This is a genomic window from Kitasatospora sp. NPDC048194 (assembly GCF_043202455.1).
In the GTDB taxonomy this organism is placed as follows: domain Bacteria; phylum Actinomycetota; class Actinomycetes; order Streptomycetales; family Streptomycetaceae; genus Kitasatospora.
Genome location: NZ_JBIDAK010000032.1, coordinates 1 through 81,528, shown reverse-complemented (window position 1 = coordinate 81,528; position 81,528 = coordinate 1). Strand labels below are relative to the sequence as shown.

The window sequence follows — 81,528 nt, the reverse complement described above, 5'->3', positions numbered from 1 at the left end:
CGCCGACGTTGACGGTGGCGCCGGTGACGGCGTCGCCGACGCCGACCTCGACCGGCACCGACTCGCCGGTGAGCATCGAGGCGTCCACCGCGGAGGCCCCTTCGACGACCGTGCCGTCGGTGGCGATCTTCTCGCCCGGACGCACCACGAAGCGCATCCCCACGGCGAGTTCGGCGATCGGTATCCGCACCTCGGCTCCGCCGCGCAGCACCGCCACGTCCTTCGCGCCCAGCTCCAGCAGTGCCTTGAGCGCGGCACCGGCGGTGCGCTTGGAGCGGGCCTCGAAGTAGCGGCCGGCCAGGATGAAGGCGGTGACACCGGCCGCCGCCTCCAGGTAGATGTCGGAGGCGCCGTCGCTGCGGGCGATGGTGAGCTCGAAGCCGTGCCGCATGCCCGGCATCCCGGCGTCGCCGAAGAACAGCGCCCACAGGGACCACAGGAACGCGGCGCCCGTCCCGAGCGAGACCAGGGTGTCCATCGTCGCGGCGCCGTGCCGGGCGTTGGTGAACGCGGCCTTGTGGAACGGCCAGGCGGCGTAGGTGACGACCGGCGCGGCGAGGGTCAGCGACAGCCACTGCCAGTTGTCGAACTGCAGCGCCGGGACCATCGCCATCGCGATCACCGGGACGGCCAGGGCCAGCGCGGTGAGGAGGCGCTGGCGCAGGGGGGCCAGTTCGTCGGCCGACCCCGCAGGGAGGCCCGGGCCGGTGGGCGCTCCTTCGGGAGCCGGGGGCTCGGGCAGTGCGGCGGTGTAGCCGGTGGCCTCGACGGTCGCGATCAGGTCGGCCACCTCGACGCCGCCGTCGAAGGCGACCTTGGCCTTCTCGGTGGCGTAGTTCACGCTGGCCGAGACGCCGTCCATCCGGTTCAGCTTCTTCTCGATGCGGGCCGCGCACGAGGCGCACGTCATTCCGCCGATCGAGAGTTCCACCTCCGTGGAGGCGGGGGCCTGAGTCGTCATCGTTGCTCCTCGGGGCAGTCGTCACCGTGCCGTCGCCGTACCGGCCGTCGACCTCAGTTATACCCCCAGGGGGTATCCGGAGCAAGCGATTGCCGATACCCCCGGCCCGTATCAGCCCGGCACGGGCACGGCGGGCTCGGCCGGCCGCCGCACCCCGGCGAGGTGCCCCCATGACGAAAGGGCCGGCGATCCTCGCGGGATCGCCGGCCCTTCCCCGGTGCGGGTGCCGGTGTCGTCCTTCCGGTCACGCCCCGTCCAGTGCCTCCACCAGCGCCGCCAGGAACTCCTTCGGGCGCTCCACCTGCACGCTGTGCCCCGCTCCCTCCACCACCACCTCGCGCACCCGCCCGCCCGCGGCCGCGTAACGGTCCAGTACGGCGCGGGTCTGCGCCACCATCGGCTGCGCCGGGCACGCGTCCGCGCCGGGCCAGCCCGGGACCACACCGAGCGCCCCCAGGTGGGCCACGTCGAAGAGCGAGGTGTCGGAGACGATCACGTCGGCGGAGCCGCGGATCCACAGGACCGGCGGCTTCGGCTCGACCACCTCGAGGTCGTCGATCCGGAAGTGGTTCGGAGCCAGCGAGTTGAGCACCCCCCGCCCGCCGGGCGCGAACCCCGGCCAGGCACCGCTCGGGCGGCTGTCGCCCGGGTAGTGGTCGTCCCCGACCCGGGTGGTCAGCATCGCGGCCAGGTAGCGGTCCGGTTCGGCCAGCGGTTCGCTGACGTACGCGGTGTCCAGCACCGACCGCGGCGCGAACGGCGACTCGGCGCCCACCTCCCCCTCGCGCAGCAGCCGGACGAACTCGGGGGCCGCGCCGCCCGCGCCGGAGCCGGCGGCGTCGGGCGAGTTGAGCCGCCCGTCCACCCCGTGGGTGCCGCCGAAGCCGTACGGGGAGACGGGGTTGACCAGGGTCAGCGAGCGGACCAGCTCCGGGTGGTCCCGCAGCAGCTGCAGCACCACGCCGCCGCCCATGCTCCAGCCCACCAGGTGCACCGGGCCCAGCGCCAGCGCCGCGAGCCAGGAGAGCAGGTCCTCGCTGTGGTCGCGCAGGCCCCGGGTGGCGTCCACCGGCAGCGGCTCGGTGCCGCCGAAGCCCCGCAGGTCGGGAGCCAGCGGCCGGTAGCGGGGCGGCAGTCCGGCCATGGTGGAGTGCCAGAAGACGCCGGAGGAGACGTTGCCGTGCACCAGGACCACGGGCTGCCCCGTGCGGCCCTCGACCTCGGCGCAGTTCACGGTCAGCCGGTCGGTGGCGATCAGCCGGTCGATGATCATCGCGGGCGCCCTCAGTTCAGCCAGCCGGCGACCTGCGCGCTCGCCGCGCCGTCCCAGCCGAGTTCCAGGTGGTTGGCGGAGGCGATCAGCGCGGTGCCGCCGACCGTCGCGAAACCGGTGGTGTCCAGTGCGCTGGCCACGAAGACCACCCCGTCGCTCGGGCCCCGGTCCTCGTTGAAGATGCCGACGATGTTCGGGGTGCCGCCGGCCAGGAGGTACGCCGTGACCGAGGCGGGCACTCCGGCCCGGTGCAGCGGGGCGACCAGCGAGCCGGCGTCGATCGCGGGCTGGATGCCGCCGCCGTCGGTGTAGAAGCCCTGGCCGCCGTAGTAGGTGGTGTACCAGTCCTGCTGGGTCTGGTCGACGCCGAACACCGAGTCCCACCGGGCCAGCATCTGCCGCTGCCCGGGGTAGTCGTCGTAGCCGCCCGTGGCGGTGAAGGAGAACTCCGGGTGCGCGGTGTAGCTGCCGTAGCAGGTCATGTGCAGGTGGGGGGACGGGGCGTTGATCCTGCCTCCGCACTCCGGCCAGATCGAGAAGTCGTGCGCCCAGCCGTGGGCGAACGGGTAGTCGTAGCCGCCGTTCGGGCCGCCCAGGGTGATCAGCTTGCGGACGTCGCCCGCGTACGGGCGGCCCCAGGCGGGCTTGACGGAGGAGACGTAGGCCCGGGTGGACATCTCGCCCTTGCTCCAGCCCACCAGGTCGACCTGGGGGACGCCGAGCTTGGCCCGGATCAGCGCGACGGCGTCACCGACCTCCTGGGCCTGCATCAGGTTGTCGCCCTGCTTGTGCGCGAAGCCGATCGCGAAGACCCGGTAGCCCCGGCCGGCCAGGTACTGCATCAGCCCCGTGCTCGGGCAGGAGGCGGCGCCGCAGCCGTAACCGCCGGACTCGCCGGGATCGGCCCAGGCCCGGTCCGGGTTGTCGTTGGCGCCGTGCACCAGCAGCACCGGGACCTGGTGCGCACCGGTGTTCCAGCCCGGCGCCGAGTAGAGCAGGAAGCGGCCGGAGAACGGCTGCTTGACGCCGCCGAAGAAGGTCAGCCGCTGGCCGTCCTGGTCGCCCCGGCCGTCCGGCGGGTACTGCTCCTGGCGGAAGCCGGGGGTGGTGTCGAGGTACCGCTCGACGCGGTCCCAGCCGTTGGCGACGCTGGTGTACGTCGCTTCCAGGGTGAGGTTGGGAGGCACCGCCGCCGCGGCCGCGGCCGCCGGTCCTGCCGGGACGACCAAACCGATCATCAGCAGGACGCCCGTGAGCACCCCGCCCCAACCTCTCCGTCTGCCGAGCCTGCTCTGCCGCATGGCGCGCCCACTCCTCCACGTCGAGGGTCCAGTGGGCGACACGGTACGGACGGCGGGGTGCCGGTTATATGGCGGTGGCATACACCCCGGGAGGCCCGGTGTGGCGGTCGGTCACCTGGTTTCGGTCAGCGTCCTCAGCCGGACGGGCGCCGGGCGGCCTGCCGGAGGACGGAGTGGAGCAGGGCCTCCGCGTTGCCCGGGGTGGCGGACCAGCGCCGCATCTCGGTGTGGGCGGCCCGCCGGCGCGGGCTGACGGCGCGGACCGGCCGGGAGAACTGGGCGCTCAGGCACCACCACATCTCGATGCGAGCCCAGGTGAGGCGGCCGATCACTCGGGGCCCGCCACGCGCAGGTGGATGGGGTGGGCGGACTCGACGCCGATGAAGGCCATCGCCCGCACCGCGCCGAACTCGGTCAGCTGGTGGGCGATCCGGGCGGCGGAGGCCGGGGAGAAGAGGTCGGCGAGGTAGCGCGCCTGGTCGTCGTCCAAGGGGAGTCGGGCCAGGGTGGTACGGATGGCGTCGAGGGCGTCGGAGAGCTTCGAGAAGGTGGCGAGCTTGGTGACGCCCTTGATCTCGACGGTGACGGGGAAGGGAAGCTCGGTGCTCATCGCGCGCCCCCGTCGAGCCGGGCCCACACGACCTTGCCGATCCCGCCCGGGCGCGGCGAGCAGCCCCAGTCGGAGGCGAGTTGGGAGACGAGCCAGAGCCCGCGCCCGGTCTGGTCGTCCGGGTGAGCGGGACGGGGGGCGGGAGGCGGGGCGGAGTCGGCGTCGTGCACCTCGATGCGGAGCGAGGCGGGGTGGAGGTCGAAGCGGATGAAGATCAGCCGCCCCGGCGGGGTCCTGGCGTGGAGGACGGCGTTGGCGACCAGCTCGCCGAGCACCAACTCGCCGGTGTCGCGGAAGGGTTCGCCGCCGGGCTGCTTGGCGAGGAAGGTGCGGAGCAGCCGCCGCGCGAACCCGGCGGACTTGGGGTGCCGGGGCAGCCACCACGAGTACTCGCTCGCAGGGGCAGGGGGCTTCTCGAGGGTGTCGGACATGGCGGGGCCTCCTCCGGGGTGGTGGTGAAAGGAAGCGATCCGGAGGCGGCCGAGGGCAAAGGGATGCCCGAGCATGAGCCACCGGGATCACGCTGCGTGGTGCGTATCGCTACGCCGAGTAGCATGAGCCCTGCGAGCGCTGCTTCGCAACCCTGAAGGTCAACTCACATATGCTCTTTTCGCGCTGACGTGACGGCCCCCCATCTGTCGCGCCACACTGTGGGGCAGCAACAGCGTGCGATGAGGGGAGGCCCGAGCGTGACCGCGATGCCAACGGTGCGCCGGCGAATGCTTGGTGCGGAGCTCCGAAAGATCCGAGAAAAGCTGCGCCTCACGGTTGACGAGGTATCGGCCCGCCTGAGCTGGCACCAATCCAAGGTCAGCCGGTTGGAGAACGGCCGCTATGGCGTGCGAGCCAATGAGGTCGGGATGCTGCTCGACGTCTACCAGGTCACCGATCCAGAGACCCGAGAGGCCCTCGCGACACTGGCGCGCGAAGGCAAACGCAGGGTGTGGTGGCAGCCCTACTCTGACGTGATCACGCAGCACTACGCCTCATTCATCAGCTTCGAGGCGGAAGCGGTCTCCATCCGGAACTTCGAGTCATCGCTCGTGCCGGGACTGCTCCAGACTGCCGACTATGCCCGTGCGCTGATCCGACAGCTTGAGTCCGAGGCCACCCCGGAAGAGGTCAACGCACTCGTAGATGTCCGCTTGGCTCGGCAAAATGCGACTCTTCGGCGAGAGGATCCCCTGAAGCTGTGGGCGATCGTGGATGAGGCAGCGCTTCGCCGCCTGATCGGAAGCCAGACCATCATGGCCAAGCAGTTGCAACAGCTCATCGCGGCTTCCCGCGAGCCGCACGTGACCTTGCAGGTGGTGCCGTTCTCGGCTGGCGCTCACGCAGGCGTGCATGGGTCGTTCGCGACCCTGGAGTTTCCTGTTCGAGGAGATCTCGACGTGGTGTACACCGAGGCACTGACGAGTAGCCTCTACCTCGAACGAGATAACGATGTCGCGGCCTATGACCGGGCGTTTGATCGGCTGCGGGCAGCAGCGCTTGATGTTGCGCCGTCACGACGGCTCATCGCGCAGATCGCAAAGGAACTTGAGTAATGACTACCAACCAAAGCAGTCCCGACCTCAGTCGCGCCGCATGGCGCAAGAGCAGCTTCAGTGCCAACCAGGGCAACTGCATCGAGGTGGCCGACGGCTACGCCGGCATCGTCCCGGTCCGAGACTCCAAGGACCCCAGCGGCCCGGCACTCGCCTTCCCCACCGACGCCTGGACAGCCTTCATCGCCGCCATCAAGGCCGACGAACTCCCCACCACCTGAACACCCTGCGTGGGAAGTCGGCCGGGCCGACTTCCCACGCCATCAGCACTCGGCCAGTGCCATCCCCCTCGGCCTACCGCCGGTTCTTGAACTCCTCGATGGCGTTCCACGCCACCTGCACCATGCTCTCGCTGCCGATGTGCCCGGAGTCCTCCGAGATGTGCAGCCTCGCGCCCGGCCACGCCTTCGCCAGTTCCCACGCCGTCTGCGGCGGACATCCCATGTCGTGCCGCCCGTGGATCAGCACCCCCGGGATCCCGGCCAACCTGTGGGCGTCGCGCAGCAGCTGGCCCTCCTCCAACCACGCCCCGTTGCTGAAGTAGTGCGCGCAGATCCGCACGAACGCGACCTGGGCGTCGACCTCCTGGTCGCTGTACATGCCCGCCGGGGTGTGGGGCTCGCTGGAGGTGACCGCGTCCTCCCACGCCAGCCAGTCGACTGCGGCCTTCTCCCGGACCTTCCGGTCGGGGTTCTCCATCAGCCGCGCGTAGGCCGCCACCAGGTCGCCGTCCCGTTCGCCCTCGGGGACCCCTTCGCGGAACCTGTCCCATGCCTCGGGGTGGAACCGCCCGGCGCCCCGGTAGAGCCAGTCGATCTCGGAGCGACGGGTCGTCGTCACCGCCTGGAGGATGATCTCGGTGACCCGCTCGGGGTGCTGCTGCGCATAGGCCAGGGCAAGCGTCGAACCCCACGAGGCGCCGTTCAGCAGCCACTTCTCGATGCCGAGGTGCTCGCGCAGCCGCTCCATGTCGTCGATCAGGTGCTGCGTGGTGTTCAGGCTCATGTCCGCCGCCGGGTCGCTGGCGTGCGGGGTGCTGCGACCGCAGTTGCGCTGGTCGAACCGGATGACGCGGTACCGCTCGGGATCCCACGACCGTAACGGCCGCTTGGGCGCCCCCGCCCCCGGGCCGCCGTGGACGCCCAGAGCAGGCTTCCCCTCGGGGCTGCCGAGTTGTTCGTAGTAGATGCGGTTGCCGTCCCCGGTGTCGAGGAATCCGGCGTCGTAGGGACTGGTCTCAGGATAGAGAGGCATGACCGTCGATCCTACGGGAGCGATAGCAGCTGTCAGCCTCAACTGGCGGTTCAGAAAACTTATTTGCCCTCAGTGCCGGCCGTGCCCGGCGTGCTCGCCGACCTCCGGGCCGCCGCCCATCATGCGGAGCATCTCGGCTCCGCCCGTACGGAAGAAGCGGACCACCAAGGCCGCGCCCACCAGCAGGAAGACGATGTTCAGCCAGGTCGTGTAGTTCCACTCCACGCCGGCCATCGGGATCTCCGCGTCCCGCTGCTCGGGGACCAGGCCGAGGCCGCCGAACACGACCTCCACCACGTACCCGGCCACCACCATCGCCGCGTAGAACGTGCCCAGCAGGAAGGACGCCATCCGGGCGCCGTAGTACTTCCGGTAGATGTTCAGGATGGGCAGGATCAGCAGGTCCGCGAAGATGAACGCGACCACACCGCCGAAGCTGATGCCGCCCTTCCACAGCACCACCGCCAGCGGCACGTTGCCGATCGAGCAGACGAACGACGCGATCGCCACCAGAGGCCCGATCAGCGGCCCCCACAGCTTCGCCGCCAGCGGGTGGTCGGCGAAGAAGAACGCCTGCCAGAACGAGTCGGGCACCCAGGCCGCGATGGCACCGGCGATGAGCAGGCCGATCACCAGGTCCTTCAGGATGGCCGCCCACTCCATGACGAACACGTGCGAGACCGAGGTGAGGCCCCGCCGGGACAGCAGCCGCCGGGCGAAGGAGCCCTCCCCCACCACCGACATGTCCATCGCCGCGTGGCCCTCCATCGAGCCGGCCCGCCCGAACTCGGCCTGCTGCCGCGCCTCCCGGAGCAGCCGGTCGCCCAGCAGCCGCCGGAACAGCAGCGCGAGCAGCAGGATCATCACCGGTCCGCCGACGAACTCGGCCGCGGTGAACTGCCAGCCCAGCAACAGGGCGAGGATGATGCCGAGTTCGATCACCAGATTGGTGGAAGCGATCTCGAAGGCCATCGCCGCGGTGAAGTCCGCGCCCTTGCGGAACAGCGACCGGGCCAACGCGACGGCCGCGTAGGAGCACGAGGAGGACGCCGCACCGAGGCCGGCGGCGACGGCGAGGGTGCGCGGGCGGTCGTCGCCGAGCAACCGCGACACGGTGGCCTTGCGGATGACCGCCTGCACCACGGCGGACAGCAGGAAGCCGAGGATCAGGGCCCAGGTGATCTCCCAGGTCATCGATCCGGCGATGGACAGCGCGTGCAGGATCGCGTGCATGGTGGTCCGCCTTCCTCAGTCCCCGGCGTCGGCCAACATATACCGGTAGGGGGTATAGGGAAACCGCGACGCGCCAGTCGGCCGGGGCCTGAGGCGCCACCACCGCAAGGCGGCGGCGGCCGAAGCGCACCCGGACCTCGACTGCGGGAACCGTCACAGGGGCACCCTGGTCAGCGTCCGCCGAGGCTCCCCGTGAGCGGACGGTCGGCCCCGCGCTCCGCCGAGGGGCGGTCCAGGCCGAGGTTGCGGTGGATCTCGAGGGCGGCGGTGGAGCGGTTCAGGGTGATGAAGTGCAGGCCGGGCGCTCCCTCGCGGAGCAGGCGGTCGGCCAGCCGGGTCGCGTGGTCGACGCCGATCCGGTGGGCCTCGACCCGGTCGCCACGGGCCGCCGCCAACCGCTCCGCGAGACGGGGCGGGAAGGTCGCTCCGCTGAGCTTGGCGAAGCGGGCGATCTGGCGGACGTCGGTGGCCGGCATGATCTCCGGGATGACCGGGGTGTCGCAGCCCGCCGCGGCGAGCCGGTCGCACAGCCGCAGGTAGTGCTCGGCCTCGAAGAACATCTGGGTGACGGCGTAGTCGGCGCCGGCCCGGCACTTGGCCGTGAAGTGCCGGATGTCCTCGTCCCAGTCGGTCGAGCGCGGGTGGCGTTCCGGGAACGCCGCGACGCCGACCGAGAAGGCACCGAACTCCTTGACCAGGCGGACGAGTTCGGCCGCGTAGCGCAAGCCCTGCGGGTGCGCCTCCCAGGCACCGTTCGGGTTTCCCGGCGGGTCGCCGCGCAGGGCCAGCACGTCGCGGATGCCGACGTCCGCGTAGCGGCGCAGGATGGCCTGGAGTTCGGCGGTGGAGTGGCCGACGGCGGTCAGGTGGGCGACCGGGCGCAGCGTGGTCTGGGTGGCGATGCGTTCGGTGGTCCCGATGGTGCGGTCGCGCGAGGAGCCGCCGGCGCCGTAGGTGACCGAGACGAAGGTCGGCGCGACCGCCTCCACCCGGCGGATCGCAGCCCACAGGGCGTGTTCGCCGGCCTCGTGCTTGGCCGGGAAGAACTCGAAGGAGTACGTCCGTTCGCCCGCCGCGAGGATCTCGCGCAGGCTGCGCGGGCCGCGCAGCCCGCTCCGGGTGGTCTGGTCCATGGGGCTCCCTCGCGTGGTGGGCCGGCCGACGGTCCTGCGGCGGCGTCGACGGGTGCGGCGACTGCGGCAGCCATCGTGCACCCCGACCCCAACAGTGCGGCTGGCAAAGGGCTCGAGATCCGCTGGAGCGGGCGCGGGAGCGGTACGGACAAGGGAACGGACAAAGGAGCGGTGCGGGTGCGGGAAGGAGGCGCAGGCCCCGGGCAGCACCGACCCGGTGGCGGGACCGCTGGGTATAGTGCAGGCGTTTCGGGGGCCGGCGGCGGGGAGTCCGTCGACGTCACGCGCCATCCCGCGTCCGCGGACGTCCGGGAGGCTGCGGGAACCCCGACGACCACGTCGCTCAGGAGGCCGTCCCATGGAACCCGTCACGCTGATCACCGGTGGCTCGACCGGAATCGGCGCCGCCACCGCCCGCGCCCTGCTCAAGCAGGGCCACCACGTGGCCGTCACCGGGCGCGACGCGGAGAAGCTGGCCGCCTTCGCCGCTTCGGCCGCAGCGGGCGAGCGGCTGCTGACGATCACTGGCGACGCCGGTGACGAGCACGACGTCGCCTCCGCGGTGCGCCGCGTGGTGGACGAGTGGGGCCGGCTGGACAACGTCATCGCCAACGCCGGCTTCTCACTGCCCGGCAACCTCGAGAGCCACGCCCCCGAGGACATGCGCGCCATGGTGCTCACCAACGTCCTGGGCCCGGCCCTGCTGGTGCGGGAGACCCTGCCGCTCCTCAGGGAGTCCAAGGGCCGGATCGTGATCATCGGTTCGGTCGCCGGGGTGCGCCACACGCCCGGCAACCTGTACTCGGTCACCAAGTGGGCCGCCCACGCGCTCGCCGAGAACACCCGGCTGCTGGTCGGCAAGGACGGGATCGGCGTGACCGTCGTCGCCCCCGGGGTGGTGGACACCCCGTTCTGGAACGAGCGCGGCGGCACCCCCGACGCCTCGCCGACGATGACGCCCGAGCAGATCGCGGACACGATCGTCTTCGCCATCAACCAGCCCGCGGGCGTGGACATCAACCACATCACCGTGCGGCCGACCGGACAGCTCGGCTGACGCTACCGACTGCGCCGCTACGGAAGCCCTTTCGGCCTGCTCCGCGTACCGCGCGGCGCAGGCTGCGTCCGCTACGTGACCAGGTGGAAGTCCGGATGCCGGAGCCAGGCGGCCAGGAACTCCACGTCACCGACGTGCCGGAACCAGCGGCCGGTGCCGCCCGTGTCGTAGGAGACCTCTGCGACCTTCCCCGGCAGGGAGGCCACCAGCGCCCTCGCCCTGGCGAGATCCGCCGCGTCACGCGTCTCATTGCGCGGGACGGGGTGGCCGAGAACGCCGTCGAAGTCGACCAGCGCGCCGAGACGGCGGGCCATGGCGAGGGCGAGGTGACCGAGCAGGCGGTGGTTCTCCGGCCCCGAGCAGCCGGCGCAGAGGACCAGCCCCTGCACGGGCGGCGCCGGAAAGGCCGAGTACTCTTCGTCGTCCGCCGGCAGGTACTCGTCCTCCGACAGGAAGAAGCCGCCGACGCTGACCGGATCGAGGTCTCGCAGCCCCAGCGGCGAAGGGTCTCGGACCCAGAAGGCCAGATCGCCTCCGGTCCCGGTCTCGACCGGCTCGCAGAAGGTCTCCAACCACGGGACGACTTCGGCCAGGACGTCCCCGAAGCCGTACCGTTCGAAGAGCCACAGCCCGACTGCTGGTCCTGACACGATGCCTCCGGAAACGCGTGGTGCGGTGCCGCCCGAGACCCAGGTTCTACCAGGTCCGGAGGCACGCGCACGACGATGGGCGGGACACGGCCTCAGCCCCAGGTGCGGGAGCAGAGCACCAGGCGGTAGCCGTCCGGGTCGGCGATCGTCACGCCGTGCTCGTCCCAGTACGGGTTGTGCGCGGGGACACGGGTGCCTCCGGCCGCGATCAGGCGGTCGACGGTGGCCTCGTCCACGGGGGTGCCGAGGTAGACCACGAAGAGGTCGTCCACCGTCGGGGTCGGCTCCAGTGGGCGCTCGGGGTCGTGGGTCAGCTCGAAGTGCCAGGCGCCGCCCGGCGGGCCGACCATCAGGAGGTCGTGCTCGCCGGGGACGCGCTCGGTGGTGCGCCAGAGTACGTCCAGGCCGAGGCCGTTCACGTAGAAGTCCTCGGCGGCGGCGAGGTTCCGCGAGGGTCGGGCGACCCGGATGCGAGTGCTGGAGTCGATCATGCCGCCACCTCCAGGGCAGCGCGCACGGGCGGCGCGGCCACGCCGCTGGGGTCGGCGCAGGTCTCGGCGTCGGCACGGCGGGTCGGCAGCGGCCGGAACGGGGCGGAAGTCGGCAACGCGACGGGTGGGTCCTGGGTCATGCCCCGACCATACGATCTTGAACGCCGCCCTGCCCAGGTCACCTCGGCACCGGAAACCTGGGCCAACCGCACCCGTGCCGGAGCATCCGGACGCCGGGCTTGGCGCGGCGCGACGTCCCGGCCGCCGCGCCCGGCACCTTCCGGCCGGCTCGACGGCTGAGGGCTCCCACACGGGGCGCCTCCGGGAGCACGGAACCGCCGGAGGAGGCGCCGGCCCGGCACCCCGCCTCCGATCGCCCGCCGGGCAGGGTGTCCGGAGGATCCGTCACCGCCCGGACGGCGCCCCGGGGAGCCGTGCCGTGATCACACCGAGTACCGCCGGGAGTTGCTCCGTCAGGTAGAAGTGGCCGCCGGGGAACTCCCGAAGGTCGAACGGGCCACTGGTGTGGCGGGCCCAGGCGCAAACCTCCTCGACCGTCACGCGCAGGTCGGCATCACCGGTCAGCGCGGTGATCGGGCAGCCGAGCACGGCGTCGTCGCCACCGCGGTAGGTCTCGATCGCGGTGTAGTCGCTGCGCAGCGGCGGCAGGATCATCTCCCGCAACTCGGGGTCGGCCAGCAGCTCTTCGCTGGTGCCGCCGAGCTTCAGCAGCTCGGCGAGCAGGTCCTCGTCGGACAGCAGGTGGACCCGCTCGTCCCGGTGCAGCGAGGGCGCCCGGCGGCCGGAGACGAAGAGGTGGCTCGGGGCGTCCAGACCGTCCCGGGCGAAGCGGCGCGCGACCTCGTAGGCGAGCACCGCGCCCATGCTGTGTCCGAAGAACGCCAACGGCCGGTCGGCGCACGGCCGCAGCACCTCGTGGAGGCGGTCGGCGAGCTCCGCGACCGAGGTGAGTCCCGGTTCGGCGCGGCGGTCCTGCCGGCCCGGGTACTGGACGCACAGCACATCGGCGTACGGGGAGAGGGCGGCGGACACCGGGTGGAAGTAGCCGGCCGAGCCGCCGGCGTGCGGGAAGCAGACCAACCGGGCCGCGGCGCCCTCCGTGGGGTGGTACCGGCGGAGCCAGCGGCTGTCGATCAGGGTGCTGCTGCCTGACATGGGAGTTGACCCTTCGTTCAGCTGTACAGATGGGCGTTCTGTCGGACCGTCATATCACTCCACCGGCTCCGGCCGGTGCCGCGAACCCGACGCAGCCGGCGCTCAGACCCGGTCCAGCGGCCGGTGCGGCCCCTCCGGCAGTTCGACGGTCACGGTGTCGCCGGGCCGGACCGGCCCGCCCGTACGGACGACGCCCATGATCCCGGCGCGCCGCACGATCGACCCGTCCGCCGCGCGCCCGACGACCTGCTTGAGCAGCCCCGCGCGGTAGGCGTCGATCTGCGCGCAGGGGTTGCGCAGGCCGGTGACCTCCACCTCGGCCTCGGAGCCGATCCGCAGCACCGCGCCGACCGGCAGGGCGAGCAGGTCCACCCCCTCGGTGGTGATGTTCTCGCCGAGCGCGCCGGGTGCCACCTCGTAGCCGGACTCACCGAGTTCGGTGAGCAGCTCCCGGTGGATCAGGTGCACCTGGCGCAGGTTGGGCTGGCTCGGGTCCTGGGCGACGCGTGAGCGGTGCTTGACCGTCACCCCGGCGTGCACGTCGCCCTCCACGCCGAGCCCGGCGAGCAGCCGGATGCCCTCCCGGTTCGGCTTGCTGAACGAGTACTCGGCGTTGCTGCTGACTGCCACCACGGTGCCGCTCATGTGCTTCGACCCCTCTCGCGGACGTGAGTTCGACCGGCTTCGGAGTCTAGGCCCCCGGCCACGCCTCCCGCCGGGATCGGGAGGAAAACGGGCGCGATATTCGGAATTGCACCACCTCGAGGACCGCCGGGCCGGGCGATCCGGCGCCCGGAAACCCGGAACGAAAGCGCTGCGGCCGGTCATTTCGGAAATTCCGCACGCCGGTCGGGTTCGACGGGGAAAGCCGTCCGAAATAATGGCGACGGATGGCCGGGAAACACCCCTACAATCACCACGACCTGCCGGGACAGCCGGAAGTCGAGGTCGTTTTTCTCTATAACGGGGGGCATCGTGGGCATCGTCATCGCTGGAATCCTTGCCGTGCTGGTGGCAGGGGCGGTGTGGACGGTGGTCCGCACGTACAACCGGCTGATCCGGCTGCGCAATCAGACCCAGGCGTCCTGGGCGCAGATCGACGTCCAACTCAAGCGCCGGCACGACCTGATACCGAACCTGGTCGAGAGTGCGCGCGGGTACGCCGCGCACGAGCGAACGACCCTCGAGGCCGTCGTCACCGCCCGCGGAGCCGCGGCGGACTCCGGTCTCGGAGTCACGGACAAGGCTGCCGCCGAGGACGACCTGACCGCCGCCCTCGGCAGGCTGCTCGCCCTCGGCGAGAACTACCCGCAGCTGAAGGCCGACCGCCACTTCGCCACGCTGCAGTCGGAGTTGACCACCGCCGAGGACAAGATCGCCTACGCCCGGCAGTTCTACAACAGCGCCGTCCAGAGCTACCACACCGCGCTGGAGGGCTTCCCGGGCAACCTGGTCTCGCGGCTGGGCGGCGGGCACGGCCGACGCGAGTACTTCGAGGCCGGCGCCCCCGCGCAGGAGGCGACGCGGGTGAGCTTCGCATGAGCCTCGAAGCCCAGTTCTACTGGGGCGGCGCCGGCCTGTTCGGGCTCTGGCTCGCCGCCTTCGGCCTCGCCCTCGCGGCCACCCGGAACGGCGCCGTGCACCCCCGCCCGGCCTCCCAGGAGTTCGGGCCGGAGCCGGAGGCTCCCGCCGTCGTCGCCCTCCTGGCCAACGGGTGGCGCTCCGTCGACCACGCCGCCGCGGCGACCCTGCTGGACCTCGCCGCGCGCGGCCTGGTCGAGGTGCGACAGCCCGCCGACGACCCCGCACTCAGCACGGTGCACCTCACCGGCCGGGCGGCCACCGACCTGACGCCGTACGAACGGCGCGTCCTCGACCGGATCACCGAGCAGGCGGGCGAGTCCGGCGCCCCCGTCGGCGCGATCGCCTTCCGCGCGCAGGACCGGGCGACGTCGTGGAACGGCGCACTCCGCCGGGAGATCGTCGCCGAGGCCCGGTCGCGCGGCCTCTCCCGGCCCCGGTTCGGGGTGCTGGCGGCCGGCGCCCTGGCCGTCGGCGCGTTCTGCCCCGGGGTGCTGCTGGCCCTGGGCGGCCTCACCGGCGGGCACAACCTCCGCGCCGCGGTCGCGGTCGGCGTCCTCCCCGCGATCCCCCTGATGTACCTGCTGAGCAGGGCGCTCGGCGAGCGGGCGACCCGCCAGGGCCTCGAACGCGCCGGGCACTGGGCCGGTGTCCAGGCGTGGCTGCGGGCGCACGAGGACTTCGCCCGGCTGCCTCCCGCCGCCGTCGCTGTGTGGGACCGCTACCTCGCCTACGGCACCGCGCTCGGGGTGACCGCCCGCACCACCCGGCTGCTCGGCTTCGACGCGGGGGACAAGCGCCGGGTCTGGTCGTCCTACGGCGGTGCCTGGCGCCCCGTGCGCATCCGCTATCCCCGGCTGCGCCCGGGCTTCGGCGCCGGCACCCCCCGGCTGCTGCGCCTGGCGGGCGCGGCGGCCGTCGTGGTGGTCGGGCTGGTGCTGTTCGCCGCCCTGCGCCGGCCCGAATGGGCGGTCACCTCCGGCCCCGACGCGAGCCACTCGCTGCGCCGCCCGGGGCTGCTGCTGACGCTGGGCTGGGTGGGCATCGGACTGCTCGCCGTCGCGGTGGCCGGCCGGTTCGGCCGCGGGACGCTGTTCGTGGCGTTCCTCGCCACCATGCCCGGCAACTTCGCCAGCGGCCACGGCTGGCTCTCCCACGGCATGGACCACCCGGGGCTCCTGCCGGGGGAGACCGTCGCGGTCGTCTGCTTCGCCGCGGTCGCCGCCTACTACCTCGCCCTCGCCGTGCTGGAACGGCGCGCGCCGCGCACCGTCACCGGCGAGGTGCTGCGGATGGAGCCGCGCCGACACCCGAAGGCGCCGCGGTTCCTGGCCGTCGACACGGGCGACGCGGACCGCACCGTCGCCTGGGCGCTGCCGGCGGGGGCGCCGGCGCCCGCACCGGGAACGGTCGTCCGCCTGTCGGTGTCGGTCGCCACCCGGGCCGTCCGGTCGGCGGAGGCCGTCCCCGCCTGATCGGCGGCACGGCCCGCGCCCGACGGCCGCAAGCATCGGCAACGGCCCGGGCCCGACGGCCCCGAGGATCAGCGGCACGGCCCGCGCCCGACGACCGCGAGCATCGGCGACGGCCCGGGCATCGGCCCGCATCGGGCGGCCTCCCGCACCAGCGGGGGGCCGCCCGGCTTTTCCGGACCACCGGGGGCGGTCCGGCGCTACGGACGAACGGGCGCGCCGAGCAGCGGCAGCACCACGTCGTCGAGGATCTCGGCGATCACCCGGTCGGAGGCCACGGCCCCCTCGATCATCAGGGTGTCGCGGAGCAGGTCCAGTGGCAGGGAGACCACCCGCGGGGTGAGCCGGGCCCGGGCGATCTCCCCCCGGTCGGCGGCCCGGTGCATGATCGTGGCCAAGCCGTCCATCGGCCCGTCGGCCGTGAGGCCGGCGCGGAAGCGGGTGCGCAGTTCGGGGTCACGCATGATGTCGACCAGCAGCCCGTGCACGGCGTCCGCCGGCAGGTCGTCGAAGCGGTGCGCCAGACCGCCCAGGAAGGTGAGCAGGTCGGTGCGCAACTCGCCGGTGTCGGGCGGCTCCTGGTAGTCGGGGGCGTTGCGGCCGAGAGCGGCCATCACGAGTTCCACCCGGTTCTGCCAGCGGCGGTAGAGCACCGGCTTGCTGGTACGGGCCCGGGCGGCGACGCCGTCCATGGTGAGCCGGTCGTAGCCGTGGTCGACGAGTTCGGCCCAGACGGCGTCGAGGATCGCCCGTTCCAGTTCCCCGCCGCGCCGCCGGGTCGGCCCCGCGCCCGTCGTTCTCGCTCCGTCGTCCGCCACCGGTTTCCGCACCCGACCTTCGTAGATACGTTGCGTTTCCTATTGGGGGCAGTCTACTGTCCATCACAAGACACGCGCCGTATCTTACGGCTGAGCGACAGGGGGACCACCATGCCCGACACGTCCGACGCGCCTCGCAGCTGCGACGGATCCGGCACGTCCGGCACATCGGCCGCGCCCGACCTGCCCGACGCTCCCGGAAGGTTCGACACCGACGTCCTGGTGGTCGGCGCCGGCCCGGTGGGGCTCGTACTCGCGCTCGGGCTGGCCCGCGCCGGGGTCGACTGCCGGGTCATCGAGCGCGAGGAGGAGTTCCGCACGGCCGGGGTGCGCGGAAAGGGCGTCAACCCGCGGACCCTGGAGTTCTTCGACGACCTCGGGGTGGTCGGGGAGATCCTCGACCGCGGGGCGCTGAACCTGAAGGTCCGCACCTACCGGGGAGCCGAGCTCGTCCAGGAGGTCGACCCGGCCGAGTCCCTGCCCGCGACGCCCGACCGCCCGTACGGCGGGATGCTGCTGATCGCCCAGCACCACACCGAGGCCGTGCTGCGCGAGCGGCTCGCGGGGTACGGGGTCGCGGTCGAGCGGGGCAGCGAGCTCGTCGGCCACGCCCAGGACGGCGACGGCGTGCTCGCCACCGTCCGCCGGGGCGGCCGGAGCCTGCGGTTGCGGGCGCGGTACCTGGTCGGCTGCGACGGCGGCCGCAGCGCCGTCCGCAAGCTGGCCGGGATCCCCTTCCTCGGTGAGACCTGGGAGGAGGAACGTTTCATCATGGCGTCGATGGACCTCGACGGCCTCGATCCCGACCGCATGCACATCTGGAACCACCCCCGGTTCGGCGGCGGCGCGATGGCGCTGGTCCCGATGCGGCAGGACGGCACCTGGGCCGTGCACGCCGCCGTCGAGCCGGACGCCGACGGCGCACTGCCGGCCCCCACGCTCGACACCTTCCGCCGGCTGTTCGCCGAACGGGCCGGCCTGCCCGGGGTCCGGATGCACGAGCCGACCTGGTCCACCGTCTGGCGCCCCACCGTCCGCGTGGTCGAGCGCTACCGCGAGGGCCGGATCCTGCTCGCCGGGGACGCCGCGCACTGCCAGACCGCGGCCGGCGGCCAGGGGCTGAACACCGGCGTCCAGGACGCCCACAACCTGGGCTGGAAGCTCGCCGCCGTCCTGCGCGGAGCACCCGAGGCGCTGCTCGACAGCTACCAGGACGAGCGGCTGCCGATCGCCCGCGCCTCCCTGGCCGCCACCTCTGCCCACCACAAGGCGGTGTTCCGCGGCGACGGCGCCGACCTGCTGAGCGACCAGTTCCGCACCATGGCCGTCGACGGCGCCGACCTCACCGGCCTGACGCTCGGCTACCGTGGCGGCCCGCTCGGCCGCGACCTCGACGGCGCCACCGGCGTCCGGGCCGGCGACCGCGCCCCGGACGCGCCCTGCGCGACGGCCGACGGCGCGCCGACCCGGCTGTTCGACCTGTTCCGCGGGCCACACCTCACCCTGCTGACCTTCGGCGACCACCCCGGACTGGCCGACCTGCCCGCCGTGCCCGGACTGCGCCGGGCCGCCGTGCTCGACCCGGACGGCCACGCCACCCGCGCGTACGGGCTGCGCGGGAGGGCCGTGGTGCTGGTCCGCCCGGACGGGCACGTCTCGCTCACCGGGGCGACGGCGGACACCCGGACCGTCCTGGAGCACCTGCGGGCCTTCGCCCTCCGACCGGCCGAAGGCTCGGACCGGCTCACCGCTCGCGAGGGCTGAGCCCGGGGAGAGCCGACCCCGGGCTCAGCCGGCCCCGGGCTCAGCCGCCCCTGGGAGGGCCGGCCCTGGGGAGGCCCGCCCAGGCGTACACCGACCCATGGAAAGGCTGCCCCCCGCGGGAAGGCCGCCCCCCGGCGCCCGCCGACCGCTCAGGCCCGCTGGGCGACACCCGTCGGGGCCCCCGCCCGGGCCGCCCGCTCGTCGGCGTCGGCGAGCAGGAAGTACACCGGCGAGAGCACGAGTTCGATCACCATCAGCACCACCTGGAAGCCGTGCGGCCACCCGTCCGCGGCGATCGACAGCACCCGGCTGAGGCCGCCCAGCAGGAACACCGCCGCCAGCCACCGGACCGCCCGGGCGGGCACCGGAGCCTGCCGGGCGGCCCAGATCCAGGCCGCACCGTAGCCGGCGAAGATCGCGCCCATGAAGCGGCCGAAGCTGTCGATCGTCGGGCCGGGGTCGGCGATCCCGGGGATCGCGGCGTTTCCGGCCAGCAGGTGGAAGAAGCCGATCGCCACACAGGCGACGCCCATGATCCACGCGAGCACCCGCAGAGTCTTCGCCATGATCCCCATCACCCCGCTACCCGGCCCGACCGAACGCCAGGCTTATTTGACACGTGTCCACTAAGCTAGCGCCGACTAGTGGACATGTGTCAAGTAACCTGTCCGCCATGCCAGTCCAGGAACGCCGCAAACGCCTCTCCCCCGCCGAGCGCCGCGCCCAGCTGCTCGTCGTCGGCGCCCGGGCCTTCGCCACCCGGCCGTACGAGGAGGTGCTGATGGAGGAGGTCGCCGAGCAGGCCGGGGTGTCCCGCGCCCTGCTCTACAAGCACTTCGCGAGCAAGCACGAACTCTTCGCCGAGGTGTACCGGCAGGCGGCCGGGGAACTGCTGGTCCAGACCCGCTTCGACCCGGCGGACACCCTGGTCGAGCAGCTGGTCGAGGGCATGGACGCCCACCTCGACTACTTCGTCGCCAACCGGCACGCCGTGCTGACGGCCAACCGCGTCCTCGCCGGGGACCCGGTCATCCAGACCATCATCACCGAGGAGCTGGACACCCTGCGCACCCGGTTGCTCGGCGTCCTCCCGCTCGCGGACGAGGGCGCGCGCCAGGCGGTGTCCCAAGTCCTGCGCAGCTGGCTGGTGTTCGTACGGGTCCTGGTCCTGGACTGGCTGACCGAGCCGAGCTGCACCCGTACCGAGCTGCGCGACGCCTGCATCGGCGCGGTCCTCGGCGCGCTGCGGCCACTACTGCCGGCCGATCCGGCGCCCGAGTGGGGGCGGTGACGGCCGGGACGCGGTGACAGCCGGGGCGTGGTGACGGCCGGGACGCGGTGACAGCCGGGGCGTGGTGACGGCCGGGACGCGGTGACGGTCCACCCGGCGTGGCAACCCGAACCGCGCGACGGTCCCGAAGCGGTGAGGGTCCCGACGCGGCGACCGCCCCGACGCGGTGACGGCCCCGGCGGGGTCCGTGGGCATACCATCGACCGTGGCGGAAGAGCCCGCCAGGGCTCAAATTCCGCAGACAATACGACAGTTGGATGGCCGCACCCCCCGGCCCGTCGCCCCCGAAGGGATCCATGTCCACCGCCGCGCACGAGACCGCGACCCCGCTCCCCCCGCTCCACAGGCTCCCGGTCACCCCCGCCCAGCCGCCGCGCCCGACCACCCTCCCGGACGGCACCCGCGCCTGGCTCGTCACCCGCTACCGCGACGTCCGGCAGGTCCTCGGCGACCCCCGCCTCACCCGGGCCGACCTGCACGAGGTCGGCACCGCCGGCGGCACCGCCGACGTGGCCGCCAACCCGGCCTCGCTCTTCAACCAGGACGGCCCCGCCCACCGCCGGCTGCGCGCCACCATCCAGAAGGCCTTCACCCCGCGCGCCATCGCCGGCTGGCAGCCGTGGGTCGCGGCCGCCGTCCAGCAGGCCGTGGACGCACTGGTCGTCGCCGGACCGCCCGCCGACCTGGTCACGGCCTTCACCCGGCCGGTGCCCTTCGCCGTCACGACGCGGCTGATGGGCCTCGACGGCGACGGCCCCGCCCACCTGGACGAGGAGCGGCTGAGGCGCTGGACCCTCGCCCTGCTCGCCCAAGGCGGCGACCCGGCCGAGGACCACGGCCCGGCGCTCGCCGAATTCCGCTCCTTCACCGAGGGGTTGATCGCCCACCGGCGCCGTGCGCCCGGCGCCGACCTGGTCAGCCGGCTCGTCCGGGCCGCGGACCAGGACGGCGGCGTCCCCGAGGACACCCTCGCCTTCCTCGTCCTCGGGCTCACAGCCAGCGGCAACGAGAGCGTCACCGGCGCCCTCGGCAACGCCCTGACCTACCTCCTCGGCGAACGCGCCGACCACTGGCCCCTGCTGGCCGACACCGGCATCGCCGAGCGCAGCGTCGAACGCCTGCTGCACTTCATCCCGCTCGGCGACGAGGAGACCACCCTCCGCCGCGCCACCGCCGCGATCGAGGTCGGCGACGTCACCATCCCGGCGGGCGCCGTCGTCGCCGCCGCCCTCGGCAGCGCCAACCGCGACCCCGCCGTCTATCCCGCGGGCCTCGACGCCGACCTCGCCCTCCCCCTCGACGCCCCCACCCTCGCCTTCAGCGCCGGCCCCCACTACTGCATCGGCGCCTGGCGGGTCCGGCTCGAGATGCGCGAGTCGCTCCGCCGCCTGGCCACCGCCCTGCCCGGCCTGCGTCTCACCACCCCCGTCGACGACCTCCCCTGGCAGCTGGGCACCACCACCCGCAGCCCGGCCGCGCTGCCGGTCACCTGGTGACCGGGCGCCCCCGCGACCGGGCCGTTCCCCGGCCCGGCCGTCCCCGGGCCCGGCCCTCGCCGCGGCCCCGGAACGGCCGGCGGTCCGGCCGCTACGCCCACAGCCCCTCGCCCAGCACCCCGCCCTCCGGCACCCCCGGCAGCACGTACGCCACCGCCGAAGCCGTGTGCACCAGGAAGGGGTTGAGCGCGTCCTTCACCGCCAGCCGCTCCTGCACCCGGTTGAACTGGGCCGGATCCCGCACGAAGGCGCAGAACAGCAGCCCGCGGTCGTCCGGGCCGTCGTCGTAGCTGTAGCCGCGCCGCAGCATCCGGGCCCCGGAGTCCAGGCGGGGGCTGGCCAGGCGGACGTGGGCGGTGCCGGGGATGACGTACGAGCCGTCGGGGTTCTTGGCGTAGATGTCCGGGTCGTCGTGCTCGGCCGTGCCGGTGAGCGGGGTGCCGTCGGCGAGACGGCGGCCCATGGCCAGGTCCCGCCGGTCCTCCGGGAGGGCGGCGAAGGCGGCGGTGTCCATCCGGATCCGGCGGTAGACCAGCACCGTGCCGTGCTCGTACGGCCCGGGCGGGCCCCACACCCACTGCCGGGCGGCCGCCTCGTCGGGGTTGGCCGTGCCGTCCTTGTAGCCGAAGAGGTTGCGCGGCGTGGTGCCCGGTGCGGTCCGCGCCAGGAAGCCGGACTGGCTCCAGCGGACCCCGGCCCCCGCCGACTTCGCCGCGGCACCGACCAGTTCGGCGACGACCGTCAGCGGCCAGCGGTCGGCGGCGCACAGCTGCACCACCACGTCTCCGCCGCCGCGCGCCGGCTCGAGCCGGTCACCGGGGAAGGCCGGGACATCGGCCAGCACGGACGGCACGTTCAACCCCAGCCGCGCGGCCAGGCCCGGTCCGACCCCCACCAGGCTGCTGAGCTGCGCCGGCTCCCCGCCCCGCAGCCGCGGGTCCGTCGAGGTGCCGTCCGCCGCCCCGCCGAGCACCGCCGTCAACTCGCCCAGCAGGGAACGCAGCGCGCCGCGCCCGTCCGCGGTGGTGGCGGGCGCCAGGTCGAGTGCCAGCAGCACGGTGGCCGGCTGCTGCGGGGCCGTCACCCCGGCCTGCCGCTGCCCGTGGAACGGAACGGCCGCCGGCGGGGCGGGCGGCGGCGGCGCGGAGGCCGACCGCCCGTGCCCCAGCGCGACGACCCCGGCACCGAGTCCGGCACCGACCCCGGCGGCCAGTACCGCGCCGCCGCCCGCGATCAACGCCCTCCGGTGCACACCGCCTCCGGCGGCTCCCGGTTCTTTCCGGACCTTTCCGGTTTCCGCATGCATGACCGACATTGGAGACGATAGAACACCCCTTATGCAACTTTTGACTGCGCGTCAATTCCGAATCCGCTCCGCATTCCTGTCCGGCAGGCGGCCACCCGGCGGCCCGCTCGCGCTGCTGCTCGCCGGCTCCCTCGCCCTGTCCGGCTGCTCCTCCTCCGGCACCTCCTCCGACGCCCGCCACCCCGAGGGCACGGTGGTGCGGGTCCCCCAGGACTTCCCGAACATCCAGAAGGCCGTGGACGCCGCCCGCGAGGGCGACACCGTGCTGGTCTCCCCGGGCACGTACCAGGAGAGCGTGCGGATCACCAAGCCCCGCGTCGTGCTGCGCGGCGCCGACCGCAACACCGTCGTCCTGGACGGCGGCGTACGGCTGGTCAACGGCGTCACCGTCACCGGCCCCGGCTCGGTGGTCGAGAACCTCACCGTGCACGGCTTCCTCGCCAACGGCGTGCTGTTCACCGGCGTCACCGACGAGAAGCTCCAGCAACGCGGCGCCGGGGGCTCCGCCTACGACCCGCTGGACACCGCCCGGTTCCCCGCCGTCCAGGGCTTCCGCGCCACCCGGGTCACCGCCTACGACAACGGCCTCTACGGCATCTACGCCTTCGACGCCCGAGCGGGCGTCATCGAGGACTCCTACGCCTCCGGCGGGGCCGACTCCGGCATCTACGTCGGCCAGTGCAAGCCCTGCGACACCCTGGTGCGCGGCAACACCGTCGAGCGCAACGCCGTCGGCATCGAACTCACCAACTCCTCCGACGGGCTGTACGTCCTCGGCAACCGCGTGGTCGGCAACAGGGTCGGCGTCACCGTCAACTCCAACGACCTGGAGGCGCTCGCACCCCAGCACGGGGCCGTGATCGCCGGGAACGCCGTCACCGACAACAACGCCGTCGACACCCCCGAACAGGCCGACGGCGGCTTCGGCATCGGGATCGGGATCGGCGGCGGCACGGCGAACCGGATCGAGCGCAACCTCGTCCGGGGCAACCGGGCGGCCGGCGTGGTCATCACCGACCCGCCCGGCCACCCCGCCGCCGGCAACCAGGTCCAGGGCAACCGCACCGAGGCCAACGGCGTCGACCTCGTCCTCGCCTCCGCCGACCCCGGCAACTGCTTCGCCGGCAACCAGCCCGCCGTCCAGAGCCCCGACGACCTGGAGGGCCTGGCCGCCTGCGGCACGCCGAGCCGCGGCCCGCTGCCCGCCGGCCGTACGGCCCCGGTCCAGGCCCCGCCCGGCATCCCCTTCCACCAGGTCAAGGCGCCGCCCGCCCAGCCGTCCCTGCCCGACCCCGGCGCTCCCGGCCGGCCGGCCGTCGGACTGCCGGGAGCCGTCGACCCGGAGGCCTACCCGCTCCCCGCGACGGCCGACGCGCTGCCGAAACCGTGACCCCGGGGGGCGCGCCTGCGGGACGTCGGGCGGGCGGTCCGGCGGACGGGGCGGGCGGCCCGGGCGGGGCGGGCACCGCCGCGCTCGCGGGCGGCGCGCCGGCGGGCCGGGCGCCGGCCGCCCGGGTGTCCGAGCGGCGGGCCCGCGCCGTGGTGCTGGGACTGGCCCTGACCGGCGGGTTGACCACCCTTGTCAAGGGCGTTTCCGGACTCTGACCACCCAGCTGGGAATGCTCTGTGAAGGGCGGCCAAATCTGTAGCGGTCATGCCATACTGCCTCGGTGACCTCAGCCAGCGTAGCCACACCCCCGCAGCGCAGCAGGCCCCAACTGGGCCGTAAATTCGCCATGCTGTGGTCGGCCTCATCGATCTCGGCCGTGGGCGACGGCATGCGCGACTCCTCGCTGCCGCTGCTCGCGCTGACGGTCTCGGACTCGCCGAAGGCCGTCTCGCTGGTCGCGGTGTCCGGTTCGCTCCCCTGGCTGCTGATGGCCCTGTTCGGCGGTGTCGTCGCCGACCGCTTCGACCGCCGGCGGCTGATGTGGACGATCGACATCGGACGGGCCGTCATCGTGCTCGGCTTCGCCGGCTGGGTCTTCCTCGCCACCCCGCCGCTGGCCGCGCTCGCCGTCCTGGCCTTCGTCCTCGGCTGCGGGGAGACGGTCTTCGTCAACGCCGCCACCTCGGCCATCCCGGACGTGGTCCGGCCCGACCAGCTCGACGCCGCCAACGGCCGGCTGCAGGGCGGCCTGCTGGTCGGACGGATGGCCGGCCCGCTGGTCGGCACCACCCTGTTCGCCCTCGCCGCCGGCTCCCCGTTCACCGTGGACGGCATCTCCTTCGCGCTCGCCGCCGCCCTGGTCTTCGCCACCGGCCGCTCCACCGCGCCCCGGCCGCACACCGGCCGCCCGGTGTTCACCGAGATCCGCGAGGGTGTCCGCTGGCTCTACCAGCACAAGCAGCTGAGGCTGGTCGCCACCCTCTCCGCCCTGGCCGGAGGCGCCTCCGCGCTCGGCATCACCATGCTGGCGCTGCTGGTCACCCGCACCCTGGACGCCCCGACCTGGGCCTACGGCGCCGTCCTCGCCTCCGGCGTGGTCGGCGGCACGGCCGCCAGCACGCTGGCCGGCCGGCTCGGTCAGCGGATGGGCCGGCGGGCCCGGATCGCGCTCTCCTTCGTGCTGATGGGCTCCGCGCTGCTGCTGATGGGGCTGAGCCCCTCGGTGGTCCTGGTGGCGGTGCTGTTCGCGGTCGGCAACTTCGGCGTGGTGACGTGGAACGTCCAGGCGATCTCGCTGCGCCAGCAGATCGTCCCGAAGGAACTGCTCGGCCGGGTCAACAGCTGCTACCTGATGCTCACCCGGATCGGCATGCTGGTCGGCGCGGCCCTGAGCGGCTGGATCGGCTCCGCCGTCAACGTCCGCACCCCGCTGGTCATCAGCGGCGTCCTGCTGCTCGCCGCGCTCCTCGCCCTGCCCAGGATGGGCAACCTGGAGCCCGCCCCGGCCCCCGCCGACGACCGCGCGGCGGCGGAGCCCGTGGAGCAGCCGGCGGACTGACCGGCCGGCTCCGCCCCGCCCGGGCGGCAGCCCGCTCCCCCGGCGGGGGGAGGCGGCTCCACCCACCGGCCGAGGCGCCGCCACGGCTCCGGTTGCGAGGGTGGGGGCGCAGCACCCGCCGGACCGGAGAGCAGCCCATGACCGCCGAAGCGCCGACCACCGCCCCGCACACGCCGCCGCCCGGCGCCCGCCGACGGCTACGCGCCGCCTGGACCGCCCTCCACACGCCCGTCCCGGGTGTCCCCCGCTGGGCCCGGATCGCCGCCCGGGCCGTGCCGCTCATCGTCCTGCCGTCCAGTGCCTGGCGGATCGCCACCTGCACCCTCCACGTCCCGCTGGACGGCGGTAGCCGCCCGGACTCCGGAAACCTGCCCTGGTGGCTGCCGCTGGAGCTGTACGTCGTCCTGCTGTCCGCCGTCTCCGAGCTGCTGGCCCTCTCCGCGCTGGGCCTGGTCGCCCGCTGGGGCGAGGTCTTCCCGCGCTGGCTCCCGGTGCTGCGCGGCCGCCGCGTCCCGGTGGCGGCGGCCGTCGTCCCGGCCGCGCTCGGCGCCGTCGCACTGGTCTGCCTCACGGCCCTGTTCACCGTGATGCTCTCGCTGGGCCGCACCGTCCAAGGGCGCCCCCTGGGTGACGGCATCCCGGTGTTCGCCGGGGACTGGCACACCGTCGTACTCCTCGCCTGCTACGCCCCGCTGCTGCTCTGGGGCCCGCTGCTGGCCGCCGTCACCGTCGCCTACTGGCGGCGGAGGTCGTCGGGTGCGCACGCGTGCACGGGCTGAAGGCCTACGATGGCCGCATGGGCACCGGCACCGATCTGGCAGATGCGCACGGCTCGCAGCAGCGGAGCGAGGTGCGGCTGGACGTCGCCGCGTCCGTGCTGGCGCTGCTCGCCGACCGGACCAGGCTCGCGCTGCTGGAGCGGCTCGGGCGGGGCGAGGCGGACGTGACCACGCTGACCGAGGCGACCGGGGCCGCCCGCCCCTCGGTGAGCCAGCACCTGGCGAAGCTCCGGCTGGCGGGTCTGGTCGCCACCCGCAAGGACGGGCGGCGGGTCGTCTACTCGCTGCGGCACGGGCACCTGCGGCGGCTCGTGGACGAGGCGCTGAACGTCGCCGACCACCAGATCGGACACCTGCCGCCGCACGACTGAGGCCCCCGCCCCTGCCCCTGGCGGCGGAGTCCACCGGGCGGCGGATCCGTTCGCCCAACAGGTGCACAGGTACGCACGCATTGACTATGGTGGAGGCGTCATCCGCCACCGCCGCCCCCGGGACGGGTCCCATGCCGAGCGTGCTGCGCGATCGCACCTACCGCCACCTGTTCACCGCCCAGGTCGTCGCCCTGGTCGGCACCGGACTGGCCACCGTGGCCCTGTCGCTGCTGGCGTACTCGATCGCCGGCCGCGACGCCTCGGCGGTGCTCGGCACCGCGCTGGCGATCAAGATGGTCGCCTACGTGACGATCGCGCCGATCGCCGGAGCGCTCGCCGGGCGGATCCCGCGCCGGGCGCTGATGGTCGCGATGGACCTCACCCGCGCGGGAGTCGCGCTCACCCTGCCCTTCGTGGACCGGGTGTGGCAGGTCTACCTCCTGGTCTTCCTGCTCCAGGCCGCCTCCGCCGCCTTCACCCCGACCTTCCAGGCCACCATCCCGGACGTGCTGCCCGCCGAACGCGACTACACCCAGGCGCTCTCGCTCTCCCGGCTCGCCTACGACCTCGAATCGCTGTTCAGCCCGGCGCTCGCCGCCCTGCTGCTCTCCGTCGTCCCGTACGACTGGCTGTTCGCCGGCACCACGGTGGGCTTCGTCGCCTCCGCGGCGCTGGTCGTCTCCGCCGTCCTGCCCACGCCCCGCCCGGTCGAGCGCACCGGCGGGATCCACCGCAGGGCGGCCTTCGGCTCCCGGCTGTTCTGGGCCACGCCCCGGCTACGGGCCCTGCTCGCGCTGGACCTCGCGGTCGCGGCGGCGGGCGCGATCGTCTTCGTCGACACCGTCAACGTGGTCCGCGACCACTTCCACCGCCCGGCCGGGGCCGTCTCCCTCGCCCTCGGTGCCTACGGCGCCGGCTCGATGCTCGCCGCACTGCTGCTGCCCCGGCTGCTCGCGCGGGTCAGCGACCGCTCCGTGATGCTCCCCGCGGCCTTCGCCCTGCCCTGCGTCCTCGCCGCCGTCACCGCGATCACCGCCACCCCGGCCGGGACCGGCAGCTGGCTCGCCCTGCTCGCCGCCTGGGCCCTGGTCGGCGCCGGAAGCTCCGCCGTCCTCACCCCGGGCGGCCGGGTCGTCCGCCGCTCCGCCGCCGACCCCGACCTGCCCGCCGCCTTCGCCGCCCAGTTCTCCCTCTCCCACGGCTGCTGGCTGCTCACCTACCCCCTGGCCGGTCGGCTCGCGGCGGCCGCCGGCCTGCCCGCCACCGCCGCGGTCCTGGGCGCGGTGGCCCTGGCCGCCGCCACCGCCGCCGCCTCCCTCTGGCCCACCCGCGACCCGGACGCCCTCAGCCACCTCCACACCGACCTCCCGCCGGACCACCCCCACCTCGCCGACGCCCGCCCCACTCCCACCGGCGCCTGGCAGCACGGGCACCGCTTCGTGATCGACCAGCACCACCCGAGCTGGCCCCGCCCCCGGCCGGCGGCCCTCGGCTGACGGCGCGCCCGCTCGGACGGGGCGGCGGCACCTCAGGATGGTTGCCGCCGGTGCTCTGCGCCCCGATGCCGGCCGGAGTCGCAGCCGCCGGCGCGGGCTCAGGTGTCGCAGCAGCCGTGCCAGGGGGCGCCGAAGCCCAGGCCGTCGGGACGGAACTCGGCCCGCACGCCGCCGTCTTCCTCCTCCTCCTCGTCCACGTCCTCCTCGTCCACGTGCTCCTCCAGGACCAGGCCAAACAGGGATCCTCCGAACCGGACGGCGAAGGGTGCGATCGCGATGTCCTGGTACTGCCGCTCCGGAAGAACGTCCAGCCACTCGTCGAGCAGCAGCCGGGCCGCGCCGATCGGCTTCTGCTCGCCGTCCGCCGTGGTACCGGTGAACCGGATGCGCGAGTCCAGGTGCCGGCCGGCCGCGTCGAACCGGTGCAGCACCGCGCACCAGCGCTTCCGGGACGGCCAGTCGCCGCCGGCTCCAGCCCTCGGGGAAGGCCGCGGTGACCGACGCGAAGAACTGGGCGCCCTGCCACCGCCCGATGGTGCTCGTGCGGTAGTCGGGCTCGTGTCCGATCGGGATGACCTCCGGAATGCCCATGCCGAGGCCGTAGGCGCCACCTCGGACAACGGGCGGCGACGGCCTTGCGGCCGGTCCGCGCTGAACGGGCCTCGAACGCGGTGCCGGGTGCCCGCCTGTCCGGCCCGGCGGCCCCGCCCCGAGAGGCGCCCAAAGTGGGAAGTCGGCCGGACCGACGTCCCACGCCGGGCGGCCGCCCGCCCCCGCCCCGCGCGGTGCCGCGCCGGGCTCAGCGGATAATGGCCGGTGGCCCGCGCCGCCCGGCGCCTGCGGCGGCGATCGAGCGAGAGGTGGAGGGCGGATGGCCCTGGAGGAAGGACGGCGCGTCAGGTTGGCGGAGGACCTCGCGATCGGCGAGGCGCTCGCCGGGCAGGCCGGTGCCGTCGTCGGGTTCCTCTCGCTGGGGGCCGGGCTCGAGGGGACCGTCGAGCGGGTGGACGGTGAACTCCCGGAGAGCGCGGGGGTCCGCGAGTACCAGCGGCTCAAGGCGCTGTTCGACGACTACGGGCACACCATGCCGGTGGCGAGCCGGGAGCGGTTGGAGGCCGAGATCGCCGCGCTGGAGCCGGAGTGGGTCGGGCACCGGGAGCGCGGGCGCCGGGTGACGGTCCGGGTCCGCTGGGACAACGGCCTCGTCCTCGACGGGGCGCACCAGGACGTCCTCACCGCGCTCTGACCGGACGGGCCGGCCCCGGCCGCCGGCCCTACGCCCGCGCGCCCCGCGCCTGTCCCCGGGCCCGCACCCACGCCGCCTCGCGCAGCAGCCGCAGGCCGTTGAGGCCCACGATGACGGTCGAGCCCTCGTGGCCCAGCACACCGAGCGGCAGCGGCAGGGTGGCGACGAGGTCCCAGGCGACCAGCACCGAGATGAACACCGAGGCGATCACCAGGTTCTGCACCACGAAGGACCTCGCCCGTCGGGAGAGCGCCACCATGGCCGGGACGGTGGCGAGTTCGTCGCGCACGGTGACCGCGTCGGCGGTCTCCAGGGCGAGGTCGGAGCCGGCCCGGCCCATCGCGACGCCGGTGTGGGCGGCGGCCAGGGCCGGTGCGTCGTTGACGCCGTCGCCGATCACCAGCAGCCTGCGGCCGGCCGCCTCCTGCTCCCGGACGGCGGCGACCTTGTCCTGCGGCAGCAGCCGGGCCCGGACCTCTGCGATGCCGACCTCGGCGGCCACCGCGGCGGCGGCGCGCGGGTTGTCGCCGGTGAGCAGCATCGGGGCGCGGCCGGTGAGGCCGGTCAGCGCGGACACCGTCGCGGCGGCGTCGGGGCGCAGCCGGTCGGCGATGCCGAGCACGCCGACGGGCAGGCCGTCGACCTCCACCAGGACGGCGGTGCGGCCGCGGGCCTCCACCTCGGCGACGATCGCCGCGACGGTCCCTCCGCCGGGCCCGGCGGCGGCGGTGACGGCGGCGGAACCGGCGGCGGTGACGGCCCCAGCGCCCCCGCGGCCTTCCCGGCCCCCGCGGCCTTCCCCGCCCTCCGGCCGGGGGAGGCCCGCGTGCAGCCGCTCCGGCGTGCCGACCGCGACGATCCGGCCCTCCACCCGGGCGGTCACCCCGATCCCCGGGACGGAGGCGAAGTCCTCGGCGGCCGGCACCGCGAGCCCGCGGGACCGGGCGGCGTCGACGACGGCGCGGGCGAGCGGGTGCTCGCTGGGGTGCTCGGCGGCCGCGGCCAGGGCCAGCAGCCGGCTCTCGGTGAGCCCGGACTCGGGCAGGGGCCGGAGGTCGGTGACGCGCGGGGTGCCTTCGGTGAGGGTGCCGGTCTTGTCGAGGGCGACGGCGTCGACCTGCCCGAGGCGTTCCATCACCACGGCGGACTTGACCAGCACGCCGTGGCGGCCGGCGTTGGCGATGGCGGACAGCAGCGGCGGCATGGTGGCGAGGACGACGGCGCAGGGCGAGGCGACGATCATGAAGGTCATCGCGCGCAGCAGCGAACCGGTGAGGGCGGCGCCGAAGGCGAGCGGGACGGCGAAGACGGCGAGGGTCGCGATCACCATGCCGATGGAGTAGCGCTGTTCGACCTTCTCGATGAACAGCTGGGTCGGCGCCTTGGTCTCGGAGGCCTCCTCGACCATGGCGACGATCCGGGCGATCACCGAGTCCGAGGCGTCCCGGTCGACCCGGACCCGCAGCGCCCCGGTGCCGTTGAGGGTGCCGGCGAACACCTCGTCGCCGGGCTGCTTGGCGACGGGCAGCGGTTCGCCGGTGATGGTGGCCTGGTCGACCTCGCCGGCGCCGTCCAGCACCCGCCCGTCGGCGCCGATCCGCTCCCCCGGCCGCACCAGGACGGTGTCGCCGACGGCCAGGTCCCCGGTCGGCACGGTCTCCTCGGTGCCGTCCTCGAGGAGCCGGGTCGCGGTGGCGGGCGCCAGGTCGAGCAGTCCGCGCACCGAGTCGGCGGTCCGGGCGGTGGCCAGGGCCTCCAGCGCGCCGGAGGTGGCGAAGATGACGATCAGCAGTGCGCCGTCCATCACCTGGCCGACGGCGGCGGCGCCGAGCGCGGCCACGACCATCAGCAGGTCGACGTCGAGGGTCTTCTCGCGCAGCGCCCGGAGTCCGGCCAGGGCGGGCTCCCAGCCTCCGCTCGCGTAGGCGGCGGCGTACAGCGGGCCCCAGGTCCACGCCGGGGCACCGGCGAGCTGCATCGGCAGCGCGATCAGGAAGAGCAGGGTCGCGGCGGCGGCCCAGCGGGCCTCGGGCAGCGCGAACACCCGGGTGCGGCGGCGCGGGGCGGTGTCCGGGCGTGGTGCGGCGGTGGGCGCGAGGCGCTCGGCCAGGGTGGTGGGCATGCGGAGGCGACCCTTCGGGCAGGGTGGGGCCGATGACCCGTCCAGCATACATGAACATATGAACGCTCCTTCATGCGTCGGTTGTACTATGGGCCGCATGGGTCATGGAGCCGCCCCCGCAACCGCCGTCCCGCACACGCGCCTGGACGCGACCAGCGCCGCCCGGGTGGCGACCACGCTGCAGGCCCTGGCCACGCCGTCCCGGCTGCTGATCCTCTCCCGGCTGCGCGAGGGGCCGTGCGCGGCGACCGAACTCGCGGCCGAGGTCGGCATGGAGCAGTCCGCCTGCTCCCACCAGCTGCGGCTGCTGCGCAACCTCGGCCTGGTGGTCGGGCAGCGGCAGGGCCGCTCGGTGGTCTACGCGCTCTACGACAACCACGTCGCGGCGCTGCTCGACCAGGCGGTCTACCACATCGAACACCTGCGGCTCGGGCTCACCGACGAGCTGGACGCCCCGGAGTAGCGCCGTGGGCCGGCCGGTCCGGCGGTCCCGCCGGGCCGGCCCGGCACCCCCGCGACCGTACGCACGCGCACCGCCCGCGGCCCCGGAACGGCGCGCGTGTCGGGCACCGCCGGAGCCCGGTTCCCCTACCATCGGAGTCCGTCCGGGCGGCGTGCCCGGCCGCTCTGGGGGGAGTACCGGGTGATACGGATTCTGCTGGCCGAGGACATGCACATGGTCCGAGGCGCGCTGGTGGCGCTGCTGGACCTGGAGGACGACCTCGAGGTGGTCGCGGAGACCGAGCGCGGCGACCTGGTGGTGCCGAAGGCCCTGGAGACGGGGCCCGACGTGGCGATCATCGACATCGACCTGCCCGGCATGGACGGCCTGACCGCCGCCGGCCGGCTCAAGTCCGAGCTGCCGCAGTGCCGGTCGCTGATCCTCACCAGCCTCGGGCGGCCCGGCACCCTGCGCCGGGCGCTGGAGGCGCAGGTCTCGGGCTTCCTGCTGAAGGACGCGCCGCCCGCGCAACTCGCCGAGGCGGTCCGCGGGGTGGCGGCGGGTCGGCGGGTGATCGACCCCCAGCTGCTGCTGGACGCCTTCGACAGCGGCCGCAACCCGCTGACCCTGCGGGAGACGGAGGTGCTGCGGGCCGCCGCCGGCGGCGCCGAGGCGGCGGAGATCGCGGCGGCCCTGCACCTGTCGGTCGGGACGGTCCGGAACTACCTGACGACGATCGTGACCAAGCTCAACGCCCGCAACCGCATCGACGCGATCCGGCTGGCCGAGGAATCCGGCTGGCTGGTCTGACCGCAGGGGTCAGGCCGGCACCTCGGCGACCAGGTGGAACCACCCGCGCCCGTCCGGCCCGGCGCTGAGCCGCCCGCCGACCTCGGCGAGCCGCACCTCCAGGTTGTCCAGGCCGCCGCCGTGCCGGTCGGCGTCCCCGAGCGCTGCCCGCTCGGGGACGCCGTCGTTGGAGAGGGTGAGCCGCAGCCGCCCGTCCTCCGCCCGGCCCTTGACGACGCAGCACTCGGCCTTGCTGTGCCGCAGCAGGTTGGTGACGCCCTCGCGCAGCACGGTGGCGAGCACGGTGTCGGCCTCGCCGGCGGGCTGGATGCCGCCCAGGTCGAAGCGGGCCTCGATGTCGGCGGCGGAGAGCACGGAGCGCGCGGAGAGCGCCTCGCTCTCCAGCGACATGTCGCGGTAGCCGCGGGCCACCGCGCGCACGTCGGCCAGGGCCTGCCGGGAGATCTCCAGCACCCCGCCGAGCTCGTCGAGCGCCCGCTCCGGGTTGGCCGTCACCAGCCGGCAGGTCAGCTCGCTCTTCAGGGTGATCGCGGAGAGGCTGTAGCCGAGCAGGTCGTGGAGGTCCCGGGCGAACCTCAGCCGCTCCCTGGTGACGGCCAGCCGGGCCAGTTCCTGCTGGGCCTGCTGCACCTCGATGACCAGCTGGGCCAGCCTGGTCAGGCCGAAGACGATCAGCCCGGTGAGCGCCGTCGCCACGGTGAGGTAGACCGCCTCGGCCACGCCGATGCCCAGCAGCGCGCCGCTGACCCCGGAGAGCAGCACCACCGCTCCGAAGGCCGCCCCGGCCCGCCGGCCGGGCAGCAGGAGCAGCACCGAGGAGCCCAGGAAGCCCGCCATCCCGCCCCAGGCGAAGCCGAAGAACACCAGCGGCAGGTAGGTGAGCACCGCCTGGGCGAGCAGCGTCCAGCGTCCGCAGCGCTCGCGGACGCGGTGCATCCGGGGCGCGCAGTGGACGAATTGCAGGGCCGAAGCGGCCGTGAATGTCAGGCTCGCGACAGCGAATTGGCTTTCCGTCGGATGGCTCGTCGACATGTTCAGAAAGCCGACCACGACGAAGCCGAGCTGCACGATCACCACAATGGCCAACGCCAGCTTCGGCGGGGGGGCGTTGAAACCGGCCGGTCTGTTTTCCCCGGCGGGCCGACCCCCCGCACCGCCGGACCCGTCCGACCCCCTCCGCACACGTACGGTCCCACTCAAGCTGTACTCCCCCCAAGCGACTTGGGGGGAGTATAGGGCGCGATTATCGCCGCGAGGACACCTCGTTCGCACACTCGTCCCAGCCGGGGAAATCGGCCGGATCCACCGGCTGCTCGCCGACCGGGCGGCTGCCCTCCGGCAGCGTGCCCAGGACGAAGCCGCCGACCCTGCTCTCGGCCCGCCAGTCGACCCGCAGCGCCCGGTCGGCCAGTTCGATGTCGCCGCTGCGCAACGCGCAGGTCGCCAGGCCCATGGCCGTCCCGACCAGGTACATGCTCTGGGTCACCACACCGACGTGCTTGAGCGTCAGCGCGTACGCGAGGCCGCTGAACCTCCAGGAGAGCCGGCGGTGCCGGGAGGTGATGGCGACCACCACGCCCGGCGGGGTGGCCAGCCGGGCCCCCACCGCGGCCTCGGCGAACAGCTCGTCGAGCTCCTCCCGGCTCTCGTTCACCGCGATCAGGCAGTGCTCGCCCGGCGCGTAGTAGTAGATCCCGTCCGGCAGGCCCTCGCAGTCCCGCACCGCCGGGTAGAACTCCAGCTCGTACGCGCCGTCCCCGCTGGGGTACGGGCGGTCGCTGACCGGCTCGCCGGACGGGTCGTCGGCCGCGGCCGGCCGCAGCCCGCGCACCCGGACGGTGCGGTGCAGGAACTCGCCGAGCTGCTCCGCGGTGAACGGCGCGGCGCCGAACTCGCGGATCGAACGGCGGCCCTCGATCACCGTGGTCAGCACCGGGTCCCCTGCCAGCACCTGCTTGAGGTCGGGCCGGGCCAGCGGGTGGCGCCGGCCGGCCGGGAGCGGGCGCAGCGCGGGCTCGGGATCGGTGTGCCCGCGCAGCGGGTACGTCGCGCCGAACGGGCCGTCGTGGCGCCCGGTGGTGCTGCGGGTGTGGAAGAACAGGTCCACCCCGGACCACGCGGCCAGCACCGGATCGGCGTCCTCGCCGAAGGTCGGGGCGGACAGCCGGATCAGCTCCACCGAGGACCGGGGCGCCGGCCCGCCGTCCTCGGCGACCGACAGCAGGCCGGCGCCCGCGAGGTGGGCCAGCACCGCCAGGACCGCCGGTTCGGACAGGCCGGACTCCGGCACGATCTCGGCGGGCCGCACCGGGCGGCCGAGCATGCCCACCACCCGGGCGCTCTCCGGCCGGTGCAGCTCGACCCGGTGCAGGGCGGTGGGCGCCTCCAGCACGAAGCCGGCGCCCTCGGTGCGCAGGAAGGCGAAGCGGGACAGCCGCACCGGCCGGCCCGGTTCGACCGGCCCGGGGTGGAACCGGGCCTCCTTGGCCAGCGGCACCACCGACAGCAGCGGCTGGGCGGCGTCCTCCAGGCCGAGCGAGCGCACCACCAGGTGCTGGAGCCGGTGCAGCACCCGCAGCACCTCGGTCTGCCCGGCGCGGTCGGGCACCGGCTCCCCGCCGCCGCCGGCCGGGAGCGCCCCGGCGAAGACGTTCTCCAGCATGATCGGCCCGAGACCCATCCGCCGCAGGGTCTCCCCCACCAGCGGGTGCGGACGGTCCAACCGGAAGTCCCCCCAGCCGGCTCTCAGCAGCAGCGAGCCGTCCGGCTCGACCGGCTCGACCAGGACGTCCTCGCGCAGGGACCACAGGGCGCGGGGGCGGGCTCCGCCGGCGGCACGGGCCGCGGCGAGGATTCCGTCACTGGTCGGCATGGGGTGACTCCTCAGTGCTGGTGGCCCGGCGGGCGGGGGCTCCGCCGGGCGGTCCGACCGGAGCGGTCAGACGAACAGGGGGATCGGATTGAGGTCCTCGTAGCGGGTGGGCCGGGCCACCCGCCCGAGGGCGACGGGGACGTCGAACAGGCGGCCCGGGGCGAACCGGGCCCACATCTGGCGCAGGCCGGGGACGACGACCTTGACCACCGGCAGGCCGATGTCGGGTCTGGTCTGGTCCAGCACCAGCAGGTCGAGGCCGTGGGCGCGGACGGTCGCCACGCAGGCGGCGACCTCCTCGCCGAGGTCGCGGCGCGCACCGGCCGGGTAGTCGGCCGGTCCGCGCGCCGGCCGGGCCGGGTCGGGCAGCAGGTAGGGCTGGTTGCGCACCGTCGCCGCGCGCCACCAGGAGAGCAGCTCGGGGTCGTCCAGGTCGTAGCCGGTGCCGTCGGGGGCCGCGCCGAGGACGGCCGGCAGCAGCTGGCCCATCTCGGTCAAGGCCCGGCGCAGGGCGATCCGGGCGTCGAAGTGGGCGCCGAAGCCGAAGACGATGTCCTCGGCGGGCTTGTCGGTGCGGCGGGAGAGCACCGCGAAGACCGGGATGCCGAGGTCCGAGGTGAGGTCCAGGGCCCACACCTCGCGGCCCAGGCCCGCGTAGAGCTCCATCGTGTCCCGGCCCCAGACGTCGCCGAACTCCGCCGTCCGGACGGCCGGTTGCCGGGTGCGGTTGTACCACCAGAGCGCGACGGCGTCCCGTTCGACGAGTTCCAGGAAGCCGTGCACGATGGCGTCCTCCAGGCTGCTGCCGGCCGCGTTGCCGTTGGAGTCGGCGCGCAGCGCCCGGCTGCCGGCGGGCGGCAGGACCGGGCCGACCGCGCAGCTGTAGTAGAGCATCCCGGTGGGCAGCAGGCGCCGGCGGCCGTCGGCCAGGGACCACACCGGCGTCCAGTCCACCGGCTCGCTCTCGTCGAAGGGCGCCGGCACGTGCTGGAACACGGAGTGCCGCTCGTTCCAGCGCTCCCGGTCCACGTACTGGCGCGGGTCGAACAGCTGGCAGGAGTCAGGGTGGACGGCCTCCGCGGCCAGCTCCCGGTAGCTGCCGCGGATCCGGGTCTCGTCCCCGTGCAGCGCCCCGGAGTGCCGCTCCAGCGCCTCGCACAGCGCGCTGACCTTCGCCTCCAGCGGGGTCGCGCCCTTGCCGCCGCTCATCTGCCGCAGGCCGGCGCGCAGTTGGGCGAGGTCGCCGGCGCCGGCGACCGGATTGCGGCCGGACAGGTAGCAGTTGATCCGGACCGGGGCGCGCGGGTCCCGGCGGATCTCGGCGATCACGCCGGTCACCGGGCTGACCAGGTGGCCGTAGCGCTCGTAGACCTGTTCCGGCGTCCGGGCGCGGTGGCAGTCCGCGCCGTCCGCCTTGGGACGGGCCACCGGGACGACCGGCCGGGCCAGTTGGGCGGCCATCAGGCCCGGGTCGCCGCACTCCGCGCACTGCGGGCGGCGGACCACCCGGTGGCCCCGTACGGCCAGGCCGAGGCTGTCCAGCACCCGGATCTCCCGCTGCCCGTCGTGCCGGTGGCCGGCCAGCCACTTGACGGCCTCCAGGGCGGCGAGCTGCGCGCCGAGCGCCCGGACGGCCGGCACCGAGGTGTCCGGCCGGGCCACCGGGCCGGTCAGGCCCAGCGCCCGCTGCACCGGCACCTCGGAGCGCCGGTGGGCGCGCAGCCGGTGCGCCAGGCAGGTCCAGCAGGGGCCGTCGGCCGCGCCGAACACCGGCCCGACCCAGGGGCTGGAACCGCCGGGCTTGACCGCCAGCCAGGGCCGCCCGGCGGCCCGGTGGGCGGCGTCGACCTCGCGCAGGGCCGGATCGAGGTAGTCGGCGCAGACCACCACCGACAGCGCCCCGGCGCCGTCCGCACCGGTCACCGGCAGGCCGTTGTCCCGGCAGGCGCGCTCCACCTCCCCGGCGTCGGCGCCGCCGACCGCGAGCACCGCGGCGCCCGCACCGATCCCCGCCAGGGCGGCGTCACCGTCCAGGCCCGCCAACTCCCAGTAGGCACGGGCCGAGCGGTGCTCGGGCCCGGCGGCGGGCTCGTCGCGGTAGCCGATCAGCCCGGCTCGCGCGAGCCGGGCGATCAGCTGCCGGGCCCGGCCGTCCGGGAGTCCGGGGGCGGCGTCCCGCAACACGCCCGCGAGGTCGCGGGTGCCGTCGAGCAGCGGCACCAGCCGTTCGATGCCCTCGCCCTGCAGGGCGGTCACGCCCTGGTCGGAGACCAGGTAGGCGGCGTCACCGGGCACCACCTCGGTCCGCAGGTGGCTGCGGAAGCCGATCGGGCGGCGGTCGGCGGCGGCGGCCGGCGCCACGGGGACGGGCGCGGCGGTCGAGTCGGCTCCGCGGATCACCGGAGGACCCCCTACAGGCCGTCGGTCGAGAAGCAGACGCACAGCTGGGCGCGCCCGGCGGCGGGGTGGTCGAGGTCCACGATGGTCAGGTCCGGGTCCTGGTCCCCGGCCGGGGCGAGCAGGTCGGTCAGGTCCAGCGATTCGAGAAGAGCAGTTCCGAACACGTTCTCCCCCAGGTGTCGTGATGGTCCGTCGGTTCTCGTGGGCTCCGTCCCGGGCCTCCCCGGAGCGGCACCAGGATTCTGGGCTCGCGGCCGGATCCGGGGACAGTGCCGGACTCACCGATCGACCGTGAAATCCTCACGCCCCGGCCCCTTCCCGAGTCATCCCCGATCGGTGAGGCCGGCACTGGGGTGCGGGCCCCACCGGATGCCATGGTGAAGACGCTGCGAGGCGCATCCCCGCCTGTGGGGTCAGCGAGGCCCGAAGGCCTTCGTGAGCTGCGACTTCGCGACGCGACGCCTTCGCGACGCCGGCGCCTTCGCCACGCGGCACGGAGCACTGAGCACGAAGGGAGACTCCGGTGGAGATCGGCATCCTTGGCCCACTGACCGCCAGGCTCGGACGGACGTCGGTGGTGCCGAGCGCGGGGAAGCCCAGGCAGGTCCTCGCCCTGCTCGCCCTCCGGTCCGGCACCAAGGTGCCGGTGGAGACGCTCTTCCACGAGCTGTGGTCGTACGACCCGCCGCGCAGCGCGGCCACCACCCTGCAGACGTACATCCTGCAGCTGCGCCGCATGCTCGCCAAGGGCCTGGCCCCGGAGGGCACCTGTCCCAAGACGCTGCTGCGCACCCAGTACAACGGGTACCTGCTCGACGTCCCCGTGGAGCAGACCGACGCGGCCAGGTTCGACCGGCTGCGGGAGGCCGGCCAGGCGGCGCTGCGGGCCGGGGACTGCGCGACCGCGGCGATCCAGCTGCGCGCCGCGCTGGACCTGTGGCGCGGGCCGGCCATGGCCGACCTGCAGCTCGGCGAGATCCTCTCGATCGAGGCCGTCCAGCTGGAGGAGAACCGGCTGTGCGCGGTCGACGACCGGATCAGCGCCGATCTCGGCCTGGGCCGGCACGCCAGTCTGATCGGCGAGTTGGCCTCGCTGACGGCCCGCCACCCGATGCACCAGAACCTGCACGCGCACTACATGCTGGCCCTCTACCGCTGCGGGCGGGCCTCCAACGCACTGGACGTCTACCGGCGGCTGCACGGCACGCTGGTCGAGTCGATCGGCCTGGAGCCCTCCCCCAAGCTGCAGCGGCTGCACCACGCGATGCTCAACGCCGATCCCCAACTGGACGTCGTGCAGCGCGAGCCGGACCTCGCCCGGCTGTGACGCGCGACGGCCGCTGCCGGAGAGGGGGGCTCCGGCAGCGGCCGTCGGTTCGGGGGCCCGGACGTCAGACGGGCTGGTTGCCGTGCTTGCGGCGCGGCAGCTCCGCGTGCTTGGAGCGGAGCACCGACAGCGAGCGGATCAGCACCCGGCGGGTCTCGGCCGGGTCGATGACGTCGTCCACCAGGCCGCGTTCGGCCGCGTAGTAGGGGTGCATCAGCTCCTCGCGGTACTCCTGGATCAGCAGGTCCCGCGTCGTCACCGGGTCGGTGGAGCCGGCGATCTCCCGGCGGAAGATCACGCTCACCGCGCCCTCCGCGCCCATCACCGCGATCTCGTTGGTCGGCCACGCGAAGGACAGGTCGGCGCCGACCGAGCGGGAGTCCATCACGATGTAGGCGCCGCCGTACGCCTTGCGCAGGATCAGCTGGATCCGCGGCACCGTGGCGTTGCAGTACGCGTACAGCAGCTTGGCGCCGTGCCGGATGATGCCGCCGTGCTCCTGGTCCACGCCCGGCAGGAAGCCGGGGACGTCCAGCATGGTGACCAGCGGGATGTTGAAGGCGTCGCACATCTGGACGAAGCGCGCGGCCTTCTCGGAGGAGTGGATGTCCAGCACCCCGGCCAGCGACTGCGGCTGGTTGGCGACGATGCCGACGACCGAGCCGTTCAACCTGGTCAGCGCGCAGATCACGCTGTTCGCCCAGCGCTCCTGGAGCTCCAGGTACTCGCCGTCGTCGGCGATCGCCGCGACCACCCGGCGCATGTCGTACGGCTGGTTGCCGTTGACCGGCACCAGGTCGAGCAGTTCCTCGCAGCGCCGGTCGGCCGGGTCCGCGGTGGGCTCGACCGGCGGCAGCTCCATGTTGTTCTGCGGCAGCAGCGAGAGCAGGTAGCGGACCTCCTCCAGGCAGGTGCGCTCGTCGTCGTACGCGAAGTGCGCCACCCCGGACACCTCGGCGTGCACGTCCGCGCCCCCCAGGCCGTTCTGGCTCACCTTCTCACCGGTCACCGCCTGGACGACGTCCGGACCGGTGATGAACATCTGCGAGGTCTCCCGGACCATGAACACGAAGTCCGTCAGCGCCGGCGAGTAGGCCGCGCCGCCGGCGCACGGGCCGAGCATCACCGAGATCTGCGGGATCACGCCGGAGGCCCTGGTGTTGCGCTGGAAGATGCCGCCGTAGCCGGCCAGGGCGGTGACGCCCTCCTGGATCCGGGCGCCGGCGCCGTCGTTCAGCGACACCAGCGGGGCACCGGCCGCCAGGGCCATGTCCATGATCTTGTGGATCTTCTGCGCGTGGGCCTCGCCCAGCGCACCGCCGAAGATCCGGAAGTCGTGGGCGTACACGAAGACCGTCCGGCCGTGCACCTCTCCCCAGCCGACCACCACGCCGTCGGTGTACGGCTTGCGGTCCTCCAGGCCGAGGCCCGAGGCGCGGTGCCGGCGCAGCGGCTCCAGCTCGACGAAGGTGCCCTCGTCGAAGAGCACGTCCAGCCGCTCCCGGACGGTCAACTTGCCGCGTGCGTGCTGGCGTTCGGTGGCGTCCGCGCCCGGTCCGTCCTGGGCCTCCCGGTGCTTGGCGGCCAACTGCTCGACGGCGGTGCGCATCTGCGGCCCGAGCGCCGCGGTCCGGGGGTGCACGGGGGCCCGGACCGGGGCGGGCGGCGGGGCGGGGCTGCCGACGACGGTGCCGAGGCGATCGGCGAGTCCGCTCTGGATGGTGGTCAACGTACTTCCCCTCTCGGAACTTCGGCCTCGTACTTCGGCTCGGCGTCGGTGCGGGCCCGGTGCGGGCCCGGCGCCCCGGCCCGGGGTGCTGTCCACGGGTCCCGCGCTCGGGCCCCGGGCTCGGGCCCCGGGCTCAGAGCCCGGCGGCCGCGCGCAGCTCCGCCGCGCGGTCGGTGCGCTCCCAGGTGAGGCCGTCCGCTTCGCGGCCGAAGTGGCCGTAGGCGGCGGTCCGGGCGTAGATCGGGCGCAGCAGGTCCAGGTCGCGGATGATCGCGGCCGGACGCAGGTCGAAGACCTTGGTGACGGCCTCCTGGATGCCCAGCACCGGGACGGTCTCGGTGCCGAAGGTCTCCACGAACAGGCCGACCGGCTCGGCCTTGCCGATCGCGTACGCGACCTGCACCTCCGCCCGGCGGGCCAGCCCCGCGGCGACGATGTTCTTGGCGACCCAGCGCATCGCGTACGCGGCCGAGCGGTCCACCTTGGACGGGTCCTTGCCGGAGAACGCGCCGCCGCCGTGGCGGGCCATGCCGCCGTAGGTGTCGACGATGATCTTGCGACCGGTGAGGCCGGCGTCGCCCATCGGGCCGCCGACCTCGAAACGCCCGGTCGGGTTGACCAGCAGCCGGTAGCCGCTGGTGTCGATGCCGAGCGAGGCCAGCTCGGGCTCGACGACGTACTCCCGGATGTCGGGGACGAGCAGCCCCTCCAGGCTGATGTCGGCGGCGTGCTGCGAGGAGACCACCACGGTGTCCAGGCGCACCGCGCGGTCGCCGTCGTACTCGATGGTGACCTGGGTCTTGCCGTCCGGCCGCAGGTAGGGGATGGTCCCGTTCTTGCGGACCTCGGACAGGCGCTTGGACAGCCGGTGCGCCAGGGCGATCGGCAGCGGCATCAGCTCGGGGGTGTCGTCGCAGGCGTAGCCGAACATCAGGCCCTGGTCACCGGCGCCCTGCCGGTCGAGCTCGTCCTCGGCGCCCTCGACCCGGGACTCGTAGGCGGTGTCGACGCCCTGGGCGATGTCCGGGGACTGCGAGCCGATGGAGACGGAGACCCCGCAGGAGGCGCCGTCGAAGCCCTTCTGCGAGCTGTCGTAGCCGATCTCCAGGACGGTGCGCCGGACGATCGCGGCGATGTCGGCGTAGCCGGAGGTCGCGACCTCCCCGGCGATGTGCACCTGACCGGTGGTGATCAGCGTCTCGACCGCGACCCTGCTGGCCGGGTCCTGGGCGAGCAGCGCGTCCAGGATGGCGTCGCTGATCTGGTCGGCGATCTTGTCGGGGTGGCCTTCGGTCACGGACTCGGAGGTGAACAGGCGGCGGGCCATGGGTGCTCCGTAAGGGTCGGCGGCTGGAACGGGGCGGAAGGACGGGCGGACGGAACGGCGCGGGGTGGCGCGGACGGGCGCGGGTGGGGGGAACGGCGCGGGGTGAACGGCGGCCGGTCCCGGCCGGCGGGGCGGCGGGGACCGGCCGGGCGGTCAGTTCGCTTCGAGCAGCCGCTTGAGCTGGACGAGTTCCTCGGCCATCTCGTTGCGCTGCCCGACCACCACGTCCTCGTCGACGTGGGGCGGCAGGTTGACGGTGAAGCGGACGGCGACGTGCTCGCCGTGCTCCTGGAGGTCGAGTTCGGCCTCCTCCTCCTGGCCGCGGATCAGGGAGTGGATGACGTAGCGGCGGGAGCCGGTGCTCCGGGTGCCGGTGATCCAGGTCTCGATGGGGCCCATCACGGACTGCACCTGGAACCTGCCGTCCCGCTCGCCGTCGACCGCCTGGAAGAAGGTGGTCCACTCGGTCAGGTTGGGCACGTGCCCCAGGTAGGCGCCGACCGTGGCGAGGTCGCCCCTGATGTCGATGCCTCCGGTCACGGGGATCATTGCGGTTGTCCTCGCTCTCTCGTGGTGCGGGCTGCTGCGGAAGGGGTGTCCTGTCGTGGGCCGGGCCGGAGCCGGGCCGGCCGGTCAGAGCCGGGCCGCGCCGGCCGGTCGGCCGGTCGGCCGGTCGGCCGGTCGGCCGGCCGGTCAGAGCATCCCGAACTGCTCCCGGACACCGCCGATCAGCTCCCGCGGCGAGCCCGGCGGCTCCTCCGCGCTGCCCCGCAGGGTGCTCTGGAGCAGGGCGGCGAGCGGCAGCACGGTGGGCAGGTGCGGGTCGGCGAGGCCGATCAGCAGCTGCTGGTGGGCACCGTCGGCGAAGGCGGCCTCCCCGGCCGCGTCCGCGCCCTTGATCAGCGCGCCGGCCTTCTCCTGGTACCCGGCGACCACCGCGGAGCGCTCCTCGGCGCCCGGGGCGGCCAGGGTGTCGACGGCCGCCTGGCCGGCGAACAGCCCGGCCTGGACGGCGATGTCGATGCCGCTGCAGAAGAACGGGTCCAGGAAGGCCGCGGCGTCACCCGCGATCGCGTACGACTCCCCGGCCAGCTCGGTGGCGCGGAAGCGCCGGTTGAGCGCCGGCAGCACCGGCAGCAGCTGGTCGGCGCCGGCCAGCAGGGTCTGCAGCGGGGCGGCCTCGTCGACCTCGGCCCAGAACAGCGACTCGATGTCGCCGCCGTAGCGCCGGGCGTGCTCGTCGCCGACCACCACGCCGACGCCGACCCGGCCGCCGCCCATCGGGATCACGAAGACGTAGCCGTGGGTGATGCCGATGATGGTCATCGTGCCCTCGACCGCCAGCTCGTGCTCGCGCTCGGGCTTGAAGTGGCTGAACACCGCCTCGCGCGGGTCGAGTTGCTGCTCCGGTTCCTCCCGGGTGCCGAGCGCCCGGGAGACCAGGGCGGACTTGCCGCTGGCGTCGATGACGTAGCGGGCGGACAGTTCGGCGATCCCGGCCGGGGTGGCCGCGGTGAGCCGGACGCCGCTGCCGTCCGCCGCGAACTGGACCTCGGTGACGGTGTGCAGCGGGCGGTAGCTCGCGCCCTGCCGGATCGCGTTGTCCACCAGGATCTTGTCGAACTTGGAGCGGTCCAGCCGGACCACCGCCGGCAGGTCGCAGCCGGCCGCCCGGGCGAGGGTCAGTTCCAGGCCGAATCGGCCGGTGGCGTTGAGGAAGCGCACGCCGGTGGCGGCCCCGAAGGCCTCCTTGACGTCCTCCACGCCGAGTCCGCGCAGCAGCGGCAGGGTCTCGCCGGACCACGACTCCGGCAGGTGCGGGGCCGGCTGCATCGCGCGGTCCAGCAGCAGGACGCTCAGGCCCGCCCTGGCCGCGGCCGCCGCCGCGGTGGAGCCGGCCGGGCCGGCTCCGATCACGATCACGTCGGTGGTCACGCGGCGGCTCCCAGGGCGGCGGGCGCAGGTTGCGCGCCCGCCTCGAAGTGGCTGACGAAACTGTCCAGGATCCGGCCGAGGCGGTCCTCGAAGCGGCGCCGGTAGGCGTCCCGGTAGTCCTGGTGGGCGGGGTCGGACGGGCTGCCGCCCGGCTGGGCCGGGAGCAGCTCGTAGGCCCGCTCGGCGGTGACGAGGCAGCCGCCGTCCTGCTCGGTGAAGCGCCAGGCGCCGAGGTGGTCGGCCATGCCGGGCGGCGGGTTCGGGCTGAAGAACTCGATGTCGCCGCCGGGGGCGAGGAAGCGGACGGTGCGGACGAACTCGGTCCGGCCGTCGCGCTCCACCTCCAGGTCGAACTCCTGGTGGGCGCCGTCGTCGTAGTGCACCCGGACGGCGGTGATCCGGTCCCAGACGGCGTGCCAGGAGGCGATGTCCCAGAACAGCGCCCGGACTTCGGCCACCGGGGCGGCGACCGGCCGGATGACGCTCAACAGGTCGCTGCGGTCGGCCACGTCGGCGGAGGCGCCGGACTCGGCGGGCGCGGCGGCCGCGACGCGGTCAGCGGGCGACATCGGCCTCGACCGCCTCGCGGAACAGCTGCAGGTTCTGCTGCAGGTGGCCGGAGAGCCGGCGGCCGAACTCGGCCTCATCGGGCACCGGCGCGGCGGCCGGGTCGCCGGCGGGCGGGGCCTTCAGTTCGAACTCGCGGGTGGCGGTGACGGTGGTGCGGCCGTCCTGCTCGGCGAAGGTCCAGCGGCCGGCCATCCGCTTCAGCAGCGGCGGCGGCGTGGTCTGCACCAGCTCCAGCTCGTAGGGGGCCCGGCAGTAGCGGACGCCGCGGACGGTCTCCTGACCGCCGGGGCGCTCCACCGTCATGGTGAACTCCTGGTTGTAGCCGTCGCAGTAGAGCACCTGGACGTCCAGGGTGTCCGGCAGGATCGCGGGCCAGCGGTCCAGGTCGGCGAAGGCCCCGTAGGCGGCCTCGATCGGCGCGTCGATGACCACGCTCTCGGTGATGGCGGCCACGGCGCTCACTCCCCGCCCCGGCCGGTGAGCACCCGGCGCCAGGAGTCCAGGGCCAGCTTGGAGTGGCCGGCCAGCATGGTGGTGACCTGCTCCTCGGTGCTCGCCGTGTCGGTGGCCGGGTAGACCAGCGGGGCGACCTCCTCGTGGAGGTTCCACACGTGGGTGACCTCGACGTGGGTGTGCGCCGGGTTGTCGGCGGCCGGGGTGAAGCGCCAGATCCCGCCGTGGTGCCTGAGGAACTCGGGCGGCTCGGGCTGGAAGAACTCGATCTCGCCGGGCCGGCAGTTGCGGATCGAGCGGACCCGCAGCTGGGAGCCGTCGGTCTCGGAGGCGACCGTCATGAAGAACTCCTGGTAGCGCCCGTCGTCGTAGCGGACGTCGATCTCCTGCACGTGCGGCAGGTACCGGGGCCACGCGCGGACCTCGAACAGCGCCCCGTAGACGGCGTCCAGCGGCGCCTCGATCACCAGGGTCTGCACGGTGCGGTGGGCGAACCCGGGGTGGGTGTCGATGGTGAGCCCGGCCCTGGGGCTGACGGTGGTCATCTCTGCTTCGCTCCTTGGCTGTTGCGGTGGTTCGTCGGGTCTCAGGCGCCGAGCCAGTCCTCGCGGCGGCCGGCGAACAGGTCGACCATCGGGGTGTTCATGGCCCAGTGCGGGTGCTCCAGCGCGGTGGTCTCGCCCCAGAAGTCGGGGTTGGTGAACTCGAGCATCACGTTCATGTGCCACTCGTGGCCGAGCGGCGTGAGCGTGAGCTTGTCGTCGGCGAGCTCGGCCAGGCCGCGGCTGACGATCCGCTCGACCTCGGGCTTGAAGTCCTCGAGGAAGCTGGAGCCGAACTGGAACTCGTACTCCTTCAGGTCGACCGCGAAGGCCTGGAGGATGTTCATCACGTAGCGCTCCTTGCGGACCCGCGGGGTCAGCTGGGAGGAGACGGCCGAGATGAAGTGCTCGCCGCGGTTGACGGCGGCGATGTAGCCCTCGACGTCCTTGCGGCCGCCGACCCGGTAGTCGTTGATGAAGCTGTAGGCGCTGGGGCCGACGCCGAGGATCTCGACGTTGTTCCGCAGGAACGTCCACTCGTTGTAGACGTTCTCCCAGCCCGGCCGGCAGAAGTGGTCGAACATGTAGTTGTGGAAGCCCATGTTCTCGGTGGCCTCGACCAGGTCGCGGTACATGTTGCGGACGTACTGCGACTCCTTGTCCACCAGCGGGGCGACCTTGCCCATCTTGATGAACTTGTCCTGCGGGGTGCCGGGGTGGATCCGGTACAGGTAGGTGGTCAGGTGCTTGACGTCGAGGTCGCGCAGCACCTCGAGGTCGCGCTGCCAGGTCTCCCGCCGGTGGCCCGGCAGGTTGTACATCATGTCCATCTGGATGTTGTTGAAGCCGCGCGAGGACAGCTCGTTGATGGCCTTGACGGACTCCTGGGCGGCGTGCGGGGAGCCGATGATCCGCAGGATGCTCTCGTCGAAGGACTGCACGCCCAGGCTGACCCGGTTGATGTACGAGTCGGCGACGTAGTCCAGCTTGTCCGGGGTGTAGTCGCGGGCGTTGCCCTCGAGGGTGAGCTCGTAGTCCTTCGCCACCGGGTAGTTGGCGAAGATGGTGTCCAGGATCCGCTTCAGGTAGGCGGTCTTGAGCAGCGAGCCGGTGCCGCCGCCGATGTAGATGGCGCGCAGGCTGCCGGTCTGGAAGCGCTTGTAGGACGCCCAGCGTTCGAGGTCGGCGACGATCGCGTCGACGAAGCGCGCCTCCTTGTTGCGCGGGTCGTGCGGGGAGAGCTGGTCGACGAAGTACGGGCAGGAGTAGCAGCGCACCCGGCAGAACGGGACGGACAGGTACATCACGTAGTCCTGGCCGGTCTGGTCGAGCGCCAGCTGCGGCAGGAACTCCTGGCCGGAGCGGTTCTCCCAGAGCGCCGGCGGATACAGGATGAACGGGGTGGTGTACTTCTGCGGGTACGGCTGCGTGGTGACGGGCGCGGTCATGCGGGGGTCTCCAATCGGTCTTCACGGGCTGGGGAGCCGGCGGCACTCCTCGGGCGGCTGACGTTCCGTCAGGACCCGTCGCGCGGCTCGGCGTACATCGGCAGGCCGCCCTCGGGGCGGAGGGTCATCACCGGGCCGGCGACCACCCGGTGGCCCGGCACGGACCGCAGCCGGAACTGCTGCACCACGGTGGTGAGCAGCAGCTGCGCCTCCATCAGCGCGAAGTGCACACCGAGGCACTGGCGTTGGCCGCCGCTGAACGGGACGTAGGCGTAGTGGTGCTGCTTGGCGGCGTTCTCCGGGGTGAACCGCTCCGGGTCGAAGCGCTCGGCGTCCGGCCAGTACTCGGGGTGGCGGTGCACGACCCAGGGGCAGATGGTGATGCTGGCGTCCTTCGGCAGCGGCAGGCCGCCCACCTCGTCGGGGCCGTTGCCCCAGCGGGCCAGCAGGTAGATCGGCGGGTAGAGCCGCATCGCCTCCTGGACGACCTGCTTGGTGTACGGCAGGTCCGGCAGGTCGGCCACCGTCGCGGTCCGGCCGGCCAGGCGGGTGTCGACCTCGTGCTCGAGGCGCTCCAGCACCTCGGGGTGCTCGGCGAGCAGGTGGAAGGTCCAGGTCAGCGCGTCGGCGGTGGTCTCGTGGCCGGACAGCAGCAAGGTCATGACCTCGTCGCGCAGCTGCTGGTCGCTCATCCCGCGGCCGCCGTCCTCGTCGGTGACGGCCATCAGCAGGGAGAGCAGGTCCCCGGTGTCGACGGGGTGTTCGCGGCGGCTGGCGATGATGTCGTGGATGACCTCGTCCAGCTCGGCGACGTTGGCGTTGAACCGCTTGACGAGCGGCAGGAAGGGCAGGTTGACCATCAGCGGGCCGAAGGGGTTGCCGAGCAGTTTGGCGAACTGCTCGCTGACCTCGCTGAACGCGGAGCCGACCTTGCCGGCCTCGTTGATGATGTCCATGTTGAACAGCGTCTGGCCGACGATGTCCAGGGTGAGCTGCATCATCTCGGCGTCGACGTTGACCGGGCCGTCCTCGCCACGGGCGCCGCGCTCGCGCCAGCGGTCCAGCATCCGCAGCGTCGCGCCGGTCATCATGTCGCCGTAGGTGGCGACCCGCTGCTTGGTGAACCCCGGTTGGATCAGCCGCCGTTGGCGGTGCCACAGGTCGCCGTCGCTGGTCACCAGGCCCTTGCCCATGACGCGGCCGAGCAGCAGGAAGGCCGGGTGCGGGGCCTTGCTGTAGTTGGCCGAGTTGGTGGCCAGCACGTGGCGGATGTGGTCCGGGTCGGAGAGGAAGTAGAAGTACTGGTTGGCCAGGAAGCGCACCTTGACGGCGTCGCCGTGCTGCCGGAAGACGTCGGTGAGCAGGGTGATCGGGTTCTTCGAGAAGCCGCGCGCGACCCCGAGCGGGGAGCCGCCGGTGGCGACCGCCCAGGTCTTCGCGGGGCGGGCCGCGGCCCCCCGCTCCGGGGCGATGGTCATCGGGCCGCCGCCTTTCCGCCCTCGATGCCGACGGGCCGGCCGATCAGGTAGGTGACCGGCGGGCCGCCGCGGCCCTCGGGCTTCAGCACGCCGGTCTCCCAGGAGTAGTCCGGCGCGTCGAGGTCGTGCACCATCTCTCGGAGCTCCTCTGTGGTGTAGGTGCGCAGGTTGGAGGCGATGCCGTCCCACGTGAACGCGAGCGGCACCAGCGGCACGAGGTAGCTGAAGAACAGCCGGCTGTAGCTCACCGGCCGCAGCCGCGACGCCCACCCCCAGACCAGCAGCGGGCCGAGCGGGACGGTCAGCAGGATCGGCGCCCAGCGGCGCTCGGTGAACTCGAACACGGCGATGGCCTCGCGCCGGCGGTAGGCGTCCGCCAGCACCCGGCGGGCGGTGTGCGGCCGCAGGTGGTGGAAGCCGGTGAACAGGGTGCGCAGTCCGGACAGCCGCTCGGGCACCGCTGTCGCGTCGACCGACTGCGCCTCGTAGCGGGTGCGGCCGTCACCGACGGTGCGGACCGCGGCCGCCAGCGCCTCCCGGTTGGGGTACTTGTCGGTGAGGACCAGCTCGACGTCGGCGTCCTCCTCGGCCAGCCGGCCCTTGAGGACCGTCCAGGGGCCGGAGCCGCCCGAGCAGAGGTCGACGATCCGGGAGACGTCGTGCTCGCGGACCAGTTTGGCCAGCAGCGGCACCACCGGCGCGTAGACGTCGCCGCGCAGCACGATGGCCTCGCGCAGCAGGTCGGTGATCGGGTTCCGCAGCACCGCGGGGAACCAGGAGAGATCCTCGAACTCGAACAGGTGACGCCGTTTCATCGCAACTGACCTCGCTCCACTGGATGGCGCCGTTCGGATTCCTCGGCGGTCGACGCCGGACAACCCCATACTCCGCACTGGAATTCGAGCGGGCCATCCTCAAAACCATGCAGCGCTCCGGTCAAGCCCCGGCGGGCCGCTGCATACCGAGGGCGAGTCGGCGCGCTTACCGCCTCCGAGCAGTCGGTATGCCCGCATAGCGCAGTCGCCGGAAAAGGCGCTCAAGCGGCGTTCGAGCGGGACTCGAGGGGGTGCCGCAAAAGCCGGTGAAGAATTGCCGGGCACCGAATTCCGTTCGCTGCGAATCGAATTGCCACCGACGAAAGGACTTCCCCATGTGGGAGTACGAGCACAGCGTGGTCGCCGACGTCACCCCCGAGGCGGTCTGGGCCCTCTACAGCGACACCACCAAGTGGGAGAGCTGGGACCAGGGCCTGGACGCGATCGAGCTGCACGGCCCCTTCGAGGTGGGCACCAAGGGCCACCTGAAGCCCAAGGGCCAGGACGGCTTCCCGTTCACCCTGATCGAGGCCGAGCCGAACAAGCGCTTCACCGACGAGACGGTGGTGAACGGCCTGGTCCTGCACTTCATCCACATCCTGGAGGCGCAGGCGGACGGCCGCACCAAGATCACCCACCGGGTCGAGATCACCGGCCCGGCCGCCGCCGAGGCCGCCCCGCACGTCGGCCCGGCCGTCACCGCCGACATCCCGGCGACCGTCGCCCGCCTCGCGGAGCTCGCCGCGGCCTGATCGGCCCCTTCCACCCAGACGACACGCCCCAGGAGGCGCACGTGTCCATCATCGAGTCCAGGACTTCCACGGATGCGGCGCCTCCCGGGGCGCCCGCGCGGGCCGCGGCCGGCCCGGGCCACCGGGCCGCCGCCGGGATCGTCCTGCTCCTGCTCTGCCTCAGCGAGTTCATGATCTCGCTGGACTTCTCCATCGTGAACGTCTCGCTGCCCGTGATCCAGGGCGACCTCGGCTTCCGCGCCGGGGACCTGGTCTGGGTGGTCACCGCGTACGTCCTCGCCTTCGGCGGCTTCCTGATCGTCGGCGGACGGCTCGCGGACCTCCACGGGCGCCGGCGCGTGCTGGTGCTCGGCCTGGCCGGCTTCACCGCCGCCTCGCTGCTGGCCGGACTCGCGGGCTCCCCGGGGCAGTTGGTCGCCCTGCGGGCCGTCCAGGGCCTGTGCGCGGCGGCCGTGACCCCGGCCGCACTGGCCACCCTGACCACCACGTTCACCGGCGAGAAGGAGCGCCGGCAGGCGATGGGCGCCTGGGGTGCGGTGCTCGGCGCCGGCTTCGTCTCCGGCGTGGTCGGCGGCGGTGTCATCACCCAGTACCTGGACTGGTCCTGGGTGTTCTGGATCAACGTGCCGATCGGCACCGTCCTCACCGTGCTCGCCGCCCGGCTGCTCGGCCCCGGCCGCGACGGCCGCCGGCCGCGCCGGATGGACCTGCCCGGTGCCGTGCTGATCACCGGCTCGGTGGTGGCCCTGGTCTTCGCGCTCTCCGAGAGCAGCGTGACCGGCTGGACCTCCACCCGGGTGCTCGGCGCCCTCGCGCTGGCCGCGGTCGGCGGCCTGGCCTTCGCCGCGGTCGAGGTGCGCAGCGCCGAACCGGTGCTGCCGCTCGGCCTGCTGAAGCTGCGCCGGCTGGTGGTGGCCAACCTGGCCAACGTGCTGATGATGGGCTCGTTCTTCGGCCTGGTCTACACCGTCACCCTGTTCCTCCAGGACGTGATGGCCTTCTCGCCGCTGCGCACCGGCCTGACCTTCGCGGGCGCCGGGGTGGCGGGGCTGGCGGCCGGCGCGGCCTCCGAGCCGCTGGCCCAGAAGTTCGGCGCCACCCGGGTGCTGATCACCGGCGCGCTGTTCCAGGCCGCCGCCACCGGGGTGCTGGCCGCCCTGCCGACCAACGGCACCCAGCCGTTCGTGTCGGCCTGCACGGTGGTGGTGAACTTCAGCGGCGTGGTGGCGATCGTGATGATCAACCTGGCCGCGACGGCGGACGTCGCCGACCAGGACCAGGGCGCCGCCGGCGGTCTGCTGAGCACCTGCGAGCAGATCGGCGGGGCGATCGGCCTGGCGGTGATCTCGACGGTGGCCGCGTCCCGGGCGCACCACCTGGCCGGCTCGGCGCACCCCGACGCCCGGGCGCTGCTGGCCGGTGACCGCTGGGGCATGGCCATCGCGGCCGCCCTGGCGGTGGCGGGCGCGCTGACCGCCCTGGTCGGGCTGCGCAAGCCGAACCGCTCCTGATCCGGCGCCACACGCCGAGCGCCCCACCGCGATCGACCGCGGTGGGGCGCTCGGCTGCGTGCCGGGGCCGGGGCTCAGCCGCCGACGCGCAGGTAGTGGCCCCAGTAGCCCTGCCACGGGCCGTAGTGCTCGGCCAGCCGCTGGAACTGCGCCTCGTCGACCGGGTGGCCGTAGACCCGCTGGACCGCCCGGGCTATCTCCTTGTCGAGGACGATCCGCTCCATCCGGCCGAGCCCGCGGATCAGCAGGAAGGACGCCGACCACTCGCCGATCCCGTGCAGCTTCAGCAGCTGCTCGCGGACCTCCTGGTACGGCCCGGTGCGCAGGAACCCCTCGTCCAGCTCGGCCCAGAGCCGCACCGAGCGGTGCAGGTAGCCGGCCTTGCGCTGGTTGCCGATCAGCGCGGCGAGCTCCGCCTCCTCGAAGCGGGCCAGCTGCTCGACGTCCGGGAAGGCCCAGAGCCGCTCGCCGCCCACGTCGATCCGGTTGCCGACGGCCTCGACCAGGGCCCGCTTCATCTGCCGGGCCACCGGCATCGGCACCCGCTGGCACAGGATCGCCCAGCAGAGCAGCTCGAACGGGGAGGGGAACTTGACCTGGTGGTAGCCGTGCAGCCGCTCCACCACGCGCGCGAAGGGCTCGTCCTGCCGGGCCAGCCGGTAGAACGCGGTCAGGTCGTCGGAGAGTCCGAGGTAGAAGTCGATCCGGTCGGTGACCGCCGCGACCGTCTCCGGGCCGATCGGCTGCTCGGCCGCGAGCCGGGCGTCCAGGCCGGGCGCCCCGGGCGCCGCCGTGAGGCGCACGCCCAGGGTCGTCCCGGCCTCCCGGACGGCCAGCGTGAGCGCCGCCTGCGCGGTGCCCTGCTGGCCGGCCATCGCCGGGAAGGAGCCGATGAAGCCGAGTGAGGCCCGGAAGTCGAACGGCTCCCGGGCGGGCAGCCGGACGTCGGTCAGGTGCAGGGCCGTCGCCTCCGTGGCCATGGTTCAGTCCTCCTTGGGGTTGCCGGGCAGTCCGGACGTGAGCGGCTGGCCCCACTCGTCGGAGAGCGCGTACAGCACGGCGAGCGCCGCGTTGCGGGGGACGGGGGCGAAGAACTCGGCGTCGGCCTTCTCCACCGCGTACATCGCCCGCTCCAGCAGGGCGGCGCCCGCCTCGGTGACCTGCACCCGCTTGGCGCGGGTGTCCACCGGGTCGGGGATGCGCTCGACCAGGCCCTTGCTCTCCAGGGTGCGCAGCACCTGGCTGGTCATCATCGGGTCGGTGCCGGAGTGGTCGGCCAGGTGCCGCTGGGTGGGCGGGCCCTCCTGGGCGCCGAGCCAGCCGGCGCCGGCCAGCAGCACGAACTGCACGTGCGTCAGGTCGTGCGGCTTGAGGGCGGCGGCGATCGACCGCTGCCAGGAGAGGGTGACGCGCCAGAGCAGGAAGCCCGGGCTCTCGGCCGGCTTGGCGGGCCGCTCGAAGTCGGCCTCCGGCTGGTCGTGCACTGCGGAGTCGTTCATGGCCGTGCTCACTTTCCCTCCCTGACCTGGTTGTGCTGGTGCTTCCACATAGGTGGGCCCCTCTCTCCACTTACTATGCGCGTTTACTATATCGGATACGAGTATCCCTGGCGACCGGGCGGCCGGGGCGCCCCGCGATCGGGCGACCCGGCCGACCCGGCGATCCGGGCGAGGTCGCGAACCGATCAGATCAGTGCCAGTTCCATCGCCCTGGCCACCGCCATCCCGCGGCTGTTCACCCCCAACTTGACGTTGATGTTGGCGAGATGACGGGCCGCGGTGTGCTCCGAGATCCCCAGGGTCCGGGCGATCGCCCGGTTGGAGAGCCCGTCCCTGGCCCGCCCGATCACCGCCAGCTCGCGGTCGGTCAGCAGGCCGCGACCCGGGTTGGCGAACGCCGTGAGCTCGGCCAGCACCGCGTCCGGACCGGTGAAATAGGGCAGCGAGGCCCCACCCGGCAGGGTGCGGCCCACCGCCTCCGGAAGCGCCTCCACCATGCGGCGCGCGACCGCCGCCGGGCACAGGTAGCTGTCCTCCCGGCGCAGCAGCAGCGTGGGAACGGCCACCGCCCCCAGCTCCTCCCAGGCGTTCAGCGCGCAGGAGTCCAGGAACAGGGCGGCCGCGGCCTCCGGCTGGGCGCACATCCGCTGGTAGTCGGCGTACCAACGGACCTCCTCCGGCCTCGTCCCCGGCAGCAGCAGCTCGGCCACCAGCCGGGAGCCGAGGTGCCAGTCCGCCCGGACCAGCCGCTCCACCGCCCCGGGCAGGTCGTCGGCCAGCCCGTCCGGATGGTCGCGGTCCACGGTGAACGACGGCGCGGTGCCGAACAGCACCAGCCGGCTCACCCGGTCCCCGTACCGGGCGGCGAACAGCAGCGCCAGCGGACCGGCCAGCCCGCTCGCCAGCAGGATCACCCGCTCCTCCGCGCACGCGTCCACCACCGCTGCCAGATCGGCGAGTTGACGCTCCCGCGAGAAGTCCGGCTCCTCCTCGGCGGACATCCCCACCCCCGGCGGGTCGTAGCGGATCACCCGGAAGGCGCCCGCCAGCGCCCGGTGGAAGTCGCCCACCGGCCCCATCGACCAGTCCACCGACAGGTGCGAGACCCAGCCGGGCAGGACCAGCAGCGCCGGGCCCTCGCCGGCGGCCGTCCATGAGATGTGCCGGCCGCCCTCGACCAGGCGGCGGCGGACCAGCGGTGCTTCCCCGCCTCTTGCTCCCGTCGGCCTGCTCATCCCTCGTTCTTCCCCCTTGCTCCAGCAGCCACGTGCCGTTGCTGTGCTGTTCGCAGCGTAAGGAAGCCCGGAGCCCGGGGCCTCGAGCCGGACTAGACGGCGGCAGGACCACCACCGGCCCCGGCGGAAGTACGCAGGTCGGGACGGAACTGCCGCACCGCGCTGCACAGTTCTGGGGATGGAGCACCCGACGGCGGCCCCGCACACTGAGGTCCGGAAGGCAGGAGGAAGGAAGGCCGAGGATGACGACGACCGTCGAGGAGACCATCTGGACGTCCGTGGTGCACGGCGCCGTGCACGGCGCGACCGTGACCGACCTCGGCGGTCGCCACCCCATGTCCGTCTCCGCCTGCGGCTTCACCGCCGAGGACGCCCGGCGCGGCGCGCTCACCCGCTACCACGCGGCGCGCGCCCTCCAGGAGGCCGCCAACGGCCCCACGGCCGTCGGGCCCGGCCCCGTCCGTACACTGCGCCCCGCGGACTTCGTCCCCGGGGGCGCCGAACCCGGCGCCGCCCCGCCCCTGCCCGCGCTCTCCGGCGTCGGCGCGGTCAGCGGGCTGCGCTACCTGGTGCCGGCCCGGATCTTCTTCTCCGCGCCCGTCCCCGCCGCGGTGCGCGAGCCCGTCCTGGACGGCGCCGCCACCCCCGGCCCGGCACTCGCCGAGGTGCTCGCGCTGGACGTCGCCGCCCGCTGGTGGCGCCATCCGCACACCCGGCTGGCCGATGCCACCGTGCTGCTGGCCGACCGGCTGCCGGAGGAGGTCCGCCGGGCGCTGCCCGCGCACCGGCTGGCGGCGGAGGCGTTCCTGTGGACCTCGGCCGGATTCGCGCTCGGCATGGTCGTGATGCACCGCGGCGACGGCGAGGCGGCGAGCTTCGGGGTGAGCGGGCGGGAGACGCCCGGCGCCGCCCTCGAGGACGCCTTCCTCAAGGCGATGGCCGCCCGGCTGGGCCGCCCGCCGGGGCCCGGATCGGCCCGCCGAACGGTACGGCCCGCAGTGCCCCGCGCCCGGCGCACCCGCTTCGCGCCGCCGACCGGCCCGAGCGGCACCCGGGCGCTGGCGGCCTGGCACCAGGGCTCCGAGCAGCTGGCGCTGCTGCGCCGCCACGCCGTCGGCCGGCTGCCCTCCGGCGCCTGGCCGGCCGTGGACTGGGTGGAGCTGGCGCACCGGCGGTTCGGCCACGAGCCGGTGCTGGTCGAGCTGCCCACCGCGGACGGCGGTCGGACCGTCCAGGCCGCGTGTCCGGGGGCCGAGGTGTACCGCGCCTCGGCCGTCTCGGTGCCGAGCTTCCCGTTCTGAGCCTCCGCCGCCGGCGGCCGCGGTTCTTCGCTTCCTCCGTGAGCCTCGGGCGCTCGCCGGCCTCCGCTGCTGACGGGTTCGCCGTTCACGGGCCGCCGCAGCTCGCGGGCCTCCGCTGCCTGCGGGCCCTCGGCGCCGGCGGGCCTACGCCGCCGTTCCCGGGCCTCCGGCGCCCCGGTGTCCGCACGCCGGGCCCCTCTCACGCCACCAGCAGGTCCAGCAGCCGCTCCAGCGCCCCGCGGTCCGCGGCGGCCAGGCCGGCCAGCAGCTCCTCGTCCACCCGCCGTTCCAGCGCGGCGAGTTCGGCCGCGAGCCGGGCACCGGCGTCGGTCAGCTCGATCCGGTAGGCGCGCCGGTCGGCCGGGTTGCGCCGGCGGACCACCCAGCCCTGTTCCTCCAGCTGGTCGATCAGCCCGACCATGCTGGTCCGGTCGATCCCGAGCTGTTCGCCGAGGGCCTGCTGGGCACCGGGGCCCTGGGCGGCCAGGGTGGCCAGCACGGCGTGGTCCTTGGGCCGGACGCCGCGGTCCGCGAGCGCCCCGGCCAGCCGGTCGGAGAACCGGTCGGCCGCCTGGCGCAGCAGCCGGCCGGGGCCGGGCTCGGGACGCCGGGCCGCGGTGGTGTCCGCGGTCTCAGGCATGGACCGTCACCTCCTTGAGCAGATTGTCATGCGCGATGATAGTCAGCTCTAGAGATGGTTTTCCAGCCCCCGGCCCCGAATCGCCCGGCCCGTTCCGCTTCCCCGAGAACGGCGAGGACGGCCCCGGGCGGTACGGCGCCGCCGCGGGCAGTGCCACCAACGCGGCCGCCAGCCCGGCGCCGTGCGCCAGCGCCACGGGGACGAGCCGCCCCTCCGCCGTGCGCAGCAGCGGCGCGCCCGCCTCCGTACGGCCCCAGCGGACGGGCCCCGCGGGACGGCCGGAGCCCGAGCACAGGTCCTCCCAGGCCCGCCGTCCGGCCAGCCGGGCGGCCGCCGAGTGGGCCCGCCCGCGTTCCCCGCGCGGCAGGCCCGCCGGGACGGCCACCACGGCGGCCCGCAGGCGCGGCGACGGGCCGCGGCCGAGGCCCGGGGCCGCGACCACCGCCGCCAGCACCGAACCCGCGAGCTCCCGCACCGCGCCGTGCAGCACCCGCGGGAAGTCCGGGGGTGGGCGGCCGCCCGCGAGGCGGACCGTCCGGGCGCCGCCGGCGGTCGGCGCCACCTCGATGCCGCGCCAGCCGATCCCGTCGAAGCCCGTCCCGAACGCCTTGAGCACGGCCTCCTTGACGGCCCACACCTCGGCGAGCGCACGCGGGTCGGCCGCGGTGGCGGCGAGCTCTCGCTCGGTGAAGGCCACCGCGGCCACCTGCGGGGTGCGCCGCAGCCGTGCCGCCCAGTCCGCGACGTCCGCGACGTCGACCCCCAAGCGGACCACCACGGCTCAGTCCGCCTCTCGACCGTCCGGCTCGGCGGCGCGCCGGGCGGGGCCGGGGCGAGCGGGGCGCGGCTGGGCGGGGGCCTGCCCGGTCGGGCCGACCATCGCGACCACCCTGGTCCAGCCGGCGCCCGCGCCCGCCACGGCGACCGGGAAGCAGGTCACCATGAAGCCGGTGGGCCCGGGCAGTTCCTCCAGCCGGTTGAGCTTCTCCAGCTGCAGGTACTCGTTGACCCGCCCGTAGATGTGAGCGGGCCACAGCACCTCGCGGTCCCCGGTGCGGTGGTACTCCTCGACCATCGCGGCCATCGGGCGGTCCAGCCCCCAGGCGTCGATGCCGATCACCTTGACGCCGCGCTCCACCAGGAAGGCGGTGCCCTTCCCGGAGAGCCCGGCGTACTCGGTGAGGTACTCGGCGGTGCCCCAGTGCTTCGAGGCGCCGGTCCAGAGCAACACGATGTCGCCCGGGGCCAGTTGGTGCCCGGCCTCGTCCAGCGCCGCGATCAGGTGGTCCACCGTGATGGCGCTGCCGACCGGGACGTGCCGGACGTCCAGTCGCACGCCCGGTCCGTAGCACCACTCCAGCGGGACCTGGTCGATGCTCTTCGCGGGCGCGCCGCCGGACTCCGGCCCGTAGTGCAGGGGCGCGTCCATGTGCGTCCCGGTGTGGGTGGTCAGCGTGACGGTCTCGTTCGAGACCGCCATGCCGTCCGGGAACGCGTCCGGACCGAGTCCGAGCACGACGGCTCCGGTCTCGTGGTCGAGCACCTCGACCTCGACCGGGGTCGCCTCGCTCGGGGTGTCCTGGACGATGACGCTCAGGTCGATCAGCCGGAGCCCGGGCACCGCGGGCGGTGGGCCCTCGTGCTCTGTCATCACGCCTCCTCTCCTCGCCTGTCGTCGGTCCCGCCCACCGGGCCGGCGGGCGGGCCGCAGTTCAGATCCGGCCGTCCAGGAACTCGACCAGCTGGGCCACCGTGCGGACGTTCTTCAGCGCCTTGCCGTCGGGGGCCTGGCCGCCCACCAACGAGGCGACGGTCTCGACCAGTTCGGCGGAGTCGATGTCCAGGTCGGCGCGCAGCTGCGCCTCCGGGACGATCTCCTCGGCCTCGATGCCGAGTTCCACCAGCACGGCCTTGAGGCGGTCGAAGGTGGACAGGGTCTGGGTGCTCATCTCGGTTTCTCCTCTGACTGGTTGAACGTGACTGCTGCGACCGGCCGTCAGTGCGCCCGCCCGGCGGGCCCGCGCAGCACGAGGGCCGCCACGGTGCCGTCCGCGCCGCGCGCGTTGACCAGCGCGCTGCGCACCGGCCGCACCCGGGGGGCGTCGACGACCAGGTCCAGTTCGGTCGCCTCCCGCTCGCCCGCGGTGATCCCGGCCACCGGTGGCACCGCCCCGTGGCGGATCGCCAGCAGCGCGGCGAGCAGGTCCACGGCCGGGGCCGCGCCGAGCAGGTGGCCGGTGACCGGCTTGACGGTGGTGCACGGCACCCGGTCGACCGCGCCCGCGCCGAGCAGGTCCTGCACCGCCCGGACCTCGCCGGCGTCGGCGTAGACGGTGCCCTGGGCGTCCAGGGCGATCAGGTCGAGGTCCTGCGGGGCGACCTCGGCCTCCTTCAGCGCGGTCTGCGCCACATGGGTCAGCACGTCGGTGCCGGTGCGGCCGAAGACCTGGTCCGAGCTCGCGTGCCCGGCGGCGAACCCGGCCACCTCGGCGAGGATCTCGGCCCCGCGCGCCCGGGCGCTCTCCTCCGCCTCCAGGGTGAGGACCACCGCGCCCTCCCCCACCAGGAAGCCGTCCGCCCCGGCACCGAACGGCCGGTAGTCGCCCGGGGTGAGCCGCCCGCTGGTCTCGCAGAAGGTGTACGTGTACGGGGTGACCGGCGCCTCGGCGCCGCCCGCCAGCATCGCGTCCGCGCGGCCCTCCGCGATCGCCCGCGCCGCGTAGCCGACGGCCACGGCCGCGCTGGCGGTGTCCGCCGCGACGGTCTTGGAGAAGCCCTTGATCCCCCACTTGATGCTGATCTGGCCCTGCGGCGCGGTGGGGAACCAGGCGGAGGCGATGTAGGGGCTGACACCGGTGTAGCCGACCCGGCAGAGCCGGCGCATGCTCTCCTCGGTGATCTCCCAGCCGCCGTACATGTTGCCCAGGTAGACGCCGACCCCCTCGGTGGCGTCGGCCGGGTCCAGCCCGGCGGCGGCCAGCGCGTCCTGCGCGGCGACCAGGGCGAGTTGGCAGAAGCGGTCCATCCGCTTGCGCAGCCGCAGCGGGATCGAGGCGACGGCCTCGTCCCCGGCGGTGCCGGCGCGGCGGGCGGTGTACTGCCCGGTCGGGAAGCGGTCGATCTCGGTGACCACCGGGCGGCCCGCGCCGACCAGTTCCCAGAACTGCTCGGTGGTCCGCGCGCCCGGGAGCGCCAGCCCCACCCCGGTGATGACGACCTTGCGCATCTCGTGTCCTCTCTTTCTGTCGGGTGGCTCAGGCGCGGCCGAGGACGACCGTCGAGTGGATGCCGCCGAAGCCGCTGGAGAGGCTGGCGACGGCGTCCACGGTCGCCTCGCGGGCGGTGTTGGGGATGTAGTCGAGGTCGCAGTGCTCCCCCGGCTCGACGTGGTTGACCGTCGGCGGCAGCCGGTGCTCGTTGAGGGCGAGCACGCAGGCCACGAACTCCAGGGCGTTGGCGGCGGCCAGCGCGTGGCCGACCATCGACTTGATCGAGCTGACCGGCGTGCGGTACGCCTGCTCGCCGAGCACCAGCTTGACGGCGTTGGTCTCGCACACGTCGTTCTGCGGCGTCGAGGAGCCGTGGGCGTTCACGTAGCCGATCCGCTCGGCGGGCAACCTCGCGTCGTCCAGGGCGAGTCGGAAGGAGCGCGCCAGGTCGGTGCCGTGCTCGGCCAGGTCGGTCATGTGGAAGGCGTTGGCGCTGCTGCCGAAGCCGAGCACCTCACCGAGGATGACGGCGCCGCGGCTGCGGGCGTGCTCCCACTCCTCCAGCACCGCGATGCCGGCGCCCTCGGCCAGCACGAAGCCGTCCCGGAAGCGGTCGAACGGGCGGGAGGCGTGCTCCGGGTCGTCGTTGCGCACCGACAGGGCGCCGATCACGTCGAAGCAGGCGACCACGAAGGGGGTGATCGGCGCCTCGGCGGCCCCGGCCACCATCACGTCGGCCTCGCCGCGCCGGATGGCGTCGAAGGCGAAGCCGACGGCGTCGTTGCCGCCGGTGCAGCCGGTGGTCAGGGTGACCGCCGGGCCGTACAGGCCGAAGGCGTCGGCGACGGCCGCGGTCGGGGTGTTGAAGGTCGCGGACAGGTGCAGCCGCCGGTGCGCGGCGGCCACGTCGATCGGGCCGGTGCCGCCCGCCGTGAGGCCCGGGAAGTGCTCGGTCATGAACTTGGTGCCGCCGATCGCGTTGGCGATCACCACGCCGGTGCGGAACGGGTCGAGGCCGTCCGCCCCGTCCAGTCCGGCGTCGGCCATCGCCTCGTACGCGGCGGCCAGGGCGATCCGGACCACCCGGTCGTCGCCGTCCGGCTCCTCGGCCGGGCTGCCGGGCAGCACCACCGGCGGCAGCTGGCCGGCGATCTGCGAGTTGAAGCCCGCGGCATCGAACGATCCGATGCGCGAGACGCCGTTGCGGCCCTCCCAAAGGCCTTCGGCGAAGTCCTTCTTTCCGATGCCATTGGGGGCCAGGACCCCCAGGCCCGTGATCGCGACTCGACGCATCGCGCTCTCCTTGTCCCTCTCGGTCGGTCAAGTGGTCCGTGCTCGGTGCTCTTTACGGCCGGCCGGGCCGGGTGTCAGGCCACCAGCAGGTGCTCGTCGCCCATGGTGAGTGCCATCGCGTCGCCCCAGCCGGCGCAGGACGCGGAGACCGCCTTGCGGTCGAACTGCCGCAGCAGACCGCGCAGTACGGAGCCGGGCCCGACCTCGACACAGGTGTCCACGGCCTCGGCGCGCAGCGTCTCCATCACCCCGACCCACTCCACCGGGGCCGCGATCTGACGGGCCAGCAGGCGCCGGTAGGAGTCGAGATCGGTGACCAGCCGGCCGGTCATGCTGCTGATCAGCGGGGTGTGGCCGGTGTGCAGCGGCAGTTCGGCGATCAGCGGGGCCAACCGGTCCTCGGCCTGCGCCATCAGCGGCGAGTGGAAGGCACCGTGCACCTCCAGGGGGATCACCGCCTTGGCGCCCTGCTCCAGCAGCGTCCCGGACAGCAGCCGCACGGCGTCGGCCTCCCCCGAAACCACGGACTGCCGAGGGCTGTTGGCGTTGGCGACCACCACCGTGCCGGCCACCTCGGCGGCCGCCGCCCGCACCGCCGCCGGGTCCATGCCCAGCACGGCGGCCATCGCCCCCGGCGTGGCCACGCAGCAGTCCGCCATCTCCGCCGCCCGGTTGGCGACCACCACCAACGCGTCGTCCAGGTCGAGCCATCCGCCCGCCACCAGTGCCGAGTACTCCCCCAGGCTGTGCCCGGCCACCACGGCCGGCGCCAGCCCCAGCAGGTCCAACTCGGCCGTCAACGCACAGGACAGCGCCAGCACGGAGAGCTGGGTCGGCACCGTCTCGGTCAGCCGCTCGGCGGGACCGGCCAGCACCGCCGCCTCGATGTCCTGCCCGACCATCTCCCCCGCCCGGCGCAGCACCTGCCCGAAGAAGGGCGACCGCTCGTACAGGTCGGCCCCCATGCCCACGTGCTGGCTGCCCTGCCCGGGGAAGAGGAACGCGTACCGGTGCCCCATGAGCTGCCACCCTCTCTGTGCATCACCATTCTTGAACGTCAGCATGACTGATGGTTTCTCTTACTGTCAATCAGATCGTCCGACCATCAGTTCGCCTTTCTCGCCCCCGGATCGAGGCGACAAGGCCCGGTCCGGACGGAGTCCGCGCCGGGCCGTCCACCCGCGCCACCACGTCCTCCCACGTCAGCCGGAGGAAGGGCCGTCATGCCCGCCCAGCCGCCGTGGCCGGGGGCGCCAGTCGGTGCCACGCGCGCGGCACGGCCCCCTCGGGGCCCCCTGCACGGCCTGCTCACCCTGGACGGCACCTTCGCCTCCGGCGGCCTCCGCGTCACCGCCGCCACCACGGACACCGCCCTGCCTCCGGGCTGCTGTACCGGGCCCGACCTACTGGCGCGACCGGCGCGAGGTCGTCGACGGCGGCGGGACCTCCTCCTTCGGCCGCGATCCCGTCGTGCGCGCCGAACGCCTCGGCGACGCCGTCCGGTTGACCGCCGGGCGGATCCCACGGGGAGTCCGGAGCAGCGACGCCGGCGGCGGTGGCGACGACACGAGCGGGCCGCACGCCCCCACCGGCGGAGGACGGAGGACCACCCGGCGGTCGAGTTGCCCGTCGCCGAGCTCCGCCGCCTGCGCGACGGCGCGGAACGGGACCCGCCCGACGTCCTCCGGCCGACCGGCCGCGGATCGGGCCGCCCGGGACCTGCCCGCCCACGCCACCCCCGTCACCGCCGCCCTCGCCCGCGCGCCGGCCTGCCCGCACCGGACGGGCGACGGAGTGCCCGCACCGGACGGGCCGCGACGGCGGGAGGCCCCGGCGAGGTGAGTGCCGGCAGGACGTGGCCCGGACGCAGCGACAGGCCACCCCGCGCGCAGCCACCCGGTCAGCTCCCGGGCGCGGCCCGGCGGTGGTAGCGGCGCTCGGTCGCGGTGCAGGCGGTGAGGGCGAGGGCGGCCGCTGCGGCTGCCGCGGTGACCGCGAAGGAGGCGGCCGGGGCGAAGTGTTCCACGGCCCACCCGGCGAGGAAGGTGCCCGCCGACTGCGCCAGGATCAGCGCGCTGACCAGCGCCGCCATCGCCTCGCCGAGCCGGGCGGCGGGTACCGTCCGCTCGACCAGACCGAACACCGCGATGATCTGCGGCGCGACGGCGATCCCGAGGAACCCGATGGCCGCGGTCAGCAACGCGAGTCCGCCGTCCGCCAGGAGCAGCAGGCAGGAGGCGCCGAAGAGCAGCGCCGAGCCCGCCCGGAGGCGCTGCGGCAGGCCCCAGCGGGCCGGCAGCGAGGCGGTGGCGACGCCCGCGAGGGAACTGGTGCAGCCCATGAAGCCGTACACCAGCCCGGCCGCGCCGGGCCGGCCCAGCGCCTCGGTGGTCGCCGTGACCCCGACCTGGACGGATCCGAAGCAGGCTCCCAGCAGCGCCATCCCCGCCAGCAGGAGGACGTACGGTGTGCTCGGCAGCCGGCCGGCGGCGCGGGAGCCGGGGCGGGACGGCGCCGGGACCCCCGGGGCGGCGGTGGGGTGCAGCGCGAACAGGGTGGCGCAGACGCCGGAGAGCCCGGCTGCGGTGAGCAGTCCGACGGCCGGTGAGGCGGCGGTGGCGAGCAGGCCGACGAGCGCCGGACCAGCGGTGAAGCCCACCTCGTCGACGATCCCGTCCAGCGCCAGCACCGCGGAGGTCGGCTCCGGCGCACCGGCGGCGAGCCGGACCCAACGGCTGCGCGACAGCGGGCCCACCAACGGGACCGAGAGGCCGGTCAGCGCGGCGGACGCGACCTGCCAGCCGAGGGCCGGCCCGCGTTCGGAGACCGCGACCAGCGCCACCAGGGCCGCCGCGTTGACCAGGGCGGCGACCAGCCCCACCGTCCGCTGTCCCCGCCGGTCCGCCAGCCGGCCGACGACCGGACCGCCGAGCGCCTGACCGGCCGCCAGCGCCCCGGCGACCAGCGAACCGGACCACACGCTGCCGGAGTTGCGGCTCACCAGCAGCAGGGTGCCGATCGGGCTCATCGCGGCCGGCAGCCTGCCCAACGACGACCACAGCAGCACCCGGCCACCCGTCAGCTGCTTCGCCATGCGGAAGTTCCCGGCCACGGACACGGTCCACGCCCCCTGCGGAGCCGGCCCGGGCGCCCGCCTCCCGCAGCCGGCCCGACCAGGCGACAGCGACCTGCGGGTGACCTCTCCGACGGTAGGGGCCGGCACGGGCGGGGAGTAATCGTCCGATCCTCCGGCACGGCCGCGCGGCGGCGGGGAGGAGGTCGGAGGAGTGGCCAAGGGCGGGCGGGGCCGGAGGCGGACGGCGTGCCCGGTGGAGCCGGGCTGCTCCCGGTCAGGTGTCCGCGGTGGGCTCCTGGTCGCGCTGGGAGCGGCGGAGCCGCTCGTTGAGGCGCAGGGCCTCCTCGAGCTGGTCCTCGAGGATGATGATGCGGCAGGCGGCCTCGATGGGCGTGCCCTGGTCGACGAGGTCGCGGGCCCGCATGGCGATGCGCAGCTGGTAGCGGGAGTAGCGGCGGTGTCCGCCCTCGGAGCGTAGCGGGGTGATCAGGCGGTGCTCGCCGAGGGCTCTCAGGAAGCCGGGCGTGGTGCCGGTCATCTCGGCGGCGCGACCCATGGTGTACGCGGGGTAGTCGTCGTCGTCGAGTTTGTCGGGTGTGTCGGGGCTGGTCGTCGTAGTCACTGCACCTCTCTGGTTCCGGGGAGAACGCGTCGAGGGGCCCCGGCGCCGTGTCGGCTCCGGGGCCCCGAAGGGGAACAACACCATCTACCGGCCTGAGCCGGTCCTGTTCACTTCCGCTGCGCCCCGGTTGAGGGGGCGTACGGGGATCGCATGTGCGTGACCGGAAACCACCGTCCTTGCGTTGGGGTCTGCGGTGTCCGCCCGGGCGTCCTCACGGTCCGGGCGATCCTGATGGCGCCTGTGCCCTCCGTTCGTCCTCTGGACTGCACTACTGGATTGCACTTCTGGTACCGCACTTCTGGTACCGCACTTCACTGAACTGCGTACTGCTCGATACCGCTGACGGCAGCCCCTGACACCTGCGGGCCGCCCGGTCCGGCAGCCAGCCCCGTCACCGTCCTGCACCTGCCTGGCTCCGGGACTCCGCTGCCGGACCGACGCACTGCGGACTTCCGTCCGACAACTCCGGCCGGTTCGTCCGGCCGTATCGCCGACTCCGTCTGCCTACGAGAAAAACGCTAATCCCGCCGCCGGGCAATGTCTACTCCGGCGCGCATAGATTTTCCGCCACACGCGTGGCAGATCCGGAGCGCCGACGCGGGCCCGAAGAAGCCGCCCCCGCCTACCCGGCGGCTGACCGGCGCTGGTGGCGCACCGCGCGCTCCAGGCTGGGGTAGACGGGCAGGACCAGATCGGCGTCGGTGATCCGCAGGACGCGCTCCACCGTGCGGCTGGGCGCCACCACCACCAGCGGCACTCCGTACCCGCTCGCCCGGCGCCGGGCCGCGAGCAGCGCGTTGAGACCACTGGGAGTGAACAGGCCGACACCGGACAGGTCGACGGCGAGCAGCGCCGGCGCTCCGTCGAGCGCCCGGTCCAGGGCGCCCTCGACGTGCTTCTCGTTGTCCAGGTGCAGGTCGCCGGCCAGCGAGCACACGACGACGGCATCCACGTCGCTGATCTCGATCCTGAGGTCCGGCCCCACGAGCACCAGACCGGCACGGCAGCGGGTACCGGCACGATTGCGGGGAACTGTCACGACACGCCTCCAAGCCCACCGAAGGCTCCACCCACCAGGGGGCGGGCCGAGGCATCGAATCCGCGGGATGCGGGAGACAGTGCGGCGACAGCCGACGGGCGTCCGGCCCGCCACTCTGACGAAACCGGTGCAATTCGACCCTACCTCTCCGGGAGTGCGAACACGATCCCGGTTTCACCCGTCGGCCGCCACCGCCCACCGGCCCTCGATCGCGACCGCGGCCCCTCTGCCGGGCCCGCCCTCCCGCCCGACCGGTTCCTCGCACCGTGCTCCGCGGCACCGGAAGGCCGCCCGTCGACCCTCCGGGACCGGACAATCCCAGAACGGCGGATCCGCCTCCTACTGCGGCGCAGGCGCCGCTCGTACCCGCACAACGCGCAGAGCCCGGAGCCCAGTTCGCCCTCTCCCACCTCCGGCGGGCCGCCCGCTGACCCCCGGGCGGCCGGCAGGTCGACCGTACGCACCCGGCGGCCCCGGCTCGCAACGCAAGGCGACGCGCCCCTGTCAGATGTCAGGGACCGCCGGAGCCGGTGCGTTCCTACGCTGACAGTCATCGGCCCGGCCCGTCGCCGGGCCCCGCACCAGCCAAGGGAGAACCACCCCATGCGCAGGATCACCCACGCCCTGGCCGCCCTCGGCCTCGCCACCGCCGCCCTGACCGCGATGGGCACCGGCAGCGCCGGTGCCGCGGACGGCTCCTGGGCCGGCTGCCCGTCCGGGGCGGTCTGCATCTACCCGCAGAACCAGAACCCGGCCGTCTCCCCCACCAACGTCTACTACAGCTACGGCGCCCACAACCTGAGCAACCAGTACGGCAACCACTGGGTGCTCAACAACCAGACCGGCGGCGCGCACGCCCACCTCTGCCGCGGCTCGGGCGGCGCGGACTGCGTGTACGACATCCCGGCCCAGAACGGCGTCTACTACGACCTGGGGCCGATCAACTCCATCACCCTCGACCGCCCCTGACAACCCACCACCAGCCGGGGGTTGCCCGCCGCACGGGGGACCGGCGGGCAACCCCCTCCCCCGCCACCGGGCACGGAACAGAACCACCCGCCGCCCGTGGCCTGCACCAACGCCCCTACGGCGCGGCCGCTTCCGCGACACAGCGCCGACCAAGCGAGAGTTGACCGCCCCGGGCCGCTGCCCTCCACCACCGCGACGGCATCCGACCCGCCCTCCGTCGGCCGCTGTTTGTATGCTCATGCGACCGAGCCATGAACGGCTGTCACGCCGTCACCGCCCACGGGAAGGCCCGCAGGCTGGTGGCACCAGCCCGGAGGACCACATGATCAACGGGCTCCAGGACGACGTCCTGAACACCCGTGACCGCAGCAGCGACGTCGCCGGTCACTACCTCGGCCGGGGCAACGCCTGATGGCCGCCGCCCGTGCCTCCCGCCGCGCCGTCCTCGTCGCCCTTGCCCTGGCGGTGGCGGCAGCGGCCGGCCTGGGTCTCTGGTGGGCGCTCGGCCGGGACGATCCCGACCGCGACTGCGCCGGCCTCCGCACCGACGACCGCATCCGCCAGGTGCTCGGCGCCGCCTGGCGTTCCGACCTGCCGTGCACCGCCCTGGGCGACGAACTGCGACGCGCCACCACCGGCGAACGGCCCGGCGTCCACAGCCTGGCGCAGGCCCGCGCCATGCGCGCCGTCGTCCTCGCGCTCGCGGACGGCAGGGACCACCACGTCCACCCGGACCTCCGCCGACCGCTCGCCGAGGCCCTCGCCGACTACGCCGCGGACACCCACGCCGTGCTGGCCCTGGTCGACGACACCTACAACGCGCACTCCGAGCGGCAGAGCGACGCGTGGGAGGACGGGCAGGGCGTCCACTTCTCGGTGCAGCCGCGGGAACTCGTCCGGGCCGTCCGCGGTCTCTCGGACGACCCGACCGCCTACGCCCTGCTGCGCGCCGCCGACCTGCGGCGGTCGGCCGCCGGGTTCGCCGCGGTCGAGGCGCCGCCCTCCGATGCCGCGCTGGAGGACGTGGTGCGGCGCGCCGCCGCGCCCGCCGGTGCGTACGACGCCGTCGCCGACGACGTGCTGCGCGAGCGCGGAGCCGACTCGCAACGCCCGTGGCGCAGTGCGGCGCTGGACCGCTTCCGGGCCGACGGACCGGACCCCGCACCGGCCTACTCCGCCGACCCCGCCGGGCACCTGACGGCCGCCTGCCTCGCCCGGACCGATCCGAACGACGCGAGCGGCTTCGTCCAGCTCCAGGGCCAGACCGTGTGCCTCCTCAACCAGTGGTCCGCGGCCTCCCGGTCGAATCTCGGCCCGCCCGAGCTGGGCGTCCTCGGAGACCGGGCACTGAACACGACCCACACGGGACGGCAGGAGGCGCAGAAGGCCCTCGCCCCCTAGCCTGCCTCCGCCCCGGGGCGTGCCGCCGGACGGTGCCGGTGGCGCCCGCAGTCACCGCAGGGGTGTCCCGGCCGTGGCTCGGCCGGGCCACCCACCGGTCAGTGCAGGTCGGTGCGCTCCTCGAGGCGGGTGCCCTGGCGCAGGGTGATCGACATCAGGTCGCTGGGCGCGTCCAGTTCCAGGCGGTGCCAGCGGCCACGCGGGACGATGACGGCGGTGCCCGCCCGCAGCCGCACCGTGTCCTCCGAGCCGCCGGGCTCGGTGGGACGGAAGTGGACGCGGACGCCGCCGGTGAGGCAGCACACCGCCTCCTCGGCCGCGGGGTGCATCTCCCAGTGGTCGGCGTGGACGTCGGCGTCGGTCTCCACGTGGAAGGTGGCGATCTGCCAGGCACCGGAGTCGCTGCTGGTCATCCGCCGCTCGGCGGCCCGGACGTCGCCGTCGGGGTGGATGTGCAGCGCCGAGGCGAACAGGTCGATCGGGGAGCTGGGTGTCGTCGTCATGACGGTGTTCCTTCCAGTCGGTTCGGTGCGGGGGTGACGGGCCGGGGGTCAGGGGCTGCGGCCCGGCGGCGGGGCAGCACGACGATCGCCACGACCGCCGCGAGGACGAAGAGGGCGGCGCCGACGGCCAGGCCCAAGGCGTACCCGTCGTTGAGCGCGGCCGGGTCGGTGGCCGTGCCGGTGCGGTGCGCGGCGACGGTGGCCAGGGCGGCCAGGCCGACGCAGGCGCCGAGTTGGCGGGTGCTGTTGAGGAGCCCGGAGGCCGCGCCGGCCTCTCCGGGGGCGATCCCGGTGGTGGCCGCGGCGGCGACCGGCGCCAGTACCAGTCCGGTGCCGACGCTGGCGACGAGGGACGGGCCGAGAACGTCGGTGAGGAAGCCGCCGTCGGGGCTGATGAAGGCGAACCAGACCAGTCCGGCGGCCGCCAGCAGCGCGCCGGGCACCAAGGCCGCGCGCGGGGTGCGGGTCGCGATGAGGCGGGTCGCGACGACGGTGCCCGCGACCAGCCCGGCCGAGAAGGGCAGGAACGCGGCACCGGTGGCCGCGGCCCCCATGCCCAGGACCTGTTGCAGGTAGAGGGACACGAAGTAGAAGGCGGTGAACTGGCCTGCCGCGGCCAGGAACACCAGCACGTTGGCTCCGGCGATCCAGCGGCTGCGCAGCAGGCCGAGCCGCAGCAGGGGCGCGGAGGCCCTGGACTCCACACGGACGAAGGCGACCAGGAGCACGGCCGCGGCGGCGAGGGTCGTCAGGGTCGCCGGGGAACCCCACCCCCGGGCGTCGGTGCGCACCACGCCGAACACCAGCAGCCCGACTCCGCCGGTCGCGAGGACGGCGCCGGGCACGTCCAGCCGCTCCCTCCGGCCCGGCCGCGCCCCGGCCGGTACGCCCGCGAGGACGAGGACCAGAGCCGATGCCACGACGGGCAGGTTGACCAGCATCACCCAGCGCCAACCCGCGTACTCGGTCAGCACGCCGCCCGCCAGTACGCCCAGCGCTCCGCCCGCGGCGTTCACGGCGCTCCAGACTCCGAGCGCACGGACCCGCCGGGGGCCCTCGGGGAAGGTCGTGGTGAGCAGTGCCAGCGCGGCCGGCGCGGCCGCGGCAGCACCCAGGCCCTGGCCGGCTCGGGCGGCGATCAGCTGCCAGGGCGCCTGGGCCAGTCCGCCCGCCAGCGAGCACAGTCCGAAGACGGACAGGCCCAGTACGAACAGCCGGCGCCGCCCGTACAGGTCGCCCGCGCGGCCGCCCGGCAGCAGGAGTCCGCCGAAGGCGAGCGCGTAGACGTGCACGACCCACGAGAGGTCGAGCGGCGCGAATCCCAGCGCGGTGCGGATCGCGGGCAGGGCGACGTTGACCACCGACATGTCCAGGGCGAAGACGAACTGGGCGACGGAAGCCGCCGCCAGCACCGTTTCGGGGCGCCCACGTAAGTTTTTGTACATGTAAGGAAACTAGCGCGGGACGGTCGCGGTTGTCGACACCTCGGGGATGATGGGGGGCATGTCGCAACCAGCCGCACCGCGCAGGACCCCCGGCCGACCCCCCCGCATCTCCCGGGAGGAGGTCGTCGAGACGGCACGCCGGATCGTGGCCGCTGACGGCGTGGACCGGTTGACCATGCGGCGACTGGCCACGGAGATCGGCAGCACGCCGATGGCGCTCTACCACCACGTCCGGAACAAGGAGGAACTTCTCGTCCTGCTGCTGGACGACTACGCCGCGCGGACCCTGCGCCGCCCCGAGGAACTGCCCGCCCGGCCCCGCGAACGGGTCGTCGCCGCCGCTGCCGCGATCCACGAGGCGCTCGCCGCCTGCCCCTGGATCGTGGAGGTGCTGACCGCCGACGACCTGATGTCCACCTCCGCCCTGTGGTTCGTCGAACAGATCGTCGACGGCCTGGTCGAATGCGGCCTGTCCCCCGAGCGGGCCGTGCACGGCTACCGCGCGATCTGGTACTACACCGCCGGGGAGATCGTGGTCCGCACGACGGCCGCCCGGCGGCGACGCGCAGCCAATGACCGCCCCACCTACCGCGACCGCGTCTTCGCCGACCTCGACCCGGGCCTGCTGCCCCGCTTGGCGCAGGTCGCCGACCGATGGGCCCCCCTGACCGCCGAGGACACCTACCTGGACGGCCTCCACGCCCTGGTGGACGGCCTCCTGACCCCCCGCTGACCCGCCCGTCGCCCCGCTGAAGGAGGCCTCCGGTCAACCCTCACGACCGCGGGCCCTCAGCGGATGGCCAGGAGCTCCAGGGCGTCGAGCCGGCGGCCGCCGCGGCCGTCGGCCCCGGCCGGAGCGGGCACCGGCCATCCGGTCGGCACACCCTCCCGAACCCAACCAGCCAGTAGGATGACCGTACGTACGCCGGTCGTCACGGGCGTACCAGGGGGTAGGGGGACACATGAACGACATCCACATCCGTACGGAAGTGCTACGGCAGTCCGCGGCCGGCCTCCAGGCGGCCGCCGCGGCGTCGGACCCGCCGGACACTGGCTCGACAACAGCTTCACCGCCGCGGCCACCATGACCGCCTGGGAGTCCGGGCCGGCACTCAAGGACTGCGCGACCGCGTGGCAGACCCACATGAAGTCTGCGCTCGACCAGCTTCACGCCTATGCGGAACAGCTGCGCAACTCGGCGCACTCCTACGACAAGGCCGAGCAGGAGGCCGCCCGTCGGCTCACCGCCGCCGTCACCGATCTCGAAGGGACCGGGCAGTGAGCATCGACCTCGCAGCGCTCAGGTCCGCCCGCAGCATCGACGTGGACGCCGCCGCCAACTCCTGGCTGGCTCTCTCCAAGCAGGCTTGGCAGGCCGTCAACGACATCCACGCCAACGGCGTCGACCCGCTCAAGGAGAACTGGAAGGACCGCGTCGGCCAGGCCGCAGGCCGCAAACTGGAGGAACACGCCCGGATCCTGGAGGCCGGCGCTGACATCATGCGCGGTGTCGTCATGGTCCTCAACGCCCTGAGCGCCACCATCACCCGGGCGAAGCTGACCGTGAACTCGGCCCTCGACATGGCCGGGCAGTACGGCCTGACCATCGACGAAGCCAGCGGCACGGTCCACTCCGGCTCCGGTGGCGCGGACGCGTCCACCGACAACGCGGTCCAGGAGATCAACGCGATGCTCCAGGAGGCCCTGCGCGAAGCAGCCCAAGCAGACAAGCTCGCAGCCGCGGAGCTCCGCAAACTTGCGGCCGCCACCTGCGAGACCGACCCGCGCAAGGCGCTCGACGCCCTTCAGCGCGAGGCCTCCCAGACCGAACTGGCCATGTACACCGGGGGCATTCCCAGCGGTGAGGACCCGCGTCTGGTCGCCGACTGGTGGAAGGCGCTGACCGACAACCAGCGCAAGCAGCTGATGCTCTCCGACCCGGTCACGCTGGCCGATCTGCCCGGCATCCCCGACGACGTGAAGGTCGGCCTTCGCGGAGGCCCCAACGCCAAGTACGACCGCGTCATGACGGTGCAGTGGGCGCTGGACCACTGGGACGACACGAGCATCGACGTCTTCGGGGACAACTGCACCAACTTCGCCTCCGAGGCGCTGCGCCAGGGCGGTCTGCACGCCAAGTGGGACGGGCTCTGGGGCTGGCGGGGCGACGACACCTGGGGGCGCAGCGAGGACGCCGGCGGTGACTGGCTCTCCCAGCGGGTCGACTACTCGAAGAGCTGGGCCGGCGCACAGAACATGCACGACTTCCTGATGCGCCACGGCAGTGAGGAGATCCCACCGGATCAGGTCAAGCCCGGGGACATCGTCTACTACGAGGAGGACTCCGACCAGGACGACCAGGACAAGAAGGGGGCCGTGCACCACACCGCGGTCGTCACGGCCGTGACTCCGGACGGAGACATCCGGTACACCCAGCACAGCGGCGGTCAGAAGAACGCCAGCGTCGGCGGGCGGATCGACGCCTTCCAGGAACAGCGCGGCCACCAGAAGCTGCACTTCGTCCGCGTCAACCCGGACTGGTACTAGATGTCGGACCACCCTCGCTCCCCCCGCCGGTTCCGGGCCGGGGGCCCACTGCTTCTCGCCTGCGTGAGCTGGCTGTGCACCGTGCCCACGGTCATCGCGGACGGCGACGTCCACGCGCTCGTCAGCCGGTGCCACGACAGTCCCGGCGCCCCGGCCTACGTCCTACCGCTGGCCTGGGCCGGCCTGGTGTCGGGGATCGGCGCACTCTGCTGGGGCGTTTGGCAGGTCCTCACCGCCGTACGGCGGAAGGCACCGCGGCTCGGCCTGGGGCACGGCCTGCTCTGCGTCCTCCTACCGGTGATGACCATCGGTATCCCGTTCCAGTACGCGCTGACCCGGACCGCCGCCCACGACACCGGCCCGCAACGCAGCAGCTGCTTCGGGAACGGCCCGCTGACCATCACACTCGACACGGCGGAAGTCCCCCGACCACATTCAACGGTCTGACCTCGTTCGATGCCGGTTGCGCGGAAGGGCCTCGGAGTCGCCGCTGTTCGACTTCGCGGTCCTTCCGCTGGGCGTGTTCCTCGTCGCAGCCATGCTCGCCTCCGTGGTCTCCCACGGCGTGACGGGCAGCACCCGCACCACCGTCATGACCGGCGGATCCGTCCTGAACGCGATCGCCGTGGTGTGGAGCATCGCCCACCGGCGCAAGGCGAGAAGAGCGACCCCCGGTCGGGGTCAGCGCTCGCGGCCGCGGGCCTTGAGCGGGGTGGCCGGGAGTTCGGGGGCGGGGAGGCGGTGGCCGGCGTAGCCGTGGACCTGGCCGAAGCGGGTGCCGGTCATCCAGTCGGCGCGGGCCTGGGCGATGTCCTCGGGAGTGCGGCCGACGAAGTTCCACCACATGAGGATCCGCTCCTCGAAGGGCTCGCCGCCGAGGAGCAGCACCGAGGCGTCGGTGCGGGCGAGGAGGGGGAGTTCGGTGCGGCCGCAGCCGAGGTAGAGCATCGAGCCGGGTTCGACCGGGGTGCCGTCGACGTCGAGGCGGCCCGTCATGGCGAGGACGGCGTACTCGAAGTCCGGAACCAGGGGGAGCCGGAGCTCCGCCCCCTCCGTGAGGGCCAGGTCGGCGCCGACCAGCGGGCTGTAGGTGGTGCCGGGCGAGGTGGCGGTGTCGAGGGTGCCGAGGATGACGGTGGCGCGCAGGCCGGGGGCGGTGACCACGGGCAAGTCGGCGTGGTGCTCGAAGGCGGGGGCGGTGTGCCGGTGCGCGTCGGGCAGGGCGACCCAGAGCTGGGCGCCGTGCAGGTAGCGGGCGTGCGGGCGCGGGGACTCCTCGGAGTGGGAGATCGCCCGGCCCGAGGTCATCAGGCCCAGCTCGTACGGCCGGACGGTCTGCAGGCTGCCGAGGCTGTCACGGTGCAGCACCTCGCCCTGGTGCAGCCAGCTGACCGTCTGGAGGCCGGTGTGCGGGTGCGGCGGGACCTGCATGCCGGGCTCGTCGGCGATGTCGTCGGGGCCGTAGTGGTCGACGAAGCACCAGGCGCCGACCATCCGGCGGCCGAGGTTGGGGAGCAGGCGGCGGACCACCGTGCTCTCGCCCAGCTGGACCTGACGGCCGGTCAGGAGATCCTTCACCGGCCCGGTCGTGGCCTCGCGGCCGCAGCTGGTCGGGGCGGGCTTGAGGTCGAGGTTGCTCATCGCGGTTCCACCACCGTACGAGGAGGGCCGGGCGCGGGGGGCGGGGAGGGGGGATGGGGAGGGAAGGGGAGGGGTTCGGGCGGGGAGGAGCCCCCCGTCGTCACCGATCATCCAGCACGGTGGCGGGTTCCTCCACCCGCGCCCGGCCATCCGGCGGTGCGGTCCCGGCGCGCGAAGCCCGTCCGCGCCCGGCCATCCGGTGTGAAGGCTTGGCGGGCGGTCAGTGCCCGCAGGCCCACCAGGCGTCCGCGCTCGCCTTGTCGGCCAGCTCGCGCAGCTTGCGGACGGCCTCCGCCGGGTCCTCCGCCCCGTAGACGGCCGAGCCGGCCACGAACACGTCCGCGCCCGCCTCGGCGCAGCGCTCGATGGTGGTGGCGGACACGCCGCCGTCGACCTGCAGCCACAGCTCCAGGTCGTGCTTCGCGATCAGCTCCCGGGTGCGGCGGATCTTCGGCAGCATGATGTCCAGGAAGGCCTGGCCGCCGAAGCCGGGCTCCACCGTCATGATCAGCAGCATGTCGAGCTCGGGCAGCAGGTCCTCGTACGGCTCGATCGGGGTGCCGGGCTTGAGCGCCATGGAGGCCCGGGCGCCCTTGGCGCGGATCTCGCGGGCCAGCCGGACGGGCGCGGCGGCGGCCTCGACGTGGAAGGTGACGGAGCCGGCCCCGGCCTCGACGTACTGCGGGGCCCAGCGGTCCGGGTCCTCGATCATCAGGTGGCAGTCGAGCGGGGTGTCGGTGGCCCGGGCGAGCGATTCGACCACCGGGACGCCCAGGGTGAGGTTGGGCACGAAGTGGTTGTCCATGACGTCCACGTGCAGCCAGTCGGAACCCCGGACGGCCTCGGCCTCGTCGGCGAGCCGGGCGAAGTCCGCGGACAGGATGCTGGGGTTGATCTGGGCCATTGACCGACTACCTTCGTGCGGGGGCTTGCAGGGGCCGGGCCACCCGTCGCCGGGCGGCACCTCGTCCCATCATCTCGCGCCGCGCCGCCGGTGACCGCACCCCGGCGCCCCGCGTGACCGTCATCACACTCCGCGCGGGGTTCCCGGCCCGCCGCCGTGGTCATCAGCACTTGAGCGGCCCCGCGCCGTCCGAACGGCTCAGCTGCCGCCGCCGCGGCCGCGGGGCCGTCCGATCAGCCGAGCTCCCCGCGCCCGCCCGGAGCCACGCCGAGGAAGGCTTCCGATGGTCGATCTCGTCCACCCCGCCCGCGCGCTCTGGTGGCTCTTCGAGCCGGTGCACGGCGTCAGCTACTTCCTGCCGGAGGGCCGGGCCGCCTTCGAGGAGGCCGGGCTGCGCGGCCCCTGGCGCGGGTACTTCGCCAGCCGGTCCGCCCCGCTGGGCGCGGTGGAGGCGCCGCCGGTCGTCGCCGCGTTCTTCAACTTCGCGCCGGCCATGGTGGAGCGCGCGCTGCCGTCCGTCTGGTCGCTGGCGAGCCCGGAGGAGACCCTCGCCGCCCGGCTGAAGGGTTCGGCGGCGGCGCTGGCCCGGCTGCTGGAGCACGTCGACCGGGAGCAGGTGGAGCTGGTCGCCGACGCCCTGGAGCAGGCCGCCTCCCGGCTGGACTGCGCGGGCCGGGTGCTGGCGGCCGCCAACGCCGCGCTGCCCCGCCCGAGCGGGCTGTACGAGCGGCTCTGGCAGGCCGCCACCGTGATGCGCGAGCACCGCGGGGACGGCCATGTGGCCGCGCTGGTGGCGGCCGGGCTGGACGGCTGCGAGGCGCTGGTGATCCGCTGCGCGATGGACATGCGGCGCGACCAGCTCCAGCCGATGCGCGGCTGGACGGACGCCGAGTGGGAGGCGGCGGCGGGGCGCCTGGTCGAGCGCGGCTGGCTGACGGCCGCCGGGGCGGTGACCGAGCTCGGCCGGACCCGCCACCAGTCCCTGGAGGCGGCCACCGACCTGGCCGCCGCCCGGGTGTGGGAGGGTTACCCCCGGGCCGAACTCGACCGGCTGGCCGCCGCGTTGAAGCCGATCGCGGCGCTCTGTCGCAGCCAGCTGCCGTACTACCCGGCCGGGCTGCCGGACCACACCTGACGCTCATCCGAACCGGGCGGGCCGAGGACGATCCCCCGCCCGGCGAAGAACGGCCCAAACGAGCGCCACGGCACCCGCGCGAAGGCCTGCGACTCCCCCGGGAAGCCGGAGGGGTTGTGGATCAGCAGCGCGGTGTCGGTGGTGCCCACCGCGAGCACCAGGTGCCCGCCGCGGCGGACCGGCGGCGGGCCGTTCGGCTCCCGGATCGACGGGTGCACCGAGACCATCACCAGCCGGCCGCCGGCCACCTCCTCCGCCACCTGTTCCGGCGTCAACTCCCCTGCGGTCGCCGCCAGTCCCCAGCGCCGCCGGACGTAGTCGGCGAACGGCACGTGGATCAGTCCGCGCAGGCTCTCGCCGTCGCGCACGTAGGCCCCCGCCGCCACGCACTCACCGGCCAGCGCCATCATCGTCGGGGTGACCCCCCACCAGTGCTCCAGCGCCATCCGCAGGCAGGCCACCCCGCACAGCCGCCAGGACCACCACGCGTACTCCTCCGGGGTGGCCGCCCCGGACTGCCCCCACCGGGGGTCCTCCGCCGCGTCGAGGCGCCCGTCCACGATCTCCCGCACCAGCTCCGCGGACTCCCACTGCGCCCGGTACGGCACCTCGTGCACCACCCGCGCCGGCCGCGCGGCGCCGCCCTGATCGACCATTCCCCGACGCTCTCACGCCGGGGCGGCCGTCCGACTCACGACACTCCCTGGGTGCCGGTGCCCTCCGCCGACTTCGCCGCCTCCTTCGCCGCCGCCTCCGGCGCCTTCGCCACCGTCACCGGCTCGCTCCGATCGCCCGGCTCGCCCGGCTCTGCCGACGCAGCCGCCGGCGCGGCCCCTTCGGCCCCCTCGGACTCCTCGGGCCCTCCCGAGGCCGCCGACCGGTGGGCGAGCCGCTGGGCCGCGTTCCGGCCGCGCTGCTCCACCGGCAACGACCCGGTGGCGCGGGCCAGGCCGAACGGCGGCATGTCGAAGTAGATCGACTCGTAGCCGCCCTCGGGGGCGATGTACGTCTCGTGCCAGAGCCCGACGTGCCCGCGGACCCTGCCCTCGCGCACCATGCGGTTGGCGATCCCCCAGACGGTGTGGTGGAAGCCGTCCGGCGCGCTCGCGTAGCGGTACAGCTTCTCCTTGGACTCCCAGTACTGCACGACGTAGTAGGTGCGCGGCGAGGCGGTGAGCAGGATCCGGCCGCGCAGACCGCGCTCGGGGCTGCGCCGCAGTTCACGCAGCATCCGGAACATCGCGAACATCACCGGGCCCCAGTGGTGCACGGCCCAGAACCGGTTGATCCGCATGCCGAGCAGCAGCACCACGGTGTCGCCGGTGGCGGCGGCGGTGGTGTAGCCCGGCAGCGGCTTGGCGGACATCGAGCGTCCGAACGTGGTCCCGAACGTGGTCCCCTTGGGCATTCCCGGCCTCCCCGCACCTCATGTAATCGGTGATTACATCAAGGCGCGATGGGCCGGTCAAGGGTCGCCGCAAGGGCAATTCCGTTACTCTTCGGGCCGGTTGGCGATCCCCTGCCGGAAGGTGTCGAGCACCTGCACGGCCAGCTCCTCGGCGTTCTCGGCCGGCAGGTACCCGTCCACGATCATCTGCGCCAGCCCGTAGACCACCGCCTGCCCGGACAGCATCACCAGCCCCGGATCCCCGGGCCCCAGCCGCCCGGCCTGCTGGTCCGCGACGATCAGCCCGGCGAACACCCGGTCCATCCCGTCCAGCCGTTCCCGCAGCTCCGGATCCCGCACGGCCGTGAACACCCGCGAGCGCACCAGCTCGAACCGGCGCGGATGCCGTACGGCGTACCGGACGAAGCCCAGTCCGAGCGCGCGCATCGCGGAACCGCCCGCCGCCTCCGCGGCTCCCACCTCCGCCTCCTGCCACCGCACGAAGTCCGCCAGCACGTGGTCCGCCACCGCGGTCAGCAACGCCTGCCGGTCGGCGAAGTGCCGGAAGGGCGCCCCCGGCGACACCCCGGCCCGGCGCGCCACCTCCCGCACGCTCACCCTCTCCTGCCCCTGCTCGTCCAGCACCTCGACCGCCGCCGCCACCAGCGCCTCCGGCAACGCCCCGTGGTGGTAGGCCTCCCGCTCCCTCATGCCTGCCTTGCTACCACAGCCGGGGGCGCCCCGGGCCGGTCCGAGGCGCCCCCGGCGGGCGGGGGCCCGGCGGGCGGGAACCCGGCGGGCAGGCACCCGGCGGCGGAGCGAGATGGAGCCGTTCCGGCGCCGGCACCTGATCTTCACCGCCCACCTGCCCGACCACCTGGTACAGGCCGTCGCGGCGGTCGAGCAGGACGACCCCGACCAGGCGCCGGTGGTGTGGCTGCCGGTAGCCGACGCGGCCGACCTCCACCTGTACCCGGACGTCGGCGCCGTCCTCGGCCAGGCCGTCCGGCCCGACGCCACCGCGGGCGGCCCGGTGCTGCTCCCGGCGATGACTACCACGTCCTACCGGTGGCGCTGACCTCCCGCGCGCACACCTGTGCCGGGACATGCTTGTTGGCACCAGGTGGCTCTGACGACCGTGCTGTTTTACGGTCGGCGGGACACGGTAGCTGTCACCAACGGGACTGCGTTGCTGGCGCCACGGCGCCGAGGACGGCGTATCTGTCACTGGACCTACGAAACGGGCCAGGCCAATTGCTGGCATGTCCACCCGGTGGAACGACTGGGCGGACTGCCGCATGCCGAACAGCGTCAGTGGCCGTTGGCGGAACCGTTGCCGGACAGGACAGGGATTTCGTCGACCAGGTGCGACAGGGAATCGTCGCCGTCCTGGATCGTGCTGTTGTCGGTGCACTGCTGCTGTTGCTGCGAGGTGAGGATGGGGACGTCCTGCACGCCGACGTTGGTCAAGGCAAGGACCGACTGAACCCCAGCCTTCCCAACCCCGATACAGAGCTTGTTCAGGGTTCCCTGGACGAGGCTCATCTGCGGGCTCTCCTTGCCGCCGGTGGCGGTGTTGACGTAACCGGTCTTGGCGCCGTTGGCGTTGGCGACGTCCGTGTCATTGCCGATCGCGACGGCGGCCGGTGCCGCGGTGAGTAGAGCGAGAGCGATGGACGAGCACACTGTGATCCTGCGGATCACGATTCTCCTTCGACCGGGGCCGGCTGATCCGAGATCATCAACCGGATTCGTTCATCCGGTCAACTGCTCAGCGCACCAAAGAGACACGCTTCGGACCGTCCGCCCGCCGCGACCCGTGGTGGCAGGAACCGTGTCCGAGTGACGGCTAACGTGTCTCGGCACAACACCGCAGCCGACCCGGCGCGGATTGCCTCTGAGGGTTGCCTCTGGGGTTGCTACTCGGGGCTGCTTCTCGGGGTTGCTTCTCGGGGTTGCTTCTCGGGGTTGCGTCAGGCGGTACCGCCGGAAGCGGGTTTTCGCACCCGTTGTCCATAGCTCGGCGCCCTGGGCACCCTGGCGGTCGCTGGGTGAAGTCCGGGCACCGAAGCGCCGAAGAAGTGGAGTGGGAGGGTCGGCGCGCAGAGTAGAAGCGAGACAAGATTCCGGCCACCTGATGCTGCGCGCCGACGGCGTGACGGGTGATCTGCTGCGCGGTGGCCCCGGCGGCCCCGCTTCGCGGCGCCACCGGCCGGGAGGAGGAGCGAGGACGAGGGCGGGCCGGACGGCCAGTCAGCTGCCGCAGGTGCAGCCGGCTGCGGCCTTCGCCTCGGCCGGGCTCTGGGCGAGGTCGAGGGTCTGCTCGTCGGGGGTGCAGCAGGCGGTGGTGCCGCAGCAGGCGTCCGGTGCGCTGTCGGCGCTCTTGCCGAGAGTGTCGGCGTCGGCCTTCACGACGTAGACCTCCCACGACTCCTTGCCCGGGCCGGTCACCCAGGGCTTGTCCTGGACGGCGTAGCAGCAGGAGGTGTCGTTCTCCTCGAGGTAGCCAGGCCGGCGTCCTTGAGGCGCGTGGTGGCGGCGGTGACCTGCTCGGTGGTCTCCAGCCGACAGCTGCCCTTAGCGATCAGCCGCTCGTGCCGGGCGACCTCAACGTTCCTGTCGTAGGCCACCAGGTGGGAGGCGTGCAGCATCACCCGGACCCGCTTGCCGATCAGCCTCACTGGCACCGAGTAGCGGTTGGTCCGGACCGCGATCTGGCCGTAGCGGTCGACCCGCGGGGTGAACACCCGACCCGTCTCAAACGGGTCCTCTGGCAGCGGGAGCAGCCGCGCTCGCTCGTCTTCGAAGTACTCGTCGATCGTCCGCGCTCTGGACCCGATCCGACGTCGCCCGTCGTGCCGATCCCACTGCTCGACCAGCTCGTTCAGCTCCGCCAGCGACTCGATCTCCGGCACCGGCACGAAGTGGTTGCGGCGGAAGTAGCCGATCTGGCCCTCGACGCCGCCCCTCTCGTGGGCGCCCTCGATGCCGGGCCGGCAGTAGGAGCTCTCGATCCCGAAGTGCGACTTGAAGGCGATCCATCGGTCGGCCTCCACCCGGGCCCGGCTCAGCCCCAGTACCCGGGCGACGGCCGCCTTCAGGTTGTCGTAGCGGACCTTGCTCCGCGGGATACCGCCCAGCGTCCGCAGCGCGTGAACATGGCCTTCGAAGAACGCCTCCTGCCCGCAGGACGCGAAGACTCGGTGAACGGCCTTGCCCGAGTAGGACAGCCGGAAGGAGAACAGGTAGCAGGTCACCAGCTCGCCCGCGAGCTTCACCGGGTCGAGCTTCACCGTCACGTCGCCGAAGTCAACCTCGGCCTCCATCCCGGGCTGGTGCGTCCGCGGGACGAACGCCTCGATCGGAGCCTTGCCCGACTCCACCAGAATCTGCGGCTTTCGGTCGGCGACGTAGCGCCGGACCTGCTGGTAGGAGATCTCCGCGCCGTGCTCCTCGACCAGGCGGTGGAAGATCCGGGTGACCGTGTGCCGCTGCTTGCGCGGCGCATCCAGATCGGCCCGCAGGATCCCGTCGACCACCGCCTTGTACGGATCCAGCGCGGTCGCGCGCGGCGGGAGCCTCTTCCGCGGCTCCGGCCAGACCGAGTCCACGGCCTTCCTGATCGTCCGCCACGACACGTTGTACTTGCGCGCGATCTCCCGCAGCTTCATGCCGTCGCGGTGGTCACGCCGGATCGCAGCGTACAGCTCGACCTTCGACATCTGCGGCATGACCGGGGCCTTTCACCAGGAGCACTCCCGATGCTGACCTGGCAAGTACCCCAGTGACGTCGAAACTCGGGTTCTGGTCCAACTTCTGTGGTGTGCCTACTCCCTGTAACGGTTGATCTCTCCGGAGCGTCTTCCGAGATCGTCCGGAAATGGCCGGCGACGGC

82 protein-coding genes and 3 pseudogenes are annotated in these 81,528 nt (G+C 73.7%); 28 read left to right on the top strand and 57 right to left on the bottom strand.

All coding sequences use genetic code 11. From position 1 onward, the window contains the following. The 6 genes from ACGF07_RS29205 to ACGF07_RS29180 form a co-directional block, all read right to left on the bottom strand. On the bottom strand, positions 1-961 hold a 961-nt coding region (locus ACGF07_RS29205), incomplete at its 3' end, for a heavy metal translocating P-type ATPase (protein ID WP_392903524.1). Positions 962-1,205: 244 nt separating this feature from the next. Beyond that, positions 1,206-2,234 (bottom strand): alpha/beta fold hydrolase, encoded by a 1,029-nt coding sequence (locus ACGF07_RS29200; protein WP_392903522.1) that lies wholly within the window; start codon positions 2,232-2,234, stop codon positions 1,206-1,208. Positions 2,235-2,245: 11 nt separating this feature from the next. Next, a complete protein-coding gene (locus tag ACGF07_RS29195; RefSeq protein WP_392903520.1) occupies positions 2,246-3,535 on the bottom strand; it encodes an esterase/lipase family protein in 1,290 nt (429 codons plus the stop codon). Between the two features lie 134 nt (positions 3,536-3,669). Further along, complete coding sequence (locus ACGF07_RS29190; RefSeq protein WP_392903518.1) at positions 3,670-3,867, bottom strand: hypothetical protein; 198 nt, start codon at positions 3,865-3,867, stop codon at positions 3,670-3,672. Beyond that, positions 3,864-4,145 carry a hypothetical protein gene (locus tag ACGF07_RS29185; protein ID WP_392903516.1) on the bottom strand — a complete coding sequence of 94 codons (282 nt, stop codon included), beginning with the start codon at positions 4,143-4,145 and terminating at the stop codon, positions 3,864-3,866. The genes ACGF07_RS29190 and ACGF07_RS29185 overlap by 4 nt, the downstream gene beginning before the upstream one ends. Further along, a complete protein-coding gene (locus ACGF07_RS29180; RefSeq protein WP_392903514.1) occupies positions 4,142-4,576 on the bottom strand; it encodes an ATP-binding protein in 435 nt (144 codons plus the stop codon). The genes ACGF07_RS29185 and ACGF07_RS29180 overlap by 4 nt, the downstream gene beginning before the upstream one ends. 267 nt (positions 4,577-4,843) lie before the next feature. On the opposite strand from ACGF07_RS29180, the gene ACGF07_RS29175 reads away from it, so the two are divergent. After that, positions 4,844-5,692: a helix-turn-helix domain-containing protein gene (locus ACGF07_RS29175; protein WP_392903533.1), complete on the top strand. Its 849-nt coding sequence runs from the start codon at positions 4,844-4,846 to the stop codon at positions 5,690-5,692. Next, entirely contained in the window at positions 5,692-5,913 is a 222-nt protein-coding gene (locus ACGF07_RS29170) for a DUF397 domain-containing protein (protein ID WP_392903512.1), read from the top strand. The genes ACGF07_RS29175 and ACGF07_RS29170 overlap by 1 nt, the downstream gene beginning before the upstream one ends. Positions 5,914-5,986: 73 nt before the next feature. Here ACGF07_RS29170 and pip read toward each other — a convergent pair whose 3' ends face one another. From pip to metF, 3 genes are all read right to left on the bottom strand, one after another. Continuing rightward, positions 5,987-6,946 (bottom strand): prolyl aminopeptidase, encoded by a 960-nt coding sequence (gene pip, locus ACGF07_RS29165; RefSeq protein ID WP_392903509.1) that lies wholly within the window; start codon positions 6,944-6,946, stop codon positions 5,987-5,989. Positions 6,947-7,015: 69 nt separating this feature from the next. Beyond that, positions 7,016-8,179 (bottom strand): permease, encoded by a 1,164-nt coding sequence (locus ACGF07_RS29160; protein WP_392903507.1) that lies wholly within the window; start codon positions 8,177-8,179, stop codon positions 7,016-7,018. A gap of 170 nt (positions 8,180-8,349) precedes the next feature. Continuing rightward, on the bottom strand, positions 8,350-9,312 hold the full coding sequence (metF, locus tag ACGF07_RS29155) for a methylenetetrahydrofolate reductase [NAD(P)H] (protein ID WP_392903504.1): 963 nt from the start codon (positions 9,310-9,312) through the stop codon (positions 8,350-8,352). A gap of 358 nt (positions 9,313-9,670) precedes the next feature. On the opposite strand from metF, the gene ACGF07_RS29150 reads away from it, so the two are divergent. Next, entirely contained in the window at positions 9,671-10,369 is a 699-nt protein-coding gene (locus ACGF07_RS29150) for an SDR family oxidoreductase (RefSeq protein WP_350741621.1), read from the top strand. Positions 10,370-10,440: 71 nt separating this feature from the next. On the opposite strand, the gene ACGF07_RS29145 is transcribed toward ACGF07_RS29150, so the two are convergent. From ACGF07_RS29145 to ACGF07_RS29120, 6 genes are all read right to left on the bottom strand, one after another. Continuing rightward, complete coding sequence (locus ACGF07_RS29145) at positions 10,441-11,019, bottom strand: DUF6368 family protein (RefSeq protein ID WP_392903502.1); 579 nt, start codon at positions 11,017-11,019, stop codon at positions 10,441-10,443. 92 nt (positions 11,020-11,111) lie between these two features. Continuing rightward, the gene (locus ACGF07_RS29140; RefSeq protein ID WP_392903499.1) at positions 11,112-11,510 is read right to left on the bottom strand and encodes a VOC family protein; all 399 of its coding nucleotides are present in this window, start codon (positions 11,508-11,510) and stop codon (positions 11,112-11,114) included. After that, positions 11,507-11,650, bottom strand: coding sequence for a hypothetical protein (locus ACGF07_RS29135; protein ID WP_392903496.1), 144 nt, complete (start codon positions 11,648-11,650; stop codon positions 11,507-11,509). The genes ACGF07_RS29140 and ACGF07_RS29135 overlap by 4 nt, the downstream gene beginning before the upstream one ends. Before the next feature lie 265 nt (positions 11,651-11,915). Further along, on the bottom strand, positions 11,916-12,686 hold the full coding sequence (locus tag ACGF07_RS29130; protein WP_392903494.1) for a thioesterase II family protein: 771 nt from the start codon (positions 12,684-12,686) through the stop codon (positions 11,916-11,918). Between the two features lie 102 nt (positions 12,687-12,788). After that, the gene (locus ACGF07_RS29125) at positions 12,789-13,331 is read right to left on the bottom strand and encodes an MOSC domain-containing protein (protein ID WP_392903492.1); all 543 of its coding nucleotides are present in this window, start codon (positions 13,329-13,331) and stop codon (positions 12,789-12,791) included. Positions 13,332-13,510: 179 nt separating this feature from the next. Next, positions 13,511-13,675, bottom strand: coding sequence for a hypothetical protein (locus ACGF07_RS29120; RefSeq protein WP_392903489.1), 165 nt, complete (start codon positions 13,673-13,675; stop codon positions 13,511-13,513). Positions 13,676-13,691: 16 nt separating this feature from the next. Here ACGF07_RS29120 and ACGF07_RS29115 point away from each other — a divergent pair, with 16 nt between their 5' ends. Both ACGF07_RS29115 and ACGF07_RS29110 read left to right on the top strand, forming a co-directional pair. Further along, positions 13,692-14,228, top strand: coding sequence for a LemA family protein (locus tag ACGF07_RS29115; RefSeq protein ID WP_392903487.1), 537 nt, complete (start codon positions 13,692-13,694; stop codon positions 14,226-14,228). Beyond that, complete coding sequence (locus ACGF07_RS29110) at positions 14,225-15,742, top strand: DUF2207 family protein (protein ID WP_392903484.1); 1,518 nt, start codon at positions 14,225-14,227, stop codon at positions 15,740-15,742. The genes ACGF07_RS29115 and ACGF07_RS29110 overlap by 4 nt, the downstream gene beginning before the upstream one ends. Before the next feature lie 197 nt (positions 15,743-15,939). Here ACGF07_RS29110 and ACGF07_RS29105 read toward each other — a convergent pair whose 3' ends face one another. Further along, the gene (locus ACGF07_RS29105; RefSeq protein WP_392903481.1) at positions 15,940-16,569 is read right to left on the bottom strand and encodes a TetR/AcrR family transcriptional regulator; all 630 of its coding nucleotides are present in this window, start codon (positions 16,567-16,569) and stop codon (positions 15,940-15,942) included. A gap of 99 nt (positions 16,570-16,668) precedes the next feature. Here ACGF07_RS29105 and ACGF07_RS29100 point away from each other — a divergent pair, with 99 nt between their 5' ends. Continuing rightward, complete coding sequence (locus ACGF07_RS29100; protein WP_392903479.1) at positions 16,669-18,321, top strand: FAD-dependent monooxygenase; 1,653 nt, start codon at positions 16,669-16,671, stop codon at positions 18,319-18,321. A 149-nt stretch (positions 18,322-18,470) separates the two neighbouring features. Here ACGF07_RS29100 and ACGF07_RS29095 read toward each other — a convergent pair whose 3' ends face one another. Continuing rightward, a complete protein-coding gene (locus tag ACGF07_RS29095; RefSeq protein WP_392903477.1) occupies positions 18,471-18,887 on the bottom strand; it encodes a DUF4345 domain-containing protein in 417 nt (138 codons plus the stop codon). Positions 18,888-18,994: 107 nt separating this feature from the next. Between ACGF07_RS29095 and ACGF07_RS29090 the strand changes: the two genes are divergently transcribed. After that, positions 18,995-19,612, top strand: coding sequence for a TetR/AcrR family transcriptional regulator (locus tag ACGF07_RS29090; RefSeq protein WP_392903474.1), 618 nt, complete (start codon positions 18,995-18,997; stop codon positions 19,610-19,612). A 296-nt stretch (positions 19,613-19,908) separates the two neighbouring features. After that, the gene (locus ACGF07_RS29085; RefSeq protein WP_392903472.1) at positions 19,909-21,108 is read left to right on the top strand and encodes a cytochrome P450; all 1,200 of its coding nucleotides are present in this window, start codon (positions 19,909-19,911) and stop codon (positions 21,106-21,108) included. Between the two features lie 91 nt (positions 21,109-21,199). Here the strand turns inward: ACGF07_RS29085 and ACGF07_RS29080 are convergent, their stop codons facing one another. Next, positions 21,200-22,360, bottom strand: coding sequence for a Dyp-type peroxidase (locus ACGF07_RS29080; RefSeq protein ID WP_392903470.1), 1,161 nt, complete (start codon positions 22,358-22,360; stop codon positions 21,200-21,202). Positions 22,361-22,445: 85 nt separating this feature from the next. Between ACGF07_RS29080 and ACGF07_RS29075 the strand changes: the two genes are divergently transcribed. The 5 genes from ACGF07_RS29075 (at position 22,446) to ACGF07_RS29055 (ending at position 28,008) form a co-directional block, all read left to right on the top strand. Beyond that, the gene (locus tag ACGF07_RS29075) at positions 22,446-23,804 is read left to right on the top strand and encodes a right-handed parallel beta-helix repeat-containing protein (RefSeq protein ID WP_392903467.1); all 1,359 of its coding nucleotides are present in this window, start codon (positions 22,446-22,448) and stop codon (positions 23,802-23,804) included. A gap of 280 nt (positions 23,805-24,084) precedes the next feature. Further along, positions 24,085-25,362, top strand: coding sequence for an MFS transporter (locus ACGF07_RS29070; RefSeq protein WP_392903464.1), 1,278 nt, complete (start codon positions 24,085-24,087; stop codon positions 25,360-25,362). A 137-nt stretch (positions 25,363-25,499) separates the two neighbouring features. After that, the gene (locus ACGF07_RS29065; protein WP_392903462.1) at positions 25,500-26,141 is read left to right on the top strand and encodes a hypothetical protein; all 642 of its coding nucleotides are present in this window, start codon (positions 25,500-25,502) and stop codon (positions 26,139-26,141) included. Positions 26,142-26,158: 17 nt separating this feature from the next. Continuing rightward, a complete protein-coding gene (locus ACGF07_RS29060) occupies positions 26,159-26,512 on the top strand; it encodes a metalloregulator ArsR/SmtB family transcription factor (RefSeq protein ID WP_350741653.1) in 354 nt (117 codons plus the stop codon). Positions 26,513-26,643: 131 nt separating this feature from the next. Next, positions 26,644-28,008, top strand: coding sequence for an MFS transporter (locus ACGF07_RS29055; protein ID WP_392903459.1), 1,365 nt, complete (start codon positions 26,644-26,646; stop codon positions 28,006-28,008). 98 nt (positions 28,009-28,106) lie between these two features. Here the strand turns inward: ACGF07_RS29055 and ACGF07_RS29050 are convergent, their stop codons facing one another. After that, on the bottom strand, positions 28,107-28,439 hold the full coding sequence (locus ACGF07_RS29050; protein ID WP_392903457.1) for a hypothetical protein: 333 nt from the start codon (positions 28,437-28,439) through the stop codon (positions 28,107-28,109). A gap of 440 nt (positions 28,440-28,879) precedes the next feature. On the opposite strand from ACGF07_RS29050, the gene ACGF07_RS29045 reads away from it, so the two are divergent. After that, on the top strand, positions 28,880-29,254 hold the full coding sequence (locus ACGF07_RS29045) for a hypothetical protein (RefSeq protein ID WP_392903455.1): 375 nt from the start codon (positions 28,880-28,882) through the stop codon (positions 29,252-29,254). Positions 29,255-29,282: 28 nt separating this feature from the next. Here the strand turns inward: ACGF07_RS29045 and ACGF07_RS29040 are convergent, their stop codons facing one another. Continuing rightward, positions 29,283-31,376, bottom strand: a complete 2,094-nt coding sequence (locus tag ACGF07_RS29040; RefSeq protein WP_392903453.1) for a heavy metal translocating P-type ATPase — start codon at positions 31,374-31,376, stop codon at positions 29,283-29,285. A 97-nt stretch (positions 31,377-31,473) separates the two neighbouring features. Between ACGF07_RS29040 and ACGF07_RS29035 the strand changes: the two genes are divergently transcribed. Further along, positions 31,474-31,839 carry a metalloregulator ArsR/SmtB family transcription factor gene (locus tag ACGF07_RS29035; RefSeq protein WP_350741663.1) on the top strand — a complete coding sequence of 122 codons (366 nt, stop codon included), beginning with the start codon at positions 31,474-31,476 and terminating at the stop codon, positions 31,837-31,839. A 180-nt stretch (positions 31,840-32,019) separates the two neighbouring features. Beyond that, complete coding sequence (locus ACGF07_RS29030) at positions 32,020-32,628, top strand: response regulator transcription factor (protein ID WP_350741665.1); 609 nt, start codon at positions 32,020-32,022, stop codon at positions 32,626-32,628. Positions 32,629-32,637: 9 nt separating this feature from the next. Here the strand turns inward: ACGF07_RS29030 and ACGF07_RS29025 are convergent, their stop codons facing one another. From ACGF07_RS29025 to ACGF07_RS29010, 4 genes are all read right to left on the bottom strand, one after another. Beyond that, positions 32,638-33,564: a sensor histidine kinase gene (locus tag ACGF07_RS29025; protein WP_392903449.1), complete on the bottom strand. Its 927-nt coding sequence runs from the start codon at positions 33,562-33,564 to the stop codon at positions 32,638-32,640. A gap of 307 nt (positions 33,565-33,871) precedes the next feature. Next, on the bottom strand, positions 33,872-35,500 hold the full coding sequence (locus tag ACGF07_RS29020) for a SagB family peptide dehydrogenase (protein WP_392903446.1): 1,629 nt from the start codon (positions 35,498-35,500) through the stop codon (positions 33,872-33,874). Positions 35,501-35,566: 66 nt separating this feature from the next. Further along, a complete protein-coding gene (locus tag ACGF07_RS29015) occupies positions 35,567-37,900 on the bottom strand; it encodes a TOMM precursor leader peptide-binding protein (RefSeq protein WP_392903443.1) in 2,334 nt (777 codons plus the stop codon). A gap of 11 nt (positions 37,901-37,911) precedes the next feature. Further along, a complete protein-coding gene (locus ACGF07_RS29010) occupies positions 37,912-38,064 on the bottom strand; it encodes a hypothetical protein (protein ID WP_392903440.1) in 153 nt (50 codons plus the stop codon). Between the two features lie 359 nt (positions 38,065-38,423). Here ACGF07_RS29010 and ACGF07_RS29005 point away from each other — a divergent pair, with 359 nt between their 5' ends. Further along, positions 38,424-39,227 carry an AfsR/SARP family transcriptional regulator gene (locus ACGF07_RS29005; RefSeq protein ID WP_350750334.1) on the top strand — a complete coding sequence of 268 codons (804 nt, stop codon included), beginning with the start codon at positions 38,424-38,426 and terminating at the stop codon, positions 39,225-39,227. Positions 39,228-39,291: 64 nt separating this feature from the next. Here ACGF07_RS29005 and ACGF07_RS29000 read toward each other — a convergent pair whose 3' ends face one another. The 10 genes from ACGF07_RS29000 to ACGF07_RS28955 all read right to left on the bottom strand — a co-directional run bounded on the left by ACGF07_RS29000 (position 39,292) and on the right by ACGF07_RS28955 (position 49,524). Continuing rightward, positions 39,292-40,836, bottom strand: coding sequence for an acyl-CoA carboxylase subunit beta (locus ACGF07_RS29000; protein WP_392903530.1), 1,545 nt, complete (start codon positions 40,834-40,836; stop codon positions 39,292-39,294). 253 nt (positions 40,837-41,089) lie between these two features. Then, on the bottom strand, positions 41,090-42,283 hold the full coding sequence (metK, locus tag ACGF07_RS28995; RefSeq protein WP_350743387.1) for a methionine adenosyltransferase: 1,194 nt from the start codon (positions 42,281-42,283) through the stop codon (positions 41,090-41,092). A 153-nt stretch (positions 42,284-42,436) separates the two neighbouring features. Continuing rightward, entirely contained in the window at positions 42,437-42,832 is a 396-nt protein-coding gene (locus ACGF07_RS28990; RefSeq protein ID WP_350743385.1) for a hypothetical protein, read from the bottom strand. A gap of 144 nt (positions 42,833-42,976) precedes the next feature. Then, positions 42,977-44,218, bottom strand: a complete 1,242-nt coding sequence (locus ACGF07_RS28985; protein ID WP_392903437.1) for an NAD(P)/FAD-dependent oxidoreductase — start codon at positions 44,216-44,218, stop codon at positions 42,977-42,979. Continuing rightward, entirely contained in the window at positions 44,215-44,787 is a 573-nt protein-coding gene (locus ACGF07_RS28980; protein ID WP_392903435.1) for an SRPBCC family protein, read from the bottom strand. The genes ACGF07_RS28985 and ACGF07_RS28980 overlap by 4 nt, the downstream gene beginning before the upstream one ends. Beyond that, on the bottom strand, positions 44,774-45,241 hold the full coding sequence (locus tag ACGF07_RS28975) for an SRPBCC family protein (protein ID WP_350743378.1): 468 nt from the start codon (positions 45,239-45,241) through the stop codon (positions 44,774-44,776). Before ACGF07_RS28975 ends, ACGF07_RS28980 begins: the two co-directional genes overlap by 14 nt. Before the next feature lie 5 nt (positions 45,242-45,246). After that, complete coding sequence (locus ACGF07_RS28970; RefSeq protein WP_392903432.1) at positions 45,247-45,786, bottom strand: SRPBCC family protein; 540 nt, start codon at positions 45,784-45,786, stop codon at positions 45,247-45,249. Positions 45,787-45,827: 41 nt separating this feature from the next. After that, entirely contained in the window at positions 45,828-47,231 is a 1,404-nt protein-coding gene (locus tag ACGF07_RS28965; RefSeq protein ID WP_350743374.1) for a coproporphyrinogen-III oxidase family protein, read from the bottom strand. A gap of 68 nt (positions 47,232-47,299) precedes the next feature. Then, entirely contained in the window at positions 47,300-48,709 is a 1,410-nt protein-coding gene (locus ACGF07_RS28960; protein ID WP_392903430.1) for a cytochrome P450, read from the bottom strand. Then, on the bottom strand, positions 48,706-49,524 hold the full coding sequence (locus ACGF07_RS28955; protein ID WP_392903427.1) for a hypothetical protein: 819 nt from the start codon (positions 49,522-49,524) through the stop codon (positions 48,706-48,708). Before ACGF07_RS28955 ends, ACGF07_RS28960 begins: the two co-directional genes overlap by 4 nt. 335 nt (positions 49,525-49,859) lie before the next feature. Between ACGF07_RS28955 and ACGF07_RS28950 the strand changes: the two genes are divergently transcribed. Together ACGF07_RS28950 and ACGF07_RS28945 are read left to right on the top strand one after the other, a co-directional pair. Next, complete coding sequence (locus ACGF07_RS28950; RefSeq protein ID WP_350743368.1) at positions 49,860-50,276, top strand: SRPBCC family protein; 417 nt, start codon at positions 49,860-49,862, stop codon at positions 50,274-50,276. 41 nt (positions 50,277-50,317) lie between these two features. After that, on the top strand, positions 50,318-51,787 hold the full coding sequence (locus ACGF07_RS28945) for an MFS transporter (protein ID WP_392903425.1): 1,470 nt from the start codon (positions 50,318-50,320) through the stop codon (positions 51,785-51,787). 74 nt (positions 51,788-51,861) lie between these two features. Here ACGF07_RS28945 and ACGF07_RS28940 read toward each other — a convergent pair whose 3' ends face one another. The 3 genes from ACGF07_RS28940 to ACGF07_RS28930 form a co-directional block, all read right to left on the bottom strand. After that, positions 51,862-52,767, bottom strand: coding sequence for a DNA-3-methyladenine glycosylase family protein (locus tag ACGF07_RS28940; protein ID WP_392903423.1), 906 nt, complete (start codon positions 52,765-52,767; stop codon positions 51,862-51,864). Positions 52,768-52,770: 3 nt separating this feature from the next. Next, entirely contained in the window at positions 52,771-53,286 is a 516-nt protein-coding gene (locus ACGF07_RS28935) for a MarR family winged helix-turn-helix transcriptional regulator (protein ID WP_392903420.1), read from the bottom strand. Between the two features lie 185 nt (positions 53,287-53,471). Further along, complete coding sequence (locus ACGF07_RS28930; RefSeq protein WP_392903417.1) at positions 53,472-54,521, bottom strand: alpha/beta fold hydrolase; 1,050 nt, start codon at positions 54,519-54,521, stop codon at positions 53,472-53,474. Positions 54,522-54,763: 242 nt separating this feature from the next. Between ACGF07_RS28930 and ACGF07_RS28925 the strand changes: the two genes are divergently transcribed. Further along, positions 54,764-55,822: a hypothetical protein gene (locus ACGF07_RS28925; protein ID WP_392903415.1), complete on the top strand. Its 1,059-nt coding sequence runs from the start codon at positions 54,764-54,766 to the stop codon at positions 55,820-55,822. A 199-nt stretch (positions 55,823-56,021) separates the two neighbouring features. Here ACGF07_RS28925 and ACGF07_RS28920 read toward each other — a convergent pair whose 3' ends face one another. The 10 genes from ACGF07_RS28920 to ACGF07_RS28875 form a co-directional block, all read right to left on the bottom strand. Then, positions 56,022-56,462 carry a MarR family transcriptional regulator gene (locus ACGF07_RS28920; protein ID WP_350743354.1) on the bottom strand — a complete coding sequence of 147 codons (441 nt, stop codon included), beginning with the start codon at positions 56,460-56,462 and terminating at the stop codon, positions 56,022-56,024. Then, positions 56,455-57,228: a 4'-phosphopantetheinyl transferase superfamily protein gene (locus ACGF07_RS28915; RefSeq protein WP_392903412.1), complete on the bottom strand. Its 774-nt coding sequence runs from the start codon at positions 57,226-57,228 to the stop codon at positions 56,455-56,457. Before ACGF07_RS28915 ends, ACGF07_RS28920 begins: the two co-directional genes overlap by 8 nt. Before the next feature lie 15 nt (positions 57,229-57,243). After that, positions 57,244-58,113 carry a cyclase family protein gene (locus tag ACGF07_RS28910; RefSeq protein WP_392903410.1) on the bottom strand — a complete coding sequence of 290 codons (870 nt, stop codon included), beginning with the start codon at positions 58,111-58,113 and terminating at the stop codon, positions 57,244-57,246. A 61-nt stretch (positions 58,114-58,174) separates the two neighbouring features. Further along, complete coding sequence (locus ACGF07_RS28905; RefSeq protein WP_350743348.1) at positions 58,175-58,411, bottom strand: phosphopantetheine-binding protein; 237 nt, start codon at positions 58,409-58,411, stop codon at positions 58,175-58,177. 47 nt (positions 58,412-58,458) lie between these two features. Next, positions 58,459-59,688 (bottom strand): beta-ketoacyl-[acyl-carrier-protein] synthase family protein, encoded by a 1,230-nt coding sequence (locus ACGF07_RS28900; RefSeq protein ID WP_392903407.1) that lies wholly within the window; start codon positions 59,686-59,688, stop codon positions 58,459-58,461. 28 nt (positions 59,689-59,716) lie between these two features. Continuing rightward, the gene (locus ACGF07_RS28895; protein ID WP_350743344.1) at positions 59,717-60,964 is read right to left on the bottom strand and encodes a beta-ketoacyl-[acyl-carrier-protein] synthase family protein; all 1,248 of its coding nucleotides are present in this window, start codon (positions 60,962-60,964) and stop codon (positions 59,717-59,719) included. A gap of 74 nt (positions 60,965-61,038) precedes the next feature. Further along, positions 61,039-61,983 (bottom strand): ACP S-malonyltransferase, encoded by a 945-nt coding sequence (locus tag ACGF07_RS28890; protein WP_350743342.1) that lies wholly within the window; start codon positions 61,981-61,983, stop codon positions 61,039-61,041. 881 nt (positions 61,984-62,864) lie between these two features. After that, positions 62,865-64,058, bottom strand: coding sequence for an MFS transporter (locus ACGF07_RS28885; protein WP_392903405.1), 1,194 nt, complete (start codon positions 64,056-64,058; stop codon positions 62,865-62,867). 256 nt (positions 64,059-64,314) lie between these two features. Further along, positions 64,315-64,596, bottom strand: a complete 282-nt coding sequence (locus ACGF07_RS28880) for a MerR family transcriptional regulator (RefSeq protein WP_350743389.1) — start codon at positions 64,594-64,596, stop codon at positions 64,315-64,317. 688 nt (positions 64,597-65,284) lie between these two features. Continuing rightward, positions 65,285-65,701 (bottom strand): STAS domain-containing protein, encoded by a 417-nt coding sequence (locus ACGF07_RS28875; RefSeq protein ID WP_350743338.1) that lies wholly within the window; start codon positions 65,699-65,701, stop codon positions 65,285-65,287. A 603-nt stretch (positions 65,702-66,304) separates the two neighbouring features. Here ACGF07_RS28875 and ACGF07_RS28870 point away from each other — a divergent pair. Both ACGF07_RS28870 and ACGF07_RS28865 read left to right on the top strand, forming a co-directional pair. Then, the gene (locus ACGF07_RS28870) at positions 66,305-66,670 is read left to right on the top strand and encodes a hypothetical protein (protein WP_350743506.1); all 366 of its coding nucleotides are present in this window, start codon (positions 66,305-66,307) and stop codon (positions 66,668-66,670) included. A gap of 411 nt (positions 66,671-67,081) precedes the next feature. Further along, positions 67,082-68,071: a hypothetical protein gene (locus tag ACGF07_RS28865; RefSeq protein ID WP_392903400.1), complete on the top strand. Its 990-nt coding sequence runs from the start codon at positions 67,082-67,084 to the stop codon at positions 68,069-68,071. 98 nt (positions 68,072-68,169) lie between these two features. Here ACGF07_RS28865 and ACGF07_RS28860 read toward each other — a convergent pair whose 3' ends face one another. Both ACGF07_RS28860 and ACGF07_RS28855 read right to left on the bottom strand, forming a co-directional pair. Next, positions 68,170-68,574, bottom strand: a complete 405-nt coding sequence (locus tag ACGF07_RS28860) for a cupin domain-containing protein (RefSeq protein ID WP_392903397.1) — start codon at positions 68,572-68,574, stop codon at positions 68,170-68,172. Next, positions 68,571-70,019, bottom strand: coding sequence for an MFS transporter (locus tag ACGF07_RS28855; protein ID WP_392903394.1), 1,449 nt, complete (start codon positions 70,017-70,019; stop codon positions 68,571-68,573). The genes ACGF07_RS28860 and ACGF07_RS28855 overlap by 4 nt, the downstream gene beginning before the upstream one ends. Positions 70,020-70,077: 58 nt before the next feature. Between ACGF07_RS28855 and ACGF07_RS28850 the strand changes: the two genes are divergently transcribed. From ACGF07_RS28850 to ACGF07_RS28835, 4 genes are all read left to right on the top strand, one after another. Next, positions 70,078-70,752 (top strand): TetR/AcrR family transcriptional regulator, encoded by a 675-nt coding sequence (locus ACGF07_RS28850; RefSeq protein ID WP_392903392.1) that lies wholly within the window; start codon positions 70,078-70,080, stop codon positions 70,750-70,752. 351 nt (positions 70,753-71,103) lie between these two features. Continuing rightward, a complete protein-coding gene (locus ACGF07_RS28845; protein WP_392903389.1) occupies positions 71,104-71,301 on the top strand; it encodes a hypothetical protein in 198 nt (65 codons plus the stop codon). Next, on the top strand, positions 71,298-72,566 hold the full coding sequence (locus tag ACGF07_RS28840; RefSeq protein ID WP_392903387.1) for an amidase domain-containing protein: 1,269 nt from the start codon (positions 71,298-71,300) through the stop codon (positions 72,564-72,566). The genes ACGF07_RS28845 and ACGF07_RS28840 overlap by 4 nt, the downstream gene beginning before the upstream one ends. A gap of 63 nt (positions 72,567-72,629) precedes the next feature. Further along, on the top strand, positions 72,630-73,013 hold the full coding sequence (locus ACGF07_RS28835) for a hypothetical protein (protein ID WP_392903385.1): 384 nt from the start codon (positions 72,630-72,632) through the stop codon (positions 73,011-73,013). A 234-nt stretch (positions 73,014-73,247) separates the two neighbouring features. Here ACGF07_RS28835 and ACGF07_RS28830 read toward each other — a convergent pair whose 3' ends face one another. Together ACGF07_RS28830 and rpe are read right to left on the bottom strand one after the other, a co-directional pair. Then, entirely contained in the window at positions 73,248-74,207 is a 960-nt protein-coding gene (locus tag ACGF07_RS28830) for a pirin family protein (protein WP_392903383.1), read from the bottom strand. 220 nt (positions 74,208-74,427) lie between these two features. Next, positions 74,428-75,111: a ribulose-phosphate 3-epimerase gene (rpe, locus tag ACGF07_RS28825; RefSeq protein WP_350743526.1), complete on the bottom strand. Its 684-nt coding sequence runs from the start codon at positions 75,109-75,111 to the stop codon at positions 74,428-74,430. 283 nt (positions 75,112-75,394) lie between these two features. Between rpe and ACGF07_RS28820 the strand changes: the two genes are divergently transcribed. Further along, positions 75,395-76,246, top strand: a complete 852-nt coding sequence (locus tag ACGF07_RS28820; RefSeq protein ID WP_350743528.1) for a hypothetical protein — start codon at positions 75,395-75,397, stop codon at positions 76,244-76,246. Here the strand turns inward: ACGF07_RS28820 and ACGF07_RS28815 are convergent. From ACGF07_RS28815 to ACGF07_RS28805, 3 genes and pseudogenes are all read right to left on the bottom strand, one after another. Then, entirely contained in the window at positions 76,216-76,902 is a 687-nt protein-coding gene (locus ACGF07_RS28815) for a C39 family peptidase (protein WP_392903379.1), read from the bottom strand. The two genes, ACGF07_RS28820 and ACGF07_RS28815, sit on opposite strands and share 31 nt — an antisense overlap. A 212-nt stretch (positions 76,903-77,114) precedes the next feature. Beyond that, positions 77,115-77,612: pseudogene (locus tag ACGF07_RS28810) on the bottom strand (DUF4188 domain-containing protein); the annotation flags it as partial. A gap of 126 nt (positions 77,613-77,738) precedes the next feature. Beyond that, the gene (locus ACGF07_RS28805) at positions 77,739-78,344 is read right to left on the bottom strand and encodes a TetR/AcrR family transcriptional regulator (RefSeq protein WP_392903377.1); all 606 of its coding nucleotides are present in this window, start codon (positions 78,342-78,344) and stop codon (positions 77,739-77,741) included. A 112-nt stretch (positions 78,345-78,456) separates the two neighbouring features. On the opposite strand from ACGF07_RS28805, the gene ACGF07_RS28800 reads away from it, so the two are divergent. Beyond that, positions 78,457-78,711, top strand: coding sequence for a hypothetical protein (locus tag ACGF07_RS28800; RefSeq protein ID WP_392903375.1), 255 nt, complete (start codon positions 78,457-78,459; stop codon positions 78,709-78,711). Positions 78,712-78,944: 233 nt separating this feature from the next. On the opposite strand, the gene ACGF07_RS28795 is transcribed toward ACGF07_RS28800, so the two are convergent. The 3 genes and pseudogenes from ACGF07_RS28795 to istA all read right to left on the bottom strand — a co-directional run. After that, positions 78,945-79,334, bottom strand: a complete 390-nt coding sequence (locus tag ACGF07_RS28795) for a rodlin (RefSeq protein ID WP_392903527.1) — start codon at positions 79,332-79,334, stop codon at positions 78,945-78,947. Between the two features lie 552 nt (positions 79,335-79,886). Next, positions 79,887-80,191: pseudogene (locus ACGF07_RS28790) on the bottom strand (glyoxalase/bleomycin resistance/dioxygenase family protein); the annotation flags it as partial. Between the two features lie 24 nt (positions 80,192-80,215). Beyond that, positions 80,216-81,355, bottom strand: a pseudogene (gene istA, locus ACGF07_RS28785) (IS21 family transposase); the annotation flags it as partial. Positions 81,356-81,528: the final 173 nt, after the last annotated feature.

Bases quoted from the DNA above. Each gene is read 5' to 3' on its own strand.
- ACGF07_RS29200 (WP_392903522.1), bottom strand. From the start codon at position 2,234: ATGATCATCGACCGGCTGATCGCCACCGACCGGCTGACCGTGAACTGC.
- ACGF07_RS29195 (WP_392903520.1), bottom strand. From the start codon at position 3,535: ATGCGGCAGAGCAGGCTCGGCAGACGGAGAGGTTGGGGCGGGGTGCTC.
- ACGF07_RS29185 (WP_392903516.1), bottom strand. From the start codon at position 4,145: ATGAGCACCGAGCTTCCCTTCCCCGTCACCGTCGAGATCAAGGGCGTC.
- ACGF07_RS29180 (WP_392903514.1), bottom strand. From the start codon at position 4,576: ATGTCCGACACCCTCGAGAAGCCCCCTGCCCCTGCGAGCGAGTACTCG.
- ACGF07_RS29175 (WP_392903533.1), top strand. From the start codon at position 4,844: ATGCCAACGGTGCGCCGGCGAATGCTTGGTGCGGAGCTCCGAAAGATC.
- ACGF07_RS29170 (WP_392903512.1), top strand. From the start codon at position 5,692: ATGACTACCAACCAAAGCAGTCCCGACCTCAGTCGCGCCGCATGGCGC.
- pip (WP_392903509.1), bottom strand. From the start codon at position 6,946: ATGCCTCTCTATCCTGAGACCAGTCCCTACGACGCCGGATTCCTCGAC.
- ACGF07_RS29160 (WP_392903507.1), bottom strand. From the start codon at position 8,179: ATGCACGCGATCCTGCACGCGCTGTCCATCGCCGGATCGATGACCTGG.
- metF (WP_392903504.1), bottom strand. From the start codon at position 9,312: ATGGACCAGACCACCCGGAGCGGGCTGCGCGGCCCGCGCAGCCTGCGC.
- ACGF07_RS29150 (WP_350741621.1), top strand. From the start codon at position 9,671: ATGGAACCCGTCACGCTGATCACCGGTGGCTCGACCGGAATCGGCGCC.
- ACGF07_RS29140 (WP_392903499.1), bottom strand. From the start codon at position 11,510: ATGATCGACTCCAGCACTCGCATCCGGGTCGCCCGACCCTCGCGGAAC.
- ACGF07_RS29135 (WP_392903496.1), bottom strand. From the start codon at position 11,650: ATGACCCAGGACCCACCCGTCGCGTTGCCGACTTCCGCCCCGTTCCGG.
- ACGF07_RS29130 (WP_392903494.1), bottom strand. From the start codon at position 12,686: ATGTCAGGCAGCAGCACCCTGATCGACAGCCGCTGGCTCCGCCGGTAC.
- ACGF07_RS29125 (WP_392903492.1), bottom strand. From the start codon at position 13,331: ATGAGCGGCACCGTGGTGGCAGTCAGCAGCAACGCCGAGTACTCGTTC.
- ACGF07_RS29120 (WP_392903489.1), bottom strand. From the start codon at position 13,675: ATGACGATGCCCACGATGCCCCCCGTTATAGAGAAAAACGACCTCGAC.
- ACGF07_RS29110 (WP_392903484.1), top strand. From the start codon at position 14,225: ATGAGCCTCGAAGCCCAGTTCTACTGGGGCGGCGCCGGCCTGTTCGGG.
- ACGF07_RS29100 (WP_392903479.1), top strand. From the start codon at position 16,669: ATGCCCGACACGTCCGACGCGCCTCGCAGCTGCGACGGATCCGGCACG.
- ACGF07_RS29095 (WP_392903477.1), bottom strand. From the start codon at position 18,887: ATGGCGAAGACTCTGCGGGTGCTCGCGTGGATCATGGGCGTCGCCTGT.
- ACGF07_RS29090 (WP_392903474.1), top strand. From the start codon at position 18,995: ATGCCAGTCCAGGAACGCCGCAAACGCCTCTCCCCCGCCGAGCGCCGC.
- ACGF07_RS29085 (WP_392903472.1), top strand. From the start codon at position 19,909: ATGTCCACCGCCGCGCACGAGACCGCGACCCCGCTCCCCCCGCTCCAC.
- ACGF07_RS29075 (WP_392903467.1), top strand. From the start codon at position 22,446: ATGCAACTTTTGACTGCGCGTCAATTCCGAATCCGCTCCGCATTCCTG.
- ACGF07_RS29065 (WP_392903462.1), top strand. From the start codon at position 25,500: ATGACCGCCGAAGCGCCGACCACCGCCCCGCACACGCCGCCGCCCGGC.
- ACGF07_RS29060 (WP_350741653.1), top strand. From the start codon at position 26,159: ATGGGCACCGGCACCGATCTGGCAGATGCGCACGGCTCGCAGCAGCGG.
- ACGF07_RS29055 (WP_392903459.1), top strand. From the start codon at position 26,644: ATGCCGAGCGTGCTGCGCGATCGCACCTACCGCCACCTGTTCACCGCC.
- ACGF07_RS29045 (WP_392903455.1), top strand. From the start codon at position 28,880: ATGGCCCTGGAGGAAGGACGGCGCGTCAGGTTGGCGGAGGACCTCGCG.
- ACGF07_RS29040 (WP_392903453.1), bottom strand. From the start codon at position 31,376: ATGCCCACCACCCTGGCCGAGCGCCTCGCGCCCACCGCCGCACCACGC.
- ACGF07_RS29035 (WP_350741663.1), top strand. From the start codon at position 31,474: ATGGGTCATGGAGCCGCCCCCGCAACCGCCGTCCCGCACACGCGCCTG.
- ACGF07_RS29025 (WP_392903449.1), bottom strand. From the start codon at position 33,564: ATGCACCGCGTCCGCGAGCGCTGCGGACGCTGGACGCTGCTCGCCCAG.
- ACGF07_RS29020 (WP_392903446.1), bottom strand. From the start codon at position 35,500: ATGCCGACCAGTGACGGAATCCTCGCCGCGGCCCGTGCCGCCGGCGGA.
- ACGF07_RS29000 (WP_392903530.1), bottom strand. From the start codon at position 40,836: ATGCGCACCGCCGTCGAGCAGTTGGCCGCCAAGCACCGGGAGGCCCAG.
- metK (WP_350743387.1), bottom strand. From the start codon at position 42,283: ATGGCCCGCCGCCTGTTCACCTCCGAGTCCGTGACCGAAGGCCACCCC.
- ACGF07_RS28990 (WP_350743385.1), bottom strand. From the start codon at position 42,832: ATGATCCCCGTGACCGGAGGCATCGACATCAGGGGCGACCTCGCCACG.
- ACGF07_RS28980 (WP_392903435.1), bottom strand. From the start codon at position 44,787: ATGTCGCCCGCTGACCGCGTCGCGGCCGCCGCGCCCGCCGAGTCCGGC.
- ACGF07_RS28970 (WP_392903432.1), bottom strand. From the start codon at position 45,786: ATGACCACCGTCAGCCCCAGGGCCGGGCTCACCATCGACACCCACCCC.
- ACGF07_RS28965 (WP_350743374.1), bottom strand. From the start codon at position 47,231: ATGACCGCGCCCGTCACCACGCAGCCGTACCCGCAGAAGTACACCACC.
- ACGF07_RS28960 (WP_392903430.1), bottom strand. From the start codon at position 48,709: ATGACCATCGCCCCGGAGCGGGGGGCCGCGGCCCGCCCCGCGAAGACC.
- ACGF07_RS28955 (WP_392903427.1), bottom strand. From the start codon at position 49,524: ATGAAACGGCGTCACCTGTTCGAGTTCGAGGATCTCTCCTGGTTCCCC.
- ACGF07_RS28950 (WP_350743368.1), top strand. From the start codon at position 49,860: ATGTGGGAGTACGAGCACAGCGTGGTCGCCGACGTCACCCCCGAGGCG.
- ACGF07_RS28940 (WP_392903423.1), bottom strand. From the start codon at position 52,767: ATGGCCACGGAGGCGACGGCCCTGCACCTGACCGACGTCCGGCTGCCC.
- ACGF07_RS28935 (WP_392903420.1), bottom strand. From the start codon at position 53,286: ATGAACGACTCCGCAGTGCACGACCAGCCGGAGGCCGACTTCGAGCGG.
- ACGF07_RS28930 (WP_392903417.1), bottom strand. From the start codon at position 54,521: ATGAGCAGGCCGACGGGAGCAAGAGGCGGGGAAGCACCGCTGGTCCGC.
- ACGF07_RS28925 (WP_392903415.1), top strand. From the start codon at position 54,764: ATGACGACGACCGTCGAGGAGACCATCTGGACGTCCGTGGTGCACGGC.
- ACGF07_RS28920 (WP_350743354.1), bottom strand. From the start codon at position 56,462: ATGCCTGAGACCGCGGACACCACCGCGGCCCGGCGTCCCGAGCCCGGC.
- ACGF07_RS28910 (WP_392903410.1), bottom strand. From the start codon at position 58,113: ATGACAGAGCACGAGGGCCCACCGCCCGCGGTGCCCGGGCTCCGGCTG.
- ACGF07_RS28905 (WP_350743348.1), bottom strand. From the start codon at position 58,411: ATGAGCACCCAGACCCTGTCCACCTTCGACCGCCTCAAGGCCGTGCTG.
- ACGF07_RS28900 (WP_392903407.1), bottom strand. From the start codon at position 59,688: ATGCGCAAGGTCGTCATCACCGGGGTGGGGCTGGCGCTCCCGGGCGCG.
- ACGF07_RS28895 (WP_350743344.1), bottom strand. From the start codon at position 60,964: ATGCGTCGAGTCGCGATCACGGGCCTGGGGGTCCTGGCCCCCAATGGC.
- ACGF07_RS28890 (WP_350743342.1), bottom strand. From the start codon at position 61,983: ATGGGGCACCGGTACGCGTTCCTCTTCCCCGGGCAGGGCAGCCAGCAC.
- ACGF07_RS28885 (WP_392903405.1), bottom strand. From the start codon at position 64,058: ATGGCGAAGCAGCTGACGGGTGGCCGGGTGCTGCTGTGGTCGTCGTTG.
- ACGF07_RS28880 (WP_350743389.1), bottom strand. From the start codon at position 64,596: ATGGGTCGCGCCGCCGAGATGACCGGCACCACGCCCGGCTTCCTGAGA.
- ACGF07_RS28870 (WP_350743506.1), top strand. From the start codon at position 66,305: ATGCGCAGGATCACCCACGCCCTGGCCGCCCTCGGCCTCGCCACCGCC.
- ACGF07_RS28865 (WP_392903400.1), top strand. From the start codon at position 67,082: ATGGCCGCCGCCCGTGCCTCCCGCCGCGCCGTCCTCGTCGCCCTTGCC.
- ACGF07_RS28860 (WP_392903397.1), bottom strand. From the start codon at position 68,574: ATGACGACGACACCCAGCTCCCCGATCGACCTGTTCGCCTCGGCGCTG.
- ACGF07_RS28855 (WP_392903394.1), bottom strand. From the start codon at position 70,019: ATGTACAAAAACTTACGTGGGCGCCCCGAAACGGTGCTGGCGGCGGCT.
- ACGF07_RS28850 (WP_392903392.1), top strand. From the start codon at position 70,078: ATGTCGCAACCAGCCGCACCGCGCAGGACCCCCGGCCGACCCCCCCGC.
- ACGF07_RS28845 (WP_392903389.1), top strand. From the start codon at position 71,104: ATGACCGCCTGGGAGTCCGGGCCGGCACTCAAGGACTGCGCGACCGCG.
- ACGF07_RS28830 (WP_392903383.1), bottom strand. From the start codon at position 74,207: ATGAGCAACCTCGACCTCAAGCCCGCCCCGACCAGCTGCGGCCGCGAG.
- rpe (WP_350743526.1), bottom strand. From the start codon at position 75,111: ATGGCCCAGATCAACCCCAGCATCCTGTCCGCGGACTTCGCCCGGCTC.
- ACGF07_RS28820 (WP_350743528.1), top strand. From the start codon at position 75,395: ATGGTCGATCTCGTCCACCCCGCCCGCGCGCTCTGGTGGCTCTTCGAG.
- ACGF07_RS28815 (WP_392903379.1), bottom strand. From the start codon at position 76,902: ATGGTCGATCAGGGCGGCGCCGCGCGGCCGGCGCGGGTGGTGCACGAG.
- ACGF07_RS28805 (WP_392903377.1), bottom strand. From the start codon at position 78,344: ATGAGGGAGCGGGAGGCCTACCACCACGGGGCGTTGCCGGAGGCGCTG.
- ACGF07_RS28800 (WP_392903375.1), top strand. From the start codon at position 78,457: ATGGAGCCGTTCCGGCGCCGGCACCTGATCTTCACCGCCCACCTGCCC.